This window comes from Paracoccus sp. JM45 (assembly GCF_003590715.1).
GTDB lineage: Bacteria > Pseudomonadota > Alphaproteobacteria > Rhodobacterales > Rhodobacteraceae > Paracoccus.
This window is the reverse complement of record NZ_QQVY01000003.1, coordinates 280,058-380,214: the sequence shown is the minus strand read 5'-3', so window position 1 is coordinate 380,214 and position 100,157 is coordinate 280,058. Positions and strand designations below refer to the sequence as shown.

The window sequence follows — 100,157 nt, the reverse complement described above, 5'->3', positions numbered from 1 at the left end:
CACCGCAGCGCCAATCTTCCCGCACCGTCAACGTTCCCGTCTTCGGTGAAGCGGTGTTTAGGCAAACCAATCCAAAGGCGCAAGCAGAAAAATGACAGATTCAGGAATTTTTCTGCAAAATATCGAAAAATAGGCAAATATTAAGCTATTCTTAACCCCGAAATACTGACTAGCTTGGTAGAAATGACGAATCTTACCCTATAACGCAAAAAGCGCGACCCGAACGGGCCGCGCTTTCGCAAACAAACGATGCAAGCTGAAGAATCAGCGCTTCGAGAACTGGAAGCTACGGCGTGCTTTGGCACGGCCATACTTCTTACGTTCCACAACACGGCTGTCGCGCGTCAGGAAGCCAGCTGCTTTCAGCGCGGCGCGCAGGCCGGGCTGGTGCAGTTGCAGTGCCTGACTGATGCCGTGCTTGACCGCACCGGCCTGACCCGACAAACCACCGCCTTTGACGGTTGCAACCACGTCATACTGATCGGCAACGCCGGCAACGTCGAAAGGCTGGCGCAGGATCATCTGCAGAACGGGACGCGCGAAGTATGCGTTGATGTCCTTACCGTTCACGATAACCTTGCCCGAACCCGGCTTGACCCAAACGCGCGCAACAGCGTCTTTACGCTTGCCGGTTGCATAGGAACGGCCCAGATCGTCGATCTGCGGTTCGTGGGAGACAGCAACGGCTGCATCAGCCGAAGTGCCGGACACGGCGGATTTCAAATCATCCAGAGTTTTGATGTCTTCGACCATGATCATGCGCTCCGGGTATTTTTGGGGTTCAGAACTTTAACGTCCAGAACTTCGGGCTGCTGTGCTTCGTGACCATGCTCCGCGCCGGCATAAACGCGCAGGTGCGTCATCTGCTGCTTGCCCAGCTTGTTGCGGCTGATCATACGCTCGACAGCTTTGATCACGACGCGCTCGGGGTGGGCGCCGTCCAGGATCTGTGCTGCGGTGCGGTGCTTGATGCCGCCCGGGTGGCCGGTGTGCCAGTAGTATTTCTTGTCTTCACGCTTGTTACCGGTCATCTGCACCTTGTCGGCGTTGATGATGATAACGTTGTCGCCCATATCCATGTGCGGCGTGAACGTAGGCTTGTGCTTGCCGCGCAGGCGGCTGGCGACGATCGTAGCAAGACGGCCCAGAACGACGCCTTCAGCGTCGATCAAGATCCACTTCTTCTCGATATCCGCCGGTTTTGCGGTAAAGGTTTTCATCTGTCGTCCCTTCAGGGTCGTAATCACTAGAGATGGCGGTGTATCGAAGATTGCGCGCGTCACGTCAAGACCATTACTGGTCAATTAATTTCATGAAAACAGACGCTTAAAATAAAGGTATTTGAATACCCCAATTTATATCACTTATTTTGGTGGAATCGAATAGGTCATCGAACACCTCGCGACTGGATCAGGTATTCCGCTGGACATGACTAAGACATCTGCCACAGCCAGCACGCGTCCCAATTTCAGGATACGACAATTTGCCAGCAAATCCGCGCCTGCCACAGGCTTTCGCATAAAGTCGATCGAGGCATTTGTCGTGACTGCCAGACCGACCGGACCGATCCGCGACAGGATGGCGCAATAGACCGCCAGATCGGCCAAGGCGAACATGGATGGTCCGCTGACCGTTCCACCGGGTCGCAAATGCCCTGCCCCGACCTTCAGCCGCGCGACCAGAATATCGGGACTGACAGTCTCTATCTGGAAGTCGCTTGCGACCTGTGGAAAATCGGCGGACAGAAATGCGTTCAGCGCATCGGCATCCATGACAATCGACATAAGCCCCCCTCCCCTGCCCCACCATGGCAAAGCTTTCGCCGAAACCACGACGGGATCAAGAGAGAAGGCGTTCTGCCCGATATCAGTCCCGACTTTGCAATGCCTGAACAAGCCGGACAAAATCTTCGCCCCGCTTTTCAAAGTTCGGATATTGATCGAAGCTTGCTGCGGCAGGTGCCAGAAGGACGGTATCCCCGTTTTGAGCATCAGCCGCGGCGCAAGCGACGGCCTGTTCCATCGTCTCGCAAATCTCATAAGGCGTCTTGCCGATTTCCAATGCGAAATCGCGTGCCGAATGGCCGATCAGATAGGCTTTTGTGACCTGCCCCAAATGCGGGGCCAATGCTGCGATACCACCGTCTTTGCCAAGGCCACCGGCAATCCAGCGGATCTGCTTGAAGGCCTGCAGTGCCTTAGCGGCGGCATCGACATTCGTCGCCTTGGAGTCATTGACATAGCGGACGCCATTGATGTCCGCCACGGTCTGGCTGCGATGCGGCAGGCCGGAAAAGCTGTGCAATGCGGCTTCAATCTGGCGGGGCGCAAGGCCGACCGCCCGACAGGCAGCATAGGCGGCGCAGGCGTTCTGGTGGTTATGGGCGCCGGGCAGGCCGCGCACCGCCCGCAAATCGATCGAGGCAGCCTGACGTCCCTTGCGGTATTCCGACAGAAAACCCTTACGCGCAAAGACCGACCAAGCCCCGTGATCCAGCTTTTGCCCCGAAGAAATACGGATCACCCGATCGTCAGAGGGCGCAACCGCCAACTGTCCGGCCAGATACAGACCTTCTGGTTCATCGACGCCGATCACGGCGCGGTCGGGGCCGCCTTCGGCAAACAGACGCCGTTTGGCGGCGAAATATCCGCCCAGACCCGCGTGACGGTCCAGATGATCAGCAGACAGGTTGGTAAATACCGCCACATCGGGGGTCAAAGACCGCGCCAGATCGGTCTGGTAACTGGACAGTTCCAGCACCACCACCTCGCCATCCTCGGCGGGGTCAAGCGACAGGACACCGGTGCCGATGTTCCCGCCCATTTGCGTCGGACGTCCGCATTCCATCAGGATATGATGTATCAACGCAGTCGTGGTCGATTTCCCGTTCGACCCCGTGACAGCAATCACACGCGGCGATTTGTCGAACCCGCCCCAATCAGCCGTTGCATAGCTGCGAAAGAACAGGCCGATATCATTGTCGACGGGAACGCCCAGACGATAGGCTTTTTCGATCACCGGATGCGGCGCGGGATAAAGATGCGGAATCCCGGGCGAGACGATAAGTGACGTCACCCCATGCCAGCCGTCATCCCGCGTCAGATCGACGATCTTCAGACCCGCATCCTGCGCGGCCTGACGCGTATCGACGCCGTCATCCCATGCAATCACATCGGCCCCACCAGCAGCCAGTGCCGCGGCAGTGGCCTTGCCGGAACGACCCAAACCCAGAACGGCAATGGTCTGGCCTTCTACGCCTTCAACGGGAATCATCTTATCTCACCTGTCTGAAAAACGGGGACATTGTGCCCCCGCACCGTGGCAAAACCCAAAGCCTTAGCGAAGTTTCAACGTCGCCAGACCGATCAACGCAAGGATCAAAGAGATGATCCAGAAACGGATGACGATCTGCGCCTCGCCCCAGCCCTTTTTTTCGAAGTGGTGATGGATGGGGGCCATCAGGAACACACGCTTGCCGGTCTTCTTGAAATACAGAACCTGAATGATGACGCTTAGCGCCTCGACCACGAACAGACCACCGACGATGGCTAGAACGATTTCGTGCTTGGTCACGACGGCAATCGCACCAAGGGCACCACCCAAGGCAAGGCTGCCGGTATCGCCCATAAAGACCGCTGCAGGCGGGGCGTTATACCACAAGAAGCCAAGACCCCCGCCGATCAGGGCGGCGACAAAGACCAGAATCTCGCCCGTGCCGGGGACATGGTGGACGCCCAGATATTCGGTGAAATCAACGCGACCGACCGTATAGGCAATGACGCCAAGCGTGCCCGCCGCGATCATCACCGGCATGATGGCCAGACCGTCCAGACCGTCCGTCAGGTTGACCGCATTGGCGGACCCGACGATCACGATCATCGCAAAGGGGATGAACATGAAGGACAGATTGACCAGAACATCCTTGAAAATCGGCAAGGCCAGCTGGTTCGACAGCTCGTCCGGATGCAGCCAGCTGGCGGCGATGGCTGCCAGTGCCGCAATCAGGAGCCCCAAGCCCATGCGGATGCGCGAACTGACGCCCTTGGTGTTATGCTTTGACACCTTGGCATAATCATCGGCAAAGCCGATCCCCGCAAAGCCCGCCGTCACCAGCATGACAATCCAGACATAGCCGTTGTCAAGCCGCGCCCAAAGCAGGGTCGTGATCAACAACGCCGACAGGATCAGCAGGCCGCCCATCGTCGGCGTTCCCGCCTTGGACAGATGGCTTTCAGGACCATCATCACGGATCGGCTGACCCTTCTTCTGCACGCGGCGCAGATAGTTGATCAAGGGACGTCCAAAGATGAAACCAAAGATTAGCGCGGTAAAGAACGCCGCCCCTGCCCTGAAGGTGATATACCGGAAGAGGTTGAAAAAATCCCCCCCCTCGGACAGATAGCTTAGCCAGTATAACATGGCGTTATCCTTTATTTTGGGCAGCGCGCGCCCGCAGCGCATTAACCACCGTCGAAATCCGCGAGGATTTCGATCCCTTGACCAGCACCACGTCACCGGCTTTCACCAGATCGGGCAGTTGCGCGGCCAAATCAGTTGCGTTTTCCGCCCAAAGACCACGCTTGGCTTCAGGCAGGTCGTCATGCAGATGCCGCATCAGCGGACCCGCAGTATGGATCAGATCAACCGACGCCATTGCCGGATCATCTGCCACCGCGCGATGCAGGGCGATTTCATCATCGCCCAGTTCCAGCATATCGCCCAGAATGGCAACGCGGCGGTCGCCGGACAGGCCCGCCAGCGTGGCAAGACCCGCTGCCAGTGATACAGGATTGGCGTTGAAGGCATCGTCGATCAGCTGGATACCGTCCAGATCCTCGACCGCGCCGCGCCCTTTTGGCGGATGCCAGTTCGACATCGCCTTGGCCGCAGCCTTGAAATCGGCCCCTGCCGCCGCCAGCGCCGCCAGCACGCCGACCGCGTTCATGGCGAAATGCTTGCCGGTCGTGGGCAGGGTGAAAATCACCGTCTCGCCCTGAATGCGGGCGTGGCAGTTCAGGATGCCGTCCCTGACCTGTGCCCGCATCAGCTTGGCCGCGCCGTGGTCACCAAATCCGACCAGAATGGCACCAGCCTCATCCGCGCAATCGCGCAGGATCTGGGTCACGGGCAGGTCTTCGGGGATGATGGCCGTCCCGATGGCCTGAAGACCCTGAAAGATCGCACCCTTTTCACGGGCAATCCCTTCAATGGCCCCGAATGCCTGCAAATGTGCCGGGGCAACCGTCGTGATCATCGCCACATGCGGGCGGGTCATCCGTGACAGAGGTTCGATTTCACCGGGATTGCTCATCCCAATCTCGATGATGGCGAAATCCGTATCCACCGGCATGCGCGCCAAGGTCAGCGGCACGCCCCAGTGGTTGTTATAGCTGGCCTCGGCAGCATGGATATGCCCCTGCCCCGCCAAAGCCACCCGCGCCATATCCTTGGTCGAGGTTTTGCCGACCGACCCTGTAATCGCAATCACCTTGGCCTGCGTACGCGCACGTCCGGCGCGGCCCAGATCCTCAAGCGCGGTCAGGACGTTCGGCACGATCAGCAGCGGCGCATCCGCTGCGACCCCTTCGGGAACATGCGTGACCAGCGCGGCCCCCGCCCCCTTGGCCAAAGCCTGCGCCACAAAATCATGCCCGTCGCGCGCAGCCTGCAAGGCCACGAACAGATCACCCGCAGCAATGGTGCGGGTGTCGATGGACACACCATCCACAGCCCAATCGCCTTGCGCCTGCCCGCCCGTCGCGGCGGCGGCGTCTTTCGCGGTCCACAGGCTCATATCCGGCCATCCAATGCGGCAACCGCAACCGAGGCCTGTTCGGCGTCGTCAAAGGGGTACACATCATGGCCGACAATCTGGCCGGTTTCATGGCCCTTGCCCGCGATCAACAGCGCATCACCCGGTTGCAGGGCATCAACCCCGCGCAAGATCGCCTCGGCGCGGTCACCGATCTGCGTCGCCTCTGTTCCGGCACCTGCCATGACGGCGGCGCGGATGGTGGCAGGGTCTTCGGAACGCGGGTTGTCGTCGGTCACGATCACCACATCGGCAAAGTCACGCGCGGCTTCACCCATCAAAGGACGTTTGCCCGTGTCGCGATCACCGCCGGCCCCCATCACAACCACAATCCGGCCCATCACATGCGGACGCAGCGATTGCAGCGCGGCGACCAATGCGCCGGGCTTATGGGCGTAATCGACAAAAACCGCCGCGCCGTTTTCACGCTGTGCGACCAGCTGCATCCTGCCACGCACCGTCGCCAGTTGCGGCAACGCCTCGATGATGGCTTGCGCGGAATCACCTGACGCAAGGCAAAGCCCCATCGCCGCCAGCACGTTTTCCGCCTGAAAGCCGCCGATCAGGCCCAGCCGCACCATATGCGTCTGGCCCATCACGGAAAATCGCAGATCCTGCCCCGTCGCATCATAACGCTGGCCCAAAATCCGCAGCATTGCATCGGGGTGCGTACCGACCGTTGTGACAGCCAAGCCGCGGTCTTGAGCGATGTCCAGCATCTGACGGCCACGCAGGCTGTCGATATTGATGATCGCCGAGGCCCCATCTTGCAGGATATGGTTGAACAGCAGCGCCTTGGCCGCGAAATATTCGTCAAAACCCGCGTGGTAATCCAGATGGTCCTGACTGAAATTCGTAAAGGCACCTGCCTGAACGCGGGCACCATCCAGACGGCGCTGATCCAGACCGTGGCTGGATGCCTCCATCGCGGCATGGGTAACGCCGGCGCGGGTCGCATCGGCCAGAACGGTATGCAGGGTCAGGGGATCGGGCGTCGTATGGGCCAGCTTTGCGCTGAAATCGCCTTCGACACCCATCGTTCCAAGGCTGATCGCGCTGTGACCCAACAGCTGCCAAATCTGGCGCGTAAAGCTGGCAACGCTGGTCTTCCCCGAGGTGCCGGTGACCGCGACCAGATGGTCGGGCTGCCAGCGGAACCACAAGGACGCCGCACTTGCCAGTGCCGCCCGCGGGTCTTCGGCCACGACCAAAGCCCCGTCCCAGTCGGCCAGCACGTCGGCTGCGATGCGCGCGCCTTCACGATCTGTCAGGATCGCGGCGGCCTGCATCCGCAAAGCGTATTGGATAAACTCACCGCCATGCACCGCCGAACCGGGCAGCGCTGCAAACAGATGTCCCGGCTTGACCGTGCGGCTGTCGATCGACAGTCCGGTAATATCGGGGTCGCGTGCATCGCGTGCACGCAGCCCCAATTGCGAAAGCGTCACTCTGTCCTGGCTCACAGTCCCACCCGTCATTGATTTGCGACGAGCTTTATCCCAGTCGCTTCCTCGGGTTCAACACGGGGTTCGAAGCGAGCCTGTATCGTCGGCAGTTTTTCGTCACCGATCGGCGACAATCCCAACAAAGGACCGATGCGGCGGATCATTTCGGCGGCAACAGGCACCGCAGTATAGCCCGCGGTCCGGCTTTCACCGCCATAACCCGTTTCGACACTGGGTTCGTCCAGCGCGACAATCAGCACGTATTTCGGATCGCTGGCCGGAAAAATAGAGGCGAAGGTCGCGATCACCTTATTCTTGTAGTAGCCGCCACTGGGACGCGGTTTGTCGGCGGTGCCGGTCTTGCCCGCAATTTCATAGCCTTCGACATCGGCGTTGCGGGCCGTGCCGCGCGTCACCACCTGACGCAGCATATCGATGGCCATGGCAGCGGCACGCGGCGACAGGATCTGGTCACCTACTGGCATTTTGCGGTCATGGATCAGCGTCGGCGTCACACGACGACCGGAATTCGCAATCGTGGCATAGGCTGTCGCCAGATGCAGCGGGCTGGCGGCCAGACCGTGCCCGAAGCTGACCGTGGCTGCCGTCACCGCAGGCCAGCGGCGTGGAACCAGCGGTTGACCGGTGGGTGCCTCGACCAGTTCAATGGGGGTCGGTTCGAACAGGCCCAGCTTTTCCAGAAAGTCCTTCTGACGCTCGACCCCGATCATCTGCGCGACGCGCACCGTACCGACGTTCGAGGATTTGACGATAATATCGGTGGCGCTTAAAATATCGCCGTAGTTGTGGAAATCGTTAATCAGGAACTTGCCGATCTTGATCGGCATCTTGCCACTGATCCCCGTCGAGGGATTGATCAAGCCCAGATCAAGCGCCTGCGCCATCGGGAAGATCTTGAAGGTCGAACCCAATTCGTATTGGCCCTGAACCGCGCGGTTGAACAGCGGACTGTCAGATGCATCGCCCGTCAGCAAGGGACGCGGGCGGTCATTGGGGTCGAAATCGGGAAGGCTGGCCATGGCCAGAACCTCACCCGTGGCAACTTCCATCAGGACGCCGGTGGCACCCTTTGCGCTCATGATGTCCATGCCGGAGGCCAGCACGTCTTCCATAGCCTGTTGCAGAGTCAGATCGATGGACAGCGACAGCGGCGCACCATCATTGGCCGGATCGCGCAGCCACGCATCGAAGGCTTTTTCGACACCGGCAATGCCGATCACCTCGGCGCTGTTCACACCCTCATTTCCGAAACCCGATCCGCCCAGCACATGGCTGGCGACATCACCGTTGGGATAGATCCGCATTTCACGCGGCCCGAACAGCAATCCCGGTTCACCCAGATCATGGACGGCCTGCATCTGTTCGGGGCTGATCTTGCGCTTGATCCACATGAACTTGCGGGTGCCCGTGAAATCATGGGTCAGACGTTCGGCATTCAGATCGGGGAAAATCCGCGCCAACCCTTGCGCCGCCGCAACGGGATCAATCATCTGGTGCGGGTGGGCATAGATCGAATGGGTCAGCAGGTTCGTTGCCAGAATACGCCCGCGCCGGTCAGTAATATCCGACCGTTGCGACATGATTTGCGCCGACAATACCTGTGCACGCGGTTCCGACGGCTGGCTGGAAGCCAAGGCCCCCATGCGGATACCCACGGTTCCGAAGGCCAGTGCAAAGCAGCCCGCCATCAGCATCAGCCGCCCCTCGGCGCGCCGCCGCGATTTGTCCTGAACCGCCTCATGCCGACGCCGGCGGTTTTCAGCCTCGATATCATCGGGGTTTTCCCCACGCTCTCGGGCGCGGAGAATGCGGGCCAGTGGGCGCAGAGGGGTGCGGATCATGGCTTTGCCTCGGGGGTTACACCCTGCAGGACGACCAGAGGATCGACCGGCGGGGGCGGTTTGGGATAATCGATGTTGTTCAGGTCGACGAACTGGCCCATGTCGACAGGGACCAGTTGCAGGCGTTCGAAATTCAGATCGACCAATTCACGCAGCCGTTCGGGGCGGTTCAGATAGGCCCATTCGGCCCGCATCACGCCCAGTTCTTCGCGCAGGCCGGCGATCTGGCGCTGGACCTGCGCCATCTCACCGATCGAGGCCTGCGTGGCATAGTTTTCGCGATAGGCCCAGAAGGCCAGTCCCATCACCACCAGTATTCCGGCGAAATAGGAAAGCGATCGCATTAGGCATTCCCCTTGGCTGGCAGGCGCGGCATCGACAGCGATTTTGCATCGATATCACCCGCAGCCGCATCCGTGCGGACAGCCACCCGCAACAGCGCCGAACGGGCGCGCGGGTTCAGGTCCAGTTCTTCGGGGTCAGCCCCGATGGCCCGCCGGAACAGCAATTTGAAGGCAGGCGTCACCAGTTCGGTCACGGGCGCATAGCGGTTGCCCGCCCCGCCCCCGTCCGAACGGGCCTGCATGAACCGTTTGACGATGCGGTCTTCCAGCGAATGGAAACTGACAACGGCCAACTGCCCGCCGGGCTTCAAGGCACGCTCCGCCGCAGACAGACCGGCGACAAGCTGGCCGAATTCGTCATTCACCCAGATGCGGATGGCCTGAAAGCTGCGGGTCGCGGGATGGCTTTGACCGAACTTAGGACGCGGCAAACAGGATGCCACAATCTCGGCCAGCTGGGCGGTACGGGTCAGCGGACGCGCCGCCACAATCGCCTTGGCAATCCGGCGCGAGGCCCGTTCTTCGCCGTAGTGATAAAGGACATCCGCAATCACAGCCTCATCTGCTGTATTCAGCAGGTCGGCTGCCGAGGGAACATCGCCCCCCATCCGCATATCCAGCGGTCCGTCACGCATGAACGAAAAACCGCGATCTGCCTGATCCAGCTGCATCGAGCTGACGCCAAGGTCCAGAACCACCCCGTCCAGTTGTTCGCCGGCAAGGCTGTCCATGTCGGAAAACGTGCCTTCGACCAGTTTCAGCCTGTCGCCGTATTCGCCGCGCCATGCGTCGGCCATCCTGAACACGGACGGGTCGCGATCGACACCGATCACCTTATCGGCACCCGCCGCCAGAAGTCCGCGTGCATAACCGCCCGCACCAAAGGTTCCGTCCAGCCAGACGCCACCGACCGGCGCAACGGCGCGCAGAAGCGGGTTCAGAAGGACGGGGATATGTGGATCAGCCATGGGCCTACCCCTCGTCTATATTGTTCAGGAAGGCGCGCGGATCGAAGTCCGGGCCATGCTGAGCGGTGAATTCTTCAAGCGCCTGCACGTCCTTGGGACGCGAGGTCGGGTCATAGACCTGAACATAGTCGCCACGCGATTCGAAGGTCGTTTCGGATCCTTCGGCAAAGCCCAGCTTGTCGCGCAGCTTTGCAGGAAGGACCAGACGCCCCTCACGGTCGATTTCAAGGTCTGTGGATTGTCCGTTCATCAGCAATTCCAGCCAACGGCGTTCCTGACTGCCGCGCGTCAAGCGGTCGATCTGGTCGTCGATCTGTTCGATGGCCTCGATGCTGTAAAGTTCCAGCCAGTTCCACCAGTCGGGGCCGTAAACAGCCACCAGCTGGGTGCGCCCGCTGCCGGATGCGGAAAAGCCGGGATCACCGGCATCAAAGACACGCCGGAGGCGCGCGGGAATCGACATGCGACCCTTGCTGTCAACCTTGACGGTTTCGGTGCCTCTGAACTTTCGCGCCACCTTTTGCGCCCGCCCTCACTGTCCTGCCCTCTTTTCCGAACCCCGGAAAGAGAAAGGGCGGACCGAGCTGCTGCCACTGCTCGATCCGCCGCCCTCGTTCCCGTTACCCGGGCCCCTTTTCGGGGTTGGTTGCCGACCCTGTCGCGCGCCACCTTGGGGAAGGCGCTGCTCGCACGCGGCGGATCAGTCTATTTGGAAAACGGTTGCCTGTATGAAGTCTGCTTCGCCTTCTTGGGGTCTTTTCGCCCCGTTTCAACTGCCCGTTTTCGTGAATTCGTTGTGACATGGGAATTCATGGGAAGCAACGGGCAACTTCGCCGATGCTCGGCATTCCGCCGATGCGAAGCGACACCGCATTTGCGACGAATCGCCCGAAACGGACCTAAACACCCCACCTGTAGTATTGTTGCATTATCACAACACCAAATGTGGAAGTTGCAGGCGCGCCGTTATTTTTCCCGAATTGCGGCAGGATTGGCACAGTCCAACAGCAAATACGCCTCCAACGCAGGAAATTCACGAAAGCTTAACACATCATCACAGGCCATCACGACAACGGGAGGCTGCGTTGCCGCAGCCTCCCGTGAAATCCCGTGTGTCCCGTGTTCTCCCTGACCGGGGCCTTAGGCCATTCCGCCCTGAACCAGACGATCTGCAAGGCGGGCATAAGCATCGGCGACCGCACCTTCGCCCAAGGCAACTGGACGACCCGAATCGCCAGCAAGGCGGACCTCTAGCTCCAAGGGCAGTTCGCCAAGGAAGGGCAGATCCAGCGCCTTCGCCTCAGATGCGACGCCGCCGTGACCGAACAGATGGGCCTCATGGCCGCAACTGGGGCATATATAAGAGGACATGTTTTCGATCAGTCCCAGCACCGGCGTTTTCAGCTTGCCGAACATGTCGATGGCGCGGCGCGCATCCAGCAACGCAACATCCTGCGGGGTCGAGACGATAATCGCCCCCGTCACCGGAGCTTTCTGGCACAGGCTAAGCTGCACATCACCGGTGCCCGGCGGCAGGTCGATCAGCAGGACGTCCAACTCTCCCCAATTGACCTGTTGCAGCAATTGCTGCAGGGCGCCCTGAAGCATGGGACCGCGCCAGACCAGCGCCTCGCCCTCTTTCAGCATCAGACCGATCGACATGACCGTGACGCCATGGGCGTGCAGCGGTTCGATGCGCTGGCCATCGGGGCTGGCCGGACGCCCCGACAGACCCATCATACGTGGCTGGGACGGACCATAGATATCTGCGTCCAGCAAACCGACCTTACGACCGGCCTTTGCCAAAGCCACAGCGAGGTTCGAGGTGACGGTGGATTTCCCCACTCCGCCCTTGCCGGACCCGATGGCAATAATATTGCGGACACCGGGAACGGCCTGCGGACCCGATTGTGCTGTCGGGTGGCCGCCGATCTTCAGGGACGGCGCCTGACCCGACACCGCTTTGGGCGGCGCGGCTTTCGCAGGGGCTGTCATGACGATCTGGACGGTGGTGACGCCCTCCATCGCCATCAGGCGGGCTTTGGCCTCGGCCTCGACGGGCTCATAGGCCTTGGCAGTGGCCGCATTCTCGACCTCGAGGACGAATCGCACCGTACCGTTGTCGACCGTAATGGCCCTGACAAGGTCGGCTTGACCCAGTGTTCCCCCCTGCGGAAGGGGGATATCTGTAATTGCCGTAAGGATCGCTTCGCGTGTAACGGACATGTAAGGAACCTGTGTCTTATGTGCTGGACACCATGAAGCACAGAAGCCCGCGCCTCAACACCCCCTGCGACAATCCGTGCCGCAAGGTCGCTAACCGCTTTCAAACGCATAGGTTTTGCATGTGCAGCGTGACCGCTAACAAATGTACTGTTTCAATTTTATGACGTTAATTCATCGTTAACGGCGAAGATAGATCAGCATCAGTCATGCATTTGCTGCATGGCAGCATTCGCAAACCGTGCGTTGTGCATCGACGCCACAAGGTCCATCTTCATCTCAACGAAACGCCGAACCAATCCGGGTCCGGCAGACGAGATGAACCGAAAGGATACCCACCATGGCTGTTTTCGCCCAAGCACAGAACGTCACCGTTGACGCCGGCCTTCGTAGCCGCCTGCTGACCGCGATCCAGCGGATGCAGGAAAACCGCGCCCGCCGCGCTGTTTACCGCCAGACCGTGCGTGAACTGAACGCCCTGACGACCCGCGATCTGAACGATCTGGGCATCAACCGCACCATGATCACCCGTCTGGCCCGCGAAGCGGCTTGGGGATCGGCACAGTAAGAATTCGAATTTCCGACCAACTCCTCCTCCCTTTGGTCGGGACTGGCAACATCCTCTTCTCTCCTCCTCCCTAGGGGATGTTGCCCAAAGTTACGCAGGAACCCGACCCTCCTCCCCGGGTTTCACGCGGAAAGCGGCAATCTCTACCTCCTCCCGGAGGTTGCCGCACACTCCATAGCCGCCCTATTTGCGGCACACGGTTACGCCGGGTCTCCTCCTCCTCCCTGAGACCCCGGTGTTCGCGGTGAAAGCCCTCCTCCTCCCTGGCTGACACCGCACCCTATACGCGGCCCCTCCTCCTCCCTGGGCCGACGTTGCGCGGCGACCCCCTCCTCCTCCCTGGGGTCGCCGCATTTTCATTTCCAGCTTCGGAACTGTCATTCCTGTCGCGCATTCCTTTCCGGAACAGGCGATTACAGGGGGTGACATTATGCTGCGTGAAGGCACCAAGGTTCAGTGGAATTGGGCAGGCCATACTGCGACGGGGAAGATCAGCCAGATCTTTCGGGAAGACGTCAGCAAGGACATCAACGGCAGCACGATAAAACGCCAAGCTAGCGATGACGAACCGGCCTATCTGATCGAACAGGATGACGGGGCGCAGGTGTTGAAAAGCCGGTCCGAGGTAACGCGCGCTGATTGACGTCTTTCCGTGCCGGTGAAACAGCGATAAGTTCCCGACATGCTTAGTTATCAACACGCCTATCACGCAGGAAATCTGGCCGATCTGCACAAGCACGCGCTGCTTGCCGTCGCCATGGATTATCTTGGCCGCAAGGACAAACCCCTGTCCTATCTGGAAACCCATGCCGGTCGGGGGCTTTATGATCTGACAGGCCCCGAATCGCAAAAAACAGGTGAAGCTAAGGCCGGTATCGGCCGTGCTGCTGCCGACGAATGGCTGCCCGATGATCACCCGCTGATGCGCGCGCTGGCCGCCATCCGCAAAACGCGCGGACCGAACGTCTATCCGGGATCGCCACTAATTGCCGCGCATTTCATCCGCCCCGACGACCGTATCCATCTGGCCGAATTGCACCCTGCCGAACTGGAAGCACTGCGCGATGTTGCGGGCTTTGCAACGCTGCATTCGCGGGACGGATTCGAAATGGCGCAGGCGCTTTGCCCGCCGACCCCGCGGCGGGGGATGGTGCTAATCGACCCCAGCTATGAAATCAAAGCCGAATACGACATTGTTCCCCGCCAGATCGGTCTGTTAGCCCGCAAATGGAATGTCGGCGTCATTGCGCTATGGTACCCGATTCTGACGGATCACCGGCATCTGGCCATGACAGCCCAACTGACCAGCCAGTTTCCCGATGCGCTGCTGTCCGAGGTGCGATTCCCACCCGCCCGTGACGGCCATTCCATGATTGGTTCGGGAATGTTCGTAATCAATCCGCCTTGGGGCCTTGCCGAAGAAGCCAGAAAACTAGAGGCGATCTTTCGCGACCGCGCCTAGTCGGGGATTCCCCCGCCGGTTGCGCTGTGGCATGATCTGCCTGCCATAAGGAACTTCCCGATGCCCCAACGCCTGTCAATCGGTGCCACCATCTATCTGATCATTATCTTCGGGTTGGGGCTTTATTTTGCCTATGCCGCTGTGCAGGGGCCATCGGGGATACTGCGCCGCATCCAGATCGAGGCTGAAACCGCCGATCTGGAAGTCCAGCGCGATGAATTGCGCGCTGAAGTCGAAGAAATTGAAAATCTGACCCATCGGCTTTCCGATAATTATCTGGACCTTGACCTGCTGGACGAACGCGCCCGCGAGGTTCTGGGCCTGCTGCGTTCGGATGAAATCATCCTGCGCTGAACCGGTCCGGTGGTCGTTTTGACCACCATTGCACGGGTTGCACCGATGGGTTACGAATTAGTTTAACGCTGAACTATCCCGACCACGCTCCAGGAGGATACGCCGCATGGCCAGAAAACCCAGCCCCCAAACGGAGGCGCCTTCGAATATTTCGAAGGACGAGCTGCTGCAATACTATCGTGACATGCTGCTGATCCGCCGATTCGAAGAAAAAGCCGGACAGCTTTACGGCATGGGCCTGATCGGGGGCTTCTGCCACCTGTACATCGGTCAGGAAGCTGTTGTTGTCGGCCTCGAAGCCTGCGCCAAAGAAGGCGATAAGCGCATTACCAGCTATCGCGACCACGGTCACATGCTGGCCTGCGGCATGGAAGCACGCGGCGTCATGGCCGAGCTGACCGGCCGTCAAGACGGCTATTCCAAAGGCAAAGGCGGCAGCATGCATATGTTCAGCCGCGAAAAGCATTTTTATGGCGGTCACGGCATTGTAGCAGCGCAGGTGCCGTTGGGCGCCGGTCTGGCATTTGCCGACAAATACCTTGGCAATGACAATGTCACCTTCACCTATTTCGGTGATGGTGCTGCGAACCAGGGTCAGGTTTACGAATCCTATAACATGGCAGCCCAATGGGACCTGCCGGTCGTTTTCGTGATCGAGAACAACCAATATGCCATGGGCACCTCGGTCAAGCGGTCGACCAAATCGACGACGCTGTTCGGTCGCGGCACCGCCTTCGGGATCGAGGGCGAACAGGTTGACGGCATGGACGTGCTGGCGGTCAAAGCTGCTGGTGAAAAAGCCGTGGCGCATTGCCGTGCGGGCAAAGGCCCCTACATCCTCGAAATCATGACCTACCGCTATCGTGGTCACTCGATGTCGGACCCTGCGAAATACCGCAGCCGTGAAGAAGTGCAGAAAATGCGCGACGAACGTGATCCGATCGAGAACATCCGCGAATTGCTGACCCAAGGCAATCATGCGACCGAAGAAGAATTGAAGGCGCTGGACAAGGAAATCAAAGACATCGTCAATGATTCCGCCGAATTCGCCAAGGAAAGCCCCGAGCCTGCCTTAGAAGAATTGTGGACCGACATCTATGCCGAAGAGCTGCCGCAGGGCAGCGCCGAAGAAAACGCCTGAGGGGGTGACGTAACATGGCTATTGAAATCCTGATGCCTGCCCTGTCCCCCACGATGGAGGAAGGCACGCTTGCGAAATGGCTGAAAAAGGAAGGCGACGAGGTTAAATCCGGCGACATCCTGGCCGAAATCGAAACCGACAAAGCCACCATGGAATTCGAGGCTGTCGACGAAGGCATCCTTGGCAAGATTCTGGTGCAAGAAGGCGAGCAGGGCGTGAAAGTGAACACGCCGATTGCCGTTCTGGTCGAAGACGGCGAAAGTGCCGACGACATCAAGGCGCCTGCCGAAACTGCGGCACCCGCCAAGGCAGCACCTGAAGAAAAGCCCACCACCTCGGCCATCGAGGAAGTAAAAACGCCCCAGCCCGATGCCAGCCCCGACTGGCCCGAAGGCACTCCGATGAAGACGATGACCGTGCGCGAAGCATTGCGCGAGGCCATGTCCGAGGAAATGGAACGTGACGACACCGTCTTCCTGATGGGCGAAGAAGTCGGCGAATACGAAGGTGCCTATAAGATCAGCCAAGGGTTGCTGGACAAATTCGGCCCGCGCCGCGTCGTCGACACGCCGATCAGCGAAATCGGCTTTGCCGGTATAGGCACCGGTGCGGCCCTTGCCGGTCTGCGTCCGATCGTTGAATTCATGACCTTCAACTTTGCCATGCAGGCCATGGACCACATCATCAACTCGGCTGCCAAGACGCTGTATATGTCGGGCGGCCAGATGGGTGCCCCGATGGTCTTCCGCGGTCCGAACGGCGCTGCCGCCCGCGTCGGTGCCCAGCACAGCCAGGATTACGCCGCATGGTTCGCCGCCATTCCGGGCCTGAAGGTCGTCATGCCCTATTCGGCAGCCGACGCCAAAGGTCTGATGAAGCAGGCAATCCGCGATCCGAACCCGGTGATCTTCCTTGAAAACGAGATCCTCTACGGTCGCAGCTTCGAAGTGCCGGATATGGACGATTTCACCATTCCGTTCGGCAAGGCCCGCATTGCCCGCAAGGGTGACGATGTCACCATCGTCAGCTTCGGCATTGGTATGGCGCATGCATTGGAAGCCGCTGACAAGCTGGCCGAAGACGGCATCGAAGCCGAGGTGATCGATCTGCGGACCCTGCGCCCGCTGGATTACGGTTCGATCCTTGAATCGGTGAAAAAGACCAACCGCTGCGTCACCGTCGAGGAAGGCTTCCCCGTCGGATCGATCGGCAACCACATCTCGGCCTGGTTGATGGAAAACGCGTTTGACTATCTGGACGCGCCGGTCATCAATTGCACCGGTAAGGATGTGCCGATGCCCTATGCCGCAAATCTTGAAAAGCACGCGCTGATCACGCCCGCCGAGGTCGTCGAAGCCGTGAAAAAAGTCACCTACAAGTAAGGGAGGTAACGCGATGCCCACGGAAATCCTGATGCCCGCGCTGTCCCCCACGATGGAGGAAGGCACACTTGCCAAATGGCTGGTGAAAGAGGGCGACGAGGTCAAATCCGGCGATATCCTTGCCGAGATCGAAACCGATAAAGCCACGATGGAATTCGAGGCGGTTGACGAAGGCAAGATCGGCAAGATCCTGATTGCCGAAGGCACATCAGGCGTGGCGGTGAACACCGCCATTGCCGTCCTGCTGGAAGACGGCGAATCCGCTGATGACATCTCGGCCCCCAAGGCCGAGGCGAAAACCGACAGCGCCCCTGCAGAAGCCCCGCGCGAAGTGCAGGGCGAGGCGGACCGCGATATCTCGCCCGCCAAGGCTGCGGCACCGGCAGCCAAGGCCGATGGCACCCGCATCTTTGCATCGCCTCTGGCGCGCCGCATTGCGGCTGACAAAGGTCTAGACCTGTCCACCATCACGGGTTCCGGCCCGCGTGGACGAATCGTCAAGGCAGATGTCAAAAACGCCAAGGCGGGCGCTGCCCCTGCCAAGGCTGAAACCGCAGCGGCACCCGCCGCAGCGGCTGCACCGGCGCAGGCCCCCAAGGGTCTGTCCACCGATGCCGTCATCAAGATGTATGCCGACCGCGAAACGACCGAAGTGCAACTGGACGGCATGCGCCGCACCATCGCCGGACGTCTGACCGAGGCCAAGCAGACCATCCCGCATTTCTATCTGCGTCGTTCGGCCAAGCTGGATGCGCTGATGGAATTCCGCGCCATGCTGAACAAGCAGCTGGAAGGAAGGGGCGTCAAGCTGTCGGTCAACGACTTCATCATCAAGGCTTCGGCCTTGGCGCTGCAGCAGGTGCCGGACGCGAATGCTGTCTGGGCGGGCGACCGTATCCTGAAACTGACGCCATCCGATGTCGCCGTTGCTGTCGCGATCGAGGGCGGGCTGTTCACGCCGGTCCTGAAGGACGCGCATCAAAAGACGTTGTCGACACTGTCAGCCGAGATGAAAGATCTAGCCGGTCGTGCGAAATCCAAGAAATTGGCCCCCCATGAATATCAGGGCGGCAGCTTTGCCATCAGCAACCTGGGCATGTTCGGGATCGAGAATTTCGATGCCGTCATCAACCCGCCGCATGGCGCGATCCTTGCGGTCGGCGCAGGCGTCAAGACTCCGGTCGTCGAAGGCGATCAGGTCGTCATTCGCAATGTGATGTCGATGACCCTGTCGGTCGACCACCGTGTGATCGATGGCGCCATGGGTGCGCAACTGCTGGAGGCAATCGTGTCCCATCTGGAAAACCCGATCGGCATGCTGGCCTAACGCCAAAGTATACGTCAATGCTATACGAATAGATCAATCGACATAGGCGGTAGATAGCTTTATCTACCGCCTATATTATTTCCGATTGAGTTTTTTTGCGGATATAATGCCCAAAGTTGTAACCCTAAAACGGATAAATGGTATGATGTACAAAATTGGCTTTGCCCTGATTTCTGCAGCAATCCTTGCGGCGTGCACCCCCAAGGATTTTGAATCCGAACCAGTCATGGTCGAAACTCCGCAGGGCACCGTCACCTGCCAGCTGTATACCAAAGGCCTGACGGATTGGGATCGCTCGATCGATCATCCGGCAGATATGTCGGTCGCGGACGCCGATGCTTATTGCAAGCGCGAAGGCCAAGGCAAGTAATCAGATACCCGAAACCGCGCCCTGTTGTCATGGCGCGGTTTTTCGTTCCGGATAGTCGTTGAATTTTCGCTTTTAGAAGACTGGCAGATCATATTCCAGCCGGTCCGAAGCGCGGCTTGATCCGTTATCCGCAGCGAATATCGCCGTCGATGGCAACGAACACCGGCCATCTCTCGACAATCTGCCGGATATCCCTTGCAGCACAATCCACATATGGATTGTCAGTCCCGACCAAACGACCTTTGGCAAAAATTTGTAACTTAAAAGGTCACGCCCACCCCCGGCAGGTTCAGCATCGTGATCAGGTCGCGCAATTCCTGACGTGCCGCGATCTGTGACATAGACATGGCGTCTGATCCGACATCTTTCAGGTCCAGCAGCGTCAACCCGCGCGGGAACAGTTCACGAAAGACCACACGTTCCGAAAACCCCGGAGCGACACGAAATCCGATCCGTTTGGACAGCGATGCCAAAGCGCCGCCGACCTTGCGCTTGTTATGCATCTGTTGCGTGCCAAGCCGGTTGCGCAGCACGATCCAGTCGATCGGCCCTGCACCCGCTTGCGCACGCATCTGGCGGGCAGCCCAGACCATTTCGGCATAGATCGAGGGGCCAAGCACCTCTCCCTCGGGGGACATCCGCGCCAGCAGGTCGAAGTCGACAAAGCTGTCATTCAGCGGGGTGATCAATGTGTCGGCCAGCGTATGGGCCATCTGGCTTAGCTTGGTATGTGATCCCGGGCAGTCGATCAGGATAAAGTCATATGCCTGATCCATCCGTTCCAACGCAGGCGACAGGGGGTCCGGCCCTTCGGCCAGTTCGGCCATGATCGGCATCGGCAGATCCACCCCCTCGCGTGTGCGGAAGGCGCTGCGATTTTCCAGATATCGGGCAAAGCTGCGCTGGCGGACATCCAGATCCAAACCGCCGACCCGATGCCCCATCCGCGCCAGCGCTGTTGCCACATGCATCGAGGTGGTGGATTTGCCCGATCCGCCCTTCTCGTTTCCGACCACGATAATATGCGCCACACATCGCCTCTTGCCCTGTCTGTTGATCAAAAGCCTAGCTGGCTGTTATGACGATGGAAAGCTGCGGTTGCAGATGGGTAAGACCTGTCGCCTTGTGACCACGCCCGGACCAGTCCGGCCCCGTCGTAACGCGCAGCCAATATAGGCGGGGCTGAAGGTTGACTTGGGCGCCGTTTTTGCGTATCAGACCTCCAATTCCCGGAAGGCAATCCTTCCGGTCCCCGTCCGGCACGGGGATCGCCCCCCGTCAGCGCGTCGCGCCCACGGGGGCAAAACCGTATTTGGACCGCAGGAGGCCCGGCCTATGTTCGAGAACCTTTCCGACCGTTTGGGCGGCGTCTTCGACCGGCTGACCAAGCAAGGTGCGCTGACTGAAGACGACGTCACTGCCGCAATGCGCGAAGTGCGCGTCGCGCTGCTAGAGGCTGACGTTTCGCTGCAAGTTGCGCGTAACTTTGTGAAATCGGTAACGGCCAAGGCGACCGGCGCTTCGGTGACGAAATCCATCTCTCCGGGTCAGCAGGTCGTCAAGATTGTCCATGACGAACTGATCAAGGTCCTGCAGGGCGAAGACGAACCTGACGCCCTGCGTATCGACAACCCGCCCTCGCCCATCCTGATGGTCGGCTTGCAGGGTTCGGGTAAGACCACCACCACCGCCAAACTGGCGCTGCGTCTGAAGGACCGCGAAAAGAAGCGCGTTCTGATGGCATCGCTGGACACCAACCGTCCCGCCGCGATGGAGCAGCTGGCGATTCTGGGCCAGCAGATTGGTGTCGATACGCTGCCGATCGTAATGGGCGAAACCGCCCCGCAGATCGCCAAGCGTGCCAAAACGCAGGCATCCTTGGGCGGCTATGATGTCTTCCTGCTGGATACTGCGGGTCGTCTGCACATCGACGAAGTCTTGATGGACGAAGTGCAGGCCGTGCGCGATATCGCACAGCCGCGCGAAACCATTCTGGTCGTCGATGGCTTGACCGGTCAGGATGCCGTCAATGTTGCCACCGAATTCGACGGCAAGGTCGGCATCACCGGCGTCGTGCTGACGCGGATGGATGGCGATGGTCGCGGCGGTGCGGCTTTGTCCATGCGCGCAGTTACGGGCAAGCCGATCCGCTTTGTCGGTTTGGGCGAAAAGATGGATGCACTGGAAACCTTCGACGCACAGCGCGTCGCGGGCCGCATCCTTGGCATGGGCGACATCGTCGCGCTTGTCGAAAAAGCGCAGCAAGTGCTGGAGGTTGAACAAGCCGAACGCATGATGAAGCGTTTCCAGAAGGGCATGTTCAACATGAACGACCTTCGCGGCCAGCTGGAACAGATGCAGAAGATGGGCGGCATGCAGTCGGTCATGTCGATGATGCCCGGCATGTCGAAAATGGCCAAACAGGCCGAGGCTGCGGGCTTTGACGACAAGGTGGTCCGCCATCAGGTCGCGCTGATCAATTCTATGACCAAAAAGGAACGGGCCAACCCCGATCTTCTGCAGGCCAGCCGCAAAAAGCGGATTGCCGCAGGTGCCGGTCTGGAAGTGTCCGACCTGAACAAGCTGCTGAAGATGCAAAAGCAGATGGCAGATACCATGAAAAAGCTGGGCAAGATGGGCAAGGGCGGCATGATGAAGCAAGCCATGCGCGCCATGACCGGCAAAGGTGGCGGCCTGCCCGACATGGACAATCTGGACCCGGCGAAAATGGCCGAAGCCCAGAAGATGTTGCAAGATCCCAAAGGTCTTGGCGGCCAGCTTGGCAAAGCCGGTCTGCCCAGTGGCCTTGGCGGCCTTTTCGGTAAGAAGTGACCATGACCGATACACCCGAACAGGCCCTGCGCGCCGCCGAAATTCTGGCCGAACATCGCGCCAGTATCGACCGTCTGGACGCCATTCTGGTCTATACGCTTGCCGAAAGGTTCAAGCACACCCAATCCGTCGGCAAACTCAAAGCCGAACACGACCTTCCTCCCTCGGATCCGACGCGCGAAGCGCAACAGATCGAGCGGTTGGAACGCCTCGCGCGCGAGGCCGATCTGAACCCGGAATTCGCGCGTAAATTCCTGAATTTCGTGATCGCCGAAGTCATCCGGCACCACGAACAACTGCAACCCTGACGCCAAGGCGATCCGCCAAGCGTCAAAGACTTTCCAAGGAGACTACCCATGTCTATGAAAATCCGCCTTGCCCGTGGTGGCAGCAAAAAGCGCCCTCACTATGCCATCGTCGCTTCCGATTCGCGCATGCCGCGCGACGGCCGCTTCCTGGAAAAGCTGGGCACCTATAACCCGCTGCTGGCCAAAGACAGCGAAGACCGCGTCAAAATGGATATCGAGCGTATCCAGTACTGGCTGGGTCAGGGCGCACAGCCGACCGACCGCGTTGCACGCTTCCTGGAAGCTGCCGGCGTCAAGGAAAAGGCCGAGCGTAAGAACATGAAGAAAGCCGTTCCCGGCAAAAAAGCAACGAAGCGTGCTGAAGAGCGTGCTGCGAAAGCTGCTGCTCCGGCTGAAGCCGAGTGATATCTGCTGGCGGGGGCAACCCCGCCAGACACCAACCAGGAGGCTGAGAATGGCTGACGACCGCATCTGTGTCGGCGCGATTGCCGGGGCCTTCGGGGTCCATGGCGAAGTCCGGCTGAAAAGCTTCTGCGCCGAACCTGCCGATATCGAAAATTACGCGCCGCTGACATCCGAGGATGGCAAGCGGTCTTTTAATGTCTCGCTGACGCGTGCGGTGACAGGTGGCATCGGTGCCCGCGTGACTGGTATTTCCACCCGCGAAGAGGCCGAGGCCCTCAAAGGCCTGACCCTTTGGGCACCCCGCGATGCCCTGCCCTCGCTTCCCGATGACGAATTCTATCATGCCGATCTGATCGGGCTAGAGGTGGTGGATACAGGCGGCCAGTCTTTGGGTCGTGTCCGCGCCATCTATGACCATGGCGCCGGTGATATCCTTGAAATTGTTGGGGGTTCCGACATCCTGATGCTGCCGTTCACCAAAGCGGTTGTGCCGACGGTCGATCTGGCAGCGCGCCGTATCGTCGCCGATCCCCCCGGCGTAGACGAATGACACAACCGCCCAAATCGCATGGCCGCCTGTCGATCAGCGCGACCTTGCGTCCGCGCGAACTGATGGCCGAACCGCAGGTGCAGGGCGCGTGGACCGCCCGCGTCATCACCCTGTTCCCCGAGGCGTTTCCCGGCATCCTTGGCCTGTCGCTGACCGGCAAGGCGCTGTCGCAAGGTTTGTGGAACATACAGACCATCCCGCTGCGTGATTTCGGCGTCGGTAAACACCGCAATGTCGATGACACCCCCGCCGGTGGCGGTGCCGGTATGGTCATCCGCGCCGATGTCATGGACGCCGCCCTGCAGGAAGCCGGTCGGGCGTCGCGCCTGCCAGTGATCTATATGTCACCCCGTGGCAAACCGTTGACGCAGGCCCGCGCCCGCGAATTGGCCGAAGGCCCCGGCGTCACGCTGATCTGTGGCCGTTTCGAAGGCGTCGACCAGCGCGTTCTGGACGCCCACAACGTCGAAGAGATCAGTATCGGCGATTATGTCCTGACCGGAGGAGAGATCGCCGCTCAGGTCTTGATCGACACGACAGTCCGGCTTATACCGCGCGTACTGGGGAATCAGGATTCGCTGGCCGAGGAATCCTTTTCTGTCGGCAATCGGGGTCTTCTGGAACACCCCCAGTTCACGAAGCCCGCTATTTGGGACGACCGCCAGATCCCTGACATCCTGTTGTCGGGAAATCACGCGGCCATCGCTGACTGGCGTGCCACTGAAGCCGAACGGCTAACAAAAGAACGTCGCCCCGATCTGTGGCGGGCATATGCGGACACGCGTGTGGACCCGACAAAGGACCGACAGCGCTCGGGCGCATCAGACCAATCGCGGAAACACCGCGAGCATGATAAGGATTAGCAGCGATGAATCTGATCGCAGAACTAGAAGCCGAGCAAATCGCAGAGCTTGGTAAGAATATTCCGGACTTCAAAGCTGGCGACACCATTCGCGTCGGCTACAAAGTGACCGAGGGCACCCGCTCGCGCGTTCAGAACTATGAAGGCGTCTGCATCTCGCGCAAGGGCGGCAGCACCATCGCAGCCAGCTTTACCGTGCGTAAGATCAGCTTCGGTGAAGGCGTGGAACGTGTGTTCCCGCTGTACTCGACCAACATCGATTCGATCGAAGTTGTCCGTCGCGGTAAAGTCCGTCGCGCCAAGCTGTACTATCTGCGCGACCGTCGTGGTAAATCGGCACGTATCGTCGAGAAAACCAACTACCGCCCCAAAACCGACGCGAAAGCCTGAACCGAGGTCACGAGATGAAAAACGAAATCCATCCCGATTATCACATGATCGAGGTCAAAATGACCGACGGGACTGTCTACCAGACCCGTTCGACCTGGAGCACCGAAGGTGCGACCATGACTCTGGACATCGATCCCACGTCGCACCCGGCCTGGAACGGTGGCTCTACCCGTCTTATGGATGCCGGTGGCCGCGTCACGAAGTTCAAATCCAAATATGCAGGTCTTGGCTTCTAATTGCCCCGCCCTTGCGACATTATACGAACGCCGCCCCTCGGGGCGGCGTTTTGCATGTCAGGCCATCGCAGGTTCGACAAGCGTGACGATGTCGCGCATGATCGTGTTCAGCTGGAAATCCTTGGGGGTATAGACCCGCGCCACGCCCATTTCGGACAGTGATTGCGCGTCCTCGTCGGGAATAATACCGCCTACGATCACCGGAACGTGGCCCAGCCCAGCCCCCTGCATCCGGTCCATCACATCACGGATCAACGGCAGATGGCTGCCTGACAGGATCGACAGCCCGATGACATGGGCATCTTCCTCGGATGCGCGTGTGACGATCTGTTCAGGGGTCAGGCGGATGCCTTCATAGGTGATATCCATGCCGCAATCTCGGGCGCGGAAAGCGATCTGTTCGGCACCGTTGGAATGCCCGTCCAGCCCCGGCTTTCCGACCAGAAATTTCAACCGCCGCCCCAGACGATGGCTGACGGCATCCACCGCCTCGCGGATGTCCTGTAACCCTTCGGTCTGGTTGGACGGATTGGCCGAGACGCCGGTTGGGCCGCGATATTCACCGTGGACCTGCCGCATGACACCTGCCCATTCACCGGTCGTCACCCCCGCCCGCGCCGCGACAATCGAGGCTGGCATCACATTGCGACCCGCCGCGGCATCAGCCCGCAGGGCATCCAGCGCCGCTGCGACCGCTGCTGCATCACGACCCGCACGCCAGTCCTGCAACCGTGCAATCTGGTCCTGTTCAACCGCCGGATCGACAACCATAATGCCCCCATCACCCGCCGTCAGAGGCGATGGCTCGGCCTGTTGCCAGCGGTTCACGCCGACGACGATGGTCTCGTTCGTCTCGATCTTGCCAAGTCGTGCCGCATTCGATTCGACCAGCCGCGACTTCATATAGTCGATGGCTGCAATTGCCCCGCCCATCTGGTCCAGCAGATCCAGCTCGGCCCGCGCGCCCGATTTCAGCTCGGCCACCTTGGCATCGATCACCGGATTGCCGTCGAACAGATCCCCGAATTCCAGCAGATCGGTTTCATAGGCCAGAATCTGCTGCATCCGCAGCGACCATTGCTGGTCCCACGGGCGCGGAAGGCCCAAAGCCTCGTTCCAAGCAGGCAGTTGCACCGCCCGCGCCCGCGCATTCTTCGACAGCGTTACTGCCAGCGTTTCCAAAAGGATACGATAGACGTTGTTTTCCGGCTGCTGTTCGGTCAGCCCAAGGCTGTTGACCTGCACGCCATAGCGGAAACGCCGGTATTTCGGATCGGTGATGCCGTAACGTTCCTGCGTGATTGCGTCCCACAGCTCGGTGAAGGCGCGCATCTTGCACAGCTCGGTCACAAAGCGGATGCCCGCGTTCACAAAGAAGCTGATGCGCCCGACCATCGCAGGGAAATCATCAGCGGGCACCTTACCCTTCAGGTCGTCTAGCACGGCCACAGCCGTTGCCAAAGCATAGGCCAGTTCCTGTTCGGGCGTCGCCCCGGCCTCTTGCAGGTGATATGAACAGACGTTCATCGGGTTCCATTTGGGCAGGTGTTCGCGGGTATAGGCCGCGACATCCGTGATCATCGCCAGCGACGGCTTCGGCGGGCAGATATAGGTGCCGCGCGACAGGTATTCCTTGATCAAATCGTTCTGCACCGTGCCCTGCAGGGCAGCCACATCAGCCCCCTGTTCCTGCGCGGCAGCGATATACAGCGACAAAAGCCAAGGCGCGGTCGCATTGATCGTCATCGAGGTGTTCATCTGATCCAACGGGATCTGGTCGAATAACGCCCGCATATCGCCCAGATGACAGACCGGCACGCCGACCTTGCCCACCTCGCCCTGCGCCAGAACGTGATCGCTGTCATAGCCCGTCTGGGTGGGCAGATCGAAGGCTACGGACAGTCCTGTCTGACCCTTTGAAAGATTGGTCCGGTAAAGCGCGTTCGATTTTGCAGCCGTGGAATGGCCCGCATAGGTGCGAAACAGCCAAGGCTTGTCCTTCTGGGCCATTACTTATCCTCGCAACAATGTTTCTATATATAATCACTTATAGACATAAAAATGCTGCGTCAATTCGCTGCACCGCGGCAGTTCAACTTTCTATGCGAAACAATATTACCAATATTTTGCAATGATATTTGAATTATTACGCCAAATGTCCTAGAACAGGTCAAGTTGGCCCCAGCGATTCTGCGCTGCGGCATATGGAAGGAGAGTATGATGGCCCTCGACGCACCGACCCCGATCGCCCCTTACGATGCCCCCGTAAAGGACCTTTATGCCGTCGGTGAAATGCCGCCATTGGGTCATGTGCCTGCGAAAATGCACGCTTGGGCCATCCGCCGTGAACGTCACGGCGAACCCGATACCGCCATGCAATTGGAAGTCGTGAAAACGCCAAGCATCGACAGCAACGAAGTGCTGGTCATGGTGATGGCGGCGGGTGTCAATTACAACGGTATCTGGGCCGGTCTGGGTCAGCCCATCAGCCCCTTTGACGGACATAATGCGCCCTATCACATCGCGGGATCGGATGCTTCGGGGATTGTCTGGGCGGTCGGTGACAAGGTCAAACGCTGGAAAATCGGCGACGAGGTCGTGGTCCATTGCAATCAGGATGATGGCGATGACGAGGAATGCAACGGTGGCGACCCGATGTTTTCGACCACCCAACGCATTTGGGGCTATGAAACCCCCGACGGCAGTTTCGCCCAATTCACCCGCGTGCAATCGCAACAGCTGATGCTGCGCCCCCGCCACCTGACGTGGGAAGAATCGGCATGCTATACCCTGACCCTTGCTACCGCATACCGGATGCTGTTCGGCCATGAACCCCATGAATTGAAGCCCGGCATGAACGTGCTGGTCTGGGGGGCCTCGGGTGGTTTGGGGTCTTATGCGATCCAGCTGATCAATGCGGCGGGCGGCAACGCCATCGGCGTCATATCCGATGAGGACAAGCGCGACTTCGTCATGGGCCTTGGGGCCAAGGGCGTTATCAACCGCAAGGACTTCAAATGCTGGGGCCAGCTGCCCAAGGTGAACACCCCTGAATACAAGGAATGGTTTACCGAGGCGCGCAGGTTCGGCAAGGCCATCTGGGACATCACCGGTAAGGGCAATAACGTCGATATCGTCTTTGAACACCCTGGTGAAGCGACCTTCCCCGTCAGCACGCTGGTTTGCAAAAAGGGCGGCATGATCGTCATCTGCGCGGGCACCACCGGCTTTAACTGCACCTTTGACGTGCGTTATTTGTGGATGCACCAAAAGCGCGTGCAAGGCAGCCATTTCGCGCATTTGAAACAGGCAAGTGCGGCGAACAAGCTGATGCTGGAACGCCGACTGGACCCCTGCATGTCCGAGGTTTTTCCATGGGCCGATGTTCCCGCCGCCCATATGAAAATGTTCCGCAATGAACATAAGCCGGGCAATATGTCCGTGCTGGTCCAATCCCCCCGCACCGGCCTGCGGACCTTCGGTGATGCGCTGGACAGCGGCCACCCCTAAATACGGCGGTCCCCGTCACAGGGGACCGCGACTGACGTCATGAAAATCGCGGCAGCGCTTCGCTTTTCCTGCAAGGCAGGATAATGGGGATGCATGAACGTCCCAGCACCTGCCCCGACCCTTTCGCCTGATCAGGCCGACGCATGGGATGCGTTGGCCGCAACCTTTGGCGCCGCCGGTATCGACATCATCGCCGAGGAGGTGCACCCCCCCGAACAGGGTAAGGGCCGCGTCATGGCCGTGATCGGCAAGGCGGGGTCCGGCAAGACGCTGATGCTGTCGCAGATCACCAAGGCGCTGCTGGAATCCGGCGTCGAACTGATCAGCCCCGATTACGAAGGCCGCCGACGCAAGGACCGCCGCAGCGTAGCGATTCTGGCCCCTACCAATAAGGCGGCATTTGTGCTGCGGATGCGCGGTGTTCCGGCGACGACCATTCACCGCATTCTCTATACGCCGGTCTATGACCCTGAATACGAAAAGATCGCCGAATGGTTGACCGGCACCGGTGAACGCCCCGTGATCGAGGAGCTTTCGGATACCGCGCTGGATAAGGCCAAAGCCTTCTATGATGTCCATACATCCATCCCCGGGGCTTTGGCGACCGCAGGGCTGCGTGGGTCCGACTTCATCCAAGGCTGGAAACGGCGCGAGGATGGTCTGGATGTCGGACTGATCGACGAAGCCTCGATGCTGGACGAAAAACAATTCGAGGATCTGCGCGAGATTTTTCCGATCCTGATCCTGTTCGGTGATCCGGCCCAGTTGGCCCCCGTCGGTCAATCGGGGGAAATGGTCTTTGACAAGCTGGCCGCACCGCAACGCCTGTATCTGAACCGCATCCACCGGCAGGCCGATGACAGCCCGATCCTTGATTTGGCCCATGCACTGGCCGACCCCGAACTGAACTTCGAAGATTTCGAAAGCATGATCCGCTCTGCCGCCCGTAAGGATGACCGCGTGGTCTGGGCGGAACGCGTGGAAAGCGACCTGATGGCGCGCAGCCCCGTGCTGGTCTGGCGCAATGCCACGCGCATCCGGTTGATCCATGCCTTCCGCACCGCCTTTGGTGCCCCCGGCGATGCACTGATGCCGGGCGAACCGCTGATCTGCGACGGGCTGGAACTGCCCCTGAAGCACCGCAAAAAACGTATCGACCTTGAGGCGCGCGGCCTGATCAAGGGCGCGCAGGTCGTCTATCTGGGACCGGGCCGCAAACCGGGCTTTTCGCGGCTGCACGTCATCGGGGCCGAAGACCCGCGTCTTTCCGCCGCATCCATCGTCAAGATCGAGATGCCTGATCACGAAGAACCCTTCATCCCCTATGCCGCCCGTATGGGGTCTGCCTTCCTGCACGGCGCGGCGGTCACGGTGCATAAGGCACAGGGCAGCCAGTGGCCGCAGGTGCAGGTCTTTGGCCCCGACATCAGCGCCGCTGCATGGTCGAACCGGTCCGAGGCTGGTGTCCCCTTGTGGAAGCGCCTGACCTATGTGGCCATCACACGCGCGCAGGAACGGCTGTTCTGGATCACCAAGGCACGTCTGGCGCGTCCGGCGGGTCCGTTATCCATCGACGATCTGGTCGCGAAAGCAGCGCCTTTGTCACTGGATGTGCAGGACGATCAGGATTTGTCCTGACGGTTGACCGACAGACGCAACGCCTCGGTCAGGGCTTCGGTTGGAATGCCCGTTTCATGCGACAGCCGCATCAGGCCGAAATGCACGCGGGATAATTCCTGATAGTACCGCGCAAAGATAAAGTTAATCGACCCGCCGATCACCGCGCCAAAGACCGGCGCGACCTGCGCTGCCATTTTCTGGCCCAAAGAAATCGACAGGCGCGGCGCGACCTTGCTGATCAACCCCTGCACCGTCTGACCGCTGACCGACAAACGCGCGGCCAGCAGGCCCAGATCGGTCTGGTCGTCGGCGGGCATCGGTCCTGCGGCTGCAAATATCCGCAAACACTCCAACCGGACCTCCTCACTGTCGGGGTCCAGACCGTGTTCGGCGGCAATATCCAGCATCGCCCGCAACAGCAGCGTCACCGTAAAAGGCAATTCGACCAAGGCCCCGGCAAAACCCGCAGCACCCCCCGCCGCGCCGCTGGCGGTCGAAACGATGCGGTTGAACAGATCGCCACGGTCACGCAGCATGCGACGGCTGCCCGATGCCGCCGAAAACGCCCGCATCAGCGCGGCCTTCGTGGCCCCGTCCAGACGGTTGCGTACAAAGCCCGGCAGACGCTGCAACAGCCCGTCGGCCCCGTTGCCAAGGCGGGCCATCATCTGCATTCCCAAGCCCTGTGTCGCCAGATATCGCTGCGCCAGACGGTCGATCTGGGCATGCACAGACGGGTCAGAGATCGGAGGAAGAACCTGAGGGGTTTGCGATGTCATATCCGGCTTCTTTCGGGGGTTCGACAACGACGCAATCGTCGCGGTCATAAACGGGCGTGGTCGCAGGTGCCGAAGGCTCCCGCTCGACCTCGCCTGTGATATCAACCCATGCATCGGGGCGAAGTTCCAGCCCCAGAACCCGATCGGGGTTGGTGGGTGGCGGCATGATCACCCCCTCCAGCCGCTGGAAGCCGAATCGCGAATAATAAGGCGCATCCCCGACCAGCAGAACGCGGTCAAAACCCAGCCGCGTGGCACGGGTCAGACTGTCGCGCATCAAAAGGCCACCCAGACCTTCGCCCTGCGCGGTGGGATGCACCGCAATCGGCCCCAACAGCAGCACCGGCTGGCCCGCGACGCGCACCGGCCAGAACCGGATGGCCGCCGTCACCACGCCTTCGCTGCGCAAAACAAGGCATAATTCGCCCACACGCGGCACCCCGTCGCGCAAACGATAGGACGACAAAGCGGTCCGGCCCGGCGCAAAGCACAGATCATAGAGGGTCTCGACCTCGGCGGTGTCGGCCGGGGTCTCGGGGCAGATCTCGTACATGGCGACTCCTGCTGCATTTGCGGCCCTTTAGCACGGCAGTTTGTCAGGCGGAACATTGCGAATGGTGAAAAGCAATGGCAGGTTAGGCCCCGAACCCAATAGGAGGCCGACATGTTCTATCGCCCCGAAGCCGGACACGGCCTGCCACATAACCCTTTCAACGCGATTATCGCGCCACGTCCCATCGGCTGGATTTCCACCCGCGGGACGCAAGGGGACAATCTTGCACCCTATTCGTTCTTCAACGCCGTCGCCTATACCCCGCCACAAGTGATGTTTTCATCGACAGGTGCCAAATCCGACCGCACCGGCACCAAGGACAGCGTGGCACAGATTATCGAATCCGGCGTGTTCTGCGTGAACATCGCCACCGGCGATCTGCGTGATGCGGTGAACGCCAGTTCCGCCCCCCTGCCCGCCGGAACCAGCGAATTCGACGCCGCCGGTATCGAATCGGCTGACTGCACGACCATCGATTGTGCACGGGCGCTGCACGCTGCTGCCAATCTGGAATGCCGGATGACGCAGATTGTGCCATTGGCGGGCGAAAACAACTTTGCCGTTTTCGGTGTCGTGACCGGCGTGCATATGCGCGACGATTGCGTGGTCGATGGCCGGTTTGATCCCCGCGCGGCAGGCGGGTGGATTGCACGTCTGGGCTATAAGGATTACGCCGCCGTGCACGATCTTTTCGAAATGGACCGCCCCGCATGAAGCCTACCGTCAAGGACTATGTCCGCAGCATCTATGATTTCCCGCACGAAGGAATCATTTTCCGCGATGTCACCACCCTGTTTGCCGATGCCCGCGGTTTCCGCATGGCTGTCGACCAGATCCTGCATGCCTATGCAGGAACACGTATCGACAAGGTTGTCGGGCTAGAGGCGCGCGGCTTTATCCTTGGCGGCGCAGTGGCACACCAGCTGTCGACCGGCTTCGTGCCGATCCGTAAAAAGGGCAAACTGCCCGGTGCCGTCATCTCCGAGGCGTATCAGCTGGAATATGGCGAAGCCATCATGGAGCTGCATGATGACGCGCTGAAGCTCGGTGAAAAAGTACTGATCGTCGATGACCTGCTGGCCACCGGCGGCACCGCCGAGGCGGCAATCAAGCTGTGCCGCCGCCTTGGCGCGGATGTCATCGGCTGCGCTTTCGTCATCGACCTGCCCGATCTGGGCGGTCGTGCATTGCTGGAAAAGCTGGACATGCCGGTCCACGCGCTTTGCGAATTCGAGGGCGACTAACCCAGAACCGCCCCCGGATTCATGATCCCTGCAGGATCCAGCGCCGCCTTGATGGCGCGCATGGCCTGCAGGCGCACCGGATCCCCCCAGCGTTCCAGATCAGCCGTTTTCAGGCGGCCAACACCATGTTCGGCTGAAAACGACCCGCCCCGTTCCACCACCATCTGATGGATGCGCCGCGACATATCCTTGCGGATATTGTCGTATTCTTCACGGCTGCGGCCTTCGGCGGGGAACAGGTTGTAATGCAGATTCCCGTCCCCCAGATGCCCGAAACAATTGATACGTATATCGCCCTGCGCCGCGATCATGGCGCTGGCGTCGATGATGAAATGCGTAATCTCGGTCAGGGGCAGGCTGATATCATGGCTGGCAATCGCGCCGATATGGCGGTTGCCCAAGGGGATATGTTCGCGCAGCGCCCATAGATCGGCGGCCTGCTGGCCCGATTGGGCAATGACGCCATCCGATACCAGACCGGCCTGAACCGCAGCAGTGAATAGCGCTTCCAAGGCGCCATCTGCGGACATGCCTGCGGGCAAGCCGACCTCGGTCAGGACGACCCAATCAGGGCGCGGGCTGAAGGGCTGGCGCATGTCCGGAAATGCCGCATCCAGAAACCGCAGCCCCTGCCCCGATATCAGCTCGAACGCGGTGACGCCGCCGGACATGCGCGCCTGCGCCAATGACAGCAACGACAAAGCCGCGGCTGGGCTGTCGACCACCATCATTGCCACACCGGTCTCGGCGGGCTTGGGTGCCAGCACCAGTGATGCGGTGGTGATAATCCCCAGCGTCCCTTCGGCCCCGATCAGCAGGTCGCGGATGTCATAGCCAGTGTTGTCCTTACGCAGCCGCTTCAGGTCGCGCATGATGTCGCCATTGGGCAGCACAGCCTCGATCCCCAGACATAGGGCGCGGGCGTTTCCGTATCGCAGCACATTGACGCCGCCCGCATTGGTCGACAGCACGCCACCGATCTGGGCGCTGCCTTGGGATGCCAGCGACAGCGGGAACTGACGCCCGACCGCATCCGCCGCATCCCGCGCCGCCTGCAAGGTGGCACCGGATTCAGCAATCATCACGCCCTCTTCAGGAAAGACGTCACGGATGGCGGTCATGCGTTCCATCGACAGAACCAATGGCGCAGGTCCGTCCGTCTTTACCTGTCCGCCGACCAGACCCGTCCCGCCACCACGTGGCACCACAGGCACATGCGCCTCAGCGCAGGCGCGGATAATGGCAGCGGTTTCCCCGACATCACGGGGGGCTGCAATCAGGCCCGCCTGCCCATGGAAACGCCCGCGTGGTTCTTCGGTATAACGGGGGGACGGATCGCGCAGCACACCTTCGGGCAGTTTGGCGGCAAGGGCCTGATCGGCAGCGTTCAGCATGGTATTCCCCCTTAGCGGATATCGGTCTTGCCGCGACGGTCGCCGCGCAGATTGGCAAACAGCACATGGTTGCGCCAACGCCCGTTGATCTGCAGATAGCTTTGCGCGACGCCTTCGTATTTAAAGCCGGATTTTTCCAGCACCCCGCGCGATGCGGCGTTTTCCGGCAGGCAGGCGGCCTCGATCCGCGACAGGTCCAGATTGGTAAATGCGTGGTGGACCAGAATGCCGATCGCCTCGCGCATATAGCCGTTGCGGGCGTGGGACTGGCCAATCCAATAGCCGATGGTCGCCGATTGGGCGGGACCGCGCCGGATGTTGTCCATGGTAATCGCCCCCAGCAGGACACCATCCCGTCGCGCCAGAAACAGCGGAAAGGCCGTGCCTGCCTTGGCGGCACGCGCGGCCCAATAGACGCGGTTGGTAAAGCTTTTGCGCGACAGATGGTCGGGGGACCAGACAGGTTCCCACGGCACCAGAAAGTCGCGGCTTTCCGACCGCAACGCCACCCATGCGTTGTAATCGGAATGCGATGGCAGGCGCAGCACAATCCGTTCAGCCTCAAGCTGGACCGGACGGCGCCGCGCCAACATCACGCAGCCAGCCGTTTGCTAAGCGCGTCCAGCGAGGGTGCATGATCCACCGGACCATAAAGCGCCAGTGCGGGCCTTGCGTTGGTCAGCATGCTTTCGGCATGCGCCCGAACATCGGCTGCCGTGACCGAGGCGATCTTATCGGCCACTTCTGCCGGATCAGGAACGCGACCCCAGATCGCCAGCGTCCGCGCCATGCGTTCGGCCTGCGCCGAGCTGCTTTCCAGACCCATCAGCAGACCCGCACGCAGCTGCGATTTGGCGCGGGCAATCTCGGCCTCGGACATATCTTCGGCGGCACGTTTGATTTCATCGATGGTCAGATTGGTCAGATCGGCCAGATCATCGCCGCCGGTTCCGGCATAGATGGTCAGCATGCCGGTATCATCGTGGAAACCCGATTGTGCAAAGATAGTATAGCACAGGCCCCGTTCTTCACGGATTTTCTGGAACAGCCGCGATGACATCCCCCCGCCCAAAGCCGAGGAGAATATCTGCGCTGCATAGAAGTCAGGTGCCATATAGCCCGGACCTTCCAGCGCCAGTGCGAAATGCGCCTGTTCCAGCTGCTTGACCTGACGGGTTTCGCGGCCATGCCACAGCGCGGCTTCGCGCGGGGCCTGCTGGACGGGTTTCATATGCCCCATGACCTTTTCGGCCAGACGCACGATGCGGTCGTGATCCACGGCACCGGCGGCGGCGATCACCATCTGCCCGGGGCCATAATTTTCCGCGACAAACCCTGCCAGATCGTTGCGGCCAAAGTTGCTGACACGTTCAGCCGGTCCAAGAATCGTCCGGCCGATCGCCTGATCGGGATAGGCAGCCTCTTGCAGCCAGTCGAAAATAATGTCGTCGGGCGTGTCCATCGACTGCCCGATTTCCTGCAGAATGACGCCACGCTCGACCTCGATCTCTCGCTGGTCGAAGGCGGGGTTCAATACGATGTCGCTGATGACATCAAAGGCCAGATCGACATCGTCTTCCAGCACACGGACATAATAGGCCGTGACATCGCGCGAGGTATAGGCGTTGATATAGCCGCCCACATCCTCGATCGCCTCGGCGATCTGCAAGGCGCTGCGCTTGGCCGTGCCTTTGAACGCCATATGTTCCAGAAAATGCGCGATGCCATTCTGTTCGGGACGTTCGTTCCGGCCACCGGCCCCCACCCAGATACCAAGCGCTGCGGAATGCAGGCCGGGCATCTGGCGGGTCACGATGGAAAGGCCGTTCGGAAGGGTCGTGATTCTTGGTGTCGGGTCTTGGGTCAATTGGTTCTCCGGTCGAGGATCAGCGATTTAAGCGCCTCGACGTCATTTTCAACCCGGGTCACACGCTCTGGCAGGTCGAACAGGTCGGCCATATGCGGCGGCAGGCCCGGACGGACCCCGATGGCACGTTCGACGGCATCGGGGAACTTGGCGGGATGGGCGGTGGCCAGCGTCACCATCGGGACACCGGCTTCAAGATGGCGGTTGGCAACGGCCACACCGACAGCACTGTGCGGGCACAGGATTTCGCCCGTGCTGTCACGCATGCTGCGAATGGTATCCAGCGTCTCTTCCTCGGACACGCGGCCCGACAGATACTGGTCGCGCAGGGTCTGCAACGCGCCCTGGCTGATGCTGAAACCACCGGTTTTCAATTCATCCATCAGCTGGCTGACCGCACCCGCATCACCACCATAGGCCAGATACAAGGCCCGTTCGAAGTTCGAGCTGACCTGAATATCCATCGACGGGCTGATCGAGGGTTCGACCTGCCCCACCCGATATTCACCCTGCGACAGCGCGCGGTGCAGGATGTCGTTCTGGTTGGTGGCGACGATCAGGCGGCGGATCGGCAGTCCCATGGATCGCGCGACGCTGCCCGCGAAAATATCGCCGAAATTGCCGGTCGGCACACAGAAATCGGTCGGACGCATGCCAAGGCTGGCGGTGGCCGTGAAGTAATAGACGATCTGCGCCACAACACGCGCCCAGTTGATGCTGTTCACACCGGCCAGACCCACGTTGTCACGGAAGTCATGGTCGTTGAACAGATCCTTCAGCCGCGCCTGACAGTCGTCGAAATGCCCCGTCAAAGCCAGCGCATGGATGTTTTCGGCAGCAGGCGTCGTCATCTGGCGGCGCTGCACCTCGCTGACGCGGCCATGCGGATACATGATGAAGACATCGACATTGTCGATGCCGCTGAACGCCTCGATCGCGGCACTGCCGGTATCCCCCGAGGTGGCACCGACGATGGTGATTTTCTGCCCCGACCGCTTCAGCGCAATCCGGAACAGCTGGGCGATCAGCTGCATGGCAAAATCTTTGAACGCCAGCGTGGGACCGTGGAACAGTTCCAGCAGGTGATGCCCCGGTGCCAGCTGCACCAGCGGCGCACGTGCGGCATGGGCAATGCGGGCATAGGCACGGTCTATGGCGCCGCGCAATTCATCATCGGTAAAGCTGCCGGCGGTGAAGGGGCGCACCACGCGGAACGCGACCTCCTCATAGGACAGGCCGTCAAGTTCCCCCAGACCTTCGAAGGTCGGAATGCTTTCCGGCAGATACAATCCCCCGTCACGGGCCAAACCCGACAGCATAGCCTGTTCAAAGCTCAGAACCGGGGCCTGACCCCGCGTCGAGACGTAACGCATCGGAAATCCTTCAATAGCTGCGCTGTCTGATACGCCAGATCAACGCCAGTGTCATCACCGCCCATGTCGCTGCAATCATGAACCATTGGATGGCATAGGACAGGTGATTGTCGGGAATGCCCTCGACGGTGACGGGCATCGGCATAACACCCTGTGCATCGCCCTGAACATAGCTGGCGACGACCAGAACCGGCAGCGTATCCAGATGTTTCGCCATCGCGTCCACATTGCGCGAAAACCAGATGTTTTCATCCAGATTCGGCGCGGGGGTCGAACTGCTGACATCGGCGGGCCAATGCAGATTACCAGTCACGCGCAGACGGGTCGGCTTACGGTCCAGATGGCGCGCCTCTTGCGGAATAAAACCACGATCCAGCAGAATGGCCCGCCCGTCATCGGTCACAAAGCGCGACACGACCTGATACCCTGCGCCCTGATCGCGCATCTGCGACAGCACGTCGATCTCTTGTCCCGTGGTGGTGCCGGTGACGGTCACGGGCAGGTATTTCATCGACGGGTCGATCTGATCGGGCAATGGCACCGGATCGTCCTGAATACCCTGCCGGATATCGTCCAGCATGCCGTGTTTCCATGCCATGCGATCCAGCTGCCACAGGCCAAGCCAGATCAGGATGGCGCATCCGACGATGCCAAGGATTGCAGGGAAAAGATAGCGGCGCATGGAACGTTCCGACAGGGTCAGGGGCAACGAAAAACGCGCGGAGGAAATCCTCCGCGCGTCAAGGATGTCAGCTTCGGGGAATTAACTGCCCCAGACATAGATGACCGCGAACAGCACCAGCCAGATCACGTCGACAAAGTGCCAGTACCAGGCCGCAGCCTCGAACCCCAGATGCTGCTTCTGGGTCATTTGGCCACGAATCAAGCGGATCAGGCAAACGAACAGGAAGATCGTGCCGATGATGACATGCAGCCCGTGAAAGCCCGTCGCGATATAGAACGCCGAGGCATAAGAGGTATCGGCAAGACCGAAGGCTGCGTGGCTATATTCATAGGCTTGCAGGCCGGTGAAGACCAAGCCCAGAACCACGGCGACGATCAGACCGCTGATGGTGGTCTTGCGGTCGCCTTCATGGACCAGCGCATGGTGCGCCCAGGTCACGGCAACGCCCGACAGCAACAGAATCAGCGTGTTGATGAACGGCAGGTGCCACGCATCGAAGGTGACGATGCCTTCGGGTGGCCAGACGCCATCGGTGATCGGGCTGTTTTCACCCATCGGATAAAGCGCGTGCTTGATGAAGTTCCAGAACAGCGTGACGAACAGCATCGCCTCGGAAATCACGAACAGCAGAAAGCCGTATTGCAAACCGATACGGACGACCGGCGTGTGGTCACCTGACTCCGCCTCGCGGACCATATCCGCCCACCAGCCAAAGCTGACATAGCAGGTGCCGATGAAGCCAATGGCGAACATCCACGGGCCGGTGATTTCGGCCCCTGCAATGGTGACCTGACCGGTCATCCACGCAACGGCACCAAACAGCATGACGAAAACCGCCACGGCTGCCATGAAAGGCCAGACCGAGGCCGGAAGAATGTGGTAGTCGTGGTTCTTAGCATGCGCCATATCGGATCCCCGTCGGCTCCCTCGAGTTGGTCTTAGTTGATATTTTCGGCAGCTGCCGTGTCAAGCGATGCCGAGCGCGGCTCGGTCAGGTGGAACGTATACGAAAGCGTGATGTCACGCACGTAATATGCGTCTGGATCTTCGACCAGTTCGGGGTCGACGTAAAAATTCACAGGCATTTCAACCCGTTCACCCGGTTGCAGGGTCTGTTCGGTGAAACAGAAGCACTGCACCTTGATGAAATAATACCCCGCCACATCCGGCGCGACGTTATAGCTGGCCGTGCCGGTCAGAGGTTTATCGGTATTGTTGACTGCCTCATAGAAGGCCAGACCGTTTTCACCGATCTTCAGGTCCATGCGGGTCTGCATCGGCTTGAAGGTCCAGCCCAGATCACTGTCGATATTGGCATCGAAACGCACGCGCACGGTTTCATCCAGCACATGGTCCGAGGCGCTTTCGGCGACCTGCGTGGTCCCGCCAAAGCCGGTGACCTGACAGAACCAGCTGTAAAACGGTACCGCTGCCCATGCCAGACCGCCCATCGTCAGAACCACGCCGACCAGAATCGCAGCGGTACGGCCTTCGGGGCTAAGACGCTTCATGGCGTCACCTCTTGCGGGGCATCCTCTAGCGGGGTCAGCGAAACGCGTGGCTGGTGGTCAAACCCTTCGATCAAACCACCCTGACGGACCTTGACGACAGTCAGCGCAAAGACCAGCGCGACAAAGCAGACCAGAACCAGCCCCAGCCCGACATTGCGAGACCGACGACGGGCATGAATTTCGTGTTCGGCTTGGATTCCCATTACCAGCCCCCCATCCAGCCCTGAACAAGCAGAGCAAAGAAATGAACAAACAGATAAATCAGGGACAGCTTGAAGACCCGCTTTTCAACGGAATAACCATCCGCGATGGCCTGTTCTTCCTGCCGCTTCAGAATCTTCCAACCGCCATGAATAAACATCGCGTTCAGCACCACCGCGACCGCCATATACAGCGGCCCGCCGACCGAGGTCAGACCCAGCCAGATCGCGAAGGGGGCCAGAACCAGCGTATAGGCAAAGATGTGGCGACGGGCCGAACGGCGACCATGTGTGACCGTCAGCATTGGCACACCCGCGTTATGATAGTCTTCCTTCATGAACAGGGCCAGCGCCCAGAAATGCGGCGGCGTCCAGAAGAAGACCAAGGCAAACATCAGCAGTGATTCGATACTGATACCGCCCGTCACGCAGGCCCAGCCGATCATCGGCGGAAAGGCACCGGCAGCACCGCCGATTACAATGTTCTGCGGGGTCCAGCGTTTCAGCCAGACCGTATAGACAACAGCATAGAAAAAGATGGTGAATGCCAGAAAGCCTGCGGCAAACCAATTCGCCACCAGCCCCAGCATCATCACGGAAATCACCGACAGCACGATGCCGACGCCAAGCGCCTCGCTTGGTTCGACCCGCCCCGAGGGGATGGGGCGGCTTTGAGTGCGGGTCATGATCGCGTCGATGTCGCGGTCATACCACATGTTCAGCGCACCCGAGGCACCGCCGCCAAGCGCGATGAACAGCACCGAACAAAAGCCGATGAACGGATGCACCGACCCCGGGGCGACCCAAAGGCCGACGAAGGCGGTGAACACGACAAGCGACATTACCCGCGGTTTCAGCAGCGCGACGTAATCGCCGAACTGTGCCTCGGGGGTGTGCTCATATGCGTTGATATCGGCCATCGCACCTGCAATCGGTTTTTATAAAATCGGGTCGGGCCGGCATCATGCCGGCCTGATCAGCTTATGCGCCCCTCAGGGCTTAGTCGGCGGTCGCGACCTGAACGGTGGCTGCGGCCGAGGCGGTCTGGGCCTCTTCCTCAAGCGTGCCGCCCTGTTCGGCAACCCATTCGGCATAAACCGCAGGGCTGACGGCCTTCACGACGATCGGCATATAGGCGTGGTTGATGCCGCAAAGTTCGCTGCACTGACCGAAATAGGTGCCTTCCTGTTCGACGTTGAACCAGGCCTGCGCGATGCGGCCCGGAACGGCGTCCTGCTTTACCGCAAATGCGGGAATGGTCCAGGAATGGATCACATCGCCCGAGGTCACCTGCAACAGCACGTTCTGACCCGTGGGGATCACAACAGCGGTGTCGGTGGCCAGCAAATATTCATCCTCGGCATAACCGGCTTCGGCCAGATCCTGTTTTTCCAGCATCAGGGCATCGAAGGACACGCCATTGTCGGGATATTCATAGGACCAGTACCACTGGTGCCCCGTGACCTTCACCACAACATCGGGGTCTTGTGGCATTTCCTGACTGCGGAACAGGATGGGCAGGGAAAACGCACCGATGGCCACAAGGATCAGCACAGGAACCAGCGTCCATGCGATTTCCAGCGGCGTGTTATGCGTGAATTTTGCGGGAACAGGGTTCGACCGCGAATTGAAGCGCAAGATCACATACAGCAGCAATGCACAGACCACGATCGTCACCACGGTGATGATCACCAGCACGAAATGATCCAGCCATTGCTGGTCGCGTGCCAGTTCGGTGGACGCAGGCTGGAAGCCCATGCCCATTGACTTGGGTTTGCCGATCGTCGGCAGATCTTCCAATGCAGTCTGCGCCATCGCAGTCCCGGCCAACATGCCCGCCGATGCGAACCCCGTAGCTGCCGCGACTGCACGGCGAATCATCGCTTTTGCCATCATTCCATCCCGTTGCGTTGGCCCGGCCAGAATGGCCGTCGAGGCTGCCGGCAGGCTGCCCCTTTTCCTTTCACAGTGACCGTTCTATGACCATATATAGCCCGTTCGGGCAAGACATACCTATAGCATTTCCGGCCAAAGAGGGAACGCGACCCGCTGCCACGCCCGGCTTTGCCCCCTCCACCGCCCTTGCAAGGAGCCCTGCATGAGCCGCCAGTCCTTCGACCCTTTCGCCGCACAGCTTGACCGCGACACCGCCCTGAAGGTCCTGCAACAGGCCGTGCATGGTGCCGACGACGGAGAGCTGTTTCTTGAACGCAGCCAGTCGGAAACGCTGGTTTTCGATGATGGACGGTTGCGTAATTCCAGCTTTATGGCCGCGCAGGGCTTTGGCCTGCGCGCCGTGCGCGGCGAAGTATCAGGCTATGCCCATTCCAGCGAAATTACCCTGCCTGCACTGACGCGCGCAGCCGAAACCGCACGTCTGGCCGTGGGTCAGGGGGGTGGCGTAATGGCAACAGCCCCCGCGATGCGGCCCGTGAACCTCTATCCGGCGATTGATCCCGCGCAGGACATCTCGATCGCGCGCCGGATCGATCTGTTGCGCCAGATCGACGCCTATGCCCGCCAGCTGGACCCGCGTGTGGTGCAGGTGACCGTTTCCATGGGAAGCAGCATCCAGGAGGTCGCGATCCTGCGCCCGGAAGGCGGGCTTGCCACCGACATCCGCCCCATGACGCGGCTGAATGTCGCAGTGATTGTGGAAAACAACGACCGTCGTGAAAGCGGCCATGCAGGCGGCGGCGGTCGCTATGCGCTGGATGCCCTGATGGAACCCGCGCATTGGCAGGCACAGGTGCAGGAAGCTTTGCGCATTGCGCTGGTCAATCTTCGGTCCGTTCCCGCCCCTGCCGGTGTGATGGATGTGGTGCTGGGGCCGGGCTGGCCCGGCATCCTGCTGCACGAGGCCGTCGGCCACGGGCTGGAAGGTGATTTCAACCGAAAGAAGGCCAGCGCCTTTGCCGGTCTGATGGGCCAGCGCGTCGCAGCCCCCGGCGTGACCGTTGTCGATGACGGCACCATCCCCGACCGCCGCGGCAGCCTGAACATCGACGATGAAGGCACCCCCCCTGCCCGCAACGTGCTGATCGAGGATGGCATCCTTGTCGGCTATATGCAGGACCGCCAGAACGCCCGCCTGATGGGGGTCGAACCGACCGGCAACGGGCGTCGCGAAAGCTATGCCCATGTGCCGATGCCGCGGATGACCAATACCTATATGCCGGGCGGCGACACCGATCCCGCCGATATTCTGGCCGATCTGGACGATGGCATCTATGCCGTCGGCTTCGGCGGCGGTCAGGTGGATATCACCAATGGCAAATTCGTCTTTTCCTGCACCGAAGCCTATCGCGTCAAAAACGGTGTTGTGGGCGACCCGATTCGCGGGGCCACCCTGATCGGAGACGGCGCGACGGCATTGCAGCACATCCGCGGCATTGGCAACGATATGGCGCTTGATCCCGGAATGGGCAATTGCGGCAAACAGGGTCAATGGGTGCCGGTGGGCGTGGGCCAGCCGACGCTGATGATCGGCGGGCTGACGGTCGGCGGCTCGGCGGCGGGGTGACCTGCTAACGGCTTGTTAACCATTTGCGCGGTAATCCTGCCCCAAAGACGGGCGGGGGCGTGATGGAAAGCGGGCTGACAACATATGTCGATGATGATCTGTCGGTTTTACGGCTGATCCGGTCCCGCCGGGTCGGCCCCGCAACCTTCCACCGGCTGGTGCTTGAACACGGATCGGCACGGGCGGCATTGGACGCCCTGCCCGATATCGCCGCACAATCTGGCGTCACCGGCTATCAGATCTGCCCCGAGGGTGTGGCCGCCGCCGAACTGGCCGCAGGCCGCCGTGCGGGGGCTAGGCTGATCCGCTATGATTCACCGCTTTACCCCCCTGCCCTGCATGACATCGACGGCGCACCCGCCATCCTGTGGGCGCGGGGCAATCTGGATATGCTGTCGGGGAATGTTGTGGCGGTGATCGGTGCAAGAAATGCCTCGTCGCTGGGGTTGCGGATGGCGCGGGGCATGGCGGCAGGCTTGGGCGAGCAGGGATTGGTGGTGGCCGCTGGGTTGGCGCGGGGGATCGACGCCACCGCGCATACGGCGGCCTTGCCCACGGGCACCATTGCCGTAATGGCCGGTGGGGTCGATGTCATCTATCCTGCCGAAAATGCCGGACTTGCCGCGCAGATTGCCGAAAGCGGTGTGCTGGTGTCCGAACAGCCACCCGGAACAGAACCGACCGCACGCCATTTCCCGACCCGCAACCGCATCGTATCGGGCCTGTCCCGCGCCGTCGTCGTGATCGAGGCCGCGCAGCGGTCTGGCACGCTGATCACGGCCAAGAACGCGCTGGATCAGGGGCGCGAGGTGATGGCCGTCCCCGGCCACCCCATGGATGCCCGCGCATCGGGCTGTAACGCGCTGATCCGCGACGGTGCGACACTGGTCCGCAACGCCGCCGATGTAGCCGAGGCGCTTGATCACGCCCCCAAACGCGAATTCGTGACCCATGCCCCCCGACCGCGTCAGATGCAGCTTGCCCCGACACCGGTTCCCGCCGCCATTCCTCAGTCGCCAATGCAGCTGGAACACCGCATCCTGTCCCAGCTGACCCCTTCGCCTACGGAAGAAAACGACCTGATCCGCGATTTGGGCATGACGGCATCGGCGGTCAGTGCGGCCTTGTTATCGCTGGAACTTCAAGGGTTGGTAACCCGTCTGGCAGGGGGGCGTCTGGCCCTGATATGATGCCTTTCACGGTCCCCCCGACATGCAGCCCCCGTTGACAGCAGGTCGGCATGGACCCATGTTGCGACCCCATTGCAGTTGTCCGAGGTTCTCATGCCCGTTGTCGTCGTCGAATCCCCGGCCAAGGCCAAGACTATCGAAAAATATCTTGGTGGGAACTATCGTGTTCTGGCCAGTTTCGGACATGTCCGCGACCTTCCGCCCAAGGACGGCAGCGTCGATACCGACAATGAATTCGAGATGAAATGGGAAGTCGCCTCGGACAGTAAAAAGCATCTGAAGGCCATCAAGGATGCGCTGAAGGAAGATCCCAACCTGATCCTTGCCACCGACCCTGATCGTGAGGGCGAGGCGATCAGCTGGCACCTGCTGGAGGCGTTGCAAACCTCGCTGAAGAAGACCAGCGAAGTCAGCCGCGTCACCTTCAACGCCATCACCAAGACCGCCGTGACCGAGGCGATGGCCAAACCGCGCCAGATCGACCAGCCGCTGGTCGACGCCTATCTGGCACGCCGTGCGCTGGACTATCTGGTCGGCTTCAAGCTGTCGCCGGTGCTGTGGCGCAAGCTGCCCGGTGCCAAATCGGCGGGTCGGGTGCAATCGGTCTGCCTGCGCCTGATCGTCGATCGGGAAATGGAGATCGAGGCCTTCAAGGCCCGCGAATACTGGTCCGTCCACGCCCGACTGGCCACCCCCGGCGGTGACGAATATGACGCGACCCTGACCACGCTGGCAGGCTCCAAGCTGGACCGCTTTGATCTGGCCACCGCCGAACAGGCCGCCATGGCTGTCAGCGCCGTGTCCAGCCGCGATCTGAAGGTCAGCAGCGTGGCCGCCAAACCCGCAACGCGGAACCCGTGGCCGCCCTTCATGACCTCGACCCTGCAGCAGGAAGCCAGCCGCAAGATGGGCATGGGTGCCAAGGCCTGCATGTCCGCCGCGCAGCGTTTGTACGAAGCCGGTCTGATCACCTATATGCGGACCGACGGCATCGACATGGCCCCCGAGGCGGTGATGGCCGCCCGTGATGCGATCAAGGCCAAATTCGGCGAAAACTACCTGCCGAAAAGCCCGCGCATGTATAAAAACAAGGCCAAGAACGCGCAGGAAGCCCACGAATGTATCCGCCCCACCGACATGATGATGTCGCCGGAAAAGGCGCGTCTGGCCGCCGACGATCAACGCAAGCTCTATGATCTGATCTGGAAGCGCACCATCGCCAGCCAGATGGAAGCCGCCCGGATGGAGCGCACGACTGTCGAGATCGCAAGCCCAGACAATCAGGTCGGCCTGCGCGCCACCGGTCAGGTGATGATGTTCGACGGCTTCCTGCGGGTCTATGACCAAGGCCGTGACGATGACGACAGCGAGGACAGCGCCCGCCTGCCCGCCATTACCGAAGGTGAGGCGGCGACGTTGGTCGCCGGTGGATTCGACACGGAATTTGCCAAGGCCAAGGAAAAAACCGACCCGCTGCCCGACGCGCCCAACGGCCAGCGCGCGGCTCCCGGCCTGCTGATAAACGACGCGGCATCCACCGCATCGCGCCAGCATTTCACCCAACCGCCCCCGCGCTTTACCGAAGCCACCTTGGTCAAGCGGATGGAGGAGTTGGGCATCGGGCGTCCGTCGACCTATGCCAGCATCGTCACGACGATTCAGGACCGCGACTATGTCCGCAAAGACAAGAACCGCCTGATTCCCGAAGACAAAGGCCGCTTGGTCACGACCTTCCTGATCAAGTATTTCCCGCGCTATGTCAGCCACGACTTTACCGCAAACCTTGAAAACGAGCTGGATGAAATCAGCGCGGGCGACCGCCTGTGGCGCGAAGTCCTCAGCCGCTTCTGGAAGGATTTTTCAAAGGCGCTGGAAGGCACCAGCGAACTGCGCATCACCGAAGTGCTGGATGCCATCGACGAGGCGCTGGCACCGCATCTGTATCCGCCACGCGCGGATGGCGGTGATCCGCGTGTCTGCCCGCTGTGCAACGAAGGCCGGCTGAACCTGAAAACCGCGCGTTCCGGCGGGGCTTTCATCGGCTGCACCAATTACCCCGAATGCCGTTATACCCGCCCACTTTCGGCCCCTGACGGGGAAGAACCCGTCGGTGATCGTGATCTGGGCGAAGATGCCGGTGACAAGATCAGCCTGAAGGTTGGCCGTTTCGGTCCCTATGTCCAGCGCGGCGAGGCGACCGAAGAGGTGCCGAAACCACCCCGTTCCTCTATCCCCAAGGGCTGGGATGCGGCCAAGCTGGATCTGGAACAGGCGGTCCAGCTGCTGTCCCTGCCCCGTCCCGTCGGCCCGCATCCCGAAGATGGCGTGCTGATCGAGGCTAGCCTTGGCCGCTTTGGCCCCTTTGTCAAACACGGTTCGAAATATGCCAATCTTCCCGACGTTGAGGAAGTTTTCACCATCGGCATGAACCGCGCGGTCGAGGTTCTGGCCGCCAAGCAGACCCGTGGACGCGGTGCAGCAGCAGCGCCATTGAAGGAACTGGGCGACCACCCCGATGGCGGCCCCATTCAGGTCATGAGCGGGCGTTATGGCCCCTATGTTAAATGGGCCAAGATCAATGCCACCCTGCCCCGCGATGTCGCGCCCGAAGACCTGAGCGTTGAACAGGCGCTGGAACTAATTGCCGCCAAGGCTGCGAAAGCACCCGCGGCAAAGAAAAAGGCACCTGCGAAAAAGCCAGCCGCCAAGAAGCCAGCGGCAAAGAAACCCGCAGCCAAAAAAACGGCCGCGAAAAAGGCAGATGACACCCCCGAGGAATAGGGTGACATCCGCCATCCTTGTCCGGTCAGACATCCCGGACAGGATGACTTTGTGCTGAACACTTTTACCGGTGAACGCCCCGACCTGATCGTCGGGGCGTTCACATGATGTGGCCGCGATTGACACAGCGCCGACTGCAGGCGACAACTTTGATAACGATGGTAACGCAAGGGAAGGAGGCCCGATGAACAAGGTTTACAAAACGGCTGCAGAAGCACTGGAGGGTGTTCTGCACGACGGGATGTTCATCGCGGCAGGGGGCTTTGGCCTTTGCGGCATACCAGAGCTGCTGATCGACGCGATCCGCGATGCGGGCACCAAGGATCTGACCATTGCCAGCAACAATTGCGGCATTGATGATTTCGGTCTGGGGATTTTGCTGCAAACGCGCCAGATCAAAAAGATGATCAGCTCCTACGTCGGGGAAAACGCGGAATTCATGCGCCAGTATCTGTCGAAAGAGCTGGAGCTGGAGTTCAACCCTCAAGGCACATTGGCCGAACGGATGCGGGCTGGCGGCAGCGGCATTGCGGGCTTTTACACCCGCACCGGCGTCGGCACCCTGATTGCCGAAGGGAAAGAACATAAGGATTTCGACGGCCAGACCCATATTCTGGAACGTAGCATCGTCGCCGATCTGGCCATCGTCAAAGCATGGAAAGCCGATGACACCGGCAATCTGGTGTTCCGCAAGACAGCACGCAATTTCAACCCGCCCGCAGCGATGTGCGGCAAGATCTGCGTCGTCGAGGTCGAGGAGATCGTTCCACGCGGCAGCATCGATCCCGATCAGATCCATCTGCCCGGAATCTATGTGCATCGGATCATCCAAGGCACCCATGAAAAGCGCATCGAACAGCGCACGACCCGTAAGAAGGAGTCCGCGTAATGCCTTGGGATCGCAACCAGATGGCCGCCCGCGCGGCAGCCGAACTTGAAGACGGCATGTATGTAAACCTTGGCATCGGCATTCCGACTCTGGTGGCCAATTATGTTGGTGACAAGGACATCACCCTGCAGTCGGAAAACGGCATGCTGGGCATGGGCCCTTTCCCGTTCGAAGGGGAAGAAGATCCCGATCTGATCAACGCCGGCAAACAGACCATCACCGAACTGGACCGCACTGCCTATTTCGACAGTGCGACCAGTTTTGCGATGATCCGCGGGGGCAAGATCGCCGCCGCCATCCTTGGCGCGATGGAGGTTGCCGAAAACGGTGATCTTGCCAACTGGATGATCCCCGGCAAGCTGATCAAGGGCATGGGCGGCGCGATGGATCTGGTCGCGGGCGTGGGCCGCGTGATCGTGGTCATGGATCACACCAATAAGGCGGGCGATTCCAAGATCTTGCGCGAATGCACGCTGCCCCTGACCGGCAAAGGTGTCGTTGACCGCATCATCACCAATCTTGGTGTTCTGGATGTGGTCGATGGCGGTCTGAAGATCGTCGAGCTGGCCGATGGCATCTCCGAGGATGAATTGCGCAACGCGACGCAGGCGACCATCGTCACTTAAGCCGCTGACCTGTATTGGATTCAAAAGATGGGGGGCACTGCCCCCCATTGTCGTTGAAATAAAGAAAAAGGCCGCTTCATGCCCGAACTGACCGCCGACCAGATCCAGACGCTGTTCACCAAAAGCGATGGCAGCTTCCTTTGCGCCCGCTGGGGCCGTCCGGTCGCGCCGGTCATCTTCGGGTTGGCCGATGAAACACTGGATATTTTCCGCAGCGTGATCCGCGCTGGCTTTAACCACGCCCGACATCCGGTTGTCGAAACCGATCCGGAAATGGGTGCAAACCTGATGGTGTTTTTTGTCCGCGATTGGGCCGAATTGGCGGGGGTTCCCGACCTTGCGGAACTGACCGGCATTGCCGACCTGCCCGAACGGTTAGCAGGCCAGTCAGCAGACCAGTACCGCCTGTTCCGTTTCGATGACAACGGCGCGATCCGCGTCTGTATGGTTTTCCTGAACATGTCCGGCACGCTGGCCGACGCGCATCCCGCCGCACTGGCCGAGCGGGTGATGATGCAATCCGCCCTGACCTTTGCCACTGATTTTACCGCTGATGAACAAATGGCCGCGCTGATCCGCGCGGCCTATGATCCGGTCTTGCCGGTGGCGGTCGATCAGCCTGTCCACGCATTACGTCTAGCCGCGCGGTTGGCTTAGGGTGTCAACCCTTCAGGGTCCGGCAGACCGTTCGAACGCGCTGTTGCCGTCAGCGTATTCGCCAGCAGGCAGGCAATGGTCATCGGGCCAACGCCCCCGGGCACAGGCGTAAAAGCCCCTGCCACCTGCGCGACTGAAGCTTGATCGACATCGCCGACCAACCCGTCCTCGGTCCGGTTGATTCCGACGTCAATGACGGTGGCGCCCGGCTTGACCCAGTCCCCCTGCACGAATTTAGCCCGCCCGACAGCCGCGACGATGATATCAGCCTGACGGCATACAGCAGGCAGATCGGCCGTGCGGGAATGGGCGACGGTTACGGTCGCGCTGTCACGCAACAGCAGTTGTGCCATCGGCTTGCCGACAATATTGCTGCGCCCGATAACTACGGCGTTTTTGCCTGCAAGCGACCCCAGATGGTCGCGCAGCAGCATCAGACAGCCAAGCGGCGTGCAGGGCACCATGGCCTTTTGTCCGGTCGCCAGACGGCCCACATTCAGGATATGGAAGCCGTCGACATCCTTTTCAGGGGTGATGGCGTTGATAACTGCAGCCTCATCCATATGGTCAGGCAAGGGCAGTTGCACCAGAATGCCGTTCACAGCCGGATCGGCGTTCAGCGTTGCAATCAGCGCCAGCAGGTCGTCCTGTGCGGTTTCCACCGGTAGCTTGTGTTCGAACGAGGCCATTCCGACCTCTTTTGTCATACGCCCTTTGGACCGGACATAGACCTGACTTGCAGGATCTTCACCCACCAGAACGACGGCAAGACCGGGGGTTATACCCTTTTCCGCCATGCGGCCAACCTCGGCTGCGATGCGGGTCCGAAGGATGGCAGCGAATGCTTTGCCATCGATGATCTGGGCGGTCATGGACGATCCTTGTTCAGCTGACGTTCTTCCTGCGCAATGGCGGCATCGATCAGGATACGCCAGATCCGGTCATAAAGATCAGGATCAAGCCCATGCTGCATGGCATGGCCACGGACATTGGCGACCACTTCCTCGACCCGTTTGGGGATGCGTGCGGGCCAGCCGTTTCCGGTCTTGATCTGTGCGGCACGGTCGATCAGCGCGTGGCGACGGGCCAGCAACGCCATCAGTTCCAGATCAAGCGCGTCGATTTCACTGCGCAATGCCGGCATATCGGGAATATTGTTGATCGATGTCATCGTCCGGTTCCCATGCACCCTTATCACCTGAATCGCAAGACCTTGGCTAACGGCCCTGCTTGTCGGGCATCGCCTTGCGCAATTTGCCGATCATTGCTTTCAACTGCAACAGTTCGTCCATGCCAAGGCCGGTACCGTCGATGACGCAGTTCCTGATATCACCGGATTTCGATTCCAGCTCCTTACCCTGATCGGTCAGCGAGACAACCACCCGCCGTTCATCTTCGGGATCACGGGCACGGGTGACAAAGCCGCCGGATTCGATCCGTTTCAGCAAGGGCGTCAAGGTACTGCTGTCCAGCCCCAATTCCGCCCCCAGCTGCCCAACGGACAAACCGTCCTGCCCCCAGAGGGTCATCAGAACCAGATATTGCGGATATGTCAAACCAAGCGGGTCCAGCAACGGCTTATAAATCCGGCCAAATGCCAGATTGACGGCATAGACGTCAAAGCAAAGCATAGCCTCAAGCGGAGATGTCGTCTGTGTATTCATACAGACATATTTATGTGGCGCGCGATTGGATCGCAAGGCTTGCTTTTAAAATTCATCCTATTATATAGCGCGATAACCATTATCGCGAAAGGAAATCAGATGGTCACGAATGTCTTGTATCGCACTTCAGCGACGGCGACCGGTGGCGGTCGTGATGGACGCACCGCGCTGGACGATGGATCGGCGCAATTCGACCTGACGGTCCCCAAGGAACTGGGCGGACCCGGTGGCGACGGCCTGAACCCCGAACAGCTGTTCGCCTTGGGATATTCCGCCTGCTTTATGGGTGCATTGCGTCATCAAGCAGCGGCGCAGAAAATCACCGTGCCTGCAGATACCTCGATTAAGGTTGCCGTGGGCATTGGCCCGCGCGACGATGAAGGTTTCGGTCTTGATGTCCAGATCATTGTCGACCTGCCCGGAATGGACCGCGACGAAGCCCAAGCCCTGATCGAGGCGGCGCATCACGTCTGCCCCTATTCGCATGCCACCAAAGGCACATTGGCCATTACGCCTGCCTTGGCCTGAATAAAAAAAGCCCCCGATCCGGACCGGATCGGGGGCTTTTTTAATCAATGTGATTATGCCGGCGCTGGATCGCTGCCTGGCGTCGGGCCGGGTTTCGGAACCGCCGTAACCGCAGGGATCTTGCTGGCAGGCGTGTCATCGTCATTGTTGTCCAGTGAATCACCGCGGACAATCTTCCCGATTTCCTCACCCGTCAGGGTTTCATATTCCAGCAAACCTTTGGCCAGACGTTCGAATTCGACCGATTTTTCCGTCAGGATACGATAGGCTTCCTGATAACCATTCTCGATCAGCTCGCGGACCTCTTGCTCGATCAGTTCCTTCGTCGAAGCCGAAACTGAGAAGCCGCCGGTACTGCCGGAATAGCCTTCATGCGCTTCGGCATAATCGACCGCGCCGACCTTATCGGACATGCCCCAACGCATCACCATGGCACGTGCCAACTGGCTTGCCTGCTGGATGTCACCCGCCGGACCGTTCGATACGCCTTCTTCACCATATTTGATGATTTCAGCGGCCTTACCGGCCATCGTCATGATAATCTTTTGCTTGGCCTCATCCTTGTGGAAGTTCAGGCGATCATCTTCTGGCAGACTGACGACCATACCCAATGCACCACCACGCGGAATGATCGTGGCCTTATAGACCGGATCACATTTGGGCAGCGACAGACCGACAATGGCGTGGCCAGCCTCGTGATAGGCAGTTTTTTCTTTTTGTTCTGGCGTCAGAACCATGCTGCGGCGTTCGACACCCAGCATCACCTTGTCTTTTGCACTTTCGAAATCAGCCATGCTGACGAAACGACGGCCGATACGGGCGGCGGTCAGCGCGGCTTCGTTCACAAGGTTCATCAGGTCAGCACCCGAAAAACCGGGCGTACCGCGTGCAATCAGGCGCAAATCGACATCAGGACCGACAGGCACCTTGCGTGCGTGAACCGACAGAATTTTCTCGCGACCTTTGATATCGGGATTAGGCACGTGGATCTGACGGTCAAAACGGCCCGGACGCAGCAATGCGGGGTCCAGAACGTCTTTGCGGTTGGTCGCGGCGATGATGATGATGCCTTCATTGGCCTCAAAACCGTCCATTTCGACCAGCAGCTGGTTCAGCGTCTGTTCACGTTCGTCATTGCCACCACCGATGCCGACACCACGGGCGCGGCCCACTGCGTCGATTTCGTCGATAAACAGAATGCAGGGCGAGGATTTCTTGGCCTGCTCGAACATGTCACGGACGCGGCTTGCACCGACACCCACGAACATTTCCACAAAGTCCGAGCCAGAGATCGTGAAGAACGGCACACCAGCTTCGCCTGCAATCGCACGCGCCAGCAGCGTCTTACCGGTACCCGGAGGGCCGACCAGCAACGCGCCTTTCGGGATCTTGCCGCCAAGACGGCTGAACTTCTGCGGGTTGCGCAGGAATTCGACGATCTCTTCCAGTTCTTCCTTGGCCTCATCGATGCCCGCGACGTCGTCGAAGGTGACGCGGCCATGCTTTTCGGTCAGCAGCTTGGCCTTGGATTTGCCAAAGCCCATCGCGCCGCCCTTACCACCGCCCTGCATGCGGTTCATAAAGAAGATCCACACCCCGATCAGCAAAATGAACGGCAGCCAGACGCCGACCAGCGACATCAACCCCGAGCTTTGCTGCTTGACCACGCGGACATCGATGCCCTGCGCAATCAGCTTATCGGTGATTTCTTCGCCCATCGGACGAACGGTCGTATATTCCTGACCATCCGCGCCAGTCATGGCGACATCTTCCCCGTCAATCGTGACCGAGGAAACCTGTTCGTTCTGAACACGCTGGATGAAGTCGGAATAGCTGATCTGGCGACCGTTCATTGCACCTGATCCGTCACTGAACAGGTTGAACAGTGCCAGAACCATCAGGAACAGAACGACCCAGAAGGCGAAGTTACGTGCGTTGCCCAAAAGGGGTCCTCCGGCGGAATGCGGTTTGAATTGAAAATAGGGATTATCGGCGAAGGTTCAATGCGCCTTCACCAACCTGCGGAAATCTGACGCGCCCCGAATGGGCGAAACAGTGATTCCCGGCACCGGTTTCAACAATGGTGCCCCTATCAGACGGTCATTTTCCCAGATGGCGGGGCTTGCCGCGGCTTCGTCCCGCGTCATACCCGAATCGCGCCAATTCAAGCGAACAAGGTGATCCGTGCCCAGATTCGCGACATGTCGGCCATCGGGGACACCGGTGACCAGCCAGCGGCGGTCCCATGTCTGCCCGTCCCACGGCATCGCGCGGCGTGCCGCAGCAGCCTCGCGCGTCAGACGCAGCCGTCCACCGGAGGGCGACAGCATCACCCCGTCCAGCGTCACTTTGCCGCTGGCCATCATCGCCTCAAGCGCGTGGATCAGCGTGGCGCGGCGCGGCGGATAATCGGCCCCCGTCACCCAGCGACACCCCGCGACAAGGATACGACGGCGGATTTCGGGCGGCGCATCACGCAGATCAGCCAATGGCAACGACAGGCTGCCGCGGTCGAACTGCACATCGCGCGCCACCAGCAGCGCATAATCGGACAGCGCGGCACGGGCATCGGCGATATGTTCGGCGGAACGCGCCAGCCCCGACACGTCCAACCCCAAGGTGCGGATCGTCTGGCGAATGCGAACGCGGTCGAACTGCGCATTATCGTTGCTGGGATCGTCGATCCAGTCGATGCCACCGTCGCGCATCCAGTCGCGCAGCGCATCGCGCCCCACCCCCAGCATCGGACGCAGCCAGCGCATATCAAAGGCATCACGCCACGCGGCCATGGCAGCCAGCCCGTCGATGCCGGATCCACGCTCCAGCCGCATGACCAGCGTTTCAGCAACATCATCGGCAGTATGACCCAGACAGACCGCAGGCAGATCATTGCGCTGCGCCCAGCCCGACAGCAGCCGCAGCCGCGCATCACGGGCCTGCGCCATCAGATTGCCGGTCGAGGTATCGCGCTGCCACAGCAATGCCACATGCGGCAGCCCCAACTGGCGGGCAGCGCGGGCGACGGATTGCGCCTCGGCGGCGCTACCGTCACGCAGACCATGATCGACAGTGGCCACCATGACGCGACGTCCTTTGGCCCAATCCGCCGCGATATGCATCATCGCCACGGAATCACCGCCCCCCGATACCGCCAATCCGATTGCGGGCAGATCACCGGCCAGACGGTCAAGCGAAGTGCGAATGGTCGTGGCAGGGTCAGTCATCAAAAATCACCGGTATTCAGCCAGATCCGCCGCAGCCTCGGGGTCGATATCGGGATCAAGCAGCGGGTCCAGCGCGCCCAGATCATCAATGCCGCATCCCAACTGGCCGATGCGCTGTTCGGCGGTGGTTGCCTGCGATGTGCCGGGGAAACGGGCCGGAACCTCGGCCAGATAAAGGCAGGCGGCGGTGGCCTCGCCCTGTTCCTCGATCACGGTGGCAATGCCCAGCAGGCTTTCTGCCGCACGCGGACCGTCGGGATCGGCGGCGAAACCTTCCAGCCAGGCGGCTGCAGCGTCACGCGGTTGGCCTGCGCTTTGCAAGGATTGCCCGCGCAGGAACAAAGCCTCGGCAGTCAGGGGACCACCTGCGTGGGTCTGGGCAACATCCTCGAACATCCCGGCCGCACGGGCGTTGTCGCCCTGTTCCATGACCGCGACAGCGGCGTCGAAATCCGCCTGTTCCGAAGCCGTGGCAGCAGAGGCGCTGTCGTCAGACACCGCAGGGGCCGAAGGCGCAAGATCAGGCCCGCTGCCGACCTGCGGCTTGAGGGTTGTCAACGCGCTTAGATCGCAAGTCTCATCCATCTCGCAGACGCGAAACTCAAGATCGGAAAGCTGGCGGTCGGTCTCACGGGCCATCGTATTGATGCGGTTCTGCAAACGCTCGGCCTGATTGGTCAGCCGCGTCAGATGCGATTCCATGGCGTTCATGCGGTCGATGGCCGACGCCCCGCCCGCCGCCTGAAACCCTGACGCCCCCGAGGCGACCAGTTCCGACCGCAAGGATTGCAACTGGCCGCGCAGTTGCGACAGCTGTCCACGCATATCAGCCAGCGTCGCGGCGTCGGGCGCAGCTTGCGCCCCCGCCCCGCCCGCAAGCGACAGCGTTAAAAGCCCCGCAGCGACGGCCCGTCGGATCATGCCCCTGCCCCGCTGCTGTTGACGATGGTCACCGCACGGCGGTTTTTGGCATAGCATGTTTCTTCCGAACAGGTTTCGGCGGGACGTTCCTTACCGAATGACAGTGTGCGGATACGGTCCGGTGCCACACCCTGCGCGACCAGATATTCCTGAACCGCACTGGCACGACGCGCCCCAAGGGCAAGGTTATATTCGCGGGTGCCGGTTTCTTCGGCATGCCCCTGAACAATGGCGCTGAAGTTGCCGTGCTGGGTCAGCCATTCAGCCTGCCGCGCCAGAACATTGCGCGCATCGGGCGTCAGCGTCGTCTGGTCTGCGGGAAACAGCACCGTATTGCCCACGCCGCTTTGGAAGTATTCGGCGGTTGCCTGCGACCCCAAGGTGCCGCCGGTCAGGTCCCCCTGAAACACCGCGCCCCCGCCCACACTGGCATAGGGGTCCGCCACAGGCGGCGCGACCGGCGGCGCGGGCTGGGCACAGGCCGCAAGGGCCAGCAGGCACCCTGACAGGGCGGTCTTCATCGCGGCGTTCATCATGTCATCCTCATGGCATCAGGGGGCCCCAGGACGGGTCCGAGGCAGCAAAATCAAGTTTCATGGGTCGCATGTTCCGACCCGTGATGTCCACGGAATGCAAGCGCGGCTGGCCATTTCCCCCGGGGGTGACGCGGGTGAACATCACCACCCGCCCGTTGGGTGCCCATGTCGGACCTTCGTCAAGGAAGGATTCGGTCAGCATTTTCTCGGACGAGCCATCTGTCCGCATTACACCAATGTGGAATTTGTCGCCGATCTGCTTGGTGAAGGCAATCATATCCCCCTTGGGCGACCAGACGGGCGACCCGTAGCGACCGTCGCCAAAGCTGATCCGCGTCGGCTCTCCGCCCTCGACCGGCATGATATACAGCTGCGGCGTCCCCGACCGGTCGCTTTCGAACACGATCCGGCGTCCGTCAGGGCTGAAACTGGGCGAGGTTTCGATCGACGGCGCAGTCGTCAGGGACCTTTGCGCGCCCGATCCGGCATCCATCAGCCAGATATCGGTATTGCCGCCCTTTTCGTGCGAATAGACCACCGAACGGCCATCAGGGCTGAAACTGGGGGCAAAGGCCATCGATCCCTGATCCACCGTCAGCGCACGCGATGTGACGGTGGCCACATCCATGACCTGGATCTGCGGAAAGCCGCTGTCATAGCTGGTAAACAGCAGACGGCGACCATCGGCGGAAAACTTGGGCGCCAGCACCAGCGACGAACTGTCGGTCATCCACAGGATGTTCGCGCCGTCATAATCCATAACGCCGATCCGCTTGATACGCGCATTCTTGGGGCCGGTTTCCTGAACAAAAGCAACGCGGCTGTCGAAATAGGGTTTTTCACCGGTCAGACGCACATAGACCTGATCGGCGATCTTATGGGCGGCCCTGCGCCAGTCGGCGGCGCGGGCATCGAATTGCATCCCGTCGCCCTGCGGCTGACCCGAGATGATGTCGAACAGCCGGAAACGGACGCTGATATTATCACCGTTCTGGGTCACCTCGGCCGAGACCAGCGCCTGCGTGTCAATCGTGCGCCAATCGTCATAGCTGACAGCCTCGGAAAAGCTGGCGGCTTTGGCGACGCTGTCGGAAGGAACCTCGCGGAACAATCCCGTTCCGGTCAGATCGTCGGCCACCACGCTGCGTACCTTGGCGGCCAGATCGGGCGTGCCGTGGAACTGCGGGATCGCGATGGTCATCGGTTCGATGATGCCGTCGGTAATTTCGATACGCAGTGGCGTGTCTTGCGCGTGGGCCGCGGTGCCAAATACCCCCGTCGAAACCGACAGGGCCATCAGCAAGGCCGGAGCAAGGATAAGTTTGCGGAACATGGCGTCCTCATTACCTTGGGCAGAGCGGAAACGAAAGACCGTGACCGGTCTCTTTCCCCTCAGAATTCAATACCATCGGGGCGGAATTTCACCACGACATCGCGCCAGCGGCCATATTTGGACGCAGGCAAATCAAAACCGGAACCGCCGCACATCAGAATGGCACGGCGTGCCACGTCATAGGCTTGTTGCGCCCCCGCGTCAGAGCCACCATCGAAATCGACGATGCGAAAGCTGTTCTGTTCCGGCACACCCTGCGGCGTCAAGCTGAACCCGACCGAAACTGTCATCCGCGATGCCTCGACCGACAGCGCGCCGACGTTCCAGCAATTCTGGATGGCAAAGCGCAGGCCTTCGCGTTCCGAAAAGGACATCGGCTGGCCCATCGGCATCGCCTCGGCGCCGTTCTGACCGGAATCGCGGGGGGATCGGCTGCTGTCGTGGCTGGGCACCAGTTGCATCAGATCGCGTGGCGGACCCGAGAAATTGTTTTCTCCCGCCCCCGCGCCTTCACCGTTTCCCGCCATGGCCCCCGCAAGGGCGGCGGCCAATGGATCAAGTCCCGCCGAGGCACCGCTGCCCCCTTCGATGCTTTGACGGTCCCCGCCAAAGGCATCTCCGGTCGAGGCGGCTTCCTGTCCGGAACCACCGCCCTGCCCTTCCTGAGCCTGACGCAAAGCATCCTCCAGCGCCTGACGATCGGCTTCGGCTCTTTCGGCGGCTTCGGCCTCGGCGGCGGCACGACGTTCTTCGGCTTCACGTTCGGCGGTCCGGCGTTCTTCCGCAGCGCGTTCAGCGGCCTCGGCAGCGCGACGTTCTTCGGCGGCCCGTTCCGCAGCCTCGGCGGCCTGACGTTCCTCGGCGGCACGCTCTGCAGCTTCCGCAGCGCGGCGCTCCTCGGCCTCTTGCTCGGCGGCTTCGGCGGCACGACGTTCTTCCGCTTCGCGTTCGGCTGCTTCTGCTGCCTGACGTTCTTGCGCCGCACGTTCCGCAGCCTCCGCCGCGCGGCGTTCCTCGGCCGCGCGATCGGCGGCTTCGGCCGCGCGTTGTTCTTCTGCGGCCCGTTCGGCGGCTTCGGCCGCGCGCCGATCCTCGGCCTGTTGTTCGGCAGCTTGTGCTGCGCGAAGTTCCTCGGCGGCGCGTTCCGCAGCCTCGGCAGCTTGGCGTTCTTGTACCGCACGGTCAGCCGCCTCGGCGGCACGACGCTGTTCGGCGGCCTCTGCCTCGGCGCGGGCAGCTGCTTCTGCAGCATCGGCAGTTGCCTGTTCACGGGCCGCATTGCGGGCGGCTTCTTCAGCCGCCGCAGCATTTGCGGCACGGGTGGCTGCGGCACGTTCTTCAGCTGCGCGGTTTTCAGCGGCCTGTGCGGCGGCAGCGCGGGTCGCCTCTGCGGCAGCAGCCTGACGGCGGTTGTAATTCTGTTCCAAGCCTGCGGGACGATCCTGCGGACGGGGTGATGTGTCCAGCGCCAGTGCCGAACGCGGTTCCTCTGTCGGCGCGGCAGCGGCGTCGGGTGCTGCAGCAACAGGCCGTGACGGCTGGGCCGAAGGTGCGGGTGCGGCAGGTGCGGCAGGAATGCGCGCCTCGGCCTCGGGGCGGTCTTGGGTGTCGGTCGTCGGCAGATCGGTCGCAACCTCGACAGGCTCGGCGGCTTCAAAATCACTGAGGTCGGGCACGGTTTCGGCCTGATCAGGCTGCGCCAGTTGCGTAGCACCCGCCGGACGCGGGGGTTGTGCATCAACGGGGCGCGCGGTGCCATTGGCATCCACTTGCTGGTCGGATTGATCCGCAATGGCCGATGCTTCAGAGCCCACGGGACCATTCCCGCGCGCCGCAGCTGCCAGTTTTTCAAAGTCGGCACCGCTGATGGTCGACACCTGTGTTGACCGCACCGGCGGGCTTGGCTGGGGGCGGAACAATGCCCCACCCACGATGGCCCATAGGATCAGCGCGGTATGCGCGACCCCCGAAACCCAATATCCCGTGCGGCTTTCGCGGTCATCCATCACTTAGCCATCCATCCGTGGGCCACCGGCCTCGGTCACCAGAACGATGTCGGTGATGCCAGCCGCATTCAGCGCGCCCATGATCTGGACCACGCGCGAATAGGCAATCGTGCCATCCGCCCGCAAATAGACCCGACCGGATTCGCGTTCACCCAAGGCCGCACGCAGCGCGGACACCACCTGCGTGTCGTCCACCGGCTGGTCCATGACCAGCATCGACCCTTCAGCAGGGATCGAAATCACCAGCGGCTCTTGCTGTTCCGTGGGCACAGCACTGGCAGCGGTTTGCGGCAGGTTCAGCGGCACACCTGCGGTCATCAGGGGGGCGGCGACCATAAAGATGACCAGCAGTACCAGCATCACGTCCACAAAGGGCGTCACGTTGATTTCGGACATCGGCTGGTTACGACGACGCCCCTTGCGGCTGACCCGTTTGACGACCGAGGACCCCATAACTTACGCCTCGTCCATCTGGCGCGACAGCAAGGTCGAGAATTCATCCGAGAAGGATTCCCATCCGCCAACCACGCGTTCGGCATCGCCTGACAGTTTGTTATAGAAAACAACGGCAGGAATGGCCGCGACCAGACCGAATGCGGTGGCCAGAAGTGCCTCGGCGATGCCGGGGGCCACGACGGCAAGGCTGGTGTCTTGTGACAGGGCGATGCCCTCGAACGCGGATTTGATGCCCCAGACGGTACCGAACAGGCCGATAAAGGGCGCGGTCGAACCGACCGTTGCAAGGAAGGACAACCCACGGAACAAGCGCTGTTCCTCGCGCTGGATGGCGACGTTCATGGCGCGGTCGATGCGGGCGATGCCGCCAGGGATCAGACGGCCATCGTCACGGTGGCTGCGGCGCCATTCGGTCATGCCGGCGGCGAAGATACGTTCCGACGACCCCTTCGGGCGATCCCCAAGGCGGTCATAAAGATCGTCCAGCGGTTCACCCGACCAGAAGGCGCGGTCAAAGCGGTTCGCCTCGACGCGGGCACGGGCAAAACCCATGAATTTCTGGATAATGATCGACCATGACCAGAAAGAGGCGACGATCAGGATGACCATCACCACCTGAACCGTCAAGGACGCGCGGAAGAACAACGCCATTGCCGAGAAATCGAGGGCCTCAGCGGCCTGAATGGGTTCCATAATCACTGCCTTATCATCAAGGATCGACGGCTGCATGCCGCGACCTTTTGTTACGCGCCTTTTATCGTGTTCCTAGCAACTGTTTCAGCCCCCGACGCAACACAATGGCGTCACTTTTATGCAATCCGCAGCCGATATGCCGCAATCGCACGATATGCGGGCTGTAACGCATCTGCCAAACCCGCCAATTCGCCCGCCAGAACCGGCAAATCCCCTTCCGGCCCACCAAATCCGGTCGAGGCATTGACCGCATCATACCACACAGCGCCCCAAACGCCGTCTTCGGGATGCGGTCCCTTGGTCCATGACAGCATTGCGGGCGTATAGTCGATGCCGATGGCCGCGCAAAGCGCCCGCAAAGCACGGTCGGGATGGCGGCGGATATCGGCGCTGTCGATAACGACAGGGGCCGGACCCCGTTCGGCCATCTGCGAAAACATCTGCCACTGACGATCAAAGCCCAGTTCCGCCGGATCGGGCAACCCGCGTTTTTGTGCAAATGAAGCCACGACCCGTTCAGGTTCGCGAATCAGGAAAACATTCGTGACCTGACCGGTCCACCCCAGATCCATATCGGGCAGCATGTGCTGGACCATATGTTTCTGATACTGCAGCGGCGCTGTCCCGCCTGTTGTCAGTTCGGGCAGGACATCGTGCCAATCGACCGGCTGGCTGGCAATCACCTGTTCGCGCATCGGATGCGGCAGTCCGGTCTGCACCAGATAATGCGCATAGAAAGGTTCATCGACACAGGCGCAATCACCACGCGCACCGAAGCTGCGCATCATCGCCGTCGACAGGTTGCGCGGCCCCGACCACATGGCGATCCGCTTGGTCATTGCCGTAAAATCGCGGCCAGATCGGTGGGCAGCCGCACCGGACGCCCCCTGCCATCCAGACAGGCGATGGTGACGCGGGCGGTGAACAGAACCTCCTCGCCGCGCATGACTTTCTGGTCGACGACAACCCGCGCGGGGCTCTCTTGTGCCAATCCGGTCACGACGGTCAGCAGATCATCGAAACGGGCGGGGCGCAGGTAATCCGCCTCGACCCGCCGGACGGCAAAGACATGGCCGGTGGCTTGCTGCATGGCCAGCTGGTCAATGCCCAGCTGGCGCAGCCATTCCGTGCGGCCACGTTCGATAAATTTCAGATAGTTGGCGTAATAGACGATACCGGCAAGATCGGTATCCTCGTAATATACGCGAAGGGTCATGTGATGGCTCATGCCGCGAAAGCTATGCGCTTGGGCGGCGGCCCTCAACCGGGAAAAAGTGTGCCTTGGCCCGCCGGTGTCGGCATATCCAGACCCAGATGCCGCCATGCCCGCGCCGCCAGCTGACGCCCGCGCGGGGTGCGGGCGATCAGGCCCTGTTGCAGCAGGTAAGGTTCGATCACTTCCTCGATCGCATCGCGGCTTTCCGACAGGGCCGCCGACAGCGTTTCCACCCCCACCGGACCGCCGCCGTAATGCTGTGCCATCAGCGTCAGATAGCGACGGTCGGCACCGTCCAGCCCCAGATCATCGACGCCCAGCCGGTTCAGGGCGATATCGGCAATCTCGCGGGTCAGACGGCCATTGCCTTCGACCAAGGCGAAATCGACAACGCGGCGCAATAGGCGACCGGCGATGCGCGGAGTGCCACGCGAACGGCGGGCAATTTCCATCGTGCCTTCGGGTTCGGCACTGATTCCCATCAGACGCGCGCCCCGCTGGACGATCAGGTCCAGTTCGGGGATTTCGTAAAACTGCAGACGGGTCGGAATGCCGAAGCGGTCGCGAAGCGGCGTCGTCAACAGACCCAGACGCGTCGTCGCACCGACCAACGTAAAGGGCTGCAATTCGATGCGGACGGTGCGGGCGGCAGGGCCTTCGCCGATGACCAGATCCAGCTCGAAATCCTCCATTGCCGGATACAGGACCTCTTCCACCGCCGGATTCATCCGGTGGATTTCGTCGATGAACAGAACGTCGCGCGCTTCAAGGTTGGTCAGGATCGCCGCCAGATCACCGGCCCGCGCGATCACTGGCCCCGAGGTCATGCGGAAATTCACCCCCAGTTCGCGCGCCATAATCTGCGCCAGCGTCGTTTTCCCCAACCCCGGAGGACCGAAAAACAACGTGTGATCCATCGCCTTGCCGCGCATCTTGGCGCTTTCGATGAAGACCCGCAGATTGGCCCGCGCCTCGGCCTGACCGACGAATTCGGAGAGATTCTGCGGACGCAGGGCGCGGTCTTCGGCATCGCCTTCCAGCGGCTCGGGACGCAGATCGGGGTCGGGCTGGGTCATCAATGGCTCCAAGGCCCTTGGCTGCGGGACTTGCCGCTGCGGGGGATGCGTGTGGGTGTGGCGGGTTCGGGTGCCGCGCGCATTGCCATCAGACGGGCGATGCGTTCTTCGGTCGGCGGGTGGGTGGTGAACAGCTTGTCCATCCGCAAACCGGCCAGCGGGTTGATGATGAACATGGATGCCGCCGCAGGGTTCTGTTCGGCGGGCATATTCACCGTACGCCCCGCAGTCCCTGCGATCCGCTGCAAAGCCGATGCCAGCGCGCGCGGCTGGCCGCAGATTTCAGCGCCGGTCTTATCCGCCTCGTATTCGCGGGCGCGCGACACGGCCATCTGCACCATCGTTGCGGCCAAAGGCGCAAGGATCATCGCGGCGATTGACCCCAGCATCCCGCCCCGATCATCGCGGCGGGTGAAGATCATCATATTGCCCATCATCGCGATGGCACCGGCCATCGTCGCAGTGATGGTCATGGTCAACGTGTCGCGGTGTTTGATATGGGCCAGTTCATGCGCGATGACACCGGCCAGCTCATCTGCGGTCAGCGTGTTCACCAGCCCTTGCGTGACAGCGACAGCGGCATTGTCGGGGTTGCGGCCCGTGGCAAAGGCATTGGGCTGTTCGGTCGGCAACAGATACAGCTTGGGCATCGGCAGACCGGCACGATCGGCCAAAGCCGCCGTCATGCCATAGATTTTCGCGCCCTGCTGCGGTGACAATTCGACCGCGCCCTGCTGGCGCAGCACCATCTTGTCGCTGTTCCAATAGCCGAAGAAATTCATGCCGCCCGCGATCAGAAAGGCGATAATCACGCCCCCCTGCCCGCCCATCATCCAGCCAAGCGCCATGACCAATGCGGTCATGGCGGCCATCAGCAGAAAAACCTTCGCGTTGCCTGCCATCGTCAGTCCCCTTGATCAATCCTTGGGCGCCAAGGCCCGCAATGCCGCGCGGATCAACGCCTGCATGGATGCGGCAGGTTCCGCAGCCTGCGCCTGCGCGACAGCACTGGCAGCCTCGGAGGGAGCATAGCCCAGATTGGTGAGCGCCGACAGGGCATCGGCCATCGCCTGACCTGAATGTGCATCGGGCTTGGCTGCACGTTTGACAGCAACAGGGGCTTCGGTTTCGATCACCGGATCATCGGCACCCGCGCCGACATTCTGCGAACCGGCATCCACAGTGAACGTGCCGCCAAGCGCCATGACGGACGGGGCCTTGTCCTTCAGTTCCAGCACGATCCGCTGCGCCAGTTTCGGCCCCACGCCATTGGCCTTACGGACCGAGGCCCAATCGCCAAGCGCAATCGCGCGGCCCAGACCTTCTGGCCCCAGCGTGCCAAGGATGGCCAGTGAGACCTTGGCCCCCACGCCCTGCACGCTGGTCAGCAGACGGTGCCATTCCTTTTCCAGCATGGTGGTAAAGCCGAACAGCTGCAGCAGATCCTCGCGCACGACCAGTTCGGTATAGAGCGCGGTTGCCTGTCCGACAGGTGGCAATCCCGCGCCCGTGCGTTCGCTGACATGGACAATATAGCCGACGCCGCGCACGTCGATCAGCACATGGTCCTGTGCGCGGTGCAGGATGATCCCTGCGATACGTCCGATCATGCGGCACCTGTCTTTGGCTGTGCCACACGCAGGGTGCGGCTTTGAAGATGGCGGGCGTGGCAAATGGCGATGGCCAGCGCATCGGCGGCATCGGCGCTGTCGAATTGCACCCCTGCCAGCTGGATGCGGACCATATGCTGCACCTGTTCTTTGGCAGCGTGACCGACACCGACGACGGTCTTCTTGACCGCGTTCGGGGCGTATTCGCCCACTGCGATCCCCGCCTCGGCAGGGGCCAGCAGGGCGACACCGCGGGCCTGCCCCAGCTTCAGCGTGCCGGTGGCGTCCTTGTTCACAAAGGTCTGTTCGACCGCCGCCTCATCCGGCTGATAGGTGGCGATCACAGCACACAACCCGCGATACAGAACCGACAGCCGCGCCCCCAGATCCTGCGCGCCATCCGAATGGATCACCCCGTTCGCGATATGTTTAATGCGCGAGCCGTCCACCTGAATGATGCCCCAGCCCATATTCCGCAAACCGGGGTCGATGCCCATGACCTTCATGCTGCCCTCATCTTTTTTCCGATAGCTAGCACGAAGCGCGAACATCCGCCAAGGCGCTATTCCTCCAGCACGTCCAGCACGCCGGGGACGGCGCGCAGGGCCTGACGTGCGGGGGTGGTCAGAGGGGCGTCATTGGCGATCTCGATCTCGATCACCTCATCGCCTTGGCGCAGGCGCAGGCGGACGGGGCCGCGTGACCGTGACGGCACGATGATATCGGTGCGGATGCGGCCCAACACCTCGGCCAGACGGGGGATGGTGTCGGCGCCCTGCATTTCGACGGCCAGACAACCCGCCCCCGCATCGGCCACGGCGTCCTCCAGCGCGGTCACGGAATTGGCCAGCATCTTGACCTGATCGCCCGAGGGTTCGACCTTGACCTGCAGGACAACGTTCTGCCCCGGTTCCAGCTGGTCACGGGAGGCGTTCAGCAGGTCGGAAAACACCGTCACCTCATACAGGCCCGTCGGGTCCGACAGGCTGACAAAGGCGTATTGCGTGCCCTTGGCAGATTTGCGTTCCATGCGCGCGGCAACCGTGCCCGCGATCTGGGCAACCATCGGACCGCCCAAAGCCTCGTTGCTGATTTCGGCCAGTGTCTGGACTTTCTTGCGACGCAGGGCGGGCAGATAATCATCCAGCGGATGGCCCGACAGGTAAAAGCCGACGGCCTTATGTTCCTCGCCTAGCTTTTCGGCAGGCAGCCAGATGCCGGCGATGGGTGCGCGTGGCGGCGGCAAATCCTCGCCCCCGCCAAACAGCGAGGTTTGCGACGATGACGCCTGTTCCTGCACCGCTGCCGACCATGCCACCAGCCCGTCCAGCGATTTCATCACCCGCGCGCGGTTGTCGTCCAGCAGGTCGAAACCACCCGCACGGGCCAGCATTTCCAGCGGGCGCTTACCGACGCGCTTCATATCAACACGGCGGGCAAAGTCGTAAAGGTCGCGGAAGGGTTCATCGCCCCGCGCGGTCTCGATCAGCCGCATCGCATCCAGACCAACGCCCTTTAGTGCGCCCAGCGCGTAATGGATTCGGCCTTCCTTGACGGTAAAACTTGGAGCGGACCGGCTGACGCAGGGGGGGACAATTTCAATCCCCATGCGGTCGCATTCGCGCTTATAGACGGCCAGCTTGTCGGTCAGATGGATATCGCAGTTCATCACCGCAGCCATGAATTCGACCGGATGGTTCGCCTTCAGCCATGCCGTCTGATAGCTGACAACCGCATAAGCGGCTGCGTGCGATTTGTTGAAGCCATAGTTGGCGAATTTCTCCAGCAGGTCGAAAACCTCACCGGCTTTCTTTTCGGGCACCTTGTTTTCGATGCTGCCTTTGACGAATTTCGGGCGTTCCTTCGCCATCTCGGCGGCGATCTTTTTGCCCATGGCGCGGCGCAGCAGGTCGGCACCGCCAAGACTGTAACCGGCCATGACCTGAGCGATCTGCATCACCTGTTCCTGATAAACGATGATACCTTGGGTTTCCGCCAGAATATGGTCGATAGTCGGATGCACCGACTCCAGATCACGCGCGCCGTTCTTTACGTCGCAATAGACCGGAATGTTTTCCATAGGACCGGGACGATAGAGCGCGACCAGCGCGACAATATCCTCGATACAAGTGGGTTTCATGCGCCGCAGCGCGTCCATCATGCCGCTGGATTCAACCTGGAACACTGCGACCGTGCGGGCGGATGCGAAGAGATCATAGCTGGGCGTATCGTCCAGCGGGATCAGGTTGATCTGGTTTTCCGTCCCCGGTGTGGGTTCGTACAGCTGGCGACCATCGGCGGCGATATGCAAAGGCCGCCCCCCGCCATTGATCAGATCGACGGCATTCTGGATGACGGTCAGGGTCTTCAGACCCAGAAAGTCGAATTTGACCAGACCCGCCTGTTCCACCCATTTCATATTGAACTGGGTTGCGGGCATGTCAGATGCTGGGTCGCGATACAGCGGCACCAGACGGTCCAGCGGCCTGTCCCCGATCACCACACCCGCCGCGTGGGTCGAGGCATTGCGGTACAACCCCTCCAGCTGTTCGGCATAATCCAGCAGACGGGCGACGACTTCTTCTTTTGCGGCTTCGCGCAGGCGGGGTTCATCGGCGCGGGCCTTGGTGATGCTGACCGGCTTGACCCCTTCGACGGGAATCATCTTGGACAGGCGGTCCACCTGCCCGAATGGCAGCTGCAACACGCGGCCGACGTCACGGACCGCCGCCTTGGATAGCAGCGCACCAAAGGTGATGATCTGCCCGACCTTATCGGCCCCGTACTTGTTCTGCACATAGCGGATCACTTCTTCCCGACGATCCATGCAGAAGTCGATGTCGAAGTCGGGCATGCTGACGCGTTCAGGGTTCAGGAAGCGTTCGAACAGCAGGCTGTAGCGCAGCGGATCAAGGTCGGTGATGGTCAGCGCATAGGCCACCAGCGACCCGGCACCCGACCCGCGGCCCGGACCGACAGGAATGCCCTGATCCTTGGCCCAGCCGATAAAATCGGCCACGATCAGGAAGTAACCGGGGAAGCCCATCTGTTCGATGATGCCCAGTTCGAAATCCAGCCTTGCGTGGTAATCCTCGACGCTGACGGCATGGGGGATGACCTTCAGGCGGGCTTCCAACCCCTCGCGCGCTTGGCGGCGCAGTTCGGCCACCTCGTCATCGGCAAAGCGCGGCAGAATGGGCGCGTGCTTGGCGACGGCAAAGGCGCAGCGGCGGGCGATTTCGACCGTATTCTCGATCGCCTCGGGCAGGTCGGCGAACAGAACCGCCATTTCCTGCGGCGATTTGAAGTAATGCTGCGGCGTCAGGCGGCGACGCGGCTGGGATTGGTCGACATAGGCTTTTTCAGCAATGCAAATCAGCGCATCATGTGCCTCGTACATGGTCGATTTGGGGAAATAGACGTCATTGGTGGCGACAAGCGGCAGGTCTTTAGCGTAGGCCAGTTCGATCAGTCCGGCTTCACTGGCGGCTTCGGCCAGCATCAATTGGCCATTGTCGCCCGGATGACGTTGCAATTCGACATAGAGCCGCGTTGGAAATGCCTTGGCCAGTGTATCGGCCAGCGCCCCCGCCTTATCCGCCTGTCCCTGCGCGATCAGCAGACCGAGTGGCCCCGTGGCACCGCCGGTCAGACAGATCAGCCCCTCGGCGCGGTCGCATAGATCCTGCACCGTCACATGCGGCAAGTCCCCACCTTCACGCAGATAGAGGCACGAGGACAGCGACATCAGGTTCAACCAGCCTGCCTGATTTTGCGCCAGCAGGACAACGGGACCGGTCGCTTCCCCTTGCAGGGTCACCTGACAGCCGACAATCGGCTGGATCCCTTTGTCACGGGCCTTCACGCTGAATTCCAGCGCGGCGAACATGTTGTTGCTGTCGGTCAATGCAACAGCGGGCATGCCGGCATCTGCCGCCAAAGTGGGCAGTTTGCCGACAGGAATGGCACCTTCTAGCAATGAATGCTCGGAATGTGTGCGAAGATGGATGAATCGGGGGGAATTTGCGGCCATAATGGGAACAGTATCTCAGCCTGCCCAAACAGTGCAATTGCCCTGACGGGGATTTACGTTCTAAGCAGGTCAGGATTTGACCAAGGGGATGATTTTGAACAACGCCGCAGTGTTTCGGGCCGAGGGGATCGGCAAGTCCTATCCCGGCGTCCGCGCCAATGACGACGTGTCCTTTCAGGTGGACGCCGGACAGATCCATGCCCTGTTGGGCGAAAACGGGGCCGGCAAATCAACGCTGGTCAAGATGATCTATGGTCTGGTGCGCCCCGATCAAGGGCGGATGACGCTGACGGGCGATCTTCACCAACCCGCCGACCCCAAGGCGGCCCGCGCGGCAGGCGTGGCGATGGTCTTCCAGCATTTTAGCCTGTTCGATGCGCTGACCGTGGCCGAAAACATCGCGCTGGGCATGGAAAACCCGCCCCCGCGCCGTGAACTGGCGGCCCGCATCACCAAGGTCAGTCATGACTTCGGCCTGCCACTGAACCCCGCGCGGCGCATCGTCACCCTGTCCGCAGGCGAACGCCAACGGGTCGAGATTATCCGCTGTCTGTTGCAAAACCCGCGCCTGCTGATCATGGACGAACCCACCAGCGTCCTGACCCCGCAAGAGGCTGAACTGCTGTTCGCTACCCTGCGCAAGCTGGCCGCCCAAGGCACCGCCATCCTTTATATCAGTCACAAGCTGGATGAAATCCGCACCCATTGCGATTGCGCCACCATCCTGCGCCATGGCCGCGTGGTGGACAGCTGCGATCCCCGCGCCCATTCGGCCCGTGAATTGGCTGCAATGATGGTCGGCGGCGAAATGCGCGAGGTGGACCGTTCAGGCCGCCATGCGGGCAATGTGTTGTTATCGATCCGCAACCTGTCCCAGCCCGCCCCGAATGCCGAAGGCACGGCGTTGAAATCCGTGTCGCTGGACCTTTGCGCGGGGCAAATTCTTGGCATTGGCGGCGTAGCAGGGAACGGTCAGGAAGAACTGCTGGCCGCATTGACCGGCGAAATCCGCAGCGCGGCAGGCAGCATCACCCTTGAAGGGAATGACCTATCCAGCCTTGGTCCCGAACCGCGCCGCAAGGCCGGTCTGCTGACCGCGCCCGAGGATCGTTTGGGCCATGCTGCTGTCCCCGATTTCAGCCTGACCGAAAATACGCTGCTGACTGCAGGGGCGCGGAAAGGTCTGGTCAATCGCGGCATGATCGACCACCGCGCCGCCCGCACCTATGCCGAGGCGGTGATTGCAGGTTTCGACGTCCGCACCCCCGGCCCCCATACCGCCGCCCGCGCCCTGTCGGGTGGTAATCTGCAGAAATTCGTGATCGGCCGCGAGGTGATGCAAAATCCCCGCGTGCTGGTCGTCAACCAGCCCACTTGGGGCGTCGATGCCGGTGCGGCAGCCTTTGTGCGCCAATCGCTGCTGGATCTGGCGCGTCAGGGGGCGGGGGTCATCGTCATCTCTCAGGATCTGGACGAACTTTTGGAACTTTCCGACCAATTCTGCGCCCTGAACGAAGGGCATCTTTCCGAACCGCTGCCGACCCAAGGGCTGACCCTTGACCAGATCGGCCTGATGCTGGGCGGCGCGCACGGCATGCAGGAAGCGGCGTTATGATCCAGCTTGTTCCACGCAGCACAGCATCAACCTTCTGGCAGATCGCGACGCCCGTCATGGCGGTGCTGGCCACGATGATCGCGGGCGGGATCCTGTTCGCCATCATGGGCCATGATCCGGTCGCTGCAATCCGCACCATCTTCTGGGACCCGCTTTTCGGGCCAGCGGCATCCTATTCCCGCCCGCAATTGCTGGTGAAGGCCGCGCCGCTGATCCTGATCGCCTCGGGGCTGGCAATCGGCTTTCGCGCCGGTATCTGGAACATCGGCGCCGAGGGGCAATACATCATCGGCGGCATCACCGGTGCTGCTGTCGCCCTGGCCGCCTATCCATTCGAAGGCATGTGGATTTTCCCCGCCATGGTCATCGCAGGCGCTGCTGGCGGTTGGGCATGGGGCATGATCCCTGCTTTGCTACGCAACTGGTTCGGGGCGTCGGAGATTCTGGTGTCGCTGATGTTGGTCTATGTCGCCCAGCGCGTGGCCGCATGGATGGCATTCGGCCCGATGAAAAACCCCGAAGGCTACGGCTTTCCGGGATCACGGAATTTGCAGCAATACCCCGCAGCATCAAACCCCGAACTGATCGAGGGCACCGGCGCGCATTGGGGCGTTGTTGCCGCTGCCGTTGCCGTTCTGGTGACATGGGTGCTGGTCAGCCGCCACATTCGCGGTTTCCACATTCGCGCCGCAGGGTCTGCCCCGCGTGCCGCCCGCTTTGCCGGTGTCAGTCCCGCCACGCTTGTCGCCTTCAGCCTTGGCCTGTCAGGTGCTTTGGCCGGTATGGCCGGCCTGTTCGAGGTGTCGGGCCCCGCAGGCCAGATCACCGACAATCTGGGCACGGGTTACGGCTTTACCGCCATCATCGTCGCTTTCCTTGGCCGCTTGCATCCGGTCGGCATTTTGCTGGCAGGGCTGTTGCTGGCGCTGACCTATATTGGCGGCGAACTGGCACAGCTGACCATGCAACTGCCCGCAGCGACAGTGCAGGTCTTTCAGGGGATGTTGCTGTTTTTCCTGCTCGGGTTTGACGTGCTGACCCGTTTCCGCATCCAGAGAAGGGGCAAGTGATGATCGATCCGCTGTCGATATTCCTGCTGCTTCTGTCAGCATCCACCCCCATTCTGTTCGCCGCCCTCGGGGAACTGGTGGCCGAACGCGCGGGCATTCTGAACCTCGGGGTCGAGGGGATGATGATCGCCGGTGCATTGGCCGGCTTTGCCGCCGCCTATGCAACTGGCAATCCGTTCCTCGGGTTTCTGGTCGCGGCATTGGCAGGGGCGGCGATCTCGCTGCTGTATACCGTGCTGACACAGCTTTTTCTGGCCAATCAGGTCGCATCCGGCCTTGCACTGACCCTGTTCGGGCTGGGCCTTGCCGCCATGTTCGGCAAACCGTTCGAAGGTGTAAAGGCCCCGCCCATGCCCATCGGCCCCTTGGGCATCAACTGGATCGTCTGGCTGGGGCTGGCCATGGTCCCCGCCATCTGGTGGTTCATGAACCGCACGCGCCGCGGGTTGATCCTGCGCGCGGTGGGTGAAAACCATGACGCGGCCCATGCGCTTGGTTATGACGTCCGCGCCACCCGCGCCGCTGCCATTGCGTTTGGCGGGGCAATGGCGGGCGTCGGCGGGGCCTTCATCAGCATCGCCACCGTCCTGCAATGGACCGAAGGCATGACCGCAGGCGCGGGCTGGATCGCTCTGGCGATTGTGGTCTTTTCGAACTGGACCGCATTTGGCGTGCTGGCGGGCGCGTGGCTGTTTGGCGGTGTCACGGTGCTGCAATTGCGCCTGCAAGCAGCCGGCGTCAATGTGCCGGTCCAGCTGCTGTCCATGGCGCCCTATCTGGCGACAATCATTGTGCTGGTCATGATTTCGGCCCGACAGAAATACAGCCGCAAGGCCGGTGGCGCGGCCCCCGGCTCGCTTGGCAACAACTTTCACGCGCTGCGCTAAACGCAGCCATAGCCCCTTCCAACAGAGGAAACATCACATGCTTCGCAGAACACTTCTGGCCTCGGCATCCGCCATTCTGATGGCCATGGCCGTCCCCGCAATGGCGCAGGACGAACCACTGAAAATCGGCTTTATCTATGTCGGCCCCGTGGGTGATGGCGGCTGGACCTTCCAGCATGACCAAGCGCGTCTGGCAGTCGAGGCCGAATATGGCGACCGCGTCGAAACAACCTTCATCGAAAGCGTGCCCGAGGGTGCCGACGCAGAACGCGCGTTGACACAGCTGGCACTGGCGGGCAACAAGCTGATCTTTGCGACCAGCTTTGGTTTCATGGACCCCGTGATGAACGTGGCTGCGAAATTCCCCGATGTGAAATTCGAACATGCCACGGGTTATAAGCAGGCCGAAAACGTCGCCACCTATGACGCGCGTTTTTACGAAGGTCGCGCCGTGATGGGCACCATCGCAGGCCGGATGACCAAGTCGAACAAGATCGGCTATATCGGGTCATTCCCCATCCCCGAAGTCATTCAGGGCATCAACTCCAGCTTTATCCACGCCCGCAAGGTCAACCCCGAGGTCGAGATGAAGGTCGTCTGGGCCTATAGCTGGTTCGATCCCGCCAAAGAGGCTGACGCCGCATCCGCGCTGTTGGCCGAAGGCGTTGACGTGATCTTGCAGCACACCGATTCCACGGCCCCCCTTGCCAAGGCACAAGAAGCCGGTGCCATCGGTTTCGGTCAGGCCAGCGACATGGCGGCATTTTCCCCGAACCCGCGCGTCTCGTCGATCATCGACGAATGGTCGCCCTATTACATCAAACGCGTCGGTCAGGTTCTGGACGGCACATGGGAAAGCGGCGCCAGCTGGGCCGGTATCGGTGAAGGCGAAGTCGTTATCGGCGACATCACCGACGCCGTCCCCGCCGAAGTCAAAGCCGAGGCAGAGGCCCTGCGCGATGCCATCGGCGCGGGTGAATACCACCCCTTCACCGGCCCGCTCAACAAGGCCGATGGCGCAGAATGGCTGGCCGAGGGTGAAACCGCCCCCGACAGCGACCTGCAAAGCATGAACTTCTTCGTCGAAGGCATTACCGCGCAGATCCCGCAGTAATCGACCTTGCCCAAGCGGAATGCGCCGGACCCCTTAGCGGTCTGGCGCATTTTTCATATCGACACCCGTCACAAGGCCAGCTTGTTCTTTGTGCAAAGGTTGCGCATCTTCGGAACAAATTCACCGTATCGGATTATGTCCGGCAATGTGCTGGCAATAACAGGTTTTCATGTTCGAATTTCGACAGCTTGCAAAGCAGGTCTATCGCAACCTGCCCGGCTGCTGGACCCTGACATCAGAGGTATACCAGCAGCGACGGTTCGGTGGCGCGCGCGGGATGGCGCAACTGGATATCATGACCTCGATCGGGGGGAAGGATCTGGATGTCTTGCAGGTGATGTTGCTGTCACTGGCCGAGACGCATCCTGACGACAATATCCGGTTCTGGCTGTTCTATCTGAATGCCGCGCCGCAACAACTGACCCAAATACAGGCATTTTGCGATACGCTGCCCAATGTCACGCTGCATCCGGTGCATGTGCAGGAACGCAATGAATTCGCCCTTCTTAGCAAATTGGGCAACAGACCGTTCGGCGCGCGTTTCCTGTGGTTTGTCGCGCATCTGTATCTGCCGACCGACATAAGCCGCATCCTGTATCTGGATCCGCTGGATATCATCGTCACCGATGATCTTTATCCCTTTTTGATGCAACCGCTTCTGGGCAAAAGCATCGCCGCCTGTCGGGAAGCGCCGTCCACACCGCCGATCATCGCAGGTCCGGTCACGCGTCGGATGACGGATACGCGGATCGAACGCATTTCCAAAGGGATCATAAACAGCGGGGCGATTGTCCTTAATCTGGATAAATTCCGCAAAAACGGGGTCACGGTCCAGAATTACATCAAGACCGCCACATATGCCCACAACGAATTGGGGCTGACTGTCTTCGGTGATCAGGGCCTGTTTTCCTTGAACCATGGCAGCGATTATGTGCAGGCCCATGACCGCTATAACTTCCGTTTCCATGATGGACGCAAAGGCATCAAACCTGCGGTGGTGCATTTTGCGGGCAGGATTCCCAAACCCTTCCATCTGCGGCTGAATGCGGAACAGGAACGGCAAATCCTGTCGTATCTGGACACCAACAAGCTGAAGGCACTGCGCCTCAATCCGCATCAAACCATCAAGGCCGATGATCTGGCATACTATCGACAATGGTGGGATGTCTGCGCCCGCACACCGGTTTTCCAACGCATCGCCCCCTTGGCCGAGGAATATGCCGCCAAGGTTCTGCCGTCGACAAGCTGACGACAAGGCTGCAACAGCACGCCGCAAACGCCTTTGCCAAAGGATATCAATCGGCAAGGTTTGCAGGCGTTTTGATGATGTATCAATGTAAACAGGCGCGGATCATTGGACCCGCGCCTGTTCATATCGGTTGATGGCGCCTTCAGGCAGCCGGCATCCGTGCCTCGATCATTCCGGCGTACCAGCTGGACCCTGCGGGGATGGCTTCGTCGTTGAAGTTATAGGCAGGGTGGTGGACCATCGCCGTGTCGCCATTGCCGACCCAGATATAGGCACCGGGGCGTTCGTTCAGCATATAGCTGAAATCCTCGCCGCCCATCATCGGCTGCATGTCCATATCCACATCACCGCTGATCTGGCGGGCAATATCGGCGGCCCAGTCAGTGGCCTGATCGTCGTTCATGGTGACCGGATAGCCACGGTCATAGTTCACCTCGGCCGTGGCGCCCATGGCGGATGCCATATTGGTGGCGACGCGTTTGATGCTGTCTTCCAGCTGGTCGCGTACCTCGGGGGCCAGACTGCGGGCTGTGCCTTTCAGCATCACCACTTGCGGGATGACGTTATGGGCGGTCGAATCCGTGGACACGACACAGACCGAAATAACAGCGTTTTTCAGCGGATCGACGTTCCGAGCCACGATCGACTGCAATGCGACGATGATATGCGCCGCCGTCAGCGTGGTATCGATGCATTCGTTCGGCTTGGCAGCGTGGCCACCCTTGCCCGTCACGGTGATTTCGAACTGGTCCGCAGCCGCCATCATCGCGCCCGGCCGGATCGAGAACTGGCCCACCGGCATGCCCGGCATATTGTGCATGCCGTAGAATTCGTCGATCTTCCAACGATCAACCAGACCGTCCTGAATCATCGCCTCGGCCCCTGCACCACCTTCTTCAGCGGGCTGGAAAATCACGATGGCAGTGCCGTCGAAATTACGCGTTTCGGCCAGATATTTCGCCGCCCCCAACAGCATGGCAGTATGGCCGTCATGACCGCAGGCATGCATCTTTCCCGGCGTTTTAGAGGCATATTCCACGCCCGTCTGTTCGGTGATCGGCAATGCGTCCATATCGGCGCGCAGACCCACCACGCGGCCCTTGCTGTCGGTGCGGCCCTTGATCACGCCCACGACACCGGTGCGGCCGATGCCTTCGGTCACCTCGTCACAGCCGAATTCACGCAAAAGATCGGCGACCTTGCCGGCGGTGCGATGCACCTCGTAGAGCAATTCGGGGTTTTCGTGGAAATCACGACGCCATGCGGTAATTTCAGGCAGCAGTTCGGCAAAGCGGTTCTTGACGGGCATAACAGTCTCCTTTCGCGCAGGTTGGCGCGTTCTTGCACGATCTGCAAGTATCTGATGTATAAGAATCCGGATCGGTTTCGCTTAGCTGTGGGTCACAGGGTCGATCAGCACACGGTGCCCCGGCGCGACCTGCCGATAGGTCGAGGGTTTGGCCGTGTAATCCACCGGATGGATGGGGGACGGGATCGGGGTGAAATTCAGATCCTCGGATATTTTCTTCTGGCGCGGATCGGCCACCGGCACCGCCGACATCAACTGGCGGGTATAGCTGTGCTGGGGGTTTTCGAACACCTGCGCGCGGGTGCCCATTTCCACGATCCGGCCCAGATACATCACGCCGACATGGTGGCTGACACGTTCCACAACGGCCATGTCGTGGCTGATGAACAGCATCGAGATGCCCATATCCTGCTGCAATTCCATCAACAGGTTCAGCACCTGCGCCTGAACCGAGACATCCAGCGCCGAGACAGCTTCATCTGCGATGATCAGCTTGGGGTTCAGGGCCAAGGCGCGGGCAATGGCAATACGCTGGCGCTGCCCGCCCGACATCTCGTGGGGATAGCGGCGCATATAGCTGCGCGGCAGTTCGACCCGGTCAAACAGAGCGGCGATGCGATCCTCGCGTTCGCTGCGGGTCCCGATGCCATAGTTCTGCATCGGCTCGGCCACTTGGTCATACAGCTTCATATGCGGATCAAGGCTGGCGAAGGGGTCCTGAAAGATCATCTGCATATCGCGGCGCGCCTTGCGCAGCGCCGATTGCGACAACGCCAGCACATCCGTCCCGCCCAGATCGACCTGTCCCGATTCCGGTTCGACCAACCGCAGGATCGACCGGCCACAGGTGGATTTTCCGCAACCCGATTCCCCGACCAAGGACAGGGTTTCCCCCGCGTTGATGGTAAAACTGACATCTTCGACTGCATGGACATTCGCCACGGTCCGGCGCAACACGCCGCCCTTGACCGCAAAACGCGTGGTCAGGTTCTTGACCGTCAACAGCGGCTTGGGGTCGGCCACAATGATCGGTTCTGGGACACCATGTGTACCATCCCCCATCAGACGCAGGCGTTCGGGGGCGGGCTTGCCCCGCATTTCGCCCAGACGCGGGACGGCGGCCAACAGCATCTTGGTGTAATCCATCTGCGGATTTTCAAAGATCTGTTCGACCGGCCCTTCCTCGACCTTGTCACCGCGATACATGACCACGACGCGATCTGCCATTTGTGCGACCACGGCCATGTCATGTGTGATAAAAAGAACGGCAATTTGTTTTTCCCGCTTCAAACGGTCGATCAAAGCCAGAATTTCGGCCTGAATCGTCACATCCAGCGCGGTGGTGGGTTCGTCGCAGATCAGCAGACGCGGTTCACAGGCCATCGCGATGGCAATAACGATTCGCTGTCGCATCCCACCAGAAAGTTCATGCGGATACTGGTCCAGACGGCGTTCGGGTTCGGGCATGCGGACCTGACGCAGAATCTCCAAGGCGCGGGCGCGGGCCTGCGCCTTGGTCATGCCGCGATGGGCCATCAGTCCCTCGGCCAGCTGGTCACCGACGGTGAAGACCGGGTTCAGCGCCGTCATAGGTTCCTGAAAGATCATGCCGATCTGGTTGCCGCGGATATCGCGCATGGCGGGGCCTGTCTGGTTGACCAGATCAACCACCTGCCCGTCATCCTTTTCGAACATCAGCTGGCCGCCCGCGATGCTGCCGCCGCCGAATTCCACCAGCCGCATCAGCGACAAAGAGCTGACTGATTTCCCCGATCCGGATTCGCCCACGACACAGACACATTCACCCGGCTTGATATCGAAACTGACATCCTTGACGCCGACGACCACCCCGTCATTGGTTTCAAATTCGACCCGAAGTTTTTCGATTGAAACAAGCGGTTTTTCGTCAAGCATCACAGTCCTCCGGAAAGATCCAAGGTGGCAGGCTAGTCGCTGCCCTGAAAAAGTCAAAGCGTAAACAGACAGATGCGGGATGTGCGATGGGACTTGCTTTCCAATTAGGCTTTGCTTGATGATGCCGGTATTCCGCAGGGACAGACATATGCCACAAACCGCCGGTCAAACCGGAAACCGATGAAAGAAACGCGACCCTCGAATGGTCGCAAATGGCATGGAAGGCCCCGCGGGTCCTACATCCAACAGGAGAAGATGATGAAACTTAGAACCGTTCTGATGGGCGCCGTCGCGTCGCTGACGATGGCACCCGCCGCATTCGCCGAACGCGGCAGCGACGGTCAGCTTGGCCTGATCATGTGGCAGGCCCCCACCACGATGCACCCCTATCTGTCGGGCGGCACCAAGGAAGTCATCGCCAGCAGCCTGACGCTGGAACCGCTGGCAGGCTATGACGCCGAAGGGACCATGTACCCCCGTCTGGCCGCCGAATTGCCGACACTGGAAAATGGCGGACTGGCCGAAGACATGATGTCCGTGACGTGGAAATTGCGCGATGATATCAAATGGTCCGACGGCACGCCGTTTACCGCCGATGATGTCGTCTTTACCGCAGATTACTGCATGGACCCTGATGGCGGCTGTTCGCAGCTGGCCAAATTCGAAGGCATCACCAGCATCGAGGCGATCGACCCGCAAACGGTCAAGATCAGCTTTGCCTCGGCGCGGCCTGATCCCTTTTCGGCCTTTGTCGGATCGCAGTCACCGATCCTGCAAAAGGCGCAATTCGCCGATTGCACGGGCGCGAATGCCCCGACCTGCACGGAACAGAATTTCAATCCCGTCGGCACCGGTCCGTTCCGCGTGACGCAATTCCTGACCAATGACACCATCACGCTGGAAGCGAACCCCGAATATCGCGACCCCGCCAAACCCGCCTTTGCGACCGTTCTGGTCAAAGGCGGCGGAGATGCGGCCGGTGCGGCGCGTTCGGTTCTGGAAACCGGCGAATTCGATTACGCATGGAACACCCAGCTGGCCCCCGATGTCATTGCCGGGATGGAAGCCGCAGGCCGTGGCAAAGTCACCGCCGCCTTCGGCAGCCTTGTCGAACGCATCCACGTCAACCTGACCGACCCTTCATCCAGCCTGCCTGCGGACGAACGCTCGACCGCGGCGCATCCGCATCCTTTCCTGTCGGACCCGGCGGTCCGCAAGGCACTGTCCATGGCCATCGACCGCGAATTGCTGGTTGAAATCGGATATGGCAGCGCGGGTCAGCCGACCTGCAACTATGTTCCCGCCCCCGAGGCATGGGCATCCGAAAACACCGAATGCCTGACACAGGACATCGAAGGTGCCAACGCCATGCTGGACGAAGCGGGCTGGGTCAAGGGCGGCGACGGTGTGCGTGAAAAAGACGGCGTGCGCCTCAGCATGCTGTTCCAGACCTCGGTCAATGCCGTGCGTCAGGACTTTCAGGCGCTGATCAAACAGTGGTGGTCGGAAATCGGCGTCGAAACCGAACTGAAGACCGTCGATGCCTCGGTCTTCTTCGGATCGGACGCAGGGTCGCCCGACACGCTGCAGAAGTTCTATGCCGATGTGCAGATGTATGCCGATAACTTTGATGGCAACAATCCGGCCCCCTACCTGGGCAAGCATACCTGCGCCAACGCCCCGTCGCCCGCGAACCAGTGGCAGGGTGAAGGCATCAGCCGCTTCTGTGATCCCGAATACGACCGCATGGTGTCCGAACTGGAAGGCATCCTTGACGCGGGCGAACGCGCTGAAATGGGCCGCACGATGAACGACATGCTGACCAAAGACAGCAATGCCATCATCCCGCTGGTCTATCGCGGTACCGCCTCGGCGCATGCCAATTCGCTGCAAGGTGTCCAGCTGAACGCATGGGACAGCGAAATCTGGAACGTCGCTGACTGGAGCCGCGCTGCCGAATAAGACCTGCCGCCGCCCCTGCAAGGGGGCGGCCTCCCCTCTCTCACGGGGTCGCATGTGATGTGCGACCCCGTGACAGGGGGGAAGGACCATGCCCGCAACACCTGGATCGAGGCACCATGCTAAGTTTCACCATACGCCGGCTATTGCTGGCGATACCAACATTGCTTTTCATTTCGCTGGTGATCTTCCTGCTGCTGGAAGCATCCCCCGGCGACCCGCTTGGCGACGTTCCCCTGACCGTCCCGCCCGAAGTCCGCGAACGGATGCGCGCTGCATTGGGGTTGGGCGAGCCTTGGCCCATCCGCTATGTCCTGTGGCTGAAACAGTTCTTCTGGGTCGAGCCGCTGCACTGGTTCGACCAGATTTTCGGCACAGGCTTTGCCGCAGATATGCAGCGCATCATCAGCTTCCAGTCGCGCAGCCCCGTCTTTGACGTGATCGCACAGCGCGTGCCACAAACGCTGACCGTGGTCGGCATGTCCTATGTCGTGGGCATCCTGATCGCGATCCCAATCGGCATCCTGTCGGCTTACAAGCAATACAGCTGGTTCGACCAGATTGGCACATTCGTGTCGATGATCGGCTTTTCGATGCCGACCTTCTTTACCGGTGTGGTGCTGATCATCATCTTCGGTGTGAACCTGCAATGGTTCCCCTCGGTTTATGACACGACGCTGGTTGTCCGCGACTTCGACAGCTTTCTGGCACAAATGCGCCAGATGATCATGCCTGTTACCGTGCTGGCGCTGTATAATGCGGCGCAGATCAGCCGCTTCATGCGTTCATCCATGCTGGACAATCTGGGGCAGGATTACGTGCGCACCGCCCGCGCCAAGGGGCTGTCGGAAAAGGTCGTCGTGCTGAAGCATGTGCTGCGCAACAGTCTGATCCCCGTTGTGACCGTCATTGCGCTTGGTCTGCCGGCCGTCTTTGGCGGTGCGATCATCACCGAACAGGTCTTCAAGGTGAACGGCCTTGGACAGCTGCTGATCACCGCCATCCACGGCAATGACATCCCCATGGTTCTGACGCTGACCTTTATCTTCGCGATCCTGATCGTCGTCTTCACCCTGATCGCAGACATCCTTTACGGGGTGCTGGACCCAAGGATCCGCTATGACTGATACGACCAAAGACACCATATTGACCGCCGCCGCTGGCAATGCCGCAACCCCCGCCGCATCAGGTCCGCCTGTTGTGCCACCCACCAAGAACCGCAGCCAATGGGCGGATGTCTGGCGACAGTTCCGCAGCCACCGGGGTGCGATGGTGGCGCTGGTGCTGTTGGTCGGCATCATCCTGTTCGTGTCCATCGGGCCGCTTTTGTGGCGGATCGATCCGACCTTTGTAGACATCCGTGCCCGCAATCAGGGCTTTTCGCTAGCGCACCCCTTTGGCACCGACCAGTTGGGGCGCGACCTGCTGGCGCGCTTGATGGCAGGGGGGCAAGTCTCGATCGCGGTGGGCCTGACCGCTATGGGCATCGCAATCGTCATCGGCAGTCTGATCGGCGTTGTCGCGGGATATTTCCGCCGCCTCGACGGTCCCCTGATGCGCGTGACCGAGCTGTTCCTGGCGCTGCCGTTGCTGCCCCTGCTGTTGCTGATGGTGACGCTGTTCCGCGAGCCTTTGTCCCAGACTTTCGGTTCAGCCTTCGGGATCTTCCTGCTGATCGTATCGGCCATTGGCGCGACCAGTTGGATGCAGGCCGCCCGCATTGTCCGGGGTGAGGTCTTGGGTTTGAAGGAACGTGAATTCATTCTGGCCGCACGCTCTATCGGCACGCCGTCACACAAGATGATCACGCGGCACATCCTGCCGAACGTGCTGTCGCCGATTATGGTCGCGGCCACATTGGGGATTGCGACCGCAATCATCACGGAATCGGCGCTCAGCTTTCTGGGATTGGGCTTTCCGCCCGACTTCCCGACATGGGGGCGTCTGCTATATGACGCCGTGGACCAGATGGTTCTATATCCCGCGCGGGTAATCTTTCCCGGCGTGCTGATCTCGCTGACGGTGCTTTGCGTCAACTATATCGGCGACGGATTACGCGATGCGATGGATCCGCGCATTCGGGGCCGTTAATGCAAAGGGGGGCCGCGTGGCCCCCCTTTTTCATCAATAGGCTGCGCTGCCCGTGCCCGCAGGCAATGCACCATAAGGCAGCCAGACGGTTTTCAACCGCGTCGCCCGATGCAAGAACACCTCGCCCTGTGCATCATTTCCGGTCCAGTCGCGATGCGGCACTGCCCAGACAGGCTTCAGATTACCGCTGGCCGCCTGATCAACAGCCGCATGACCTTCGGACGTTCCGCAATACCACATGGCAGACACCTCGTCATGCAGCGCCAGATGCGTGGCCAGTTCGTCGCGCGGTCCGGTGACGATATTCACCACCCCCGCCGGCACGTCCGAGGTATCCAGCACCTGATACAGATCCGTCACCGCCAGTGGGTCGTTTTGCGCCGGAATCGCCACGACGCTGTTGCCCATCGCAATTGCGGGCAGAACCAGCGACAGGAAACCGACCAATGGATTCCGGTTCGCACAGGCAATGCCGATGATGCCGAAAGGTTCGGGGATCACATTGACCAGATGACCGGGCTTGGTCTGGACATTGCGGCCATCGAACTTATCGGCCCAAGCGGCATAATGGAAGGTGCGGGCGATGGCTGCATCCACCTCACGCCGGTTGGTCCGTGCGGCGAATTCATCGGCACGGGCGGAAAGGTTTTCGGCAAGGAAATACAGCACCTGCGCGCGGGCATGTCCGCCCATGCCGGCCCACTTCGAGGCCTTCGACGCTGCCTCGACCGCGTTGCGGATATCCTTGCGGCTGCCAAGGGGGGCAAGCCCGCCCGGCACGCTATAGGATGATCCGCCATCAGGCCGCTTTTGCGCGCCGCCGATATACATCTTGGCGGTGCGGTCAATGCCATCGGGCTTGGCCGCCGTGGCCTCGGTTGCCACCACCAGCGGCTTCAGCTTGCCACCTTCGCCGCCGTTCTTGGGTTCGGGCGCTGCCAGATAGTCCAGCATGCCTGCGTGGCCACCTTCACGGCCATAGCCGCTTTCGCGATAGCCGCCAAAGGGGGCCGCCGCGTCGAACATATTCGCGCAGTTGATCCAGATGACCCCTGCCTTGATGCGCGATGCCATATCGGTGGCGACCGTCGCACTTTCGGACCAGACCGACCCTGCCAGACCAAAGCGGGTATTATTGGCCAGCTCGACCGCCTCATCCGCGGTGCGGAAGGTGGACAGGGTAGCGATGGGGCCAAAGATTTCCTGCTGCATACCGGGATTGGCGGGGGCGATGTTTTTCAGATAACCGGGCGTGATAAAGCAGCCGTCCTGCGCCTGCCCGCCAACCAGATCGGCACCGGCATCGGTCGCCGCCTTGCAGATCGACAGGATGCGGTCTTTTTGGATCGGGTCAACAATGGCACCGACATCAGTGGATTTATCCAAGGGCGCGCCGACACGCAGGCGGGTCATGCGGGCGTACAGCAGGGCTTCGAACCGTTCCGCCACGGATTCGGCGACCAGAATACGCGAACCGGCACAGCAGACCTGCCCCTGATTGAACCAGATGCTGTCAACAACGCCTTCGACAGCGGCGTCCAGATCAGCGTCATCCATAACGATAAAGGGCGACTTGCCGCCCAGTTCCAGCGTCAGCTTGCGCCCTGTTCCGGCCAGTGCCTTGGCAATACCACGACCAACCTCGGTCGATCCGGTAAAGGCAATTTTATCAACCTCGGCTGCGACAAGCGCCGCGCCGGTATCGCCATCACCGGTGACGATATTGACGACACCTGCGGGCAGACCGACCTCTTGGCAAATCTCGGCAAAGGCCAACGCGGTCAGGGGGGTGTATTCGGCGGGCTTCAGCACCACCGTATTGCCAGCGGCCAGCGCAGGCGCGACCTTCCATGCCAGCATCAGCAGCGGGAAGTTCCACGGGATGATCTGCCCGCAGACGCCCAAAGGCGCATGGTCGGGGAACTGCGTGTCGCGCAGTTCGGCCCAGCCTGCATGGTGATAGAAATGCCGCGCGACCAGAGGGATATCCCCGTCGCGCGCCTCGCGGATGGGTTTACCGTTGTCCAGCGTTTCCAGCACAGAGAGAAATCGTTCGCGTTTCTGCACATGACGGGCGATGGCATAGAGGTATCGCGCGCGTTCGGTCCCCGTCAGATTGCCCCATGATTTCTGCGCCTTGCGCGCAGCTTTGACGGCGGCGGCGACATCATCGGCACTGCCTTGAGTGACGCGCGCCAGCACATCACCGGTTGAGGGATCGCGGGTGTCAAACACCTGCCCCGGCGTCGTGAAACTGCCGTTGATGTAATGGCCGAAGGTGCCGCGACGGGCCATCCAGTCGCGGGCGGCGGTCGCATCCTCGGACGAGGGGCCGTATTCCATCGAATTCATAAGATCGTTCACAAGGCTCATCCCGTTTCCTTACGCAAGTGCCAGACGATGGGACGCCGCATAGCGACCCGTCACGTGATGACTGATTTGTCGTTCGATATCGCCCAGAAGGCTGCTGGCGCCGATCCGGAACAGATCGGGCGTCAGCCATTCGCGTCCCAGTTCCTCGGCCATCAGCACCTGCCAGCTGATCGCATCCTTGCCGGTGCGCAAACCACCCGCCGGTTTGAAGCCGACCTTATACCCTGTCCGTGCAACATAATCACGAATGGTCCGGCACATGACCAGACTGACCGGAAGCGTGGCGTTCACAGCCTCTTTCCCTGTCGAGGTTTTGATCCAGTCGGCCCCTGCCTGCATTGCGACATGGCTGGCACGCGCGACGTTTTCCAGCGACTTCAGATCGCCGGTGGCCAGAATGGCCTTCATGCGGGCCGTGCCGCATGCCTCGCGCATGGCGCGCAATTCGTCGTAAAGCGCGGTCCAGTTGCCCTGCAGAACATGGGCGCGGGTGATGACGATGTCGATTTCATCCGCGCCTTCGTCCAGCGCGTAACGGATTTCGGCCAGACGCATGTCCAGCGGCATCAGACCGGCGGGAAAGCCCGTCGCGACGCTGGCCACCGGAATGCCGGAATTGCCAAGCGCGCGTTTGGCGGGGCCGACCATTGTCGGGTAAACGCAGACCGCACCCGTGGTCAGGCCGCTGACGCCCATCGCCTCCAGCAGTTCTGGCGCAATAGGCTGGCGTGCCTTGGCACACAAACGTGCCACGCGGTCGGGCGTATCGTCACCCGCCAGCGTGGTCAGGTCGATGCAGCGCACAGCATTCAGCAGCCATGCCGCCTGATGGTCTTTCTTCAGACTGCGGCGCGCCGGCAGGGTCGCTGCCCGACGTTCGACTGCAGGGGTGTTGATCCGCAGATCCGCAAACCATTCGGTTTGCAGATCGGTGCCGAGGTTCTGGGTCATGATTTGCCCTTTCGTGTCAGCCAGCCGCGCAAGGGGGCCAGTCCGCGTTGCTGGAATTGTGCCCACATCCGCCAGAACAACGCCAGCAGGACCAGCAGCACGGTGCAGATCACCAATGCGGGCCAGTTCAGCGGCCGTTCATCCGGACCTGCGACAGTGTTGATAGAGATGGCGTTGGGATAGGTCGACAGCCACGGCATCCGCCAGCCATAGGCGGTGATGCTGACCCAGATCGGGTCTGCGGTGGGTGATTTCAAGTTCGTCGCCTCGGCATGCAGGTTCGAGCTGTCGTATTTGAAATAGGGCGGCCAGACCCAGCCGGTATCCTCGTTGCGGTAAACAAAGACCTTACCGCCGGGGCGAACGGTGTCGATAAAGCGCACATCGCGCTGGCCGGACGAATTTTCCACCGTGCCCGTGCTGTCGGACGCCCAGAAGATGCTGGTCGCAGGCGAGATCGAGGACAGCCGGTTATAGGTGTTGCTGATCCGGACCGTGTTTTTCGACGGCAGGGTATAATCCAGCAGGGCAAAGGCAAAGATGCCGAACAGGACGCCGATCGCGACGCGGACGTAATACATAAGACAGCAGCTCCTAGTGCCAGTTGACCAGATAGACGATGCCCAGAACGGCCAGCGTCGGCAAAACAAAGACCAGCAGGGTCAGACGCGATTTCAGGCTTTTTTCAAAACCGACCATCGCCTTGTCGATAAAGGCGCGGCGGGCCACGCTGTCCCCTGCCCGATCGGGATGACGGGCATCCCAACGGTTCTCCAGCCGCTCGATCTGCTGTGACCGGACATAGACCCGCAACAGCACGTAAAACAACAACTGGACCGCAATCATGAACAGCCATAGCCTGATCAGCGCCACATCACCCCCGCCTTCCCTTCTTTCTTGGGCAGAAGCTAGCACGCCCATGGCAGCGGGTGCCAGATGTCGCGTCACGTCAGGCAACCGCGACTGCGCGGCATGCGTTACCAGTACAAGATCACGGCGATAAGGAATGATACGAATGGCCCTGCCCGTCCCCGTAGAACGCAATCTGGATCATGAACTTGACCTGCTGGCCGCCCGCCATCTGCGCGGTCGCAGTTTTCTGATGCGCGGGGTCGAAGCCATAGGCCGCCTGACGGACAGCGCGGCCACCACCGTGCTGGGCATGTCGCCTGTCGCGCTGGAAACGGTTCTGGAAAGCGCGTTCCAGCAGCTTTATGACCTGTCAGGCAAAACCGACCAGATCGGGCTGGTGCGGGCAGCCCCCCTGATGGCCAATCGCGCGGCCGCGGTGGTGTCAGGCGCCACCGGCGGCTGGTTCGGTTTTGCAGGACTGGTGCCCGATCTGGTCGCCTCGACCACGGTGATTTTCAACAGCATCCAGAAGGTCGCGCGCCAGCACGGGTTCGACACATCCGATCCAAGGGTCAGGCTGGAATGTCTGGCCGTCTTCCAATACGGCGAACCGGGTGATGACGGCGACGCGGCAGCCAAATCGTTTCTGGCCAATCGCGTGCTGACCAACGGGCAAACCGTATCAGCGCTTATCTCTCGCTTTGCCAGCGGATTTGCGGCGCGTGTGACGACCAAGCTGGGGGCGCAGACAATGCCGGTTCTTGGGGCCGCTACCGGTGCCGCGATCAATTACGCCTTTGTCGAATATTATGAAAACGTCGCGCAGATTCATTTCCGCCTGCTGCGTCTGGAACAGGAACATCCCGACAGCGATATCGACGCGGCCTATGCCAAGGCGCTGGAACGCGCAGGCCATAAGCCGCGTCTGGGACGCCGCAGCAAAAGCGCCTAGAACGGCACGTCGTCCACATCACCGGCGGCCTGCACATAGGCTGCCTTGATGTTCTTGAAGCCTGCCGGGAACTGGATGGTCAGAGTGTCTTCGGCAACGCCCATCACTTCACCCTCGCCGAATTTGACGTGGGTGACTTTATCGCCCACGCTGAAACGGCTGGCAGGCTTTGCATCGATGATGACGGGCGTGCGATGGACAGGGGCACGCCGTTCGGACGCTTTTGCCTGCATCCGCTTCCAGCCCGGCGAATTATAGACATCGGCATTGGCGGCACGATCATGCATCTGCGCCCCGCCAGCCGATGCCATAGCCGCGCCATATCCCCCCCCGTAAAGCCCCGGCGGAGTCAGAACCTCGACATGCTGTTCGGGCAGTTCGTCGATGAAACGCGATGGCAGTGCGCTTTGCCATTGACCATACATCCGTCGATTGCCCGCAAAGCTGATCGTGGCCAAACGCTCGGCGCGGGTGATGCCGACATAGGCCAGACGGCGCTCCTCCTCCAAGCCTTTGGTGCCCTGTTCATCCATGGCGCGCTGGTTGGGGAACAGCCCGTCTTCCCAACCCGGCAGAAAGACGACCGGAAATTCCAGACCTTTGGCCCCATGCAGGGTCATAATGCTGACCTGTTCGGTCTGCTGGCCGTCATCGCGGTCCATGACCAAGGCGACATGTTCAAGGAAACCCTGAAGATTCTCGAATTCTTCCAGCGCCTTGACCAGTTCCTTCAGGTTCTCCAGACGACCGGGGGAATCGGGCGATTTGTCGTTCTGCCACATGGCAGTATAGTCGGATTCGTCCAGAATTCGTTCAGCCAGCTCAATATGGTTGGCGCCGTCCAGAACGGCCATATGCGACCGTCCGATCAGCGCCACAAAGTCGCGCAGATTGGCCAACCCCTTGCCGCCAAGGTGCTTTTCCTCGACCGCGATTTTCGCCCCCTCCAGCAGGTTGACGCCATTCTGTCGGGCGGCCAGCTGGATGGTCTGCAATGCCTTGTCGCCAAGACCACGCTTGGGGGTGTTTACCACACGTTCGAACGCCAGATCATCATCGGGACTGACGACCAGCCGGAAATAGGCCATCGCGTCGCGGATTTCCTGCCGTTCATAGAAACGCGGTCCGCCGATCACCCGATAGGGCAACCCGATGGTCATAAAGCGGTCCTCGAACGCGCGCATCTGATGGGATGCCCGAACTAGAATCGCGATATCATCCAAGGAAACCTTTCCCAGAGCCGCCCGATGGCCGCCCTGGTAAGATTCGATCTCCTCTCCGATCCAACGGGCTTCCGCCTCGCCGTCCCAATGGCCGATCAGACGCACGGGTTCGCCAGCCTCGGCATCGGTCCACAGCGTTTTACCCAAACGACCGCTGTTGGCGGCAATCAACCCTGATGCGGCCCCCAGAATCTGCGGAGTGGACCGGTAATTCTGTTCCAGCCGGATCACCTCGGCGCCCGGAAAGTCTTTTTCAAACCGCAGGATGTTGCCTACCTCGGCCCCGCGCCAGCCATAGATCGACTGGTCGTCATCACCCACGCAACAGATGTTGTGATGCGATTGGGCCAGCAGCCGCAGCCACATGTATTGGGCGACGTTGGTATCCTGATATTCGTCCACCAGCACATAGCGGAAACGGTCCTGCCATTGCCGCAAGACATCAGGATGTGCCTGAAACAGCGTCACGCAATGCATCAGCAGATCACCGAAATCAACCGCGTTCAGCGTCAGCAGCCGGTCCTGATAAGCCGCATAAAGCTTACCACCCTTGCCATCGAAAGCCGCTTCCTCGCCCTTGGGCAGGGTTGCGGGCGTGATACAGCGGTTCTTCCAGCCATCGATCAGATGGGCCAATTGCCGTGGCGGCCAGCGCTTTTCGTCGATATTTTCGGCGCGGATCAGCTGCTTTAACAAGCGGATCTGGTCGTCGGTGTCCAGAATCGTAAAACTAGGCTTCAGGTGAAGACCGTCATGGCCGATCAATTCCGCATGGCGGCGCAAGATCTTGACGCTGATCGAATGGAAAGTGCCCAGCCAGGGCATTCCCTCGACCGTTTCGCCAAGCAGTTTGGCGATGCGTTCCTTCATCTCGCGCGCGGCCTTATTGGTAAAGGTGACGGCCAGCAACTGTCCGGGCCGCGCCTTGCCCTGCATCAGCAGATGCGCGATCCGCGTGGTCAGGGCGCGGGTTTTGCCCGTCCCTGCCCCCGCCAGCATCAGGACGGGTCCGTCCAGCGCTTCGACCGCAGCACGTTGTGCAGCATTCAGCCCTTCAAGATAGGGCATCGGGCGTGCGGCCATCGCGCGTTGCGACAGCGGCACGGGGGCATCACCTTCGGAATCATCGATCACATCCATACTTTCAACATAGGCGCAGACAGCCCGTATGGAAAGCCCACGTTCCTATTTCGTTCCACACCTTCAGTCGTGTGTAAATATCCTCGGGGGGACCGGGGGGCGAAGCGCCCCCGGCCTTAGACCTTCAGCGCTGCAAACGTTGTGGGGTCCAGCGATTCCTGTGCAAAGGTCGAGCCACTGGTCAACAAACTGACCGCATCATGCGAATGCAGCGATTCCTGATGGCTGGCAATGACGCGGAAATCGCCAATACGCGGGTCGGCCATCAACTGGCCAGCAAAGGCACGAACGGCGTCTTCGACAAAAATCGGATTGGCCGCGTTCAGTTCAGCGAAGGCCTGTTCATCCTCGCGCTTGACCATCACTTGTGTTTCGGTCGGCACGGCACGGCGGCACAGGTCGATCATATCCTCGAACCAGATCTTTTCCGCCCCTTCCATCACCAAGGAAATCCGCGCGACGGAACGCTGTGAATGCGGCGTTGCCAGACGGCCGCGCGTTTCACGGGCATGTTCGGACAGCTCCAGCGAACAGGGACAGGTCGAGGAATAGACGTAATCGACATGCATCACCCGCAACCGCTGGCCCTGATGCTCGATCACCTCAAGCGCGATGTCGTAATACTGCCAGCCCGACAGGCCGGATCGCAGCGAATCCACCCGCATGGGATAGCTGAAACGCATCTGGATGCGGGCATCCAGCGCATCCAGATGGGATTTGTAATCCTCCAGCGCGGCTTCCAGAACCGACAGGCTGAACAGATGTTCGGAATGACCATAGAAGGACCGCATGATGCGGCTCATGTTGATGCCCTTGCGGTCGGCTTCCAGACTGACTGTGCCGGTCACGCTGGTTTCCAGCACGATCTCTCCTCCGTCGCGGGTCTGGTAACGGATCGGCAGGCGGAAGTTCGAAATGCCGACATGCTGGATCGGGGCGCGCGCACCGATGATCAGGCTGGCGGGACCGTTCTGCAGATCGGGCAGATCGGCTTTATACGCCTCATCCACTTGAAAATCCGCGTCGTATTTGCGGATCAGGGCGGGATAGGCGGGCGTCAAAGGGCGGGCTTGGGTCATGATGGCCTCCGGCAGAGTCGAAGGTCATATAAGCGACCGACCGCCAAATGTTAATGGAAACCGCGTCCCGACCTGACCGATCGGGACGCTGAAACTGTTTCAAGCCAATGCATCCAGCAGATCACAGGTCAGATCGCCCGCATCTTCCAGCCCCACCGACAGGCGGATCAGACCGGGCGTAATGCCCAGATGCGCCTTATCGACATCCGACAGACGCTGGTGGGTTGTCGTCGCAGGATGGACCGCAATCGACTTGGCATCGCCCAGATTGTTCGAGATCTTGACGATCTGCAGCTTGTTCAGCAACGCAAATGCCGCATCCTTGCCACCCGCCAGCTCTAGCGCGATCATCGTGCCGCCCGACCCGATCTGACGCATGGCCAGTTCGTGCTGGGGGTGATCCTTCAAGCCCGGATAGATGACTTTGGACAGCGCCGGATGACCATGCAGCGCCGCGGCGATCGATGCCGCGGCATCGGCCTGCGCCCGCACCCGCAGGTCCATGGTCTGCAAGCCGTTCAGCATGATCCACGCGTGGAACGGGCTGATCGCGCCACCGGTGTGTTTCAGATAGGGCTCGGCCACTTCGCGCACGAACTGGCGCGTGCCGCAGATAACACCCGCCAAGGCGCGACCGCCGCCGTCGATATGCTTGGTCGCGGAATAGACGATGACATCGGCACCCAATGCCGCCGCCTGCGAAAAGACCGGCGTGGCAAAGACGTTATCGACAACCACGGTCGCGCCAACAGCATGGGCCATATCAGCGACGGCTTTCAGGTCGATCACCTCAAGCGTGGGGTTCGAGACGCTTTCGAAGAACACCGCATGGGTGTCGGGGCGGATCGCATCGCGCCACTGGTCCAGATCGGTCCCGTCGACATAGGTCACATCGACGCCGAATTTTGCCAGCAGGTCCAGCACATACAGACAGGACCCGAACAGCGCCCGCGCCGCGACCACATGATCACCCGGCTTGCACATGGCAAACAGCGCACCATTAACGGCGGCCATCCCGCTGGCGGTAGCAAAGGCATCCTCGGTCCCTTCCAGCGATGCGATGCGGTCCTCGAACATGCGGCTGGTCGGGTTGCCATAGCGGGCATAGATGAACTCGTCGGGACCGGTGCCCTGAAAACGTCCTTCGGCCTGTTCGGCGCTGTCATAGACAAAGCCCTGCGTCAGAAAGATCGCCTCGGCCATCTCTCCGTACTGGCTGCGTCTGGTGCCGTGATGGACGGCACGGGTGCGAGGGCTGAGGTCTTTGTCAGAGGGGGCGGTCATATGTCGTGCCTTTCCATGATGCTGCGGGTGTTACAGGTAATCGCCGCGCTGCAATCCGTATTTTGCCATTTTTTCGTTCAGCGTGCGGCGGGGCAAGCACAGCTCGTCCATGACGCTTGCGATGCTGCCTTTGTGACGGCGCATCGTGTTGTCGATCAGCATTTTTTCAAAGCTTTCGACATATTCCTTCAGTGGCTTGCCTTCGGTCGTCGTGGCTTCCTGATTGTCATCACCATCGGCCATCAGCAGCGATGCGATGGACCCCGACCCGCGACGGTTCTGCAAAACCGCCCGTTCGGCAACATTGATCAGCTGGCGGATGTTGCCGGGCCACGGGGCCTGCAACAGCTGGGCCGCTTCCTGTGCGCTGACCTGCGGCGGTTCACAGCCGTATTCCTCGCTGAACTGTTCGGTCATGCGGGTGAACAGCGCAAGAATATCCTCGCCCCGCGCACGCAGCGGCGGCAGGGTAATTTTCAGCGCAGACAGGCGATAGAACAGGTCGGGGCGCAGCGAATCCTCGGCCTTGCGGCCTTCGCCGCGGGCGTTGGAAATGGCGATGATGCGGGTTTCGGCGGGGGTGCCCTGTTCGCTGATAAAGGCCAGCAGGCGGGCCTGCAGCGGTTCGGACAGCGCTTCGACGTCTTCCAGACACAGGGTGCCGCCACGGGCTTCCTCGACCGCGGGCAGACCGTCTTCCATGGGGCCGAACAGGCGCGTGCTTAGCGCTTCTTCGTTAAAGGCCGCGCAGGACACCGGCACGAATTTTTTCGACGCACGCGGACCAACAGCATGCAAGGCATGTGCGACCAGCGTCTTGCCGGTGCCGGTTTCGCCGTCGATCAGCACATGGCCGTCGGCCTGTCCCAGATCCAAAATATCCTCGCGCAAGCGTTCCATCACGGGGCTTGCGCCGATCAGCTTGGACATCACCTGCTGGCCTTCGGACAGGTCACGGCGCAGGGCGCGGTTGTCCAGCGTCATGCGGCGCATCTGCGTGGCCTTTTTGGCCAGAGCGGTCATCCGGTCGGGATTGAACGGCTTTTCCATGAAATCCATCGCGCCAAGGCGCATCGCCTCGACCGCCATGGGCACATCGCCGTGGCCGGTAATCATGATGACCGGCAGGTTGCTGTCCAGCCCCATCAGGCGCTTCAGGAACGCCATGCCGTCCATACCCGGCATGCGGATATCGCTGACGACCACACCGGGCCAATCGGCGCCGATGACCTTCAACGCCTCTTCGGCGCTGGCAAAGGTTTCGGTTTCGAACCCCGACAGGACCAACCATTGGCTGATCGATTCCCGCATATCGGGTTCGTCATCTACAATCGCGATCTTTAACTTACGGGACATTCTGTAATCCTCTTGTGTGTCGTCATTCGGCCGCAAGGGCCTGACGGGGCTGGCCGGGACGGTGCAAAGGCAGCTCGATCCGGAAGACAGCGCCGCCTTCGGTTTCATTATGGGCCGTCAAACGTCCACCGAAATCCGCCACGATCGTGGAGGAGATGGCAAGCCCCAGTCCAGTGCCCTCTCCGGGCTTTTTGGTTGTCCAAAAGGGTTCAAACAGCTTTTCCAGGTCGGAAACACCCGGACCGTTATCGCGGACAGACACATAGACGTGACTTCCCACCTCGACCGAGATGTCGATTCTGGCGTCACGGCAGTCTTTTACGGCATCGACCGCATTGCGAAGAAGGTTGATCAGCACCTGTTCCAGACGGATCCGGTCAGCCAGAACCATAACCCGTTCGCGCGGAACATTTCGCATGATGCGGATGGTGCGGGTACGCAACTGCGGTTCCATCATGGTCAATGCGCTGCTGACGGCGGCGCGCATGTCCACAGGCTCCATCGCCTCGCCGCCCTTGCGGGCATAGGATTTCAGCTGGCGGGTGATCGCGCCCATCCGGTCGATCAGATCGTCGATGCGCTGGAAACTGGACAGCGCCTCTTCGGGGCGGGACCGTTGCAGCAGCAGACGCGCCCCCGCCAGATAGGTTTTCATCGCGGCCAGTGGCTGGTTCAATTCATGGCTGACCCCTGCGGACATTTCCCCCAAAGCGGCCAGCTTGCTGGACTGCTGCATGGTCTGTTCGGCCACGCGCAGTTCTTTCTGCACCCGTTCGCGTTCGGCAATTTCGCGGGTCAGGCGGGCGTTCAGGGCGCGCAGGTCCGCTGATTCGCGGCGATAGGCCGCCGACTGGATGCGCGCACGCCGCGACATCAGCCAGAATGTCCCCGCCAGCAGGATGGCAAAGCCCATGATCTGCAGGGCAAGGATGGCATTCACCCGTTCGCGGACCGAACTATAGGCGGTAAAGCTGATCATCCGCCAACCGCGGAAGGGCACCCGCGCCTCGGACCGCATCACGGCGCGGCCCTGCACATAAGCATCCGCAGGGGTCGAGGTCCAATCCGCTGTCACTTGAAACGCGCGCTGGATAGCCGAGGGTGCCGACCGCACGGCCAGCGCCTGCGGCAGGGTCAGACCCCGCCAGCGCGGTTCGGTCGACAGAATGATATTGCCTTCGCTGTCGGTCACCGCAACCGCATCCGAAATGCTGGCCCATGACCGTTCCAGCCGCGACAGATCCGCCCCCACCACGATGACACCAAGCGTCTTGCCGTCCTGCAAAACGGCGCGGGAATAGGCGAATTCATACGCCCCCGAGGCCAGCTCGGACACGGTGAACACGGTATCGCGGGACCGCAACGCCTCGACGAAATAGGGGGCAGCGACGCCGTTCACGCCAATCTGGTAACGGTCGGTCGACCCGACCACCCTGCCCGAGGCATCCAGCAGCCGGATCGAGGCCGCGCCGATTTCCTCTTGTGCGGCCATCAGACGGGCCGAGGTGGTGGAAAAATCATTTCCCGACAGCGCGACTGTCAGCGCCGGATCACGCGCCAACAGCAGCGGCACCACGGAATTGCGCTGCAACTCCGACATCAGGTTGCCGCTGTAAAGCGCCAGCCGCAATTCGGACCGCACACGGGTGTTTTCCGAAAAACGGTCGCTCAGCCACGCGTTGGTTGTCCAGATGGTCGCCATCGCCGTCAGGAAAATCAGGACGACGGTGGATCGCAGCCACCAGGGATTGGACAGTCGCGACCGTCTGCCGCGCCGTCTGTCTACCCTGTCTTCGACTGTCTGTTCACCGTCCAACCACCGGCCCGTCCGTTATGCGCGATTGACGCAATCTAGGACCAACGGCCACGCGGCTCAAGTCAGGCATGGGCCAGCGCATCCACAAGGCCGCGGAACATCGCGGTGCCATCGGTGCCGCCCGTCAACGCATCGACCGCGCGTTCGGGGTGGGGCATCATGCCCAGGACGCGCCGGTTTTCCGACAAGACACCGGCAATATCCTGAACCGACCCGTTAACCGCGGGCGCATAGGTAAAGGCGATGCGGTCCTGATCGCGCAGCATGGCCAGACCTTCATCGGTGATCTGATAGTTGCCGTCATGATGGGCAACGGGAATGCTCACCGTCTGGTCCTTGGCATAGCCGGTCGTAAAAGCGCTGTCGCTGGTGGCCACACGCAGCGTCGCGGGCTTGCACAGGAATGTCAGGCCGTTGTTACGCATCAGAGCGCCCGGCAGCAGGTCCAGTTCGGTCAGCACCTGAAAGCCGTTGCAGATGCCCAACACATAACCGCCGCGGGCCGCATGGTCGCGCAGGGCGTTGGCAATGGGCGAATGGGCCGCGATCGCGCCGCAACGCAGATAATCGCCAAAGGAAAAACCGCCCGGTACGGCCACCAGATCGGTGCCATCGGGCAGGCTTTGGTCTTTGTGCCAGACGCGGGTGACATCTGCCCCTGCCTGTTCCAATGCGACGGCAAGGTCGCGGTCGCAGTTCGATCCGGGGAAAGTGACGACGGCGGCTTTCATCGCAAGGGCTCCTGTCCAGCGGGGATGGGCGGGACATAGCGCAGGTTGGTTCACGAAGAAAGGGGGCGCTGATCCCCTTGATGCGAAAGGGCCGGACAATCTGTCCGGCCCTTCATGATTTCCGGCTTATGCCAGCGCTTTGTCCAGATATTGGTCAACTTTTTCCAGAAAGCCCATCGTGGTCAGCCATTTCTGGTCGGGTCCGACCAGCAACGCCAGATCCTTGGTCATATGACCGTCCTCGACCGCCTGAACGGTCACACGTTCCAGCGTCTGCGCGAAATTCAGCAGCGCGCTGTTGTCATCCAGCTTGGCGCGATGCTTTAGACCGCCCGTCCATGCAAAGATCGACGCGATCGAGTTGGTCGAGGTCGCATTGCCCTTCTGGTGTTCGCGGTAATGGCGCGTGACGGTGCCGTGGGCGGCTTCGGATTCAACAATCTTTCCGTCGGGCGTCATCAGGATCGAGGTCATCAGCCCAAGCGAACCAAAGCCCTGCGCGACCGTATCCGACTGCACATCGCCGTCATAATTCTTGCAGGCCCAGACATAACCACCCGACCATTTCATCGCCGAGGCGACCATATCGTCGATCAGGCGGTGTTCGTAATGGATGCCGGCTTTCTTGAATTGTTCTTCGAACTCGGCCTCATAGACCTCTTGGAACAGATCCTTGAAGCGGCCGTCATAGGCTTTCAGAATGGTGTTCTTGGTCGACAAATAGACCGGATAGCCACGCGACAGACCATAGTTCAACGAGGCGCGGGCGAATTCGCGGATCGAATTATCCATGTTGTACATGGCCATCGCCACACCTGCGGAAGGCGCGTCGTATACCTCTTGCTCGATCGTTTCGCCGTCTTCACCGACGAATTTGATCGACAGCTTGCCCTTGCCCGGAAAGCGGAAATCCGTGGCTTTATACTGGTCACCAAAGGCATGGCGGCCAACAATGATCGGCTGCGTCCAGCCCGGCACCAGACGGGGCACATTCTTGCAGATGATCGGTTCGCGGAAAATCACGCCGCCCAGAATATTGCGGATGGTGCCGTTGGGCGAACGCCACATTTTCTTCAGGCCGAATTCCTCGACCCGGCCCTCATCGGGGGTGATGGTCGCACATTTGACGCCAACGCCGTATTTCTTTATCGCCTCGGCAGCATCGACGGTGATCTGGTCGTCGGTGCGGTCACGCTCCTCGATGCCCAGATCGTAATATTTCAGGTCAATGTCCAGATAGGGCAGGATCAGCTTTTGCTTGATGAAGTCCCAGATGATCCGCGTCATCTCATCGCCGTCAAGCTCTACGACCGGATTTGCGACCTTGATCTTCGACATGGGGTCCCCTTTGGCGTTGGATTTCGATGTCCGAACCATAACGCGAGGGAGCATGGATGTGAAGACGGTATACAATTGCATGCCGCCGACCATAGGCGACATTTATATTTCGCTCTCATTTGTCTAAACATATCTATTTAGACAAATAGCACATATGCCGGATAGGTCGTAAGCGTTCGCTTTTACTCGATTGAAGGTGTAATTGTGACCTACCTGACCAGCTCGACACCAGTCACCGCCACGTGGATGTACTTTGGGAACAAGGCGCAGCTTAACACCGATTCCCGTACGCCCCTGACGAACACGCAGGCTGACACGTTGAACGGCTATAAGGCAGTAGGTCCTAACCAGATCAGTGCTGTCGATCTTACCGCGCAAAGCCGTTGGGTGACGATCGACAACAAATGGACGAAGGCCTGGGCGACCACTTATAACGGTCATCAGGATGGCGCCAGCAAGATGTACTATGACTCGCCCACCAGCGGTCAGACGGCACAGTATATTACCGGCTTTTCCAAGGTCGATTATCTGCTGACCACGCCCGATAATGTGGAAATGAAGCAGACCGGTGTCATGATCCAGATGGGAAATGGCGACCTGTTCTTCCGCCCCGCGCTGGATACGGTCGCGGAATGGAAAGACATTACGCAGCTTTATTCGGTCGAGATTATCGATGCGACGCCACTGTCCAAGAATACATATGTCGCGCAGGTGTCCTTCGATCCCAGCATCTATGATCTGGAAATCATCTGCTTTGCCACCGGCACCATGATCCGCACCGAAAACGGCGATGTCGCGGTCGAGGATCTGCGCGCAGGCGATATGGTCTGGACCCGCGATAACGGTTTCCAGCCACTGCGTTGGGCGGGCACCAGCCACCTGAACGCCAGCGATCTGGCCGCCAAACCGAAGCTGTTGCCGATCCGCATCAAGGCCGGTGCGCTTGGCCTGAACATGCCGTCGATGGATCTGGTCGTCTCGCCGCAGCACCGCGTGCTGGTCCGTTCGGCCATCGCACAGCGTATGTTCGGCACCATGGAAGTGCTGGTTCCGGCCAAACACCTGACCGAGCTGCCGGGTGTGGATGTCGAAACCGATGTCACCTCGATCAGCTATCACCACCTGATGTTCGATGCGCATGAAGTCGTTATGTCGAATGGTGCCGCCAGCGAATCACTGTACCCCGGCCCGCAAGCGTTGCGTGCATTGGGCGCCGAGGCCTTGGCCGAAATCGAGGCGATCTTCCCCGGCATCCTGACCGCAGAAGACGCACCTGCTACCGCGCGTCCTTTTGCCCGTGGCGCAAAAGTTCGTCAGATGGCGTCGCGTCACATTGCAAACAGCCAGCCGCTGGCATCCTGATTGCTGTCGCGCCTGCCTTTAGGCGGGCGCGAAATGCACATCCAGTCTGGAATGAAGCCAGACCCACAGATCTGATGACGCGCGTTCGACCCAAGGTCCGACGCGCGTTTCTATTTGCGACAATGTCACTTTATATTCCGCCCAGCCCATTCCACCTGAATGCAGGTTCTGGATGGCGGGCTGGCAGCGGTCCAGACCTTTGGCAAAGATGGAATCAGGGGTCTGCACAGCTTCGAATTCCTGCCACAAGGCCATAAAATCCGCCGCTTGATCGTCGGGCAGCAGGCCGAAGATCCGGCGCGCTGCGGCAGCCTCATCCAGCTGCACCTGCGCGGAGCCATGGGCGGTGCCATTTGCCGAATGCAGCGGAATGTCACCGACGTCGATTTCCACCAGATCATGGATCAGCAGCATACGGATCACCCGACCGATATTGACTTCGGATCCCGCCATATGCGCCAGCGACAGCGCATAAAGCGCCAGATGCCAGCTGTGTTCGGCACTGTTTTCATGACGCGAATTGTCGATCAGCGTTGTTGCACGATAAACGGACTTCAACTGGTCCGCTTCGGCCAGAAAACGCAAACGGCGGGTCAGATCATCATCGGGCAGCGCCTGCCCGTCCAGCATTGCCCGTGCAGCCTGCATGATCTGCGGCCATTCATGCGACATGCGTGCCGCGCGGCCACGATCCAGATTGTCGCGCACGATATCGACGTGTTCCTGAATGGGCTGCGGGGCCTGCATCACCTGAAACAGCGGATGCACATGGTCCATCCGCTTGGCCATTACCGCATCGGGACTGCCCGAGGCTTCGAATTCCGTCCACAGCGCGACCAGACGTTCGGCATCGGGCGACAAGCCAAAGATACGGGTGGCGGCGGCCAGCTCGGCGCGGTTCAGCGCCGCAACATCGTGGTCCAGATGGATGGGTTGGTCGCCAACGTCGATTTCCACCAGATCATGCAGCAACAACATCGCAATAGCACGGTCGCTGGCCCCGAAGACCATCGCATAAAGTGCGACGTGCCAGCTGTGTTCGGCGCTGTTTTCCGCGCGCGAAAGATCCATCAGAACATTCGCGCGCGTGACCGTTTTCAGGCGGTCGGCCTCGCACAGGAAATTGATATGCTGGCCGATCCGGTCTGTCATAATTGGTCCTTAGCGTGTTGTTTCGGTCAGGCGCTTGCGGACATAGCCCTGCACCAGATCGATCATCGGCTTCATATGGGTTTCGTCGTCACGGAAGAAGTGGTCCGCGCCTTCGATTTCCTCATGCGTGACGGTGATGCCCTTCTGTTCGCGCAATTTGCCGACCAGCGTATGGGTGTCTTTGGGCGGTGCCACGCGGTCGGCGGTGCCGTTCACGATCAGACCCGACGACGGGCATGGCGCAAGGAAGCTGAAATCATACATGTTCGCGGGCGGCGACACGCTGATAAAGCCGGTGATTTCGGGGCGGCGCATCAGCAGTTGCATCCCGATCCACGCGCCAAAGCTGAAGCCCGCAACCCAGCAATGCTTGCTGTTGGGGTTCATCGTCTGCAGGTAATCCAGCGCGGATGCGGCATCGGACAATTCGCCGATCCCCTGATCAAATTCGCCCTGACTGCGGCCCACACCACGGAAGTTGAACCGCATGACTGTAAAGCCCATGCGGTGGAACGCGTAATGCAGGTTATAGACGACCCTGTTGTTCATCGTTCCGCCAAATTGCGGATGCGGATGCAGGACGATGGCGATGGGCGCATCGGGCTTGCCAGGCTGGGGATGATAGCGCGCTTCGAGACGGCCTTCGGGGCCGGGGAAAATCAGCTCGGGCATAGACTTCCTTCACAGGGCTTTCGGGTTTCTTGACGCTTGCGCGCGCGGCTTCTAGACGACATATCTGGGGAGCCCGCGCGGACTTGGCAAGAAACATGCTGGGCTGGGCATAGCGCGCGATGACGGCAC

Annotated in this window: 95 protein-coding genes; 36 read left to right on the top strand and 59 right to left on the bottom strand. The window is 60.7% G+C overall.

Annotated features, from left to right (window positions below; all coding sequences use genetic code 11):
- Nucleotides 1-264 precede the first annotated feature (264 nt).
- The 12 genes from rpsI to DWB67_RS07440 all read right to left on the bottom strand — a co-directional run bounded on the left by rpsI (nucleotide 265) and on the right by DWB67_RS07440 (nucleotide 12,657).
- Nucleotides 265-753 carry a 30S ribosomal protein S9 gene (gene rpsI / locus DWB67_RS07495; RefSeq protein ID WP_119806929.1) on the bottom strand — a complete coding sequence of 163 codons (489 nt, stop codon included), beginning with the start codon at nucleotides 751-753 and terminating at the stop codon, nucleotides 265-267.
- Nucleotides 754-755: 2 nt separating this feature from the next.
- A complete protein-coding gene (gene rplM / locus DWB67_RS07490; protein WP_119806891.1) occupies nucleotides 756-1,220 on the bottom strand; it encodes a 50S ribosomal protein L13 in 465 nt (154 codons plus the stop codon).
- Nucleotides 1,221-1,364: 144 nt separating this feature from the next.
- Nucleotides 1,365-1,784, bottom strand: coding sequence for a PaaI family thioesterase (locus DWB67_RS07485; RefSeq protein WP_119806890.1), 420 nt, complete (start codon nucleotides 1,782-1,784; stop codon nucleotides 1,365-1,367).
- Nucleotides 1,785-1,866: 82 nt separating this feature from the next.
- A complete protein-coding gene (gene murD / locus DWB67_RS07480) occupies nucleotides 1,867-3,273 on the bottom strand; it encodes a UDP-N-acetylmuramoyl-L-alanine--D-glutamate ligase (protein WP_119806889.1) in 1,407 nt (468 codons plus the stop codon).
- 63 nt (nucleotides 3,274-3,336) lie between these two features.
- Nucleotides 3,337-4,419, bottom strand: a complete 1,083-nt coding sequence (gene mraY, locus DWB67_RS07475; protein ID WP_119806888.1) for a phospho-N-acetylmuramoyl-pentapeptide-transferase — start codon at nucleotides 4,417-4,419, stop codon at nucleotides 3,337-3,339.
- A 4-nt stretch (nucleotides 4,420-4,423) separates the two neighbouring features.
- On the bottom strand, nucleotides 4,424-5,794 hold the full coding sequence (murF, locus tag DWB67_RS07470) for a UDP-N-acetylmuramoyl-tripeptide--D-alanyl-D-alanine ligase (protein WP_119806887.1): 1,371 nt from the start codon (nucleotides 5,792-5,794) through the stop codon (nucleotides 4,424-4,426).
- Nucleotides 5,791-7,290, bottom strand: a complete 1,500-nt coding sequence (locus DWB67_RS07465; RefSeq protein ID WP_182911519.1) for a UDP-N-acetylmuramoyl-L-alanyl-D-glutamate--2,6-diaminopimelate ligase — start codon at nucleotides 7,288-7,290, stop codon at nucleotides 5,791-5,793. The genes murF and DWB67_RS07465 overlap by 4 nt, the downstream gene beginning before the upstream one ends.
- Nucleotides 7,287-9,119, bottom strand: a complete 1,833-nt coding sequence (locus DWB67_RS07460) for a penicillin-binding protein 2 (RefSeq protein ID WP_119806885.1) — start codon at nucleotides 9,117-9,119, stop codon at nucleotides 7,287-7,289. Before DWB67_RS07460 ends, DWB67_RS07465 begins: the two co-directional genes overlap by 4 nt.
- On the bottom strand, nucleotides 9,116-9,463 hold the full coding sequence (locus tag DWB67_RS07455) for a cell division protein FtsL (protein ID WP_119806884.1): 348 nt from the start codon (nucleotides 9,461-9,463) through the stop codon (nucleotides 9,116-9,118). Before DWB67_RS07455 ends, DWB67_RS07460 begins: the two co-directional genes overlap by 4 nt.
- Nucleotides 9,463-10,431: a 16S rRNA (cytosine(1402)-N(4))-methyltransferase RsmH gene (gene rsmH, locus DWB67_RS07450; RefSeq protein WP_119806883.1), complete on the bottom strand. Its 969-nt coding sequence runs from the start codon at nucleotides 10,429-10,431 to the stop codon at nucleotides 9,463-9,465. The genes DWB67_RS07455 and rsmH overlap by 1 nt, the downstream gene beginning before the upstream one ends.
- Nucleotides 10,432-10,435: 4 nt before the next feature.
- Nucleotides 10,436-10,948 carry a division/cell wall cluster transcriptional repressor MraZ gene (locus DWB67_RS07445; protein ID WP_119806882.1) on the bottom strand — a complete coding sequence of 171 codons (513 nt, stop codon included), beginning with the start codon at nucleotides 10,946-10,948 and terminating at the stop codon, nucleotides 10,436-10,438.
- Between the two features lie 623 nt (nucleotides 10,949-11,571).
- Entirely contained in the window at nucleotides 11,572-12,657 is a 1,086-nt protein-coding gene (locus tag DWB67_RS07440) for an Mrp/NBP35 family ATP-binding protein (RefSeq protein ID WP_119806881.1), read from the bottom strand.
- A 337-nt stretch (nucleotides 12,658-12,994) separates the two neighbouring features.
- On the opposite strand from DWB67_RS07440, the gene DWB67_RS07435 reads away from it, so the two are divergent.
- The 8 genes from DWB67_RS07435 (at nucleotide 12,995) to DWB67_RS07400 (ending at nucleotide 19,258) form a co-directional block, all read left to right on the top strand.
- Nucleotides 12,995-13,222, top strand: coding sequence for a DUF1127 domain-containing protein (locus DWB67_RS07435; protein WP_119806880.1), 228 nt, complete (start codon nucleotides 12,995-12,997; stop codon nucleotides 13,220-13,222).
- Between the two features lie 430 nt (nucleotides 13,223-13,652).
- Complete coding sequence (locus tag DWB67_RS07430) at nucleotides 13,653-13,865, top strand: DUF2945 domain-containing protein (protein ID WP_119806879.1); 213 nt, start codon at nucleotides 13,653-13,655, stop codon at nucleotides 13,863-13,865.
- Nucleotides 13,866-13,904: 39 nt separating this feature from the next.
- Nucleotides 13,905-14,684 carry a 23S rRNA (adenine(2030)-N(6))-methyltransferase RlmJ gene (locus tag DWB67_RS07425; protein WP_119806878.1) on the top strand — a complete coding sequence of 260 codons (780 nt, stop codon included), beginning with the start codon at nucleotides 13,905-13,907 and terminating at the stop codon, nucleotides 14,682-14,684.
- A gap of 60 nt (nucleotides 14,685-14,744) precedes the next feature.
- The gene (locus DWB67_RS07420) at nucleotides 14,745-15,038 is read left to right on the top strand and encodes a septum formation initiator family protein (protein WP_119806877.1); all 294 of its coding nucleotides are present in this window, start codon (nucleotides 14,745-14,747) and stop codon (nucleotides 15,036-15,038) included.
- 106 nt (nucleotides 15,039-15,144) lie between these two features.
- Nucleotides 15,145-16,179: a pyruvate dehydrogenase (acetyl-transferring) E1 component subunit alpha gene (pdhA, locus tag DWB67_RS07415; protein WP_119806876.1), complete on the top strand. Its 1,035-nt coding sequence runs from the start codon at nucleotides 15,145-15,147 to the stop codon at nucleotides 16,177-16,179.
- A 14-nt stretch (nucleotides 16,180-16,193) separates the two neighbouring features.
- Complete coding sequence (locus DWB67_RS07410; protein WP_119806875.1) at nucleotides 16,194-17,561, top strand: pyruvate dehydrogenase complex E1 component subunit beta; 1,368 nt, start codon at nucleotides 16,194-16,196, stop codon at nucleotides 17,559-17,561.
- Nucleotides 17,562-17,574: 13 nt separating this feature from the next.
- On the top strand, nucleotides 17,575-18,888 hold the full coding sequence (locus tag DWB67_RS07405) for a pyruvate dehydrogenase complex dihydrolipoamide acetyltransferase (RefSeq protein WP_119806874.1): 1,314 nt from the start codon (nucleotides 17,575-17,577) through the stop codon (nucleotides 18,886-18,888).
- 142 nt (nucleotides 18,889-19,030) lie between these two features.
- Entirely contained in the window at nucleotides 19,031-19,258 is a 228-nt protein-coding gene (locus tag DWB67_RS07400; protein WP_119806873.1) for a hypothetical protein, read from the top strand.
- Nucleotides 19,259-19,518: 260 nt separating this feature from the next.
- Here the strand turns inward: DWB67_RS07400 and DWB67_RS07395 are convergent, their stop codons facing one another.
- Nucleotides 19,519-20,289 (bottom strand): division plane positioning ATPase MipZ, encoded by a 771-nt coding sequence (locus DWB67_RS07395; RefSeq protein ID WP_119806872.1) that lies wholly within the window; start codon nucleotides 20,287-20,289, stop codon nucleotides 19,519-19,521.
- Nucleotides 20,290-20,593: 304 nt separating this feature from the next.
- On the opposite strand from DWB67_RS07395, the gene ffh reads away from it, so the two are divergent.
- Genes ffh through rpmE form a run of 7 tightly spaced genes read left to right on the top strand, consistent with a single transcriptional unit; the run spans nucleotide 20,594 to nucleotide 24,841 of the window.
- Nucleotides 20,594-22,090 carry a signal recognition particle protein gene (gene ffh, locus DWB67_RS07390; protein WP_119806871.1) on the top strand — a complete coding sequence of 499 codons (1,497 nt, stop codon included), beginning with the start codon at nucleotides 20,594-20,596 and terminating at the stop codon, nucleotides 22,088-22,090.
- A gap of 2 nt (nucleotides 22,091-22,092) precedes the next feature.
- Nucleotides 22,093-22,398: a chorismate mutase gene (locus DWB67_RS07385; protein ID WP_119806870.1), complete on the top strand. Its 306-nt coding sequence runs from the start codon at nucleotides 22,093-22,095 to the stop codon at nucleotides 22,396-22,398.
- Nucleotides 22,399-22,446: 48 nt separating this feature from the next.
- Entirely contained in the window at nucleotides 22,447-22,803 is a 357-nt protein-coding gene (gene rpsP, locus DWB67_RS07380; protein ID WP_119806869.1) for a 30S ribosomal protein S16, read from the top strand.
- Between the two features lie 49 nt (nucleotides 22,804-22,852).
- Nucleotides 22,853-23,353, top strand: a complete 501-nt coding sequence (gene rimM / locus DWB67_RS07375) for a ribosome maturation factor RimM (protein WP_119806868.1) — start codon at nucleotides 22,853-22,855, stop codon at nucleotides 23,351-23,353.
- The gene (gene trmD, locus DWB67_RS07370; RefSeq protein ID WP_119806867.1) at nucleotides 23,350-24,216 is read left to right on the top strand and encodes a tRNA (guanosine(37)-N1)-methyltransferase TrmD; all 867 of its coding nucleotides are present in this window, start codon (nucleotides 23,350-23,352) and stop codon (nucleotides 24,214-24,216) included. The genes rimM and trmD overlap by 4 nt, the downstream gene beginning before the upstream one ends.
- Nucleotides 24,217-24,221: 5 nt before the next feature.
- Nucleotides 24,222-24,605: a 50S ribosomal protein L19 gene (rplS, locus tag DWB67_RS07365; protein WP_072298491.1), complete on the top strand. Its 384-nt coding sequence runs from the start codon at nucleotides 24,222-24,224 to the stop codon at nucleotides 24,603-24,605.
- 14 nt (nucleotides 24,606-24,619) lie between these two features.
- On the top strand, nucleotides 24,620-24,841 hold the full coding sequence (rpmE, locus tag DWB67_RS07360; RefSeq protein WP_119806866.1) for a 50S ribosomal protein L31: 222 nt from the start codon (nucleotides 24,620-24,622) through the stop codon (nucleotides 24,839-24,841).
- Between the two features lie 57 nt (nucleotides 24,842-24,898).
- Here the strand turns inward: rpmE and DWB67_RS07355 are convergent, their stop codons facing one another.
- A complete protein-coding gene (locus DWB67_RS07355) occupies nucleotides 24,899-26,851 on the bottom strand; it encodes a protein meaA (RefSeq protein WP_119806865.1) in 1,953 nt (650 codons plus the stop codon).
- A gap of 210 nt (nucleotides 26,852-27,061) precedes the next feature.
- Here DWB67_RS07355 and ccrA point away from each other — a divergent pair, with 210 nt between their 5' ends.
- The gene (gene ccrA / locus DWB67_RS07350) at nucleotides 27,062-28,351 is read left to right on the top strand and encodes a crotonyl-CoA carboxylase/reductase (protein ID WP_119806864.1); all 1,290 of its coding nucleotides are present in this window, start codon (nucleotides 27,062-27,064) and stop codon (nucleotides 28,349-28,351) included.
- Nucleotides 28,352-28,444: 93 nt separating this feature from the next.
- Nucleotides 28,445-29,989: an ATP-dependent RecD-like DNA helicase gene (locus tag DWB67_RS07345; RefSeq protein ID WP_119806863.1), complete on the top strand. Its 1,545-nt coding sequence runs from the start codon at nucleotides 28,445-28,447 to the stop codon at nucleotides 29,987-29,989.
- Here the strand turns inward: DWB67_RS07345 and DWB67_RS07340 are convergent.
- Together DWB67_RS07340 and DWB67_RS07335 are read right to left on the bottom strand one after the other, a co-directional pair.
- Nucleotides 29,974-30,750, bottom strand: a complete 777-nt coding sequence (locus DWB67_RS07340) for an EcsC family protein (RefSeq protein ID WP_119806862.1) — start codon at nucleotides 30,748-30,750, stop codon at nucleotides 29,974-29,976. The genes DWB67_RS07345 and DWB67_RS07340 overlap by 16 nt on opposite strands.
- The gene (locus DWB67_RS07335; RefSeq protein ID WP_119806861.1) at nucleotides 30,710-31,303 is read right to left on the bottom strand and encodes a GNAT family N-acetyltransferase; all 594 of its coding nucleotides are present in this window, start codon (nucleotides 31,301-31,303) and stop codon (nucleotides 30,710-30,712) included. Before DWB67_RS07335 ends, DWB67_RS07340 begins: the two co-directional genes overlap by 41 nt.
- A gap of 111 nt (nucleotides 31,304-31,414) precedes the next feature.
- Between DWB67_RS07335 and DWB67_RS07330 the strand changes: the two genes are divergently transcribed.
- Together DWB67_RS07330 and DWB67_RS07325 are read left to right on the top strand one after the other, a co-directional pair.
- Nucleotides 31,415-32,017 (top strand): flavin reductase family protein, encoded by a 603-nt coding sequence (locus DWB67_RS07330; protein ID WP_119806860.1) that lies wholly within the window; start codon nucleotides 31,415-31,417, stop codon nucleotides 32,015-32,017.
- Nucleotides 32,014-32,547 carry an adenine phosphoribosyltransferase gene (locus DWB67_RS07325; RefSeq protein WP_119806859.1) on the top strand — a complete coding sequence of 178 codons (534 nt, stop codon included), beginning with the start codon at nucleotides 32,014-32,016 and terminating at the stop codon, nucleotides 32,545-32,547. Before DWB67_RS07330 ends, DWB67_RS07325 begins: the two co-directional genes overlap by 4 nt.
- Here the strand turns inward: DWB67_RS07325 and DWB67_RS07320 are convergent.
- The 10 genes from DWB67_RS07320 to coxB all read right to left on the bottom strand — a co-directional run bounded on the left by DWB67_RS07320 (nucleotide 32,544) and on the right by coxB (nucleotide 41,458).
- Complete coding sequence (locus DWB67_RS07320; RefSeq protein WP_119806858.1) at nucleotides 32,544-33,941, bottom strand: FAD-binding oxidoreductase; 1,398 nt, start codon at nucleotides 33,939-33,941, stop codon at nucleotides 32,544-32,546. The two genes, DWB67_RS07325 and DWB67_RS07320, sit on opposite strands and share 4 nt — an antisense overlap.
- Nucleotides 33,942-33,952: 11 nt before the next feature.
- Nucleotides 33,953-34,534: a GNAT family N-acetyltransferase gene (locus DWB67_RS07315; protein WP_119806857.1), complete on the bottom strand. Its 582-nt coding sequence runs from the start codon at nucleotides 34,532-34,534 to the stop codon at nucleotides 33,953-33,955.
- Entirely contained in the window at nucleotides 34,534-35,808 is a 1,275-nt protein-coding gene (locus DWB67_RS07310) for a pitrilysin family protein (protein WP_255418585.1), read from the bottom strand. The genes DWB67_RS07315 and DWB67_RS07310 overlap by 1 nt, the downstream gene beginning before the upstream one ends.
- Nucleotides 35,805-37,181, bottom strand: a complete 1,377-nt coding sequence (gene thrC / locus DWB67_RS07305; RefSeq protein WP_119806856.1) for a threonine synthase — start codon at nucleotides 37,179-37,181, stop codon at nucleotides 35,805-35,807. Before thrC ends, DWB67_RS07310 begins: the two co-directional genes overlap by 4 nt.
- Before the next feature lie 10 nt (nucleotides 37,182-37,191).
- Entirely contained in the window at nucleotides 37,192-37,863 is a 672-nt protein-coding gene (locus DWB67_RS07300) for an SURF1 family protein (RefSeq protein WP_119806927.1), read from the bottom strand.
- A gap of 81 nt (nucleotides 37,864-37,944) precedes the next feature.
- Nucleotides 37,945-38,772, bottom strand: coding sequence for a cytochrome c oxidase subunit 3 (locus DWB67_RS07295; protein ID WP_119806855.1), 828 nt, complete (start codon nucleotides 38,770-38,772; stop codon nucleotides 37,945-37,947).
- 32 nt (nucleotides 38,773-38,804) lie between these two features.
- On the bottom strand, nucleotides 38,805-39,377 hold the full coding sequence (locus tag DWB67_RS07290) for a cytochrome c oxidase assembly protein (RefSeq protein ID WP_119806854.1): 573 nt from the start codon (nucleotides 39,375-39,377) through the stop codon (nucleotides 38,805-38,807).
- Nucleotides 39,374-39,580, bottom strand: a complete 207-nt coding sequence (locus DWB67_RS07285; RefSeq protein ID WP_119806853.1) for a hypothetical protein — start codon at nucleotides 39,578-39,580, stop codon at nucleotides 39,374-39,376. Before DWB67_RS07285 ends, DWB67_RS07290 begins: the two co-directional genes overlap by 4 nt.
- A complete protein-coding gene (gene cyoE / locus DWB67_RS07280) occupies nucleotides 39,580-40,497 on the bottom strand; it encodes a heme o synthase (RefSeq protein ID WP_119806852.1) in 918 nt (305 codons plus the stop codon). The genes DWB67_RS07285 and cyoE overlap by 1 nt, the downstream gene beginning before the upstream one ends.
- Nucleotides 40,498-40,576: 79 nt before the next feature.
- Nucleotides 40,577-41,458 (bottom strand): cytochrome c oxidase subunit II, encoded by an 882-nt coding sequence (coxB, locus tag DWB67_RS07275; RefSeq protein WP_255418584.1) that lies wholly within the window; start codon nucleotides 41,456-41,458, stop codon nucleotides 40,577-40,579.
- A 217-nt stretch (nucleotides 41,459-41,675) separates the two neighbouring features.
- Between coxB and tldD the strand changes: the two genes are divergently transcribed.
- The 6 genes from tldD (at nucleotide 41,676) to DWB67_RS07245 (ending at nucleotide 49,243) form a co-directional block, all read left to right on the top strand.
- On the top strand, nucleotides 41,676-43,100 hold the full coding sequence (tldD, locus tag DWB67_RS07270) for a metalloprotease TldD (RefSeq protein ID WP_119806850.1): 1,425 nt from the start codon (nucleotides 41,676-41,678) through the stop codon (nucleotides 43,098-43,100).
- A gap of 62 nt (nucleotides 43,101-43,162) precedes the next feature.
- Nucleotides 43,163-44,290 (top strand): DNA-processing protein DprA, encoded by a 1,128-nt coding sequence (gene dprA, locus DWB67_RS07265; protein ID WP_119806849.1) that lies wholly within the window; start codon nucleotides 43,163-43,165, stop codon nucleotides 44,288-44,290.
- Nucleotides 44,291-44,383: 93 nt separating this feature from the next.
- Nucleotides 44,384-47,071, top strand: coding sequence for a type I DNA topoisomerase (topA, locus tag DWB67_RS07260; protein ID WP_119806848.1), 2,688 nt, complete (start codon nucleotides 44,384-44,386; stop codon nucleotides 47,069-47,071).
- A gap of 184 nt (nucleotides 47,072-47,255) precedes the next feature.
- Nucleotides 47,256-47,960, top strand: a complete 705-nt coding sequence (locus DWB67_RS07255) for a CoA transferase subunit A (protein ID WP_119806847.1) — start codon at nucleotides 47,256-47,258, stop codon at nucleotides 47,958-47,960.
- On the top strand, nucleotides 47,960-48,586 hold the full coding sequence (locus DWB67_RS07250) for a 3-oxoacid CoA-transferase subunit B (protein ID WP_119806846.1): 627 nt from the start codon (nucleotides 47,960-47,962) through the stop codon (nucleotides 48,584-48,586). Before DWB67_RS07255 ends, DWB67_RS07250 begins: the two co-directional genes overlap by 1 nt.
- Nucleotides 48,587-48,664: 78 nt before the next feature.
- Nucleotides 48,665-49,243 (top strand): hypothetical protein, encoded by a 579-nt coding sequence (locus DWB67_RS07245; RefSeq protein ID WP_119806845.1) that lies wholly within the window; start codon nucleotides 48,665-48,667, stop codon nucleotides 49,241-49,243.
- On the opposite strand, the gene folD is transcribed toward DWB67_RS07245, so the two are convergent.
- Genes folD through DWB67_RS07230 form a run of 3 tightly spaced genes read right to left on the bottom strand, consistent with a single transcriptional unit; the run spans nucleotide 49,240 to nucleotide 50,907 of the window.
- The gene (folD, locus tag DWB67_RS07240) at nucleotides 49,240-50,115 is read right to left on the bottom strand and encodes a bifunctional methylenetetrahydrofolate dehydrogenase/methenyltetrahydrofolate cyclohydrolase FolD (protein WP_119806844.1); all 876 of its coding nucleotides are present in this window, start codon (nucleotides 50,113-50,115) and stop codon (nucleotides 49,240-49,242) included. The two genes, DWB67_RS07245 and folD, sit on opposite strands and share 4 nt — an antisense overlap.
- On the bottom strand, nucleotides 50,112-50,414 hold the full coding sequence (locus tag DWB67_RS07235; RefSeq protein ID WP_255418583.1) for a chorismate mutase: 303 nt from the start codon (nucleotides 50,412-50,414) through the stop codon (nucleotides 50,112-50,114). The genes folD and DWB67_RS07235 overlap by 4 nt, the downstream gene beginning before the upstream one ends.
- A 46-nt stretch (nucleotides 50,415-50,460) precedes the next feature.
- Nucleotides 50,461-50,907 carry a MarR family winged helix-turn-helix transcriptional regulator gene (locus tag DWB67_RS07230; RefSeq protein WP_119806843.1) on the bottom strand — a complete coding sequence of 149 codons (447 nt, stop codon included), beginning with the start codon at nucleotides 50,905-50,907 and terminating at the stop codon, nucleotides 50,461-50,463.
- Between the two features lie 99 nt (nucleotides 50,908-51,006).
- Here DWB67_RS07230 and DWB67_RS07225 point away from each other — a divergent pair, with 99 nt between their 5' ends.
- Nucleotides 51,007-51,435 (top strand): organic hydroperoxide resistance protein, encoded by a 429-nt coding sequence (locus tag DWB67_RS07225; protein WP_119806925.1) that lies wholly within the window; start codon nucleotides 51,007-51,009, stop codon nucleotides 51,433-51,435.
- A gap of 53 nt (nucleotides 51,436-51,488) precedes the next feature.
- Here the strand turns inward: DWB67_RS07225 and ftsH are convergent, their stop codons facing one another.
- The 15 genes from ftsH to dnaE form a co-directional block, all read right to left on the bottom strand.
- Nucleotides 51,489-53,378, bottom strand: a complete 1,890-nt coding sequence (ftsH, locus tag DWB67_RS07220) for an ATP-dependent zinc metalloprotease FtsH (RefSeq protein WP_119806842.1) — start codon at nucleotides 53,376-53,378, stop codon at nucleotides 51,489-51,491.
- Between the two features lie 57 nt (nucleotides 53,379-53,435).
- A complete protein-coding gene (gene tilS / locus DWB67_RS07215; RefSeq protein WP_119806841.1) occupies nucleotides 53,436-54,659 on the bottom strand; it encodes a tRNA lysidine(34) synthetase TilS in 1,224 nt (407 codons plus the stop codon).
- 6 nt (nucleotides 54,660-54,665) lie between these two features.
- Nucleotides 54,666-55,580, bottom strand: coding sequence for a tetratricopeptide repeat protein (locus tag DWB67_RS07210; RefSeq protein WP_119806840.1), 915 nt, complete (start codon nucleotides 55,578-55,580; stop codon nucleotides 54,666-54,668).
- On the bottom strand, nucleotides 55,577-56,113 hold the full coding sequence (pal, locus tag DWB67_RS07205) for a peptidoglycan-associated lipoprotein Pal (protein WP_119806924.1): 537 nt from the start codon (nucleotides 56,111-56,113) through the stop codon (nucleotides 55,577-55,579). The genes DWB67_RS07210 and pal overlap by 4 nt, the downstream gene beginning before the upstream one ends.
- A 10-nt stretch (nucleotides 56,114-56,123) precedes the next feature.
- The gene (gene tolB, locus DWB67_RS07200; RefSeq protein ID WP_119806839.1) at nucleotides 56,124-57,449 is read right to left on the bottom strand and encodes a Tol-Pal system beta propeller repeat protein TolB; all 1,326 of its coding nucleotides are present in this window, start codon (nucleotides 57,447-57,449) and stop codon (nucleotides 56,124-56,126) included.
- 59 nt (nucleotides 57,450-57,508) lie between these two features.
- Nucleotides 57,509-59,455 (bottom strand): hypothetical protein, encoded by a 1,947-nt coding sequence (locus DWB67_RS07195; RefSeq protein WP_119806838.1) that lies wholly within the window; start codon nucleotides 59,453-59,455, stop codon nucleotides 57,509-57,511.
- A 3-nt stretch (nucleotides 59,456-59,458) separates the two neighbouring features.
- Nucleotides 59,459-59,908 (bottom strand): ExbD/TolR family protein, encoded by a 450-nt coding sequence (locus tag DWB67_RS07190; RefSeq protein ID WP_119806837.1) that lies wholly within the window; start codon nucleotides 59,906-59,908, stop codon nucleotides 59,459-59,461.
- A gap of 3 nt (nucleotides 59,909-59,911) precedes the next feature.
- Nucleotides 59,912-60,640 carry a protein TolQ gene (tolQ, locus tag DWB67_RS07185; protein WP_370453575.1) on the bottom strand — a complete coding sequence of 243 codons (729 nt, stop codon included), beginning with the start codon at nucleotides 60,638-60,640 and terminating at the stop codon, nucleotides 59,912-59,914.
- Between the two features lie 80 nt (nucleotides 60,641-60,720).
- Nucleotides 60,721-61,443, bottom strand: a complete 723-nt coding sequence (locus DWB67_RS07180; protein ID WP_119806836.1) for an HAD family hydrolase — start codon at nucleotides 61,441-61,443, stop codon at nucleotides 60,721-60,723.
- On the bottom strand, nucleotides 61,440-61,832 hold the full coding sequence (ybgC, locus tag DWB67_RS07175; protein WP_119806835.1) for a tol-pal system-associated acyl-CoA thioesterase: 393 nt from the start codon (nucleotides 61,830-61,832) through the stop codon (nucleotides 61,440-61,442). The genes DWB67_RS07180 and ybgC overlap by 4 nt, the downstream gene beginning before the upstream one ends.
- 32 nt (nucleotides 61,833-61,864) lie before the next feature.
- Nucleotides 61,865-62,896: a Holliday junction branch migration DNA helicase RuvB gene (ruvB, locus tag DWB67_RS07170; RefSeq protein WP_119806834.1), complete on the bottom strand. Its 1,032-nt coding sequence runs from the start codon at nucleotides 62,894-62,896 to the stop codon at nucleotides 61,865-61,867.
- On the bottom strand, nucleotides 62,896-63,798 hold the full coding sequence (locus DWB67_RS07165; RefSeq protein WP_119806833.1) for a M48 family metalloprotease: 903 nt from the start codon (nucleotides 63,796-63,798) through the stop codon (nucleotides 62,896-62,898). Before DWB67_RS07165 ends, ruvB begins: the two co-directional genes overlap by 1 nt.
- Nucleotides 63,799-63,813: 15 nt before the next feature.
- A complete protein-coding gene (gene ruvA / locus DWB67_RS07160) occupies nucleotides 63,814-64,506 on the bottom strand; it encodes a Holliday junction branch migration protein RuvA (protein ID WP_119806832.1) in 693 nt (230 codons plus the stop codon).
- Nucleotides 64,503-65,012 (bottom strand): crossover junction endodeoxyribonuclease RuvC, encoded by a 510-nt coding sequence (gene ruvC, locus DWB67_RS07155; RefSeq protein WP_119806831.1) that lies wholly within the window; start codon nucleotides 65,010-65,012, stop codon nucleotides 64,503-64,505. Before ruvC ends, ruvA begins: the two co-directional genes overlap by 4 nt.
- Before the next feature lie 56 nt (nucleotides 65,013-65,068).
- The gene (gene dnaE / locus DWB67_RS07150) at nucleotides 65,069-68,539 is read right to left on the bottom strand and encodes a DNA polymerase III subunit alpha (RefSeq protein ID WP_119806830.1); all 3,471 of its coding nucleotides are present in this window, start codon (nucleotides 68,537-68,539) and stop codon (nucleotides 65,069-65,071) included.
- A gap of 94 nt (nucleotides 68,540-68,633) precedes the next feature.
- On the opposite strand from dnaE, the gene DWB67_RS07145 reads away from it, so the two are divergent.
- The 5 genes from DWB67_RS07145 (at nucleotide 68,634) to DWB67_RS07125 (ending at nucleotide 74,474) form a co-directional block, all read left to right on the top strand.
- A complete protein-coding gene (locus DWB67_RS07145; protein WP_255418582.1) occupies nucleotides 68,634-70,154 on the top strand; it encodes an ABC transporter ATP-binding protein in 1,521 nt (506 codons plus the stop codon).
- A complete protein-coding gene (locus tag DWB67_RS07140; protein ID WP_119806828.1) occupies nucleotides 70,151-71,224 on the top strand; it encodes an ABC transporter permease in 1,074 nt (357 codons plus the stop codon). The genes DWB67_RS07145 and DWB67_RS07140 overlap by 4 nt, the downstream gene beginning before the upstream one ends.
- Nucleotides 71,224-72,111, top strand: coding sequence for an ABC transporter permease (locus DWB67_RS07135; protein WP_119806827.1), 888 nt, complete (start codon nucleotides 71,224-71,226; stop codon nucleotides 72,109-72,111). The genes DWB67_RS07140 and DWB67_RS07135 overlap by 1 nt, the downstream gene beginning before the upstream one ends.
- 37 nt (nucleotides 72,112-72,148) lie before the next feature.
- Complete coding sequence (locus DWB67_RS07130; RefSeq protein ID WP_119806826.1) at nucleotides 72,149-73,225, top strand: BMP family ABC transporter substrate-binding protein; 1,077 nt, start codon at nucleotides 72,149-72,151, stop codon at nucleotides 73,223-73,225.
- A gap of 169 nt (nucleotides 73,226-73,394) precedes the next feature.
- Complete coding sequence (locus tag DWB67_RS07125; protein WP_119806825.1) at nucleotides 73,395-74,474, top strand: glycosyltransferase; 1,080 nt, start codon at nucleotides 73,395-73,397, stop codon at nucleotides 74,472-74,474.
- A gap of 142 nt (nucleotides 74,475-74,616) precedes the next feature.
- Here the strand turns inward: DWB67_RS07125 and DWB67_RS07120 are convergent, their stop codons facing one another.
- The gene (locus DWB67_RS07120) at nucleotides 74,617-75,783 is read right to left on the bottom strand and encodes a M20 aminoacylase family protein (protein ID WP_119806824.1); all 1,167 of its coding nucleotides are present in this window, start codon (nucleotides 75,781-75,783) and stop codon (nucleotides 74,617-74,619) included.
- Between the two features lie 81 nt (nucleotides 75,784-75,864).
- Nucleotides 75,865-77,697 carry an ABC transporter ATP-binding protein gene (locus DWB67_RS07115; protein ID WP_119806823.1) on the bottom strand — a complete coding sequence of 611 codons (1,833 nt, stop codon included), beginning with the start codon at nucleotides 77,695-77,697 and terminating at the stop codon, nucleotides 75,865-75,867.
- Nucleotides 77,698-77,955: 258 nt separating this feature from the next.
- On the opposite strand from DWB67_RS07115, the gene DWB67_RS07110 reads away from it, so the two are divergent.
- From DWB67_RS07110 to DWB67_RS07100, 3 genes are all read left to right on the top strand, one after another.
- Nucleotides 77,956-79,659, top strand: coding sequence for a peptide ABC transporter substrate-binding protein (locus tag DWB67_RS07110; protein WP_119806822.1), 1,704 nt, complete (start codon nucleotides 77,956-77,958; stop codon nucleotides 79,657-79,659).
- Between the two features lie 116 nt (nucleotides 79,660-79,775).
- A complete protein-coding gene (locus tag DWB67_RS07105; RefSeq protein WP_119806821.1) occupies nucleotides 79,776-80,783 on the top strand; it encodes an ABC transporter permease in 1,008 nt (335 codons plus the stop codon).
- The gene (locus tag DWB67_RS07100) at nucleotides 80,776-81,747 is read left to right on the top strand and encodes an ABC transporter permease (protein ID WP_119806820.1); all 972 of its coding nucleotides are present in this window, start codon (nucleotides 80,776-80,778) and stop codon (nucleotides 81,745-81,747) included. Before DWB67_RS07105 ends, DWB67_RS07100 begins: the two co-directional genes overlap by 8 nt.
- Nucleotides 81,748-81,780: 33 nt before the next feature.
- On the opposite strand, the gene DWB67_RS07095 is transcribed toward DWB67_RS07100, so the two are convergent.
- The 4 genes from DWB67_RS07095 to DWB67_RS07080 are packed head-to-tail and all read right to left on the bottom strand — an operon-like array spanning nucleotide 81,781 to nucleotide 85,944.
- Nucleotides 81,781-84,120, bottom strand: a complete 2,340-nt coding sequence (locus DWB67_RS07095) for an aldehyde dehydrogenase family protein (RefSeq protein ID WP_119806819.1) — start codon at nucleotides 84,118-84,120, stop codon at nucleotides 81,781-81,783.
- Nucleotides 84,121-84,129: 9 nt separating this feature from the next.
- Nucleotides 84,130-85,071: a deoxyribose-phosphate aldolase gene (gene deoC / locus DWB67_RS07090; protein ID WP_182911518.1), complete on the bottom strand. Its 942-nt coding sequence runs from the start codon at nucleotides 85,069-85,071 to the stop codon at nucleotides 84,130-84,132.
- On the bottom strand, nucleotides 85,068-85,652 hold the full coding sequence (locus tag DWB67_RS07085; RefSeq protein ID WP_119806818.1) for a DUF1523 family protein: 585 nt from the start codon (nucleotides 85,650-85,652) through the stop codon (nucleotides 85,068-85,070). The genes deoC and DWB67_RS07085 overlap by 4 nt, the downstream gene beginning before the upstream one ends.
- A 13-nt stretch (nucleotides 85,653-85,665) precedes the next feature.
- Nucleotides 85,666-85,944 carry a hypothetical protein gene (locus DWB67_RS07080; protein WP_119806817.1) on the bottom strand — a complete coding sequence of 93 codons (279 nt, stop codon included), beginning with the start codon at nucleotides 85,942-85,944 and terminating at the stop codon, nucleotides 85,666-85,668.
- Between the two features lie 142 nt (nucleotides 85,945-86,086).
- Here DWB67_RS07080 and DWB67_RS07075 point away from each other — a divergent pair, with 142 nt between their 5' ends.
- Complete coding sequence (locus tag DWB67_RS07075; RefSeq protein ID WP_182911517.1) at nucleotides 86,087-86,875, top strand: EcsC family protein; 789 nt, start codon at nucleotides 86,087-86,089, stop codon at nucleotides 86,873-86,875.
- Here the strand turns inward: DWB67_RS07075 and DWB67_RS07070 are convergent.
- The 7 genes from DWB67_RS07070 to DWB67_RS07040 all read right to left on the bottom strand — a co-directional run bounded on the left by DWB67_RS07070 (nucleotide 86,872) and on the right by DWB67_RS07040 (nucleotide 96,842).
- A complete protein-coding gene (locus DWB67_RS07070; protein ID WP_119806815.1) occupies nucleotides 86,872-89,238 on the bottom strand; it encodes an ATP-dependent helicase in 2,367 nt (788 codons plus the stop codon). The genes DWB67_RS07075 and DWB67_RS07070 overlap by 4 nt on opposite strands.
- Nucleotides 89,239-89,354: 116 nt before the next feature.
- Nucleotides 89,355-90,317, bottom strand: a complete 963-nt coding sequence (gene folE2, locus DWB67_RS07065; RefSeq protein ID WP_119806814.1) for a GTP cyclohydrolase FolE2 — start codon at nucleotides 90,315-90,317, stop codon at nucleotides 89,355-89,357.
- A 99-nt stretch (nucleotides 90,318-90,416) separates the two neighbouring features.
- On the bottom strand, nucleotides 90,417-91,601 hold the full coding sequence (gene metZ, locus DWB67_RS07060) for an O-succinylhomoserine sulfhydrylase (protein ID WP_119806813.1): 1,185 nt from the start codon (nucleotides 91,599-91,601) through the stop codon (nucleotides 90,417-90,419).
- Nucleotides 91,602-91,631: 30 nt separating this feature from the next.
- Complete coding sequence (locus DWB67_RS07055; RefSeq protein ID WP_119806812.1) at nucleotides 91,632-92,957, bottom strand: sigma-54 dependent transcriptional regulator; 1,326 nt, start codon at nucleotides 92,955-92,957, stop codon at nucleotides 91,632-91,634.
- 22 nt (nucleotides 92,958-92,979) lie between these two features.
- Nucleotides 92,980-94,659, bottom strand: a complete 1,680-nt coding sequence (locus DWB67_RS07050; protein ID WP_119806921.1) for an ATP-binding protein — start codon at nucleotides 94,657-94,659, stop codon at nucleotides 92,980-92,982.
- 176 nt (nucleotides 94,660-94,835) lie between these two features.
- A complete protein-coding gene (gene purQ, locus DWB67_RS07045) occupies nucleotides 94,836-95,504 on the bottom strand; it encodes a phosphoribosylformylglycinamidine synthase subunit PurQ (RefSeq protein ID WP_119806811.1) in 669 nt (222 codons plus the stop codon).
- A gap of 126 nt (nucleotides 95,505-95,630) precedes the next feature.
- The gene (locus tag DWB67_RS07040) at nucleotides 95,631-96,842 is read right to left on the bottom strand and encodes an NADP-dependent isocitrate dehydrogenase (protein WP_119806810.1); all 1,212 of its coding nucleotides are present in this window, start codon (nucleotides 96,840-96,842) and stop codon (nucleotides 95,631-95,633) included.
- A 204-nt stretch (nucleotides 96,843-97,046) separates the two neighbouring features.
- Here DWB67_RS07040 and DWB67_RS07035 point away from each other — a divergent pair, with 204 nt between their 5' ends.
- Nucleotides 97,047-98,204 (top strand): Hint domain-containing protein, encoded by a 1,158-nt coding sequence (locus tag DWB67_RS07035; RefSeq protein ID WP_255418581.1) that lies wholly within the window; start codon nucleotides 97,047-97,049, stop codon nucleotides 98,202-98,204.
- A gap of 18 nt (nucleotides 98,205-98,222) precedes the next feature.
- On the opposite strand, the gene DWB67_RS07030 is transcribed toward DWB67_RS07035, so the two are convergent.
- A complete protein-coding gene (locus DWB67_RS07030; protein ID WP_119806809.1) occupies nucleotides 98,223-99,356 on the bottom strand; it encodes an HD family hydrolase in 1,134 nt (377 codons plus the stop codon).
- Nucleotides 99,357-99,365: 9 nt separating this feature from the next.
- Complete coding sequence (locus DWB67_RS07025; RefSeq protein WP_119806808.1) at nucleotides 99,366-100,028, bottom strand: alpha/beta hydrolase; 663 nt, start codon at nucleotides 100,026-100,028, stop codon at nucleotides 99,366-99,368.
- Nucleotides 100,029-100,157 lie beyond the last annotated feature (129 nt).

Excerpts from the sequence above, each read along its gene's own strand:
- DWB67_RS07295 (WP_119806855.1), bottom strand. The coding sequence starts at position 38,772 with ATGGCGCATGCTAAGAACCACGACTACCACATTCTTCCGGCCTCGGTC.
- ybgC (WP_119806835.1), bottom strand. The coding sequence starts at position 61,832 with ATGAGCCATCACATGACCCTTCGCGTATATTACGAGGATACCGATCTT.
- DWB67_RS07070 (WP_119806815.1), bottom strand. The coding sequence starts at position 89,238 with ATGGATGTGATCGATGATTCCGAAGGTGATGCCCCCGTGCCGCTGTCG.
- DWB67_RS07325 (WP_119806859.1), top strand. The coding sequence starts at position 32,014 with ATGAAGCCTACCGTCAAGGACTATGTCCGCAGCATCTATGATTTCCCG.
- DWB67_RS07485 (WP_119806890.1), bottom strand. The coding sequence starts at position 1,784 with ATGTCGATTGTCATGGATGCCGATGCGCTGAACGCATTTCTGTCCGCC.
- rplS (WP_072298491.1), top strand. The coding sequence starts at position 24,222 with ATGAATCTGATCGCAGAACTAGAAGCCGAGCAAATCGCAGAGCTTGGT.
- DWB67_RS07340 (WP_119806862.1), bottom strand. The coding sequence starts at position 30,750 with ATGACATCGCAAACCCCTCAGGTTCTTCCTCCGATCTCTGACCCGTCT.
- DWB67_RS07385 (WP_119806870.1), top strand. The coding sequence starts at position 22,093 with ATGACCGATACACCCGAACAGGCCCTGCGCGCCGCCGAAATTCTGGCC.
- DWB67_RS07320 (WP_119806858.1), bottom strand. The coding sequence starts at position 33,941 with ATGCTGAACGCTGCCGATCAGGCCCTTGCCGCCAAACTGCCCGAAGGT.
- DWB67_RS07430 (WP_119806879.1), top strand. The coding sequence starts at position 13,653 with ATGCTGCGTGAAGGCACCAAGGTTCAGTGGAATTGGGCAGGCCATACT.
- rplM (WP_119806891.1), bottom strand. The coding sequence starts at position 1,220 with ATGAAAACCTTTACCGCAAAACCGGCGGATATCGAGAAGAAGTGGATC.
- rpsI (WP_119806929.1), bottom strand. The coding sequence starts at position 753 with ATGGTCGAAGACATCAAAACTCTGGATGATTTGAAATCCGCCGTGTCC.
- tldD (WP_119806850.1), top strand. The coding sequence starts at position 41,676 with ATGAGCCGCCAGTCCTTCGACCCTTTCGCCGCACAGCTTGACCGCGAC.
- rpmE (WP_119806866.1), top strand. The coding sequence starts at position 24,620 with ATGAAAAACGAAATCCATCCCGATTATCACATGATCGAGGTCAAAATG.
- ruvB (WP_119806834.1), bottom strand. The coding sequence starts at position 62,896 with ATGACCCAGCCCGACCCCGATCTGCGTCCCGAGCCGCTGGAAGGCGAT.
- DWB67_RS07050 (WP_119806921.1), bottom strand. The coding sequence starts at position 94,659 with ATGGCGACCATCTGGACAACCAACGCGTGGCTGAGCGACCGTTTTTCG.
- metZ (WP_119806813.1), bottom strand. The coding sequence starts at position 91,601 with ATGACCGCCCCCTCTGACAAAGACCTCAGCCCTCGCACCCGTGCCGTC.
- murD (WP_119806889.1), bottom strand. The coding sequence starts at position 3,273 with ATGATTCCCGTTGAAGGCGTAGAAGGCCAGACCATTGCCGTTCTGGGT.
- dprA (WP_119806849.1), top strand. The coding sequence starts at position 43,163 with ATGGAAAGCGGGCTGACAACATATGTCGATGATGATCTGTCGGTTTTA.
- DWB67_RS07085 (WP_119806818.1), bottom strand. The coding sequence starts at position 85,652 with ATGTATTACGTCCGCGTCGCGATCGGCGTCCTGTTCGGCATCTTTGCC.
- DWB67_RS07125 (WP_119806825.1), top strand. The coding sequence starts at position 73,395 with ATGTTCGAATTTCGACAGCTTGCAAAGCAGGTCTATCGCAACCTGCCC.
- DWB67_RS07230 (WP_119806843.1), bottom strand. The coding sequence starts at position 50,907 with ATGAATACACAGACGACATCTCCGCTTGAGGCTATGCTTTGCTTTGAC.
- mraY (WP_119806888.1), bottom strand. The coding sequence starts at position 4,419 with ATGTTATACTGGCTAAGCTATCTGTCCGAGGGGGGGGATTTTTTCAAC.
- DWB67_RS07040 (WP_119806810.1), bottom strand. The coding sequence starts at position 96,842 with ATGTCGAAGATCAAGGTCGCAAATCCGGTCGTAGAGCTTGACGGCGAT.
- DWB67_RS07165 (WP_119806833.1), bottom strand. The coding sequence starts at position 63,798 with ATGGCAGGCAACGCGAAGGTTTTTCTGCTGATGGCCGCCATGACCGCA.
- DWB67_RS07335 (WP_119806861.1), bottom strand. The coding sequence starts at position 31,303 with ATGTACGAGATCTGCCCCGAGACCCCGGCCGACACCGCCGAGGTCGAG.
- DWB67_RS07290 (WP_119806854.1), bottom strand. The coding sequence starts at position 39,377 with ATGAAGCGTCTTAGCCCCGAAGGCCGTACCGCTGCGATTCTGGTCGGC.
- DWB67_RS07115 (WP_119806823.1), bottom strand. The coding sequence starts at position 77,697 with ATGCTTGACGAAAAACCGCTTGTTTCAATCGAAAAACTTCGGGTCGAA.
- DWB67_RS07180 (WP_119806836.1), bottom strand. The coding sequence starts at position 61,443 with ATGACCAAGCGGATCGCCATGTGGTCGGGGCCGCGCAACCTGTCGACG.
- ruvC (WP_119806831.1), bottom strand. The coding sequence starts at position 65,012 with ATGAAGGTCATGGGCATCGACCCCGGTTTGCGGAATATGGGCTGGGGC.
- DWB67_RS07105 (WP_119806821.1), top strand. The coding sequence starts at position 79,776 with ATGCTAAGTTTCACCATACGCCGGCTATTGCTGGCGATACCAACATTG.
- topA (WP_119806848.1), top strand. The coding sequence starts at position 44,384 with ATGCCCGTTGTCGTCGTCGAATCCCCGGCCAAGGCCAAGACTATCGAA.
- DWB67_RS07405 (WP_119806874.1), top strand. The coding sequence starts at position 17,575 with ATGCCCACGGAAATCCTGATGCCCGCGCTGTCCCCCACGATGGAGGAA.
- DWB67_RS07055 (WP_119806812.1), bottom strand. The coding sequence starts at position 92,957 with ATGTCCCGTAAGTTAAAGATCGCGATTGTAGATGACGAACCCGATATG.
- DWB67_RS07250 (WP_119806846.1), top strand. The coding sequence starts at position 47,960 with ATGCCTTGGGATCGCAACCAGATGGCCGCCCGCGCGGCAGCCGAACTT.
- purQ (WP_119806811.1), bottom strand. The coding sequence starts at position 95,504 with ATGAAAGCCGCCGTCGTCACTTTCCCCGGATCGAACTGCGACCGCGAC.
- DWB67_RS07315 (WP_119806857.1), bottom strand. The coding sequence starts at position 34,534 with ATGTTGGCGCGGCGCCGTCCGGTCCAGCTTGAGGCTGAACGGATTGTG.
- DWB67_RS07100 (WP_119806820.1), top strand. The coding sequence starts at position 80,776 with ATGACTGATACGACCAAAGACACCATATTGACCGCCGCCGCTGGCAAT.
- DWB67_RS07410 (WP_119806875.1), top strand. The coding sequence starts at position 16,194 with ATGGCTATTGAAATCCTGATGCCTGCCCTGTCCCCCACGATGGAGGAA.
- DWB67_RS07300 (WP_119806927.1), bottom strand. The coding sequence starts at position 37,863 with ATGCGCCGCTATCTTTTCCCTGCAATCCTTGGCATCGTCGGATGCGCC.
- DWB67_RS07140 (WP_119806828.1), top strand. The coding sequence starts at position 70,151 with ATGATCCAGCTTGTTCCACGCAGCACAGCATCAACCTTCTGGCAGATC.
- DWB67_RS07465 (WP_182911519.1), bottom strand. The coding sequence starts at position 7,290 with ATGACGGGTGGGACTGTGAGCCAGGACAGAGTGACGCTTTCGCAATTG.
- folE2 (WP_119806814.1), bottom strand. The coding sequence starts at position 90,317 with ATGACCCAAGCCCGCCCTTTGACGCCCGCCTATCCCGCCCTGATCCGC.
- rimM (WP_119806868.1), top strand. The coding sequence starts at position 22,853 with ATGGCTGACGACCGCATCTGTGTCGGCGCGATTGCCGGGGCCTTCGGG.
- pal (WP_119806924.1), bottom strand. The coding sequence starts at position 56,113 with ATGAACGCCGCGATGAAGACCGCCCTGTCAGGGTGCCTGCTGGCCCTT.
- rsmH (WP_119806883.1), bottom strand. The coding sequence starts at position 10,431 with ATGGCTGATCCACATATCCCCGTCCTTCTGAACCCGCTTCTGCGCGCC.
- DWB67_RS07255 (WP_119806847.1), top strand. The coding sequence starts at position 47,256 with ATGAACAAGGTTTACAAAACGGCTGCAGAAGCACTGGAGGGTGTTCTG.
- DWB67_RS07225 (WP_119806925.1), top strand. The coding sequence starts at position 51,007 with ATGGTCACGAATGTCTTGTATCGCACTTCAGCGACGGCGACCGGTGGC.
- pdhA (WP_119806876.1), top strand. The coding sequence starts at position 15,145 with ATGGCCAGAAAACCCAGCCCCCAAACGGAGGCGCCTTCGAATATTTCG.
- murF (WP_119806887.1), bottom strand. The coding sequence starts at position 5,794 with ATGAGCCTGTGGACCGCGAAAGACGCCGCCGCCGCGACGGGCGGGCAG.
- ccrA (WP_119806864.1), top strand. The coding sequence starts at position 27,062 with ATGGCCCTCGACGCACCGACCCCGATCGCCCCTTACGATGCCCCCGTA.
- DWB67_RS07190 (WP_119806837.1), bottom strand. The coding sequence starts at position 59,908 with ATGGGGTCCTCGGTCGTCAAACGGGTCAGCCGCAAGGGGCGTCGTCGT.
- ruvA (WP_119806832.1), bottom strand. The coding sequence starts at position 64,506 with ATGATCGGACGTATCGCAGGGATCATCCTGCACCGCGCACAGGACCAT.
- DWB67_RS07235 (WP_255418583.1), bottom strand. The coding sequence starts at position 50,414 with ATGACATCGATCAACAATATTCCCGATATGCCGGCATTGCGCAGTGAA.
- thrC (WP_119806856.1), bottom strand. The coding sequence starts at position 37,181 with ATGCGTTACGTCTCGACGCGGGGTCAGGCCCCGGTTCTGAGCTTTGAA.
- rpsP (WP_119806869.1), top strand. The coding sequence starts at position 22,447 with ATGTCTATGAAAATCCGCCTTGCCCGTGGTGGCAGCAAAAAGCGCCCT.
- ffh (WP_119806871.1), top strand. The coding sequence starts at position 20,594 with ATGTTCGAGAACCTTTCCGACCGTTTGGGCGGCGTCTTCGACCGGCTG.
- DWB67_RS07110 (WP_119806822.1), top strand. The coding sequence starts at position 77,956 with ATGAAACTTAGAACCGTTCTGATGGGCGCCGTCGCGTCGCTGACGATG.
- cyoE (WP_119806852.1), bottom strand. The coding sequence starts at position 40,497 with ATGGCCGATATCAACGCATATGAGCACACCCCCGAGGCACAGTTCGGC.
- DWB67_RS07330 (WP_119806860.1), top strand. The coding sequence starts at position 31,415 with ATGTTCTATCGCCCCGAAGCCGGACACGGCCTGCCACATAACCCTTTC.
- DWB67_RS07210 (WP_119806840.1), bottom strand. The coding sequence starts at position 55,580 with ATGATCCGACGGGCCGTCGCTGCGGGGCTTTTAACGCTGTCGCTTGCG.
- DWB67_RS07135 (WP_119806827.1), top strand. The coding sequence starts at position 71,224 with ATGATCGATCCGCTGTCGATATTCCTGCTGCTTCTGTCAGCATCCACC.
- DWB67_RS07195 (WP_119806838.1), bottom strand. The coding sequence starts at position 59,455 with ATGGATGACCGCGAAAGCCGCACGGGATATTGGGTTTCGGGGGTCGCG.
- DWB67_RS07130 (WP_119806826.1), top strand. The coding sequence starts at position 72,149 with ATGCTTCGCAGAACACTTCTGGCCTCGGCATCCGCCATTCTGATGGCC.
- DWB67_RS07355 (WP_119806865.1), bottom strand. The coding sequence starts at position 26,851 with ATGGCCCAGAAGGACAAGCCTTGGCTGTTTCGCACCTATGCGGGCCAT.
- DWB67_RS07435 (WP_119806880.1), top strand. The coding sequence starts at position 12,995 with ATGGCTGTTTTCGCCCAAGCACAGAACGTCACCGTTGACGCCGGCCTT.
- DWB67_RS07345 (WP_119806863.1), top strand. The coding sequence starts at position 28,445 with ATGAACGTCCCAGCACCTGCCCCGACCCTTTCGCCTGATCAGGCCGAC.
- DWB67_RS07455 (WP_119806884.1), bottom strand. The coding sequence starts at position 9,463 with ATGCGATCGCTTTCCTATTTCGCCGGAATACTGGTGGTGATGGGACTG.
- DWB67_RS07400 (WP_119806873.1), top strand. The coding sequence starts at position 19,031 with ATGATGTACAAAATTGGCTTTGCCCTGATTTCTGCAGCAATCCTTGCG.
- DWB67_RS07440 (WP_119806881.1), bottom strand. The coding sequence starts at position 12,657 with ATGTCCGTTACACGCGAAGCGATCCTTACGGCAATTACAGATATCCCC.
- DWB67_RS07025 (WP_119806808.1), bottom strand. The coding sequence starts at position 100,028 with ATGCCCGAGCTGATTTTCCCCGGCCCCGAAGGCCGTCTCGAAGCGCGC.
- tilS (WP_119806841.1), bottom strand. The coding sequence starts at position 54,659 with ATGACTGACCCTGCCACGACCATTCGCACTTCGCTTGACCGTCTGGCC.
- deoC (WP_182911518.1), bottom strand. The coding sequence starts at position 85,071 with ATGACCCAGAACCTCGGCACCGATCTGCAAACCGAATGGTTTGCGGAT.
- folD (WP_119806844.1), bottom strand. The coding sequence starts at position 50,115 with ATGACCGCCCAGATCATCGATGGCAAAGCATTCGCTGCCATCCTTCGG.
- tolQ (WP_370453575.1), bottom strand. The coding sequence starts at position 60,640 with ATGCAGCCGTCGATCCTTGATGATAAGGCAGTGATTATGGAACCCATT.
- DWB67_RS07095 (WP_119806819.1), bottom strand. The coding sequence starts at position 84,120 with ATGAGCCTTGTGAACGATCTTATGAATTCGATGGAATACGGCCCCTCG.
- dnaE (WP_119806830.1), bottom strand. The coding sequence starts at position 68,539 with ATGGCCGCAAATTCCCCCCGATTCATCCATCTTCGCACACATTCCGAG.
- DWB67_RS07420 (WP_119806877.1), top strand. The coding sequence starts at position 14,745 with ATGCCCCAACGCCTGTCAATCGGTGCCACCATCTATCTGATCATTATC.
- DWB67_RS07245 (WP_119806845.1), top strand. The coding sequence starts at position 48,665 with ATGCCCGAACTGACCGCCGACCAGATCCAGACGCTGTTCACCAAAAGC.
- DWB67_RS07120 (WP_119806824.1), bottom strand. The coding sequence starts at position 75,783 with ATGCCCGTCAAGAACCGCTTTGCCGAACTGCTGCCTGAAATTACCGCA.
- DWB67_RS07030 (WP_119806809.1), bottom strand. The coding sequence starts at position 99,356 with ATGACAGACCGGATCGGCCAGCATATCAATTTCCTGTGCGAGGCCGAC.
- DWB67_RS07285 (WP_119806853.1), bottom strand. The coding sequence starts at position 39,580 with ATGGGAATCCAAGCCGAACACGAAATTCATGCCCGTCGTCGGTCTCGC.
- DWB67_RS07460 (WP_119806885.1), bottom strand. The coding sequence starts at position 9,119 with ATGATCCGCACCCCTCTGCGCCCACTGGCCCGCATTCTCCGCGCCCGA.
- DWB67_RS07425 (WP_119806878.1), top strand. The coding sequence starts at position 13,905 with ATGCTTAGTTATCAACACGCCTATCACGCAGGAAATCTGGCCGATCTG.
- tolB (WP_119806839.1), bottom strand. The coding sequence starts at position 57,449 with ATGTTCCGCAAACTTATCCTTGCTCCGGCCTTGCTGATGGCCCTGTCG.
- DWB67_RS07075 (WP_182911517.1), top strand. The coding sequence starts at position 86,087 with ATGGCCCTGCCCGTCCCCGTAGAACGCAATCTGGATCATGAACTTGAC.
- coxB (WP_255418584.1), bottom strand. The coding sequence starts at position 41,458 with ATGATTCGCCGTGCAGTCGCGGCAGCTACGGGGTTCGCATCGGCGGGC.
- trmD (WP_119806867.1), top strand. The coding sequence starts at position 23,350 with ATGACACAACCGCCCAAATCGCATGGCCGCCTGTCGATCAGCGCGACC.